Source organism: Scytonema sp. PRP1 (genome assembly GCF_036697665.2).
Taxonomy (GTDB): domain Bacteria; phylum Cyanobacteriota; class Cyanobacteriia; order Cyanobacteriales; family Nostocaceae; genus Kalymmatonema; species Kalymmatonema gypsitolerans.
Map to the genome: position 1 here is coordinate 57672 of NZ_JBAHYJ020000068.1, position 115343 is coordinate 173014.

Consider the following 115343-nt stretch of genomic DNA (forward strand, 5'->3'; position numbering starts at 1 on the left):
CCCGATAAACAGGTTCTATGCTATCTCGAAAGGAAAACTGTAAGTCAGGATTATTAAAACTTGTCAAATCGCCACGCACAGATTCCAGTATGTTTACTGCTATCTCGTAAGCTGGTATAGCTTGCTGTAATTTTTTTGGGTCTTTGTCAGCCTGCTTTGTCAGCACCCGCCCAAGTTGCCACTGCCATTGATAAGCAATATCTTTTGCTTCTTTACCTTTCTTAGTAGGATCTTGACTTTCTTCCGCCAGTTCCTCAGATAGCAGAAGTGCTTCCTTAGTCCACTTGTAAGCATCTTGCAGAAGTGTTTTCTTGGTTAACTCATCAGTATCTTCCAAGTTCATTTCATAAAAATAGCGACCTAGGTATCCCCAAGCATAGCTTTCTGCCCGTTTGTCTTTCAACTTTTGAGCTTGTTCAGCAGCTTTTTGCAACAACTCTTCAATTTCTTGTGATCTGGTATTTTTACTTTCTTTCACTGCCATTGTTTTTTGCAATGATGGTGAAGATTGATCGCTCATCGCCAAAAGCTTCATCAAGCTTTTTGCTAAATTAATTCGGGCATATATAGCTGTGCGACTGAGAGGTAAGCTATCGATTTGGGAAGAAATTTTTTCTGGTGGCAAGGGTTTTTCCCATTCTTTTGGTATAGCTTTTACACTTGAGGGGTCATCCGAAAGATATGCTTCTTTACTTCTTTGCACCCATTCCTCATAATCTATTAATAAACTGAGTTTATTCAATTGTGCTTGAATTTTTTGGATAAGTGGCACAGAATCTACTTTCTCTACCACCTCTACTTTCTCTACCACCTGTTGATAGTAGTTCGCAGCCCATTGACTTTGACATTCGGCTGCTGTTTTGTCATTAGGAATCTGAGCGCGTTCATAAGCATCTTGAGCGCGTTTGTAGGCAGATCGTGCTGTATTGCCTAAACTTAAAAGAGCTTCAGCTTTATCTTGGGGTGATTCAGATATCTGAAAACTTTTCCATAACAACAGATGAGATTGATCTAAGTAGTTAAGTTTTATTTTCCCATCTTCACTTGGCTGGAAGCATTTCAGTTCTTTTACGCTATTTACATCTAGCTGCAAAAAATCCAAAGTTTTTTCTAATTCTGATAATTCCTCAGTGTCACCTACTATACGAAGAATGTTGCCAAGTGAGCGAAAGGCAATAGCCTGAACCATAGGAGGTTGAGTTTTTATCAATTGAACAGGTTTGATTAGGGTTTTAAAAGCTTGTCGGTAAAACCCTAGTTCCTGTAACGCCAAAGTCTGGTGAATCTTAGTTCTATTTTCTCCAGTTTTATCGCCTGCTTCGTAAAATTTTGTAGAAGCTTTCTGCCACAGGCTTAAAGCTTCTTCTGTTTCTCCAATACTTAATTTCAGCTTACCTTCAACCTCTAGAGCATGAGCTAAAAGCTTTCTTTTCTCTAGAGTGTTACTGCTAATTGATTCCAATACTGTCTGACTTTTTCTAATTGCTTCACCTGCCTTTGTCCATTCTCCTTTCTGCTGGTAAGCCAAAGAAAGATTACTTAATGTCATAGACAGTTTAAGTTTATCATCAGAGACTCTCAAGACATTTACTGCTTGCTCTAAGTTCGGAATAGAAAACTGTCCCGTCTCATCCTTCTCTTTACCATCTTGCACCGTTTCACTAGGTTTTTGTAAACTCTGTACAACTAAGTCAGCAGCATTAACTCGTGTAATAACAGGTAAAAATCCTATTATTAAAAATACAGAAAGAAATAGTAACAGATAATATTTAATATTCTTTCTTTTATTTTTAATGAAGAAAGGGAATTTATACCTACTTTCTTCCTGCTTTAAAAAGGATTTAGTTCTAAAGAAAAATAAATGCCGTTTTCTTGCCATGTTCTTTTTTCTGAGTCGAGGTTTACTAGAGGAATGCCCCAGTCTAGACGGGCACGAAAGTAACGCGATTGAACTACCTGCAATCCCAAGCCAACTGATGCTATGGTGTTTGGACCAGGCAGTTGTAAATCGCCACGATCCCAACCGTATCCCACCTCAGCAAATGGAATGAGTTGCACAACTGTTTGCCATTCTCGAATCCTTGCAACTGGCAAACGGAACTCGATAGAAGCCAGGACTCCGTTATCAGTCAACAAGGCATCTTGGCGATACCCCCGGATGCTATCAATACCGCCCAAGCCGAACTGCTCTACAAGAGCGAGGGGTCTGTCTGCTAGCTGCACATCGGTACGAAATAGCAATGTTGGGGCAGTAGGTAGATTGTCAAGATATAAACCAAATAGGCGTACCCATTGGAATTGTCCGCGCCATACGAAAAACCGACTGTCAGGTGGGTTGCGGTTGATAGTCGCATTGAAAGCATCAATTCCGAAACTGAACTGCGATCGCGCTGCCAATACCTGGCTACGACTCTGCTTTACCCATTCTTGATAAAAGCGAATAGCCGAAATCCGAGTGCGTCCCTCACTGTCCGCTCCTGGCGATATAGCAAATCCTTCTGGTAAGGGACCGAATACCTTAGCACTCGTCTCACTTTCTGTTCTAGAAGCGATTAAACCAAGGGCAAATTCTTGGCTAGGGGTTTGAATAATCGGTTGGCGTAGGTTTAATTGATAGTAGCGAGAATCAGAATTGATATCTAATTCATTGAAAGGGCGTTCAATAACAGCGCTAGATGAAGTTCCATAACTAAAGCTGAGAGTTCCATTCCGCGCATTGAGGGGCAAGGTATAACTGAGGTTGACATTATTGCTACCCTGTGTATTGTTATAACTGACGCTTAACCCATCTCCCAGTCCTAGTAAGTTAGCTTGTGTTAACCCAATACCACGATTAAAGCTGCCAACACTGGGAGAACGCCCATTATTCAGGTTTATCTGACTGCTGAATGAGTCTGCTTCTGTGACTTGTACTTCTAGTACATTAGTACCTGGCTTGACTCCTGCTCTGAGTTCGGCAGATATGCTCTCAATTAAGGGGTCGATTTGTAGCAGTCTAATGGCATTAAGCAACTTATTTTGATTCAGGGGAGTTGAAGTTCCCAAACGCAAGCGCGATCGCACGTACCCTGAGTTCAATCGCCTAGTACCGTTAACCCGGATTTCTTCAACACTTCCTTCAACAATCTTGATGGTGACTGTGCTACCCACTGTTTGATCGCGGGGAATAGGAATATAAGCTCCAGTAGTAATGTAACCCTTGCAAACGTAGTAGTCAGTAATTACAGTACGAGTGCGGAGCAGTTCTGGAAAGGAGAGGGGTACCTTAATGAAATCTTGGAGTAAGCTTTCTAACTTCTCATCGCTAAAAGCAGTATTCCCCTCAAAGTTAAATTTTGTAACCGTAATGCTGTCAGGGTCTGTCCCTTGCCGTGGTGCAGGCTTGTATCGGGAAGTATCATCACAAGATGGTTTTTTGTCTTCATTTTGAGGAGTTTGTGATGGCTCAGGCTGTGAAGGCGTCTGTAAAGGGTTTTCTGAAGGTAGCTGTTGAGGTGTTTCAGGAGGTGATTGTTGTGGAGTTGGCGATCGCGGGATAGATTGCGATGGTGGCGGCTGATTAGTTGGGGGAGTTTGGGCAATGAGTTGCTTTTCTTTTGACAGTTCCATCTCTGGAAATGTTTCAGGAGTTGCAACCGTTGAAGAAAACTGTAATGGTTCGATTGTGGCAGTTTGGGAGGGAGGTTGAGCAGATGGAAAATTTGATATCTCTACTGCTTGGTCAACAGTCTGCGCCCATGTAGGTAATGGTGCTATACTCTGCCCTACAGCACTCAGGCTACTAAATAACACCAGTCCACCCCAGTGTAATTTGTACTCTTTGCTGGGCAAGCGTGGTAACGGTTTAAGATTCATTGTTGGCTGCTTTGAAAGACACAAGTTACTGAGGATGAAGTGGGTGTTTGTTTTGTCAGGAGAAACTTGCCATTAGGAAGCTTCACCCATCCTTGAGCTTCTTCAATAGTTTCTGGTGATGAGATGTTTGCAGTAGTGGAATTCGCAGCACTAGTGGGGTTCTGGTTGTCAGAATCAAGCGTCACCCAAGGAACCTGAGGAATGTTACTGTCCAATGCTTCGCCCGGATTTGGAGGTAAGCCACCACGTCCGGAGTTGAAATATTTACTTGTCCCGGCTTCACGAGTCGTTGCTCCTGGGCTAGTGGGACAGACCTGAACAATTTCCCGTACAACTGGTGCGTTTGGAACCGGAACGGGTTGCGGCGAAGATGGATCGACATTAATTGTGCCTTCTAGTCCCTGCAATGAACTCGCTATGAATTCGCTTTCAGGAAGCCGACGACCTCGTATATGTTGGATAAATTCAATAGCTTTTACATCTTTGGCATCGATTCGTCCACCGCTTCCCTGGTCAGCTTCAGCAACAATATCACTATTTTCATAAAGGTCGGCAAGTACAAACTTACCAACTCTCAGCCTGATGTTGCCACCATTAGCTGTGCCAAAAGCTCGGGCAGTAATTTCAGTAGCATTGTTTGGATCGCTATTGTTTCTCATAATGATTGAATCTGCTACCGTGAGATTAATGTTGCCGCCGCTAGAATTAGTTGTGGCTCTAATCCCTGCTTGCTGAGTCATAAAGATATTACCAGCAGTCACATTCAAGGTACCGGAAGCGCCTGTTTCGCTGCCACTAACTGAGACTTCTCCACGATTTAGGACATTTAATTTGTCTGTGTAAATTTCTATATCCCCAGCCGTACCAGACGCTCTAGATTCAGTGAAGATACCACTGCGTCCTTGAGTCTCATCTGGCAGTTGACCATTAGATAAGGTGCCATCGATATTAATTAATTGAGCCTTTTTTTCACCACTGTTTATTCTTACAGTTCCTCCCTGACCGTTACCAAATGTTGAAGCTCCAACTCTTGAGCCACTACTGATGTTTAGCTCGTTTGTGTTAATATTTAAATCTCCGCCGTTTGCCGCTCCGAAAGTATCTGCTGATAGTAAGGCTCCATCCAGAAGAGTCACTTTACCAGCATCAATATTTAAATTACCTACATCTACATTTCCAGTGCTTTCACTGCGGCTTGCTGTTGCTAAAGCAGCTTTGCCTTGCAATTCTAATGAGGTAGCTTTTACTGTTATATTATTTCCCCTTCCTCTACCATTGTCGGTAACTCCAGATGTAATCGCAGCAGTATTTCTAACCTCAAATTGACCAGTATTGATTTTTATCTCACCAGCATTACCTTTACCTGTAATCGCTGATGTTATTCCTGTACGAATATTTTGAATATCTCCTGCTTTTTTATTAGCAACATCTGTAGCATTACTATCATCAGGTAATGCTGTATTATATGGTGTAGAATCATTACCAGTAATTCTCACAAAATCAGAAGCTTCAACTGTTATATTTCCTGCATTACCATCGCCAAGTGGTAACGTACCTATACCAGTCAAACTATTTCTTGATGTTGAATTTTGCTGATTTTGGATGCTTAAGCCTTTAGTCGTGATTTCTATATTTCCAGAATTTGCATTTCCAAAGGTCGTGTTAATCAAGCCACTGCCTTGAAAATTACTTTTGACAAATTCAAATAAATTACTACCTATATCAGACCGATTAGAATTACCTGTATTCTGAATATTTAAAAAATCGGAGGTATTAACAGATATATTTCCACCTTGTCCTTCACCAGATTTAATATTTCCAATTCTTGCGTCAATTAGTTCAACTTGTTTAGCAGTAAAGGAGATATTACTTCCAGTATTTGAGCCTGTGGTGATACTGGCTATATCGGCTTTATTAAGAAAAATGTTGCCACCGCTATTGAGGTTGATACGACCTCCTACTTGACCAACGGACTCTATAGAGCCAGAAAATATGTCTCGATTAGCGCTGAGGTTAACATTTCCGCCATTGCCTCTAGCCAAGATAGAGGAAGCGTTAATTAAGACATTGTTTGTAGTAATGTTGTCACCGGCATTAAAGTTGATTGCACCTGCGTTACCACTGACTGAGGAAGAGTCTACAGTTCCTGCTTTGATAGTGATAGCGCCATTTTTGGCAGTAAGGGTGATATCTCCACCATTACCTGAGACACGACTGTTACTGACAATTCCTGCAGCAGTATCAATGCCGCCATCGGCAGTAATGTTAATCGTTCCTCCGTTGCCTAAAGCTTCACTACCGATGCTAAAACCATCATTAATTGGATTAGGAGGTTTAATAGAAGAACCAGGATCTCTGTTGAGGGCACTAGTTGTAGTGAGTGAGCCAGTGGTTGTGATGTTGATATTACCAGCCTGACTACCCCTTAGATTTCTTGTCGTTACAACGCCAACAGTTATAGAACTTGGCTTTGATATATTACCAATAGCGATGTTGCCCGCACTTCCTGAAACATCGCTACGTGCATTTAAGGTTCCAGCAACATCTAGAGTACTTGGAGTGTTAATGGTTATTGACCGACCTATAACACTATTGTTAGCTGGGTCAACAAGACCATTGAGGCGGATAGGTCCATTGAGAGACCTAATGCTCACATCAGCACCGTTTAAACCACCACCACCGCTTAGAAGATTTGTAACACCAACAGTATCGATTAAATCTGTGGTAATGCTACCCGCAGCTTCGAGAGTAATTTTTCCACCACTTCTAGTATTAGAAAAAGCACTAGAGTTTAAATTACTGGTGCTGATGCTGCCATTATTGGTAGTTAAGGCGATATCTCCACCTTTCCCGTTACTGCCTGAATATGACAGGATGTTACCTGTAGTAATGTTTCTGTCAGCATTTAGGGTAACTGTACCTCCATCACCCCCACCAGAATAAGATTGTAAAACACCTGCTGTTGTGTTGATTTCTCCCGCAGTACTCGTAAGCGTAATGTTCCGCCCATTGAAAACAGCAGTTCCCTCTACATTAGACCATAGACCAGTGGTCGTAATGTTACCATTAGCAGATAAAGTAATTTCTCCAGCTTCACCAAAAGTTGAGCGAGTATCTAAAGCGCCAGCTGTTGTGTTGATTGCTCCGGCAGGACTGTTGAAGATAATACTACCTGCACTGCCATTAACGGAAGTAGCATTTATGTAGCCACCAGTGGTGATATTACCATTAGTAGCAGTGACGTTAATAGAGCCACTATTGGTCGGGGCACTAGAAGTTCTTAGTCTGCCAATTGTTACGCTTGCGCCTGAAATGATGAGATTCCTGGATTGAGCAAAGATTTCATCTTGTGAGTCCATCACAAAAGCCCCAGCACCATTATTGTCAGCATCAGCCCTGAAATTAACTGACCCACCACTGCCAGGAGGAAGTAAGTAAGCGGAAGCCAAAAATAACTCATTGTCAGCTAAGTCATTGATTGTGATATCATTAGTAGCTTCCAAGATAATGTTTGCTGTTGCTGACAGGCTTTCAAGTGTAGCCTCAGAAATCGTGAAAGTGTCAGGAGGATTCTCTCCTGCAAAAATCTGAGCGTCTCCAGCTACTTGAGCATTATCTGTTCCACCAACACCATTCACAATCGTGATATTAGTTGGATCGAGCAGCAAAGTGCCAAAATTACCATTGATTGCACTGGTGTCCACATTGCCACGAAAAATCAGGTTTTGCTTACCTGAAACCTCCACAAAACCGCCATTACCTGAATTCCTTCCTCCACGAGCGCTGATGTTGCCATAAAACCCAGTCGCCTCATCAGCCCAGACAATGACACGACCCCCATCGCCACTGGTTAAAGCATCAGCATTAATAGTCACACCAGGACCAACAAAAGTTCGAGCAGCATTGGGAACTTCACCTTTCCCTTGAAAGTCCCCACCAATCAACACCGTACCGCCACCCGTTTCACCTGATACATCAATCCGGGCGTTATCCAGTAAACCAACGCGATCGCCTAAAACCTGAACTGTGCCTCCTGGTGCTGTCAGTTGACCACTGCTAGTAACAGTACCACCAACTAAAGCTAACTTTTGTCCCTGTCCTACTGCTAAATTTCCAGCATTGCTAATCGCCCCCGCCTGCTGCGTTCCATACTGCAAACCAACGGGAACAGCAACCGTCAGTAGAGGTTTGGTTTGAGTATCGGTAGCACGAAAAAGAGTGCGATCGCCAAACACTATACTATCTGCCGTACTTCCTACAAATGAGCCTCTGATATCCAGTCTGGCATTTGGTCCAAAAATAATACCGTTAGGATTCAGCAGATACAAATTCGCATTGCCTAAAACGCCCAATGTTCCGAAAATCTTGGAAGCATTGCCACCCGTCACTCGACTCAAAATATTCTCAATTCCAGTAGGATTAGCGAAATAAGCACCTCGTCCTTCACCAATATTGAAGTCCTCAAAACTGTGGAAGAGATTAGAACCTCGGATTGCACCTCCATCAATGCGGTCAACATTCGGACTCAGTGGCGTGATTACAGAACCTTCTGTTCCCAAAGTGCGATCAGGTGTAATTTGAGCTAGAGCGCTATTTCCGAAATACGTGAAAACCCCACCAGTAAATAGGGAAATCATCATTCCCAGCTTCCAAGTCAAATCTTGCCAGTTTCTAGCCATTGTTAATTCGCTCCAGCATTATTCAATGGTGGGTGTGTAGCCGATGAAACTTATCGAATTGCCGATTAGAATAGCGTATAATATTTGACTACATTGCTATATAGTCATTTTTTTATACTAACTTTACGGTAAATTTACAAATGCAGAGGATGATGTAGGTGAGGATACCGAGAAACATTTGTTTTAGATAGAACTCAAAACACATGAATAAAGCGATCGCTGTCACTGCACTATCTAGCTTGAAACACTCATCAATGAACATTTGCCTAAAAACCAACCAATTACATTCCGCTCAAAGCTTTGATGATTAAATCAGCGATCGCAGCTAATCCTGCATTAAAGTCAGGAATCAGCAGGAGAATCATTAAGCCAAATAGTCCACATCGACCGTCATCCAGTGGTTTCAGAAAGGGAAAAAGTTCACTGAAGACATGAAAACCATCGAGGGGTGGAATAGGTAGGAGATTGAACAAGAACAACATCAGATTTATTTGGGCTGCCAAATGAAGAAAATTGATGCTAAAAATCTCAGTTGCATCAGAAACAACAAGCAACTTCATCAGTGCAATACATAAAATACCTAACGCCAGGTTGACCATCGGTCCCGCTGCGGATACCAAAATGTTACTGAACTTTGCCGAGCGAAATTTAGATGGGTTGACGGGCATTTGCCCCCAGGCTATTCCAGCGACACAAAGGAAAACAATCGATTCCCAGCCCATATGAACTAAGGGATTGAGAGTTAGATGACCAGTTTTTCGTGGAGTGTTATCTCCTTGACTCAAAGCAGCCAAGCCATGACCAAGTTCATGCAAAGTAATTGAGATGATTACAATCGCAACAATCCGGAAGAACTGAATTGGCTCTTCAGCCAACATATGAAAAAGCATAGATTTTAGCTCCCTGCAAAATTACACGTAATTCAACCCTATTGCTGACTTCAAGTTATTCAGAACACGCTTGTTGGACGGATATAGTTTACTTACCCTGGTCATCAGATAAATGAGAGGTAGAAGTATTGTGAGAAGGTGGTTGTTGATGGGCTAACCGACTATGCCAAAAGTAAATCTGAAATCCAGCAACCGCCAGTGCTGCGATCGTTGCTAGTATTTGTGATTTCCGATTAAGCGGTTGCCAAATGTTGCGAGAATGCTTAGATTGAATCTTAGACATAAAAAAACTCCTATTACAATTACTGGTGAAATTGTTGTAGTAGGCTACTGAAAGTAAGTTTAAGAAAAGCAAATTAAACTCAATACAATTGAGTTAGGGGCGCAATGCCTTGCACCCCTACAGGACTGTTGAAAATTTATTTAGACAAATGAGAAATCTCGTGAGATATTTACATCAGAGGTATCTTGAACTACAGCAATTAAATCTCTGTTGAAATAGATTCCAGTATCCAAAGCAGGGCTACCACTCCAGTTACCTTGTCCTAACGAGTAGTTACTAGCAGACCCATAAACTTCAATCCAGTCATATTGTCCATTAAAATCTCCAATCATAGCATAACCATCACCGAGATAACGAGAACCATCGGCTTTACCAAGGACGAAAGTATCGCGACCTTTACCACCCCAAAGGATATCAAACTCACCAGAATTAAAAGCTAAACCTCCACCAATCAATGTGTCATTACCATTGTCACCATAGAGTTCATCACTACCACCTTCACCAAATAGAATGTCATCTCCACTGCCACCTTCAAGAATGTCATTTCCTCCACCACCACCAAGATTATCATCTCCTGCTTCTCCATATAAGAAGTCCCTTCCTGCTTCTCCATTGATAAAGTCATTGCCATTACCACCATAAAGCCAATCGTTTCCCACACCACCATAGATGGTGTCATTGCCATCTTCTCCATAGAGCTTGTCATTACCTTTATGACCATAAATGGCGTCGTTACCTGCTTTACCGTAGATAGTGTCATTTGGAAACATACCCAAGAAGCCATTATTTCCGTTGAGGACATTATTAGCTGAAGTACCGTGAATTGCCATGTCGAACTCCTTTAAAGATGAATTAATTAGCACTGAATAAGGTGAAGAGAACCCGCTTCTCTTTCACTTCAACTAGGATTAGCACCACTGCATAAAACCTGCTATTTACTTATTGATTTGCTTTTACTGGTTTATTCACAAGAGTTACGTATCGTGAATAAATTTTTTGTAATCAGGTTCAGCAAGAGTGCATTACCCTTCTATTTACTTATTGATTTGCTTTTCCTGGTTTATTCACAACAGTTAAAGCATTAAAGATTTCTGTATTCTCAAAAAAATCTAAAACCCTAGATAGGTGGACATAATTAAACGTAAAATGTCCGTCGCGAGGAGGAACGACGTTCCTCGCGACGGACAAATCGTATTATATTTATTTACTCCTATCTATTAAATTTTGAAGCTGTTGAAAGCGATCGCCCACTCATGGCAAAAAGTCCAACTTTTATGCCAACATATTGATAACGTCACAATATACTTGCAAAACATTGTGGAGTAACAATATCACTGTCCAGTACCAGGGTTGAAAGGCGTTACTTCTCCTGCATCATTAATCAACGTGACAGAACCTGGAGTCAAAGATTTCAACAAACCGCTAATTCGAGTGATTAACGGAAGCAGATAATCTGGGCGCGTACTACGAGCATCTAACACCACAATCTGTAACGTAAGACCACGAAAATTCTGTTGATATGGCAAGTTCTTATCCGCTGTAATAAAGACATCAAAGGGATAAGCCTCTGCCAAGGCTAAAAGTTCTCGGTCTTTTACACCGCGCCAGCCCATTTCCTCCACATTTTGAACCAAATACCCTGCATCCACAAATGGTTTCTTTAGTTTCTTACTCAACAGATTTTCATCAAGTAGAATGAGCACGGGCAGTTGGTTCCTGAGCCAACATTGCTTTTGCAATCACTTCCAAAACTATCAATACCTGAGCCTGCAAGTGTGGAAAATCTTCTAAAAATTCGGCTAAGCCTGCTTCACCTTCGAGGTAGTCAAAAAAGGTTTGCAATGGAACTCGCGTTCCAACAAAGACTGGAGTTCCACTCATAATCTCAGGATCGGAGTGAATAATTTGTCGGTCACGTAAACATGATTGAATATCCATCATGCAGCTATTCACACTCTTCGTGCCAGTTCAGAGTCTCGTCTTATTTTAGCTTAACGTTGAAGCCGTCTGAGGTTTTCCATAACTTGCTGGTATTGAGCCGTTTTTCCCCGATCCATTAACAGTTGTGCAGCTTTTTGCAAGTCCTCAATCGCTCCAGTTCTATCTCCTTGAGCAGCGCGAAGAATAGCTCTGTTATTGTAAGCATCGGCAAAGCCAGGATTGACTTCAATAGCTTGCTTGTAATCCTCAAGAGCTTTGAGCTTATCTCCTAAATCGGCAAGAACATTACCTCTAGAGTTGTAGGCAGGCGCATATTTACGGTCAATCTGCAATGCCTTAGTGTAATCTGCGATCGCTGCCTGTTGGTTGCCAAGTCTGGAGTAAGCAACACCCCGATTGTAGTATGTACTGGCATCTTTAGCACCGCGCTGCGACGCTTGAGTCCAATCCTCCACTGCTCCTTGGTAGTCTGCTAGCCGAATGCGAGCAACAGCTCGGTTGTTATAGGCGATCGCCGCATCAGGATTTTTCTGAATCGCTGCGGTGTAATCTTCAAGCGCTCCCTGATAGTCTCCCTGCTGAAAGCGGATATTGCCTTGGTTAAAGTAAGCGAAAAAAGCTTCGCTCTTGTCAGGATTGCGCTGTAGTACTTGGGTGTAAGCTTCTATTGCTCCTCTGGAATCTCCCTGTTCATAACGAACAGACCCCAGTGCATAATAGTCTCTGGCATTGCTGGGATTGTTGATTTGTGCTTGCTTCTCATCAGTAGGACGATTATTTACCGTCAAACTCAAGCTACTGAGTCCCGCTTGAGATTTCTGTGCCATAAAAGTATTAATCGGGATAGCTGCGTTCCATCCTGATTTAATCGCTACCGTAGTTCCATTGCGACTTTCAAGCTCACCATCCTTACCGCCCTGACCATGAATGCCAACAACTCTCCCCTCACTATCAAATACAGGACCACCACTCATGCCCCTTTGCGTCACAGCATTATAGCGCAAAGTATAGCCTTGGGGACGACTATCAGGGCGACTTGTCACAAAACCCGGTGAAAACTCCGATTCTCGTTGAGCACCGGAACGTCCATCGGAAGTGGGATAGCCAAAAACGTAAATTTGTGAACCCGTCACTGCTTGCTTGGAATCACCAATGGTGGCAATAGGGTAGTCGCGATCGCTCTCAAAAGTAACGACCGCTAAATCTGGGTCATTGTTATTTTTCTGTAAACGTTGCGCCCGCTTCAAGGGATATTCTTTTCCCGTATTAGTGCGAATGGTGTAAGTAACATCGTCTCGGCAAATAATAGGGTTCCGGTCTGGAATTGCATCGCAGACTACATGATTAGCAGTCAGAACAGTGTAAGTATTGCCCTGTTTAGCAATAATGACTCCTGTTCCACCCGTAGAACCTTGATTGTTGTTAATCTGCACTGTTGTCTGTTCAGCAATTTGGTTAATTTCTGGGGCGCTTTTGGCAAAGACAACAACAGGCTGGCTAATCACAATTGCTGTAACGACTGCTGTACCTCCCAAAAATTTAGGAAGGTAATTAAATCTATAAGAATTTACACTCATAACACACTCCTTTCAAATCTTGCATTCACCCAATCGTCACTCCATACATGAAGTCATTTTTGCTACAAAATAGAGTGATTTCCGCTTACTTGCCTATCTGTCCAAATCTTGGCTGAAAATTGGTAATGGGGATTGCCCAACTCAGGGCTTCCATTTGCAGGAATTGCTTCTCAGATGGCATCATGCCATTAGCAAAGATGAACGCCTCAATGCCACCCAGAGGATATTTCGATTTGCCATTAATGCCAATCAGTTCGCCATTTTGATTCAAAACTGGACCACCGCTCATGCCTTGTACAACATCATTGGTGTAGCCGAGTTGATATCCTCCTTGTAGCGATCGCTCTGCAAACATCCCTACTGTGCCTGTTGTCAAACGAAACGCTCTGACTCCCCAATTACGAGTATCCTCTAAAGCTGTTATGGTATTTCCCTCTTTGATAAAATGCCAACTTGGGAATCCAGCAGCATATACGGAATCGCCAACAGACAGGGTATTCGGGTTCCCAAACGCGACAACTTTGTAATCTTGATCACTAGTAAATTGCACTAGTGCTAAATCTAGAGTGCCAAACTGAACTGAACGTAGCCACCGAGCCGAGTGCATCTGCCCATCGGCACTTAAAACAGTGTAATAATTGTCCGAACCGTCCTCCACTACATGATGATTCGTCAGCACGGTATAAGTTTCTCCGCGACGCTCAATGATGACTCCTGAGCCTGAGCCTGAATTTGTCAAAATCCGTACACTGACCTGCCGAGCAATCTCTGGAACTGATATGCCAACACTAGGATGGTTGAAAACTGGCTCTGCTGAGGGTTTAGCTGCGTAATATAAGATACTTTTCTGTGTATATGGTAGTTGGGTAGCTCTGTGGGATGACAGTCCAGTGGGAAAAGTGGCGAACATCAAGAGTGACCAAGAACTTGTAGGTATAAATAAGAACATTGCACTTATCTTGCTCGTTGGTAGCGAGAGCCTAAGAAGTTTTCTAACTTCTTAGGGTTTTTACAGGAAATTAGCACCCAACTTGCATGACTCTAAAGACTCGTGTCTGTTGTAGTTCCAGAGCTAGCCGGAGTACTAGTTTTTGCTCCTAAAGCTTGCTCTTCCCAAGCTCCTAAATCGACGTAGACTTGACCATCAGTTTCACGAATGACACCAGCACTACTGTTTCCCTGACTCATTTGTATCAACTGATTGAGAATTGCACCAGCTTTGGTAGCATTCTCTGGCTTGAGAGTGAACAAGACATTAGATCCATCTTGTTTACAACCGCTTTCCGATGCATTGAGCGCACAAATCACGGTTTGGCTGTTCACTGTTCCGTTGGTAAGCTTCACATTCTTGAGGCGACCACCGTTCGCACTAACCACAGTGTTAATTTTCTGCGTAACGATGTTGCAGCGGTTTTGAGTAGTATATTTTTCGCCAAAGTAGCTTGAACCTTCTGCAGTCCAAGTGATTAGGGGAACTGGCTGTCCTCCTGGTCTTTGACCGACGGTAGCTACACTCCCCCCGGACTGTGGAATGCAGCTAAAAGAAGTGTTTCCTGGTGCAGATGTTGCAGGTGCAGGTGCTGGCGTTGTTGGTGCAACTGTAGGAGTTGAACTACTGCCACCTCCTTGTATAACCTTAGGAGTTAGGTTGGTTCCACTTCCCGAACCGACTCTAGGAAGGGTTTGCGCTTCTGTTTTCAGAACAAACGAGTTTGATAGAACAAAAGACATCAGCAAAAATTGAGTGAAAAACTTAAGTTTCATTGCGAACTCCTTGATTAAAATTGAATCAGTTGCTCATATTTCAGAGCGATCTATAAACCCGTCTCAGGGGTGGGCTGTGGATTTGAGTTTGTATTTGTGTTGACCAAATTCGGCGATTGAGATATTGGTTCTGGGGTAGGTTGTGGATTTGAATTGGTAGCATTAAGAGAATTTGACGACTGGGATATTGGCTCAAGTCTGCCTTCAGCACGAATGTATGTGTAGCTTCCTACACTCAGCCCCTTGACAGGCTTAGTACAATATTCTTTGCCGTCAATTAGGATAGATACCACTGAACTACCACAGGAAGCAGTTGTTAATCCCCAATTTTGAATCAGTGCTAGGTTGGGATCAGCGGCAAGTGCTGCTAATCTTTCCTGAGTAGCAAGTTCTCTATTTCTCTTCTTATAATCCCACATATTACCGAAGAAGTTGCCAACTTCTCTTATGACACCAGTCCAGAGTCCGGTTTTATTGGTATCTTGTTCAATTCCACGTTGTATCTGAGCAAGTTTTTCCTTTGTCTTAGCATCAATCTCTGCAATTATGCGTCTTGTGTCTGCACTATATTTTTCTTTGTCCCTTTCTATTTCAGCAATTGCTACCGAGGCATTAGCATTAATCTTTGCAATTGTAACTTGCCCAGCTTGTCTCAGTAATTCATCACAGTTTTTCGACTGATACTCGCTCATCACCTCATGACTAGAGGCAGTTGAACGGTTATATTTATGATTAAATTTCGCTCCAATCGGAATCTTAACTATTAAATTGACGTTCCCTCCGGAATTACTAGTCACCGAACTTTGAGAAATAACTTCTTCCATTCTATAATCACGGACATCTGAGCAAAAAGCAGTGTCTTCTGGTAGTAATTCCATGTTATTGGCATAAACTGGGATAGCAGAAAGCACAATAGATACGGTAAGCAAAAGTGAAGTTTTTGTGAAAGTCATATTTTTCTCCTAAAACCTTCATTTCAATTAATTAGAACTTACACATTTACATAAGAACCACAAGTCTTGTTTGGTAAAAATTACCTAAACATTTACACTTTTCCAAAAGTCTTATTGATTTGCATTTGTCTCTTTATTCACCAAAAAGCTGGTAGAAGTTGTGTAACTAGGTCGCTACAAGGGTAATGAACCCTTCTGTTTACTTATTGATTTGCTTTTATCGGTTTATTCACAAAGAGTGGGAGTATCGTGAGTAAGAGTGGTCTAAGCAAGTTCAGCACTAGCGTATGAACCCTTCTGTCTACTTATTGATTTGCATTTGTCTGTTTATTCACTAGTGGGGCTTTGTAAAAAACTAGGCTCAAAATCGTCTCAATTGTACAACTGGTAAGGGTTTTACATTGATTAAGCACCCTTCCAGGTTGTAACTGGGTTTGAGGTACTTTTATCAGAGTTGACGTATTTTCCTTGTCCATAAAGGCTTTCATGCACTTTTTACCATAAAAAGTTTCAAAGTCCCACTAGGGCGCAGTACTCTGAGTGGCTACATTCTCAAAACAAAGCTGGAATCATTAATTTTGAAGTTTTTGAAAGCAAAGGTTTTCAACCGTTACATGGCGGCTGGTAACAGCTTCAAAAGTGAAGCTGTTATCTGAAATGCCATTGAAAACGAAAGCTCCTACTTCTCATTGGTTGGAATTTTCAGGTCGTTGTCAAGTGGTATCTCCTCAAGAAGTAAAGCGAGCTTATAAAACCTGTACGTAGTATTAATTGTTGCTACGATCTGCCCTTTGCCAATATATAGAAAGTATTAGCCTGACGTAAGTCAAAGCCAACGAGCGTACAAGACTGGTAATTCGATAAGTAGAGTTGTTGAGCCTAACGGCTGTAAGGAATCGAAATATTAACCAAGATTCCCTATGGCAGAAGTTCTTACTCAACCTCAATTCCAAGTTCTAACACACCAACATACAGGTACTAGAACCGGACGCATTTACTTCCCAGCGGTGTTCCTGGCAGAATACCATGCGATTGTGAAAGAATGGCTGGATCTACAAGAAATTCAGTTTGAAGAACGGGATGTCAAGCTTTACGGAGATGGTTCCTTCCGTATTTACTTCCGGTCAAATTCTCCAAAGAAACAGTACTTAAATTTGATAAAATCACTGCCAAAAAATGCTTTTATATAGCCCGTATTGATAGTTCAAATACTCTCTCCTGACTGTTTTTGGGGAGATTATTTTTTTATTTACATATCTAAACTCAAGTCTGCTTACGCAGACATAGAAGATGAAAACTCATCTTCTATGCTTGTCAAAAAAACTGTCAAATCACTAAGCTAATTGAAACCCTAGAGATACTGCCCGGACACTGGCTCATAGTGCCAACGCAAGGAAAAAGACCGTTGGGATACCGATGGGAAAAATATCCATTTACTCCCCAATCCTTACAAGAACAACTTGCCCGCAGAGGAAAAGTTAAGGTACACAATCGCGCCTGTTCTCTATACGAGGCACAACCTACAGGTATTGGTCTACTATGCGGTCAAAATTCCAAAGAATTTCTGATATCTGTAGATTGTGATGGTCCAAGTGCCTATGACCAAATTAGAGCGATCGCCGACAGGCAGGTGCGTAGCACCATCGCGCACAGCACCCATCCCTTTGAGGCGATCGCCGCAAAGAGCGCTGGGCTTTGCCCAATTGCCCAAGAGACACTGGCGGAGCCAATCGCTCTTGAACCTCTGCCCCCCACAGTAGCATTCACTTCTGGGCGACCGGGCAGAGCGCAATACCTATTCAAAATCCTGGAGCCGCCCCAACACCAATGGCTCAAATCCAGGAAAATCGCCACTGCTCTTGGTGAAGCACTAGAGCTTAGAGGTTCCAACCTACAATCAGTGCTACCACCATCAGTCCATCCGCTCACCGGATACTACCGCTGGTTGCCTGGATGCCGCCCCGACGAAATCCAGGTAGCAGCAGCACCTCTATGGGTAGTGCAAAAGATGGCGACTCTACCAAAACATCAAACAATCTCCACTGCTTCAGAATACCTAAGAAAAGATAAGCCACAAGAAGATACTCCCACTAATGCAGATATCCAAAAAGCATTGCTGCTATTAGAGGTAATTCATCCCAAATTTGCGGATGACTACGATAGTTGGATAAAAGTAGGAATGGCACTTCATACCGTTAGTCCGAGCTTACTCCCTGCTTGGGATAGATGGAGTCAATTGTCTCCCAAATACAAAAGAGGGGAATGTCAATACAAATGGGATTCTTTTAAGAAATGGGGCATAACAGTGCGAACTCTCTATCGATTAGCAAATCTTTCTTAAGCTGTAATGACTCATGACTGATACCGCTCACTATAAACCTGTAGAGAATCTCTCCAAAGCTTTGAAATTGATGAAGATATTTCACGACTTAACGCAAAAAGAATTAGCGGAAAAACTAGGAATATCCAAATCGTATCTTTCAGAAATTGAATCCGGAAAGAAAACACCAACCATTAACTTACTAAAACGATATTCAGAGGTTTTTGATGTACCAATATCCTCAATCATCTTCTTCGCAGAACACCTTGATAGTGATGTTGACCTTGAAGAGACAATAGAATTTGTGGATGTTAAAATTATATATCTCCTCAAGTTCATAAAGAGCAAAAATTGGTCTGACAACAATATTGCCTGAAAATCGTAATTTATAACCCTTGATATCGCTGACGCGCTTCTCCTTTGAAATGCTCCAAGGGAGAAACAGATGAATCGACTGAACTACGAACTGCTGGAACTATTGGAGAAAGATACTCACAAGTTTCAGCAGTATTTTGTTGAGCTAAAATTGCCACTACACTATTGTGGGAGTACTGCTCAACAAAATATTGGAGAACAATTCCATCTTCTCATGCAACAGTTAATGATGGGATTGCCCATAGAACCATTTCTTGCAGCTTATCCTGAAATGGCTGATTGGGTATCTAAACTTCAGCTAATAATCAACATTCCTTCTGACAGCAAAAAGTGTAATATTACTCTCCATAAGCTCATCAATGAACACTTACTTATTGCTAAGTACGACCTAGTTATCGTTAATGTAGAGAAGATTGTAATTGTGGATTGGACAACTGAAAGACACATTCTACAACCAGAAATCTTAGAAAACTCCTGGAAAACTCAACTGCGACTATTTCTCCTTACAGAAACACAAGAAATTACTCCTGACAACATCTCCATAATTTACTACTTTGTTAATGGAGATGACTATCCCACTATCTACCAATTCAACTACAGCCAAGAGAAACATGATGCTTTCATAGAGCGATTGGCAATGACGTTATCCAAATTGCCAACCACTCACAACGCCACTGATTCAAAGCCATCAGCAGCAAACAGTATGAAGAAACATGAATTAAATCTACAAAAGTTTCTTAAAGGTGAAATGAGCGCTGCTGAATATCTCGACACTGTTCCAGAGGTTGAAATTTAATGCCTCACAACCATCTCCCTTCCCCTCCCTCCAACACTCCTATCACCAATCCAGATTCTCAATCTATTGAAAGGGCAATTCAAATACTACGAAATGCTCATACTGCTATTCACCAAGCAATCGAACATTTGGATAGAGGCTCTCCCATTCACGCTAAACAATTGATTGCCCAAATTATCAGTTGGTTAGCCAATTCACTGATGATTCTTTAACGTCTTACCAATGTCAATATCTAAACAATATCTCGAACAGCTCCGCCAAACTGCATTTCAGTTAAGTGAAATTGCCAATAATATGCAGCAAGCTGCTATACGTCTCATCCAACAAAATCCACAAATAAACGGCAGGTTTCAAGACCAGGATATTGCTAACGATATCTCATTTACTATTTTGTGTTCCGTCAACCTGCAAAAAATTGCAGAAAACATAATGACTTATTGCGAAGAAAGGTTATCAAATATGCAGTAAATGCTGTTTTGGCTAATGGGTGTGTTGTTACATTCACACCCTATAAATCACCCAGAGAAATCCAATGCTTAATATCACCAGAGTAGAACTGAGTGTTGATGGATGGACTCTTAACATTCTATCAAAAAGAGTCGCCACTATCACTGACCCTTTAGGAAATCGTAAAGTCTCCTATTTTGGATTTGATACTCAAGAAAAAGCGCTTCAATTTCAACAATGGCTCATTGAAAATAAACAATGTTCTGCTGCCATTGTAAGAAAGGCAGAACGATTATCGATGAATTTTGAGTGCAAGGCGTGGCGGGTACCGACAGAACTGATTTTGGAATTAGCACAGCGCTCTATTACCTCCACAAAGACCAACAATAATTACCACACATTTTTGACATAACAGTAATATAAATATGCATCAGTTGTCCATATTTGACCTACCAAACACAGGACAAACTTCTCTATGCATCCGTATTCCCAATCCCCATCAAGCAGCAAAACTCAGACAGTTAGCTGCTGCACTGCAAGAAACCATTGATGCAAAGAAAAACCCAGCTATCGCCCAACAACGTCCCACTCGCCGTAGGTTAGAAATTGCTGAGGGAATGTATGAAGAAGCAAGACTTTTGCAACAGATTCAATCTTGGCTTTATGCGATAGCTGATGCTGCTCTTGTTGGAGAACTACCAGACATACTCAAAGGCATTTCTACCAAAACTCAGTTGGAAATTCTCAGAAAAATGTCATCCAAAACTTGGAATGAAGAGGATATCAAGAAAGTCTTTAAGAGCGACGAGGGAGAGTACGCTTGCTGGAAATCTGCGTTGAAAAGAGCCAACATTCATAATTGGCAGCAAGCTTCTGAAGCGATCGCAGCACTGAAGCAACTGCACTCTCCTCCCAAAGAAGACCCAATTGAAGTGCAAATCCGTCGTTTGGAAACTGAGTTAGTAGGGATGAAACTTAACGAGTTCTTTCCTACTCCTCATCATGTATGCGATCGCTTAGTGGAACTGGCGCAGTTGCAACCAGGGATGCGGGTACTTGAACCCAGCGCTGGCAAAGGGGATATCGCCCAGGCTATCTTCCACCATTGCCCTAATGTTCAATTGGATGTTGTCGAAATTCAATCCAATCTGCGAAGAATCTTAGAATTGAAAGGATTCAACATTCTTGGTTGCGACTTTCTGACTGAGCTGAATGGGGAGCAGTGGCAAGCAGTAATAGCCAACCCGCCATTCTCAAAATTTATTGAGCATACCCACCATGCCTACAACTGCTTGGTTAGTGGTGGTTCTCTTGTGACGATTGCTCCAGAATCGGTGTTCTTTCGCAGTGACTGCAAGTTCAAAGAATTTCGTAAATGGTTAAAAGCTCATAATGCTTGGGATGAAAAGTTGCCTGATGGTTCATTCCTAAATTCCACTCACTCCACAGGTGTTGCTACCAGAATCTTAATTATCAACAAATAAATCACAGACATCGTGCTAATAATACGCAAATGTGAATACCAAGACCAAATTGAATGCAGAAATCTACTGCTTACATTCCGCCCAATTCGATATTGGAAATACATATATTGGGCTTACTTGGGAGAGAATACAAATAGAAAATTTGCTCTCCAAACACCCTATATTACCATCACTCTTAAAAAGAAAGTGTAATTACGAAGCAAAACATCTTCAAGTTCTGCATTCAGATTTTGACAGAAGAGTAAACGGAAGGAATGTTAGTTTACAAACGCATCAGTTACGTCCAAATTGAAAATTGCTATCAAACATATCTCCACCCTTTTTCTGGAGAATTCATTCGCTACAAACTTCTTAAAAATCAAGATGAATTAGAAGATGCACTTAATAAATGTAGAGAAGCTGGGTGGTTGGTAGTGAATGTTACTAATATCAATTTACATTGAAGCTGCATAGAAAAGAGCTTCAAGAATATAGTCATAAGAAGTCAAACAAATAACACGCTCTGAGGTTAGATTACTGAGAACCTCATGGAGGCGATTGCCCAAGGGGCAGTGCCAGAGGCAATCGCGAAGTTCCAGAACGTGTGTTGAATACCTGACCCTTAATGTAAGATTTAACAAACAGCCAAAATCTTTCAATGGGGTTGAGTTGTGGACAATAGGCAGGTTGGCAGATGGGAATAATATTTTCAGGCCATTTCAAGTTATAAGACAAATGCGCTGCGGCTTGGTCAATTTGAAGGAGTGCAATATCATCTCCCAATTGTGATGAAACCGTATCCAAAAACTCTTGAAAATGTTGGGCAGAAAGCTTTGGATACTCCAAACAAAAATGCCATCCAGTCATTGGTTCAACAACACCATACAGCCAAAAACTTTGCCGCTTCCATGCGACACGAACCATTGGTTGGACACCACGAGTTGTTACAATGCGTCTTGGTTCAGTTTTAAGTCCCATCCGGCTCTCATCTTGAAATAGATAACGCAACCGTTTGCCTTGACCAAGTAATTCTTGTAACGCTAACAATGCTCGTGGAATGTTTTTTTAAATGTTGCGATCGCCGTGACTAGTCCTGATTTGTACTGTATGGTCGCGGCACTTTCAGTTTCGCTTGGAGTTTGTACCGAACTAAGTAATGAACCATTCGGTAGCTGACGTTTAATCCATAATTCTCAAAAAGCCAGTTGACTATTTCCCCGTAACTGCCAAAACCTTGCGGTGAGTCTAATCTTGCTTTGAGCGACTCAAGTACAACTCCATTAATTGTCGGCGGTTGTCCGGGCGGTTGTTTCATTTCTAGCAAACCGCTCAGTCCTTGTTTGCGATATTTCTGCAACCAACGGGTGATCGTTGAGGGGTCCCGTGCCAATCTTTGCGCTAGATTTTGATGCGATCGCACTTGCCCTGTTTTTAGCCACCAAAGCATTTGCAGTCGTTCTTTTTGGCTAGCACTCAAGAGTGTGTTTTAGTGTTTTTTCTAAATAGTCTGAGCTTTCTGTGATTTCCAGTTCTAGCTTACGTGCCATTTTTGTGCTATCTAATTTCCCCTTGCCCTCTATTATATGCAAGCTCAATGTAAATTGATATAACCTAGTTAACAAAATGAATTCAGTAACACCAAAACGTCCACGACGATAGGCGCTACGCGCTGCGCTTCTGAGTAATCGGAAGCGCAACGTATGTCTACATCTACCCTTTCTCACTCAACAGAAGTATGCGTAACTCAAATGCTCGCTCACCTCAAACGTCGCAATACTCCCAAAACTAACAACTCTCTCTCTATCAAAATTGTGTCTTTTACTGACAAACCATGAAACTATCTCACTCATTCACTGCAAAAATTTCACAAGAAACATTTGTTACTTCCTATAGCAATGGGGATAAACAATGTTGTTCATTTATTGAGGGTGGAGAGACTGTGACTATCAGTTTTGGTACTGATTGTCTACAAAAGCTAACAGAAACTATCCACATCCTCCAACAAATCTACCAATCTCTCTCCAACCAACGACAAAAAGAAATCATCCAAGAACTTGAACTATTGAATCCCCATCCTTCAATCCACTCAACCCACAACAGTAACGGCAAACATCACGCCGAAGAAATGGCTTTCTAACCAACCATTGCCAACCATTTCTCACAAACCATTAACCAGTAATTAAAAACAAAAAATGGCTAAGAATCAACAAGTTAAAACCACTGTTGAAACCACTGTTGAACCCCAAAACTCTGCGGCAATCCCTCCTGTGCAAGAAAGGGATGAATTTTGCTCAAGCGAATTTCTAGACCCTGATGCCAAACTGCCTCGCATCCAAGCACTCCGAGGCACTACTCCACAAAGCTGTGGCTATTTTGTAGCTGTCAACCAAATGGCTGTAGCTGGGTGGAGGGAGTTTGATGAGAAACAACTCATTACCTATACGTTTGAGTCTAGTGGTGCCCAAGAACAGGGTATTCTCATCCAAAACCCCAGAATGCTAGTCTGTCCCAAAACACCAGTGTTGGGATATGACAGAAAGCAATCTCAGGAAAGCAACTCCACAGTTATTTTGGGGCGGTACACTACCCAAATGAGGGAAGATGAGAACATTGGTAACGTCCAGTACTTTCAAGTCTTCCTGTTGGATCAGGAGAACCAACCACTGCACCAAATTCCCCTCATCTACAAAGCAGCAGGCGCTAACCAAGCTACCTTCGCTGGACATTGGCAAGAATTCTGCAATGAACTCAATATCTGTCACTCCATTGTCAATGGCATTCCAGCCAAACAAAAGAATGCAATGTTCTATAGCCTTGGCGTGTTCTGCTTCAAAACAGCTAGGGAGCAAGTCGGTACCAAACAAAAAAGCTTTGCCTGTCGAGTGGTAGATCACGAACGACCAACAGTAGAAAACTGGCGTAACTACTTTATGGGATTCAAGACCAACATCAAAGATTATGTCTGGGAATCACTTGAACCTGCCAAACCTCTCATGATTCCTGGCTCTCCTGAAACACCAGCACTTCCTGCTGCCTCCGAGTAAGCGTGCAATTGTTCCCGCAGAGCAATTACTGAAACTGTGGGTGCTTGGAGTAACACCAAGCACTCAACTGATTCAACCCACAACCCATAATTAGCATGAAAATCAAAATCCCTCAAAAAGACCTCGCCGACACACTCTCCCTCGTTAGCTATGCAGTACCCTCCAAACCACACCACCCCATTCTCAACAATGTATTGTTTATTGCTGATAAACGCAAACAACAAATTGTGCTAACTACTTTCGATATGAGTATAGGCATTCGCGCAGAATGTAAATGCTTTGTGGAAAATAGCGGCACCATTGCTCTAAGAGCCAAACTCCTCTCTCAACTCGTCTCCTCTCTCCCCAAAAACGACATCACTGTGGAAATTGCAGACAATAACGCTGTCCTCTCTCACTCCTCTGGCTTTTGTCGCATCCAAACTTTCAATCCCCAAGAATTCCCAGCACTCCCTGAAGCTAATGACACTATCATTACATTACCAGCATCCAAATTGCTGCAAGCGTTAGAGGCGACACTATTTGCTGCAAGTCTAGATGAAACCAAGTTAGTTCTAGCAGGGGTACATTTTAAGTTTGCTGTAACTAATTGGCAAGCTGCGGCGACAGACGGTCATCGTCTGGCAGTTGCCTCCGGCACTATAGAATCAAGTGGGGATGCGGAGAATGCATCTGACCTCATAGAAATCACAATTCCCTATCAAACACTAACAGAATTGCAGAAGATATTGGGGAGTGTGGGAGAGAACAACGAATGCACCATTAGCGTTGGTGGTGGGACTGTTGTATTTAATTTGCCAAGCATTAGAGTAACTTCCCGAATTCTTGAAGGAGAATATCCCAAATACCCATCGCTCATTCCCCAACAATTTGAACATCAATTCATTGTCGATAGAAAGGTATTAGATAATGTTTTAAAGCGAGTAGGAATTGTTGCTGAGCAGAAAGAGAAAGTGGTTGCCATTACCTTTGACTACAGCAGTCAGCAAGCAACATTATCCACAGAATCTCAAGATGTAGGTGGTGCTGTCGAATCAATTGTCATCAACTCAACGGGCGATTCTCAGCAAAAGTTACATATCGGTTTCAACATCAAATACCTCAGCGATGCTTTGAGATTTCTTCCTACTGATGAAGTGTTGATTCACGCAAATCGACCTACAACTCCTGTCATCATCACTCCTGTTGGCGGCATTTTAAATCAATTAGTTTTGGTGATGCCAGTGCAGCTGACTGCTGCTGAAGAAGCTGTTATCACAGTAGATTCTTCATCATCCACAGAACCTATGACAACTGAGGATATCTCCATAGCCAATCAGCAAACACCGATCGCTTCCAAGGAAACATCACTAACATCACCAACTGATGAAGAGACAACAATCACAGATGAGGAAGCACTATCAACAACTGAAGTAGCTGCTGAAGTTGCTCTTGTGATGGCAGGAAGTGGTCTAGAAGCGCCGCCACAACCAACAGAGGTTAACACAGATGCTGAGGCGACAGAAGACACCACCACAGTAACCCATTCTCCTACTACTTCCACTACTCTCACCATTAAAACCAAAGGCAGAAAGAAGAAAACCGAAGCTGCTGCGTAAGTTAACTCCATAAATCACTACTGTTCCACCCCAAACTCTACTCCATTGCTTGAGTTTGGGGCAATTTCATCATGTTTATATTCCCACTATTTCTATCATGTACCAACCACTACATTTAAAATATCGTCCCCAATCCTTTGCTCAACTTGTCGGTCAACAAGCGATCGCCACCACGCTTACCAACGCCATCACTTCAGCAAGGATTGCCCCAGCGTACCTGTTCACTGGTCCACGAGGAACAGGTAAAACCTCCAGCGCTCGCATCCTCGCAAAATCTCTGGACTGTTGAACATGGTAATTCTCCAACTCCTTCTCCTTGTTGCAAATGCGATTCATGTACTGCAATTGCTGGAGGATTATCGCTAGATGTAGTCGAGATAGATGCTGCAAGTAACTCTGGGGTCGAGAATATCAGGCAGATTATTGAACGCTCCCATGTCGCACCTGTCAACAGCCGCTACAAGGTTTATTGTATCGATGAGTGCCACTCCCTCTCCAATCAAGCATTCCAAGCTTTACTGAAGACTTTGGAAGAACCACCTGCCAATGTGGTGTTTGTCCTCTGCACCACAGAAGTTCACAAAGTGCCTACCACCATCGCCTCTCGATGCCAAAGGTTCGATTTTAAGAGAATTGGTGTAGAGGATATGGTGAAACAGCTGAACCACATCACCTCTGAGGAATTAATCGATATTACTCCAGAAGCGCTGCGGCTGGTGGCACAACTATCTTCTGGCTGCTTGAGGGATGCCCAATGTCTGCTGGATCAGCTGAGTCTGCTAGATACTACCATTGACCAGAATTGGGTCTGGGAGATAGCGGGAATGGTGCCAGAGTACGAATTACTCACACTCGTAGAGAAGATTGCTGATAGTGATAGTAATGCAGTTATTGCCATCATTCGCAATTTGTTGGAGTGGGGTAAAGAGCCATTGGTGATACTGCAAAATCTCACCAGCTTCTTCAGAGATATATTGATTGCCAAAACATCTACCAGCAATGAGATGGTGACGATGACTGCGGACAGTCGGAGGGAGTTGTGTGAAATTGTGAAAAGTTGGGATATCAAAGACATTCTCCAAGCTCAGCAGCATCTTCAACAACGTGAAGCACAGGTAAAATTTTCCAGCCAGCCCCAGCTATGGTTAGAGGTGACAGTATTGGGACTGTTACCAGATGCTAAACTAGCACTGCCAACCACTTTTCCCACTCCAACCGCAGAAACACCACCTTGGGTAAATTGGAAGACTCCATCTGATGCGATCGCCTGGGCGCAACAACACCTACCAGATATGAGCATGGAATCTCTGCAACAAAAATGGGATTCTCTTATACCAGTTAATGGGAAGAAGGCTCCAGCTTGGGTAGAGATAGTACAACAGTTGATGGCTACTAGGTAAACATCTCACAAATTCTTATTGCCAGCCCCTCAAATGAGGGGCTTGTTGTTGTGAGTCATTAATGGCTGACGCCTTTGTTTGCTGAAAAATTGATACAGCATTAACCATGATAACTGAAGCTGATTTATCTCAGTTTACTGGCTCAGAAACAGTATTCAAACATTGGCTTGGAACATTTTTATATACACAAGGAATTAAGTATTTAGTAGATACCGCCGCATCTGGCTGGCTTATTGATGCAATTGCTTCTTACCAAACCCGCACACTGCTCCTACAACATCCAGAACTCAAAGAATTTCAACTTTGGCAATTGGAAGTTAACGAAGATAAAACAGCAACCCTCTCTTGCCGTGCTGATTCAGATTGCAACCCTGTTGTAGTGCAAAACATAGAGTTTACTGATTTCCCACTGCAACACATCAAACTTTATCTGTGCCAAAAAGTTTTAATGCTACCTTCGGAGTATTAATAATGGAAATATCTTACCAAACAGAAGATGGAATTGTTCACCATCAAATAATCAACACAGTAGAGCAGATGTCAGAGTTTATCAACCTCTATTCCTGCTCAGATTATTACTTGCAAATTCAATCGCTTACCTATCATTTGCTTAAAACCGCCAGGTGTGCATTACGAGATTATCCCAAAATTATCCTCCATATTCAAGGACGAATACTACCTCAAGAATTGCTCATTACTTATCTTGATGATTTCCATTATTTCCTATCTCAACATCCCTCTCAACAGTACTTATTGGAAATCAATTCGATTGTTTTCAAAATGCAAAAGTTAGGAATTATCAACAATGCGAATGAATAAACAATGGACGCTGCTTACAATTCTTTTAACTTTGTCACCAAAAGTGGCAACAGAATTTTAGTGTCAAAAGACAAATAGGACGTACTCGTTACGGTGGAACAATGTGCGATGAAAGGGACTGCGTAAGTCCTATCAGCTAGAAAAGTTTTTCCACCGTCCTCTCCCATAATCGCTGCGCTATATCAGCAGTAAAAGCGGAGAATCTCAAAGCAATAGATGGAACAAGATGAGTAAAAAGAATAATGCTTCCTTTCATCAATATTCGTTAATGCTTGAGCCAGATGAAACGAAGAAGCAAAGCGTGGTTCTACTCAATGACAGCAGATTCAACCAATGCTTTGAGGTGTGGAAAAATTGTAAGAGATTCGGGTTTGACTTGGAGACTTATTCAACAGTACGAGACCCAGATGGGGGCTTATCTCCAGAGACTGGGGAAATCAGGCTCATACAAATAGCAGTAGAAGACTCCCCTAGTTGCTGCCTAGTTATAGTGATTGACCTAGGGTGGAAATCCCAGGAGCGATCGCGTACTCATCAACACCTGGAAAGACTTGGGTTTTGGGAGACTTTGAGAGAAAGACTGACGAACCCCAAGGTGGAAGTAGTCGGTCATGCAATGGGATTTGAACAAGCCTTCATGCTAGCCAAATACGGTTTTACCATCAGAAACGTTATTGACACCCAGCTACTATCACAGGTGTACTGGGCAGGACTAACGCAATGGTTAGACCAATTACACAATCGTCCTCACTCCTTAGAATCTCTATGTCTGCGGTTGGCAATTACTATTGACAAGTCGGCACAAACCTCAGATTGGGGTTGGGGGGAACTGGGAGCAGGAAAGCTCTCCAATCGGCAGATCAATTATGCTGCCACGGATGCCGCTGTGGTGTTAGAAATTTACGACAAACTCAAACCCCTGATGGAAGCCGTGGGTGCTTGGGAACATGGGTTGATTGAGTGTGCGGCAACGCCTGCATTTGCCCAAATGGAACACTACGGAATGCCTGTAGACTTTGAGGTTTTGCAACAGGTGACTGCCGAATATGAGTTGGTATTGGAAAAATTGCTCTCCCAACTCCAAGAAACTTTCCCAGGAGCTGTCAAGGCTATTAATAGTCCGAAGGCGCTGCTGCCACTCATCAACGCCAAATTCCAACTCAATCTTAGAAACACATCAGCAGAAACCCTCAGTGCCCATTGGCGCATCCCGTCCCTCAAACTGCTATCGCTCATCCGCACCCAGCAAAATTACATCAACTACCTTAAAGGAATTGCCAAAAACCTAAAAGATGGTCGAGTTCGAGGAAGCTATACCCAAATTGGACCAATGGGGCTAGGACGCTCAAATTGTCACGAACCAAATTTGCAAAACCCGCCTCACCCAGACAAAATGCCTTACGAGCTAAGACAGTTAAACCGCAAGAGCGTGCGAAGCGTGTTTGTAGCGCCACCAGGCTACAAATACATTATTAATGACCTCATGGGCGCTCACACTGCGATCGCAGCCCAAGCATCGGGTGACAACTTACTCATCCAAAAACTAAATTCTCCCACTGGTGATGCCTTCTGCATTATCGCCGCCAAAATTGCCTCTTCTCAAGGATTGGATGAACAATGGACCGAAGAAAATCTCAAACATTGGAAAAATGACAAAACACACCCAAACAACTCCCAAGCCTCATTATTAAGGCTAGTGAGTAAAAATGCTCATTATGGATGCCAGAACGGGTCGGGACCCAAACGGCATCAAGAAACAGTGAGAGTAGGTTCTGGTATCGAACTAAGTTTGTCAGAAGCCAAACTGCACATTAGCAGTTGGAAGAACACCTATTCCACTTTGGCACAATTCCAGTGGCAGCTAGTACAAGATGCCAACAAGTTCAAACCTCCCGTTTTGGGGTTGGCTAAAATAGAGTCCCGTACCAAGTTTGGTGTTGGTTGTGTCAAATCACTTTCGGGACGCTACGTATTTCTGCCCAAATATCCACAAGATTTTGGGGAGAGAAAGCAGTGTTCAGTGCGCTTGCCAGATGCCTGTGCTGCATACTGGACACTAACAGAAGCTACCATTATCAAACTTGCCAAAGCCAAGTTCTTAGAAATTTACGACCAACACCCAGAATGGCTGGGAGAAGTTTGGATAGGAAATTCTTGCCACGATGAGCTAGATGTCATATCTGCTACCAAATATGCCCAAGATGTTGCCAACACTATCCAACAAGCGATGCGTTGGAGCATGAGCCAATTCATCTCCCTTGTTCCCATACACAGAAACGAACCACCAGAGTCGATTATCTGCAACTCCTGGGCAGAAAAAGCATAGAACTACCCAGTTCGCTCCAAGAATAACCAATCTGCACAAAGACTCTGAAAGCTTTGTGCAGAAGTATTTTTAGCTCTTCAAACTACTTATGGCAAAGAAAAAACAAACCAGAAAACCCCGACTTAACAAAAAGCAACGTGCCTGGGTAGAAAAGTTTAAAGCACAACACCCAGGTGCCAAACTGAGGGAAATACACGAGGGCTTGTCGGGCGATCGCATCGTAACGCTGGAGTGGGCTGAAAGCTTACCACAAATTGTGCTACCAGATTGTGCAGACAGAGGTAGTGGTTGGATTTTCCACACCATCACAGTGAAGTTGCGTGTGTTCGGTGACCCCAGGCACTCCGCTCATCACCAATACCGTATTATCTATCACCATTGCAGCATTAATAGTGATCTAAAACTTTTACCACGAGGGCAACTATCTCTTACACTACCTCAACTTCTCAACATCAAATCTCCCCAGAACCCAATTAAGGTAAAACCCAAAATACATAAATCTACTTCTTCTACCAAAAAAAGAAAAAGAGTACAGTTCAAACTGCCCTTATTTGGAGTAGCTGCTCAACTCCATCACATCAATTTATCCAAAAAGGGAACTGTACAAAGTGAGCAAGAATTATTGCTAGCTACAGTATCTCATCGAGACTTAGAGACTGGGAAGGAAGTCAGATTGCCAGCAGCGATTGTAGAAATACTCAAGGAAAAGAAAGCTAGTCTTAAGGAATGGGAAGATGCCATCTCACTGTATCAAGTAGGAGGTCCTTCTTGTGTTATGCAATTCCTAGAAGGACTGGATAATATACGCCAATGCTTTGACAGCAACCAACCTCTTCAATTCCAAGACTACATACAACAACCTATAAGCAAAGAAGTGAAAGACGAAGTAAAATTTGTTGAATCAGAACAATAGCGAAATACTCAAAAAATGGGATGTATTTCCCTCTCCTTCTTGGGTGGTGAAATTGTTGATAGAAGCATCCAATATTGAGTCAGGCAGTTTGTGTTTAGAACCATCTGCAGGGTTTGGTAATTTAGCCATTGCTATGCGGGAGTGTGGGACGATTGTAGAAGTCATCGAACCAATTGTAGAACTTCAGGCAATCCTTACCCTTCAAGGATTCACTGTTATAGGCTCAGATTTGCTTAGCATACCTAATCTTCATAATCGCTACCACACCATAATTCAAAATCCTCCCTTCTCTCAACAATTTTCCCATATAAAAAAGGCTTACCATTGTCTCTCTTCAGGTGGCAGACTTGTGTCATTAGCCAGCAATACTCCCTGGCAATATAACAGCAGCTTCTACAAACAATTTCGTCATTGGCTTACCACAGTTAATGCTGAAGTAGAGAAATTGCCTTGGGGATTATTTGTAAATAGTGAGAGATATACCACTGTGGAGTGCTACCTCATCACCATTAATAAATCATAGGTGCATAAGCACATTTTAGGTAATACCAAAATATCAAAAACTTTATGACATCTAGAACAAAATCATCAGTGATCGCAGAAGCTTCAAAAATTATCGCCAGCTATCATCCAAAGCAAAAAGATTATCTGAGAAGATGGGAAACATGGAGAACAACATTGGATTGGCTATGCAGAGATATTCCTGAATTTCAAGGGGATCTAGCAGCAAAAAGAATTGTTGGGTATGTCAAAGACATTCTGGCGCAAAAGCGCCGACTGCAGCGAAAAAATAGACGGACTGCTCATATAGCTATCCGTCATCTACCAATCAATTAATATTATGTCAGAAATTCAACAACTCAACAAACTTGAGAAACTCCTTAATAGCTTTGGTGTAAAATGCAATCCTCGACAAACAGCTAAAGGTGAAATCTGCATTCCAATTCTTTATAAAGGGGAGGAATTCAGTGCAGTTATCTCCTGTGTAGGAGGCACCCCTGTAGAACAATGGTGGGGGGAATACAGTGCCACAGTGCAGAGAAGAATTCGAGAGCATTTTCGAGCATTTCTAGCTGTTGATTCATTATAGAAATATGCGGCACCCCTTCATGGGATGCTGCATATTTTTTTATACTTACAAATCCCTACCTCTACTAATCTCTCTCCCTAAATAACTTTGTCTTAAAGAATTACGGTCATTAACAAAAGGGTTAGTACCATCTAGTAACTCTCGCCACAATGGCACACCATCCCCGTCTATATCACTCTCCAATATTGCTTCCTTCGCTGCTGGGGAAATGCTTTGACGAAGCAGCCAATACACTAAAGATTCTACAAATTCTTCTGAACATTCTTCAGATGCTAAATTCCCTAATAATTTCTCAGCATCTACCTCTGTCATCTTTGAAGGTTGAGTAACTCCCAAACCCTTCAAAAATCCTCCGAAAAATTCATCCTCTCTCTCGCTACCACCTTCAACAAAAGCTACTTTCTCCAAGTGTTTTAAAGCAATTTCTTTAGATAGCTGGTTATCCATATTTTTGAAGGAATTGTAAATTGTATGGTTTAGATCTGACGCTAACTGCAACGACAAAACACCATCATAACCAAATCACTACTATAGGAATCCTATTTGATTTTTGAAAAAGGTTAAGGGAGAATACAGAGAGGTACATCTGTCTAACAGCGAACAATGATAAACCAGCATCTAGAAGCGGCGAGAAGCGAAGCGGAACGCGAGTGTGCGATCGCAAAACTACATTAAGCTATTTATCTTATCGCTATTTACCTTACTTGTTACTTTTATCATCACCTCTACTATTCCTCCGACAACTGTCTCAACTCTTCTGGTGTAAAAGGATTTTTCCCGGCACGTAGAGTATTAATCCATCGCTGACGTTGTAATTTCTTCTCCGAGTCATCTGTAGAGTTAACAAATAGCTGAAAGTCTTCTATTGCTCCTTTAGTATCACCAATTAGCGCCCTAGCAAGCCCACGGCTATCTCTACTATCTTTAATACTTGTATCTTCAGGTGCTTTAGCTACTGCTTTTTCGCAAGCAAACATCACATCTTTAGCGTAGCCCCGCAGGCTACCTTGCCAACAGAGTTCACTCAAAGAATCTGCCGAAATTTTTAGGGTGGAATCGAGTTTTTGGGCTTCAATGTAAGCAGCTATTGCTTTATTTATCTCACCCTTTGCTACAAGCGTTTCTCCTTGGTGAATCAACACTAGAGGCTTTGCTTTTGTTTCTGGATTAATTTGTAATTTCGGGTTCCATACCTTGGCTTTTTTGAACTTAGCAACTGCGCCGTCAAAATCGCCTGTTTGTGCCAGTTTTTCTCCTTGGCTAACCAAAGCGGGAGCAGTTTCTACTAGCATTGATTGGGTTTGACATACTTCGAGTTGCTCCAATTTTTCAGGACGCTGGGCAAGATAAGATTTTAGCCACTGACAACCCCGCGTTAATAGTTCATCTAATCCACCAATACGCCACACTTTAACTGTGCCATCATTAGATTCGATAGCAATTTGCCGTCCATCAGGGCTAAAACTGCTAGTTTTAATTACAATTTCTTGTTGTCCATCAGGTCTAGAACTAGCAGTCTTACCACTAAATTCAGCTAACTGCCTGCCCGACAAATCCCACAATCGAGTAGTGTTGTTTGATTCGCTCACAATACGTTGACCATCTGGGCTGAAAGTGGCATAATTGCCTGAAACTTCAGCTAACTGATTACCTGATAAATCCCACACACGAGTAGAACCGTCATCAGATGCGGTGACTACTTGCTGTCCATTTGGGCTAAAGCTGGCGTTTGCAACTCTATCCTGATGTCCTTTAAGTTCTACTAATTGCTTACCCGATAAATCCCACACACGGGTAGAGCCATCATCAGATGCTGTTACTATCAGCCGTCCATCAGGGCTAAAATTCATACTAGTTATATAACTTTGGTATCCTTCCAGTTCGGCTATTTGCTGACCGGACAAGTTCCAGAGGTTGGTAATACCGCTAGGCGATTCTATAATAATTAGCTTTCCATTTGGATTGAAATAGATTTTAGAAAATTGATCGCTTTTAATTTTAAGTTCAGCCAGTTGCTTACCTGACAAATCCCACACTTGAATAATATTGTCTTTTGACACAGTAAAAATCTGTTGTGCATCTGGGTTGAAGCCAACCACTTCTCCACTAAATTTGCTTAATTGCTTACCTGATAAATCCCATACTCGAACAATGCTTGGAATTGAACGAATCGCAATTTCCTCCCCATCTGAGTTAAGCGTAGTTTCTTTATATCCTGAAAATACAGCAACAATTTTCTGTGCATCGTAGCTAAATATAGGACTAGAAACATTATGATCGTAACCCAGTTTTATTTCTCCTAGCTGCCTGCCAGAGATATCCACACTTTTAACTTACCCTGATTTGTCATAGTCAACAAACGTTTTCCATCGGGACTAAAAACGGGTTTATAAAAATTGGCTCCAAATTTTTTAATTTCTGTTAAGGGTTTATTTGAAAAATCCCATACTTGAAGGTGCTGAGAATTACCTAAAGTTAAAATTTGTTTTCCATTAGAGCTAAAAGCAAAGTTTTCTACTATGTTATCTTTATATCCTCTAAGTTCAGCTATTTGCTGCCCTGATAAGTTCCAAATCTGAACTAAGCTATTATCTGATAACCTAATAATTTGTTTTCCATCAGGGCTAAAACCAACTTTTGTAGTTACGCCTTTGAGTCCTTGTATTTCAGTTAGCTGCTTACCTGATAAGTCCGACACGCGAACTGTGTGAGAGCCAGATTCGCGAACTGTGTGATAGCCAGATTCAGTGATAATGTGCTGTCCATCAGGACTAAAGTCAGCAGTTTCGGCATCTTTGTGCCCTTTAAATTCTGCCAACAATTTACCTGATAAGTCCCACATGCGGACATCATTACCATAGGTAAGGATGCGCTGTCCATCAGGACTGAAACTAGTTCCAATCAACCGCTCATCCCCTTCAAGGACTGCTAACTGCTTGCCTGACAAATTCCAGACATGGATGCTAGGAGGAAAATGTGATAAGGTGACAATGTGTTGTCCATCCGGGCTAACACTAGTACTCTCGATTTTACGTTCATGCGAAATTTCAGCTAATTGCTTACCTGACAAATTCCATACTTGAACCTTTTTGTCACGAGATGTGGTAACAATGTACTTTCCATTCCTGCTAAATTTCGGGCTAATATCAAAATCGACCTTTATTTTAAGTTCTGCTAGTTTCTTGCTTGACAAGTCTCGTATTTGGACAGTACCGTTAACTGCTGATACAGTAAGAATCCTCAGCCCATCAGGGCTATAACTAATATCTTTAATATATTGCAACTGCAATTCTTCTATGTACGTTCTTTGACTCTCTCGAATATTGTCCAAAATTGTTTGCAAAGCCAAAATTGGACTGGTGGCTGGATATTTTTCTAATGGTCTTCCGTCTCTTACCATTTGTTTCAACCTTTGTCCAGCTTTCATAGCCGATAGCAGCGCATCTATTTCTTGAAACTTAAACTGCTGCAAAGCCATAAAACCACTTTGTTCTAACTTTGTAACTTCTTTTGCCTCCTGTAGTTGTTTGTTAGCCAAACCTGCTATTATCCCTGCCACAATCAGAGATAATGCTAGTATTGCCCCACCAATGCGAATCTGTCGCTTTGCTTTACGTTGCGCTTGGCTTAATGTCTTATTCGCCTCGCTTAAAATCCGTCCCTCTTCTTCCTTAACCGCCAAAGTATTTTCTACTTCGCGCTTATCAAACTCTTGCGAAGCATCCAAAAACTGATAATCTTCATCCTTAAGACTTTTTCCTTTCGCCCAAGCCCTTGCTTCCTCTAAAGCCTTCCCTCGCAATAGCCAAGACTCTTCTTGACGATTTGATGCTAACCACGCGGTTAATGCCTCGGAATAAAACGCGGGACGTAAATTGACTAATTCGTTTTCAACCCAATTAATATTAAAAACTGACTCATAAATGCGGTTGTAAACCCTTAACTTGCCTTGTTGCTTAACCACAACACCGGATAGGCGCAATTGCATTTGTTCGGGAGAATCATCTGCAATTACTTCCCTTTGTTGTAAAATTTGCTGATACAAACCTAGCAACCGACAAGCCCGTGATTCATCATTCAAAATGCGGTTACATATATTTTGGAAATGCTGCTGACTATCATGGGTGTGCCAATTATTTATTATCCCGATACGTACAATTTCCGCTACCCACTCCACTTCACTATTAGTATTAACAGGCACGAAGTCCACAGTAGCAACAAGCTGACATAGCCATTGTGTCAAAAAAGGTTGTCCACATGTCCAATTTAAAATTTCTTTTAAAACTGCTTTGGGATGATTAACTTTACTTATTAAACCTTGCTCTAAAGGTGCAGCTTCCTCTAATTTAAATCCTGTAAGTTCAATAGCTTTACTATCAATATTAAAAAGCGTGTAATTAGTATCAGCAATTAAATCGGCAGGTGTTGCTACCCCCAATAACACAAAAGTTAGGCGATGATATTTAAGATTTATAGCCCGCTTATTACAGCAGCTACGAACGAAGGCAAAAAAATCATCCTTAAATTCTAAACTATTAATCCTATCAATTTCATCAACAAAGATAATAATATTTTCAGTAACTTGTTCTAAAAGTTCATCTTCAAGAACCATGCAACCGTGCCGCAGGTGGGATGTATTGATACTTGTACCACCACTCGCCAACATCAACTTCTAAATTGAATTGGCGTGGGAGATTGTCAAGGAATGCACCGAAAAACTCATCAGGTGTTACTCCGTAACTACAAATATCACGCATTTCTATCGCACAACAAGCAAACCCTTCACCTTGCAGGCTTTTCATTGTCCGTACCCGTAAACTCGATTTACCCATTTGTCGGGAGTTGAGTACGTAACAGAAATAACCTATTTTTAAAGCTGCGTAAAGTTCATCATCTGCCCGTCGCTTAACGTAGGTAGGTGATGATTCAGGGAGGCTTCCACCAACTTGATAGGTGTGACTGAAATTAGACATTGGATTCATCAATCTTCATTCCCCTAATTATATATAAATGTAGCCTAGCAGTTAAATACAGGAATATCATTATTATTTTTTATGATCTTTTATGACTTTCAAGTAAATGTTGATTGATTCACATAATTTTTAATGATTTATAATGCTGTAATTTTTGAATTGACTATTTATGAATTGCTGATATTATCTGATATTTTTGGTATTTTGATATCTCAAATAAATAACTAATATGAGTGCATACAGTAAGAACAAAAGCAATAAACACTCATTCTCAATCCTGGAAATTTAAATTATGTCAAAACGTTTGATAGGTGTTAGCACGATGCTAACAGTTTCTGCTTTAAATTTGGCTGCTACATTACCTGTTGTGGCTGAAACTGATTTGCAACCAAGTCAAGCAGTAGATTCAAGCAACTTTCAGCGTCCCAACAATGCCAAAGTTGATAATTCTCCGTTGAAGGTAACTCCTGCGCCAGAGGTGAATGTGAATGCCAGTCAAGTGAGAGTTATCAAGCAGGCTCCTGTCAAATTTCAGGCTTTCGAGTTGAAAGATCCAGAAACGGGTAAGCAGATTTCAGCAGATACAATACTCACGCTACCCGATGGCAAAAAAGTAAAAGCAGGAGAATACTACGCTGAACTTAACCGACTGGAGCAGCAGTTTAACCAACTGGGGTATTCACTTCGTTCTCCTGAAGAAAAAGTGACGTTGCAAGAATCTGTAGTAGATAGTTCTTCTTTGCAAAAGCAGGTAGAAGCAATTAAGAAACAACAGCAGCCAGTTGATAGTGTTCAACCAAAAATACGGGAGTTCCTTGAACCAAATAAGGTACTCAACTTCATTAAACAGCAACCAGATTTTCAGACCGAGTTAACTCCAGATAAAACTAATCCCAGCGAGTTGCAAAATAGTCCATCAAAGCAAATCAAAACCGATCCTGTCATCAAACTCAAGGTTCCTTCTAATACCAAAACCGTTGTTAAAACCTGGAACTTGGATGTAGGTAAGCCAAGTACCTTCTCAGCTTACTTGAACGGCAAGCTAGAGTTGAAAGGCTCAACTAGTTCTTCGAGCGCTTATGCAGAAGGTAATGCAGGGGGCTATATATTCAACCAGCGAGCTAATTTGTTGCGGGCAACAGCAAACTTGAATGCACCCGCATCTGGTAAACTCACTACCGACGTAAACCTACTCGTATTGGGACAAAACTTTTACAACTTTCAAGATGCGCGGCAAGGCTCTTTGCGACTTGGTGACACCTACTCCCGTACTATCGACGCACCAATCGCAGATGCTCGCTTTTTCGTCGGTCCCATTCCCATGAGAGCCAAATTTGGAGTTCAGGGTAGTGCTGGATTCACATACAATTTGATTGCGTCCCCTAAGTTAGCATATGCAAGAGTTAATCCCTTCCTAGATTCCAAAGCTTATGGTCAGGGAGGAGCAGACATTGTGGTTGGTGGAGCTGGAGTTAGTGCTAACCTCACTTTACTGAAAGACAATCTAGACATTTACTCCTTAGCATATTTAGGGATTGAATCTGGCAAGCCATACTTATATGCGTACTATTCTGGTTACAACCAGATAGAAGCCCTCAATGGTAACGCTTACGCCTTTGCCTATATCTATGTCCCGAAATTGCGCATTCCACCTTGGAAGAAGAAACAGTGGAATTGGAATATTTTTAGCTGGGATGGCTTAAAGTACAGTGGCTACCTATTTAACGGCTCTGAAAAAATCTACTTCTAGTCGCCAACAAAACCCTTTTATCAGCTAAAAACCATCTCTGATTAGTTATATCAAGTTGCATTTGGATAGTCATGTATTTGAGAGCAACTTGGCATTATAAAGTGCTTCTACCAAAAATTTCACCCCTTCTCAAAGCTAACATTCGGAAGGGGTTATCCCCTGTAAACTTGAGCGCTAACTGATACAGGCTATTAGATTTTGTCCCAAGAGACTTAAAATATGTCATCCATTAGAAAACCCCATCCAACCTTAAACCGAAGATTTTTACGACCCAAACCCATAATAGCTCTTTCCGGTCTGCTGCTTACACTTGCGGTGCCGACAACGGTTGTATATGGAAAGCAACTAAGTCAGTTGGGTAGGGATTTGACTTCTACCATCTTAGCCAACAATACTACCTTACCTGTTTACCAATTTGTCCCCGGTCAAGGCTTCACCTACAAACTGGATTATACAAATTCTTCTAATTCAGACCTGCGGGCTTTGTTTGGAGATTTAAAGGCTTCTAATAGTTCTGAGGCAGTTGGAACGAACAGTTTTCTGAATGCGTTTGAAACCAGTGTTCAGGGAGAACTGACTGTTACTATCTTAGAGCAAAAAGGCTCGCGCTTCCTCATTTCTTACACCATAAATAATCCCGCAGTTACTTTAAAAGCCAACGGACAAGAAGTAAAAGCTCAAGCTCAACTTATCCAACAAGACTTAAAACGGCAAATTTTCGCAACCATCAATTCCCAAGGCAAAATTCTGGAGGTGCGATTCGACCCTATAATGAGTGAGATTGCTCAAAACTTTGCCCGTACACTGCTAGCTACAACACAGTTTGTCACTCCCAATAGCAAAACTTCTTCGGGTGAATGGACAACCCAGGAAGACGACCTCAACGGTCAGTATATCGCTCGTTATCAAGCTGAAGAAGGAAAATTCCAGAAAACCAAACTGCGCTATCTGCAACCATCCTCTAGCAAAAAACCAAATGACTCCAAAGTGCCTACCACCATCAATTCTCTTGGCAAACTTACTGCCAATTTTAGCATCAACCAGGGGTATCTAATTTCTCTGCAAGGAACAGAGACGCAAAACTTTGTCATTGCTGACAAAAACGTTGGTCAAGCAAAGACGACGCTGAACATGGCTTATACAAAACAAGCTACCTTAAATCCAAAAGAGCTAACAAAAGAGCGTGATGCCAATACTGAGCGAGAGAAAGTAGCACCTGCCATTGTACTGTCAGCAACCCCAACAGAAGCAGAAGTTGAAGCTAAGATTCAGCGTCAAGAGTTGGGCAATGCTACCGTAGAAAGTTTATTAGCTGACCTAGAAAAAGCCCAAGCATCCCCCGATCAAAACCAAAATAATACTCCGCTTTATCTCAAATTTAAGGCACTGGTCTATCTCCATCCAGAGTCTACTGCTAATCTAGGTAAACGATTAGCTAGTGCAGATCCTAAGAGTCTGACAATGCAGTTGTTATCAGGAGCATTGAGTGCTGTGGGTAATGAGTCGGCTCAGTCTGCTTTGATTAATGCGATCGCGGCTCGTTCTCAAGACTGGAATGCTTTAGCAGTCTTAATACCCAGTTTAGCGACAGTTAGCGAACCTTCTTCCTCTTCAGAAGAGACGCTGTGGAATTTAGCCTTGAATAGCACTGACGATCGCATTAGTTCCACTGTTCAACTAGCTTTAGGTGCAATGGCACGCAACCTCAGCCAAACTTCCCCCGAACGTACCAATAAGATTGTCGATCGGTTTGTGAAACAGTTAAAAACTGCTAATTCGGTAGAACAAAAGCGGCAGTTTCTCTTAGTTTTGGGAAACTCTGGTTCAAAACAGGCCTTAGGAGCGATCGCACCTTTAATCAAAGCTTCTGCGCCTGAAGTCCGTGCTGCTGCTGCATCAGCTTTGCGCTGGATTGAAGATGACCAAGTTGATTCTTTACTCACCAATGCTTTAAGTAAAGATGCTGATGATCGAGTCAGATTAGAGGCAGCTGTGGCACTGAGTTACAGAAAGATTGATCCTACTATTTTTCAAGCACAAAAGCAAGCATTTTTATCAGATAAAGCCGTAAAAGTTCGCCTAGCGCTTTTAACTAACCTTTGGAAAGTCCATGAGCAGTTTCCCGAAGTCCGCCAACTTGTTAAACAAGCTGCCGAAAAAGATGTTTCTCCAGATGTGCAAAAAGAAGCAGCAAACATTATAGCAACCTATCCTCAAGGTTATTTTGAGAAAAATTAATTCGTAGTTCAACAAAACTTGCTTCTTCCTAGGATACCATTGTTGCTGTCTCAACCGATTGGCTATAGGGGTACTTCCTACTCCTCGTCACCTATGCATCTACTCCAAAGCGCTCGCTGAAATATAGTCGATACAATTCGTAACTTGGCATCACTCTACGGTTATCTATCTTTACCAATCCCAAATCACTTAGCTTTTTTCCTACATCCTGATTCAATTCGCCGTCAAATCCGATTGGCACCGAGGCGAAAACAACTTTTTTAAAAGCGATCGCTAGTTCCTTATTTTCTCGTAAATTCTTCCAGTGCCTTTCCAAGTGGCGGTGATAAATTCCACTACCTGTTGGCGCTGTTTGCAATAGTTCTTCTAAATTTATATCCTTTCGCGCCAATACTAAGAGTGCTTGGGAAACTAGGTATGGATGTCCTCCCACCATTTCCATCAATTCGGTAACTTGTGTTTCAGCCAACTTCAGCCCATGTCTTTGTGCTAAAGCAAGTACCTGCTTTTGATTAAAATCCGTCAATACCAACTCGTACCCAGCATTAAAAGGCGACTGATTAATGTCAACCTCCTTGTAAATTTCTGAATGCAACACCACTAGCCGCATTTGTCGCCATAAGGGACGAACTTTAGCATCTTCATGCCATGTTCGCAAAATTCCTAAAAATTCGCTAGCTATTTCCCGATATGGAAAAATTCGGTCAACTTCATCTAAAGCCAAGACTAAAGGATTATCCCCTAGTAAGACATATTTCTCAAAATAGCTACGACATTTGGTTTTATTATTACCAATACTTTTAAGCCAATGTTCGTCAACTGGCTGCTCTAATTCCAACATCACAGCAGTCGCTGTACAGAACCACTGTAAAAAATTATCCAAGTTTATAAAATCTGTTGGTTCTGCATCCCGCACATTTAACGCCACTGTGCGGTAATTGTGTTGGGTTACATAATGTAAAATTTTTGACATTAGTAGCGTTTTACCCGTTTGCCAAGGTGCTTTGATTCGTAGAAGACATCCTGGCTTTAAAACCTCACCATAACAGCGTTCTTCTTCTTGAGGACGTTCGACATAAAAGTCGGAATCTTGCCAACCTGTTTGCTGTGAGTCGTTGTCAATTTCCGACTCTTCTGATGGCAAGGTGCGGGTTAGCACTGCTTCAAGTGACAAAAAACGCTTTTCCCACTCCCGTTGCAGTGGTAATCGAAAACTTCTTTTAGTAACCGTTTCACCCAACCCCTTAGAAAGCTTTTGCCATAGCCCATACCCTACGTTGTTATTTATATGCTCAGTAGTTACATGGAGTTGTTGGGCAATTTCTTCGTATCTCTTACCCTCCCAAGAACCTTTAAATACCTCTACCTCAATATCACTTATATGTTTAGCAGTAACTTTTAATACTATATCATCTGCTAATTTGAGAGCTTGCTCGTAAGTAAGCTCTGATTCTATATTCATAGTCCAAAAGTATATAAGCCTGATTAATTATGATCTTAGTAAACCAATTTGACAATCAGAAGGCTTTTCTTGCCTCAGGGGCAAGAAAAGCTGCAATAAAGTTTTGTAACTCTGCGATGCCAAGGGCAACCATCTTCGATGGGATCGCGGCAGATACTCCCTCCGGGAGTATTGCTTGTTGGGCAAATCCTGAAATCCCCATTACGTCTTGTAGATGCTGGTTGATCATTGTTTTCTTCTAGACTTGTACACCCCTGTGTATTCTCCCTTAACCTTTTTTAAAAATCAAATAGGATGGCTATAGTATTTGATTTTTGAAAAAGCACCGTACATCTGGAGAGACATAAAATCAAAGGCAGTGTTTCGGATAAACCACTCAAACATCCACTTTAAATGAGAAAACGAAGGAACCAAAGCACAAAAACGTCGAACCCATGTTTTAGCTTGCAACCAGATATCTTCAATGGGGTTTTGTTCTGGGCAATTAAGAGCAAAGCGGACGCAATGAATTTTCCATTGCTCTTGTGGTAAATCTTGGTTAACAAGAGCTAAAAAGCTCTGCACTTCTTTAGAGCGATGGTAACTTGCGCCATCCCAAAAAATAAGTAACCGTTGGTTGGGAGACTGAGTTAATAAGTAACGTAGGTAATCAATGGTATTTTCTGAGTTACCAGCATCGTAAGCTTTAAGTAGTAACTCTCGTTCTAGATAGTCAACTGCCCCATAGTATGTCTGTTTGTTTCGTTCATTGACGACTGGAACCGCTATTTCTTGGTCGGTTTTCCCCCAAACATATCCACTTAAATCTCCCCATAGCAAATGGCATTCATCCAGCAATAATACTCTCAATACTCCTGTTTCGATTTCTTCTCGATGCCTTGCCAACAGTGTTTCAATCTCTTTTTTTTGCAGCAACAGCATCTGGGTCGGTTTTTGGATTCAACTTTGTAGTTTTCTTCCAACTGATTCCGGCGGCATCAAACAAGTTGTAATAGCTCCGTTTTGACTCGTAAGTTACATCATATTCAAATGCGCTCTTTGTACTCTAGTTCGCTAAGCTCCCAGCTATCTTTGGTTTGCAGCCAACTTAATACTTCTTCTCGCTGTTCAACATTCAAGTAGCTCTTCCTTCCTTTGTGGTTCAAACGTAGCCCATCTATTCCATGTTCCTCGTAGGCTTGTTTCCAACCTGTTATTGAACCTAGTGACACATCTAAAATTGTTTGAATTTCCTCATACAAATAGCCTTGATAAACCAGCTTGACTGCCAATGCTTTTCTCACCTCACGTGCATCTGGGCGAAGAGCAATAAATTCTTGTATCTGCGATTGCCTCCGCCAGTGCCCCGAATCGCAATCGCCGGTGTCACGCCCCAGACGGCTGTCTTCCAAGCAGGCCTCTGTTTGAATCGAAAATTCGCCCAATCCGGCTCGCCGGATTGGGGTGTAAGCAGCGCGCTTTGCGATCGCCTGTTGGGTGATTTTCTCTCGAAGCGTCGCGGCTTTTAAATGCTGATTTATCATTGTTTGCTATGAGACAGATGTATCCTTGCGTATTCTCTCGTAATCTTTTTCAAAAATCAAATACTAGTCCTATATGTCAATACATTTGTACTGAGGAGAAGACAGTTCTTTATGAGTCGTGCCACCCAACAATTACGGATAAGGCTTGACTTAAGGTGTGGTAAAAAGTAGTTGGTCAAACACTCACGCAACCCCATAGCACTTGCTGATTGTTAAAATACTGTTAAACGCTGGCTCATCGACTGGTTTTGGCCACACCTCAATAGATCCACTCATGTGAGTAGCAAATTTAGCGAATGCTCAACTCCCAATTGATTTGAGATTTGGCTAGATTCGTCCGCTGATTGACCGTCATAGCCCTAGAGAAAAAGAGTTGAGTGGTTTAGCATGATGGCATGAACGAGTTGGGGCAAAAGCCGTGACCTCTCAGCATCTCATTGCCGACACTGTTAAAGTGCGTGTCATCTTCCTAGTATTGAATGGTGTCGAACTGTTGGATCTGGCTGGACCGGCACAGGTATTTAGTATGGCTGCCTCATTGGGTGCACCCTACTCCCTGCACTTCTGTGCTAACAATCTTGGAGTGCGATCAGCACAGGGGCTGTTTTTAGGGCAGCTTGAGCCACTGCCATCTGTTTGTGCCAATGATGTGGTGATGGTAGCTGGAGTTGCGTTGGACCAACTCAACCAACCCCTGCTGGATTCTGATACTCGTCGCTGGCTGATCAATGCTTATACGAATGGCACACGAATTGCCTCCATCTGCACAGGAGCCATTGTCTTAGGCGAGGCAGGTCTGCTTGACGGTCGGCGCTGCACCACTCACTGGTTTATAGTTGAGGATCTCCAGCAGCGTTATCCAATGGCTCGTATTGTGGATAGCGTTTTGTATGTCAGCGATCGCGGTATTGTCACCAGTGCGGGCGTTGCTTCTGGAATTGACATGGCGCTGTCGCTGGTAGAGCAACAACATGGACCCCGCCTTGCTGCTGAGGTGGCTCGCTGTCTGGTGATTTATTTACGCCGCAATGGCTCTGTGCCTCAACAGAGTGTTTATTTGGAATACCGTAACCATCTGCATCCAGGTGTACATCAGGTTCAGAATTGGTTGGCAGAACATGCGATGGAATCGGTTTCCCTAGCCGAGCTTGCCCATATTGCCAACATGAGCGTGCGGAGCTTCAGCCGTGCCTTTAAGAATGTGACTGGATTAACGCCCGTGCAATACCAGCAACGCTTACGTTTGGAAGTCGCTGCCACGCTGTTGCAGAACTCAGACTTGTCGATCGAGGCGATTGCTGCCCGCTGTGGCTTCGACGATGCCCGTCATTTTCGACGGCTATGGCAACGGCAGTTTGGGGTTTCTCCTGCGGCCACGCGCAAAAAGCAGACGAAGACTTCTGTCGCTTAAGTGCATTACTACCATCAACCTTTCGGTGAACTTTCAACTCACAAGATTGGAGAAATGTATGATTCCAGCCAACGAGACGTTCGAGGACACATGGACGTTCAGACCTCACTTTTCAACTGCAGCAGGCTTTCGGATGCACTATGTTGACGAAGGCGAGGGAGACCCGATCATTTGTCTACATGCTGAACCAACCTGGGGCTACCTGTATCGGCACTTCATTCCTCCTCTCTCAAAACGCTATCGCGTTATCGTTCCCGACCACATGGGTTTTGGCAAGAGCGAGACACCTGTGGATAAAGAGTATACCCTGGCAACTCATGTAGAAAATCTAGAAGCATTGCTATTGGAGCTTGACCTACAGGACATTACCCTGGTCTTGCATGACTGGGGTGAACCGATCGGCGGTGGCTTTGCTTTGCGTCATCCTGATTGAGTCAAGCGTTTGTTTTTGATGAACACAGTGGTTCCCCTTGGACTTGCCATCGAAGCAGAACTTCTATCAAAAACAACCGTACAGAGCAAGTGGTTTCAGTGGGCAACGAAAGCTTACAGCGATGGAACCTTGGAAGAAGTGCTTGGCAATGCAGGAGTTACCATCCTTCACCTAATGAAACAATTGCAGGGATTTGAGAATATGACGGTTGTCGATCAGACCTGGATTCGTGCTTACTCATCTCATTTCCAAACGAAAGAAGATTGTCGAGGAATTATCAACTTTCCACTTGATGTAATTACGGGTCGAGAGGCGCAGTTTCAACTACAGGGAGCAGACGCGGTCGCAGCGCTTCGGCAGAAACCAGGGATGATGGTTGAAGGCATGAAGGACTTTGCCCTTCCCCCTCATTATTTCATCAGTCTCTTTCGTGCTGCCTTTCCCTATGGTTTAGTCGTTGAGCTAGAAAAAGCAGGACATTTCTGTCAAGAAGATCAGCCCGATACTTTGGTTGCGCTAATTGACCAATTTATTCAACTCACGTAGTAATGTGAACATCCTTTGTCAAACTATTCATTGTGATAAACCTATGTTCTCAATCAATCACGCAATTCCAGACAGCGAAATTTGTAAGAAAGCAACTCAACTGGTTGCTGAAGTGTCTCCAACTTTTTTGTGCAATCACTGCATTCGCACATTTCTGTTTGGTGATTTGTTGGGAAAACGTGACGGACTCAGGTGCGATCGCGAATTACTGTATCTGGGTGCCGTGATGCACGATTTGGGGTTGACGGAGCGATTTGATAACCAACAACGGTTTGAAGTCGATGGTGCAGATGCCGCACGAACATTCGTTTTAGAGCACGGATTGTCAGACGAAAAGGCAGAAATCGTTTGGGATGCGATCGCCCTCCACACCTCCTTGGGCATTGCCTCACGCAAACAACCAGAGATTGCGCTAGTGCATTTAGGGGCTAGTGCAGATGTATTAGGACTGCGGATTTCTGACATTAGTTCAGAAACAGTAGAGCAGGTGATTGAAGCTTATCCTCGCCTCGGCTTCAAGATTGCAATGACAGAATTATTGGTTTCACAAATCAAACGAAAGCCTCAAACAGCAGCATTCACTTGGTTAGCAGAAGTAGGTCGGTGCTGCATTCATGGATTTGCCTCTCCTAACTGGAATGATATGCTAAACAGCAGTTCGTTTGCTGAGTGACTGTAAAGCCTTTTGAGCCGTCTTCTCTACTTCTCGGCACACGGGTCGCTCTATCAATTGCCCAACCATAGTGTTCCTCGAATCGCTTAGCTGCTCGCCCAGCCGTTGACTTGTCTCTATTTCTGTGGCGTGTCGTTTATCAAGTACTGTGTCATCAAACACGACATATGAGTTCTCATTTATTTCGATCACATCTTTGACATTATCCCAAAGTAGACGTGGTGGAGCGCTTTTCATTTTTGAGATAGCGGTTGATTAAATCAATTGCTAATCTGCTCGCTTATGATCTGCCTTTCTTTGTGAGAGTATAATTAATTTGACTACTTAACAAATACTGACAATCAGTAGACCGAAAAGTTTTCCAAAAACCTTATCAGCCTTTGATTTGAACTGGGCAATACAATCCGCCGAAATCAGTGTATGAACTGCCCTTCAAATACCTCTGTTCTGGGTGGACGCCCATAGCGATCACGACTACTTGCGATCGCCTGCCCCAAAAACCTCGGCTGAAACCCTTATTCTTCCGTCAATTTTCAAAAGTTTTCGGTCTACTGACAATAGTTAAGTTTAGTAAATCTCATAAATGACAGCATTTATTTGAGCTACATTGTCTAAATTTTCTCATGAAAATTTGAACAGTGCTTCACTACTATCAATCACTGTTACACCGAGAAGCAAAAGCCTCTTGGTGCATTCCACTTATTAATACTTATGTACTAAAGATGGCGATTGCCCAAGGGGCACTGGCGGAGCCAATCGCGTTGTGCCAGTTGCGTAAGTCCTGCCTAATTCTTAACTCCAAGAGCTAACGCTCAGGCGCTTAGAAGGCGAATTCAACGACAAGCTTAATGCCAATACAAATATACTGGGGCGAAGACGAATTCTTAATACATCGCGCTACTCAGGAACTGCGAGCACATATCCTCGATAAGGATTGGAACTGCGTCAACTATTCTGAATACCCACCAGATTCCAAAGAGACGATCCCTCAAGCATTTGCAGATATAATGACTCCTCCACTTCCCACTGGAGGACGGTTAGTTCATTTACCCAACAGCAGTTTACTGGGGGTTTGTTCAAAAAAAGCCCTAGTAAAACTGGAACATCTTCTGCCTGCGATCCCAGAAACAAACGTCTTACTAATTACAAGCTTTAACAAACCTGATGGCAGAAACAAATCAGTCCAACTGCTGCTGGAGTATGCACTCTTAAAAGAGTTTCCTTTAATTCCCCAGTGGCAGACGGACGCACTCATACAACAGGTACGAACGTTCGCTCTTGAGATTGACGTCAATCTCACATTTGATGGTTGCAGACAATTAGTGGAGTCTGTGGGCAACAACACACGTCTGGCGTTCACTGAGTTAGAAAAGCTCAAAACCTATGCCCAGGGTGGGATTGTGAATACAAGTGTGGTAAGGGATTTAGTATCAGCCAGCGCTGCCAATAGTCTGCAACTTGCTAGAGCTATCCGATTAGGCAATGTATCTCAAGCGCTGGAATTGGTAGAAAACCTCATTAGCTGCAATGAACCTGCATTGAGGATTGTCGCTACTCTCACAACTGCCTTCCGCACTTGGCTAATAGTCAAACTGATGGTTGCTGCTGGGTGCAAAGACGATAGTGCGATTGCAAAAGTTGCTGAACTGAAAAATCCAAAGCGGCTCTACTTCCTACGTCAAGAGGTAGCTACTGTTTCTGTAGCTAAGTTACAAAATGCCCTGAAAGTGCTGTTGGAACTTGAGTTAGCGCTAAAAAATGGTGGCGATGACAAACTGACACTGCAAACCCAAATCATCAAACTCTGCTGCTAAAGGCTGATTGAATCAAGCATCTCAAACAAAATCAATATCTCTAACAAAACTCATACAATTTAAACAAATGAACCAACTCAGTCCACTTCCAGTCTCAGAAGAACCCAGTACTGAAGATACCCAACATCAACAGAGTGTTGAGGAGGCTGTGGTTCATCAACAGATAATCCTAGAATTTTCTAGCATCGTAGGGCAAAACCTGGCTGTATCACTGCTTAAAGGAGCGATCGCCAAACAGCACATAGCTCCTGCTTATTTGTTTGCTGGACCAAAGGGGGTTGGCAAATCCCTGACTGCCAAATGCTTCCTCGCCGAAGCTCTCAGCATCCATAACCTTGCCAATCATCCTGATTTACTGTGGGTAGAACCAACATACCTACACCAGGGGCAGTTGTTAGGTGAGAGTGAATTGGCTGGTGCTGGAGTACAGCCCAAATCTGCTCCACAAATTAGAATTGAACAGATTCGAGAAATCACCCAATTCCTCTCCTGCTCTCCCCTAGCTGCACCTTGCAAGGCGGTCGTTATCGAAGATGCAGAGAAAATCGGAGCCAATGCTGCCAATGCATTACTCAAAACTTTGGAAGAACCTACATCTGGAACCATTATCCTGCTCTGTGACCTACCCCAACGCTTACTACCCACAATTACCAGCCGCTGTCAACCGATTCCTTTCTATAGATTGAGTTGTGCCCAGATGACGACAACTTTGAAAAAATTGGGGCAAAAGGGCATTCTGAGCAATCCCACAGTGATGATGATGGCTGCTGGCAGTCCAGGGCAAGCGATCGCTCACCACAACTACCTCAAATGTATCCCCCAATCACTGTTAGAACAGCTAACAACACCTTTTAGCAGTCCTCTGGATGCATTAAATATTGCCAAGGAAATCGAAGCAATGTTGGAGTTCCACCAGCAGTTGTGGTTACTTGATTACCTCCAGCAATGTTGGAGGTATCTAGGCAGTGGTGATTGGTTATCGAAATTAGAGGAAGCAAAAGCTGCTTTACTCAATGCTTCTCCTAGGCTAGTATGGGAAGTACTTCTTTTACAGAATTCTTAACAGCTATTCTCAAATTTACAAAAAAACCATCAATTCTTCAGGAGTTTTAGTTAAAAGAATTGATGGTTTTTTATTATCTCTAATTTGGAAAATAACACTATTATGCACACTATTCCTGATTTGAAGTGGAAAGCTCACGTTTATAAGAAATAAAAACTTTCAAATTCTGTGTTAAATATGCCTCAAGCAAACATTATCTACTTCAAAACCAGTGGGAAATTTTATACTGATGCAACGGTTGAATTCCTGTTAGAAGAACTCACAGAAGATGGCAAATACGCTCTCATGTTCATGATTGTAGACCGCATTAAAAGTCTCAGTCAAAACAAACAACTACCAAGTATTAACAGCGACTGGCTTAAAGAAGATGGGTTCATATTCGTCACTGTCCCAGATTTTGGTTATCCATGTTTGATTAAACCAAATACAGAAACAGAAGAAAGATAATCGAAGAAATCTTAATTATGTGGCTGATTGCTACATAATTATCATCGTCTCACTCCGATTGGCTCAGAGTTTGTATTCCTTACAGAGAGAGTAGACCGAGAAAATTTACCTATCAACCAAAGTAATTAATACAAACAAAAATTCGCGCCATGCGCTCTTGAGGTGATGTAAATCTATCAAAAACAAAACGCCATGAGCGCAGCAACAATCAACCCTAATTATATAGATGTAGAATTCTCTGTACTTAATGATTTAGCATCCAGACTGAGAACAGCGGGAGCCAAAATCAGAGTGCGAAAAATAGGACATACTTTCCGAATTACTCTGCTACAACAACCAACATTAACAACTGTAGAGCAAATTTTGAGTTACGCCAATCAGGCAGAACACATCGAAAATGCCTCTACTATTAGTGAGGTTACTGAAAAAACTAAAGAAGTGAGCGCTTCCAAAAATTCCCCTTCACCTTTCTCCTCTCCATCAGAAACAGCGGATACGCCAAATCCTCCAGAGTTAGCAACTTTGGAGAATTTGCAAACTCTGCCACTAGAGAAACTGAGGGGATTTGCCAAATTACACAAAGTGTCTGGATTCTCCAAAATGAAGCCAGAGAAATTAGTAGCCAAACTGCATGGGTTGGTTACTAAACAACAACTCGTGTAATGGTTCTAGCAGCCAATAAAGATAACCCCAAATCTTTGTGGAGATTTGGGGTTATGTTCTTGCGATTGCGCTCTTGCACACTACCCTTCCTTCGGGCGATCGCTTTCCCCAGTAATAACTAGTCGCACATCACATCAAGAGCGTTGTGTAGCACAGATACAGGAATGCGCTATCGCGCCATCATTTTTGAGAAAAACACAATATTCAAGGACAATCTTATGACTCAGCAATATATCAATAAAGTCGATTTGGTTGGTCGCGTTGGTCAAGAACCAGAAGTGCGCCATTTCGAGTCAGGTGCGATGAAAACATCTCTGACTCTAGCTGTCAAACCACCTTACAAAAGCGAATCTCCCTTATGGTTTGATTTAGAACTGTGGGGAAATGTTGCTCAAGTAGCAGCAGACTGGGTAAAAAAAGGTTCTACCATCTGCATCACTGGCGAATTGGTCTTTGATAGGTGGACGGACAAGAATACCAACGAACTCAGAGACAAACCAGTGATTCGTGTCAATAATCTGGAACTCGTTAGTTCCTCTCAACGCAAAGAATCTACTGAACCTAGTGACGACCAAAAGCCGATAGTCAACGCTAACTTCTAGTGAAACCAACGCACTCCACAGAATACTCGCCAGTTGCCTGTGGAGTGCGTTGGTTTTGGAGCGCTAAGCGCAATTGCAATGAAAAATCAACAATTGCAATCAAAAGGATATCTCATGATTAGCTCAACTCAAACTATCCGCATCATCTCCATCAACGAAACCTTTGACCCTCAAGGAGTAAAAATTGTCTACGGACAAGGCACATTCTCCCACTACTCCAAAGATGGGCTAGTGGAAGACTCCATTGCCTACAGAGCTAAGGGTGCAGCAGCAGTAAGTGTTGCGGAAGCTGGTGTTAACGCCAGTGGTGTAGCCATTGGCTATCTGGATATTGAGGTAAAAGACAGTGACAAAGGATATAAAAATAAAATATGTACCTTAGTCATCCGTTCCTTCATACCTACTACCACTGCCAACACTACTTTTGTTCCCACTACCAGTGCTCCTATTTCACCACCAGCATCGGAAGAAAACAGCAAACAGCTAGTTAATCCGGTTCCAACAGTAGCAGCTAGCAACGGCTATGTGAACACTACAGATAGTTCTAATATTCCGTTCTAATTCCTGAATGCTTCCAGCTATGCAGCTGGGAGCATTCTTTTTTATTATGATGAAACAGTTGTGGCATATTTTCATGCACTTACTGTACACCAACAATCAGTTGTTTACTCACTGCACCTGAAACCCTAACTCTCAAATTGATGTACAGTCAAAAATAACAAAGAAAAATAACAAATAAAGTTGTAAACTGGATTGCAAACCATCATTACAGTATCCAGAGCGATTATACTATTTACTAAAAAACTTTATTGTCTACTTCAAGTCAAAATTGTTCAGTTAAAAACTAAAACTTTATTGTTGGGAGTACATAGTAGTGAACCGCATCATTGCTCTTTTCAACCAGTCTGGCGGTGTGGGAAAGACAACTTTAACTATGAACTTGGGATACCATTTAGCGCAGCATCATCCTAACCGAGTGCTGCTGATTGATATGGACCCACAAGCTAGTTTGACTACCTTTATGGGACTTGAACCAGAAAATTTAACAAAAACGGTGTATGAAGCTGTTGTTGGTGAAGAACCTTTGCCCATTCATCCAGAATCAATTCATGGGCTGTCGCTTGTTCCGTCTAACATTAACTTAAGTGCCGCTGAGCTAGAATTGGTAGCCGCCTTAATGCGAGAAATGCGACTCAAAGATGCGCTCTCACCCATGTTGGATAAGTATGATTTTATTTTGATAGATTGCCCTCCAAGCTTAGGCATTTTGAGTGTCCTTAGCTTAGTTGCTGCCACTCACGTTTTAGTTCCGATTCAGTGTCAATTCAAATCGTTTCAAGGAACAGATTTACTATTAAATACAGTGGCGACACTTCGTAAAGCAGCAAATCGTACTCTTGGGATTGCGGGTTTCGTTCCCACCTTGTACGATGGTCGCACTGCTCAAGAAAGCAGGACTCTCAAAGCAATCTCCGAACAACTATCACCACTTGCTACTGTTTACGAACCAATTCCTAGAACTATTGCTTTTCCCGATGCTAGCGAAGCCAGACTGCCTTTAGCGCTATCTAACCGCAAACATCCAGCTGTTGCTGTCTTAGAAAAAATTTCTTTAAGTTTAGAAAACCTGAAGTAAGTGAATACTACCAAAAAAGACCAACCCTATACCAGTAAGTTGAAAGGCGTAGCCGCTTTACTTGGAGAAAATGCCTACCCAATAGAAAACGCTGTACTTTCGCCACAGACGGTTGCCATTACCTCCATAAAACTGCCTAGTTCTCAACCCCGGCGTTACTTCGATCCCGAAAAACTAGAACAACTGGTACACTCTGTTAAAGAACACGGCATTCTAGAGCCTCTTTTAGTCCGACCTTTGGATATAGGAGAATATGAACTGGTTGCAGGGGAGAGACGCTACCGAGCAGCCATGAAGGCTGAACTTACCGAAGTGCCTGTTGTTGTTAGGAAGCTGAGCGACAATGAAGCCTTGCAGCTATCACTTGTTGAAAACTTGGTTCGAGAAGACCTGAATCCCGTTGAGGAAACTGAAGGTATACTCCTGCTTTTAAGTTTGAAATTAAACCAGAATGTTGGTGACGTGGTTTCACTTCTTTACAGAATGCAAAATGAAGCTAAAGGCAAAGTTACCCAAAACGTTTTGGGTAGTGAAGATTCAACGAAAGTAATAGCTATGTTTGATGCCTTGGGCATGATATCGTGGGAATCTTTCGTCAGCAGTCGTCTACCGTTACTAAAACTGCCAGAAGATATACTAGATGCCTTACGTCGTGGTGAAATTGAATACACGAAAGCAACCGCGATCGCTCGCGTTAAGGACTCAGAGGAGCGAATTGCACTGCTTAAAACTGCCCTAACAGAGAATTTGTCGCTAACTCAGATTAATGAACGCATAAAAGCATCTCGTCAGGTTACGGGGGAGCAAAATTCACTCTTGACTCGTTATAAAGAAGCATCGAGCCGATTACAAAAAGCGAAAATATGGGATGAGCCTAAGAAACAAAAAGCTTTGGAAAAACTACTCGCTCAGATAGAAGCACTTTTAGGAGAAGAATAAACAAGAGAGCGATTGCCCGTAAGCGCAAAGTGTGCCGCAGGCATACAAAGCAGCGTACCCGTTCGCCCTCACCGTGGGCACGTTAAGGGCGAACGGACACTGCATCCGCGCAATCACTTCCTCCTAAGGTCAATACAAATTCCAGGGATATCTTTTCATCTTGCTTGTGCATTTATTACTTTTCGTGCTGCCAAGGTTTTCGGATAGGCTCTTAAGGCTTGATTTTTCGTTGCCTATAACGCTGTTAAGTACAAACAAGTAGCAAATTACCAAACCTAAGTAGAATAATAGTTTTCAGCCTTAATTTCCGAATATGCAGCTATCTCGGATCAATGCCCATACCACGCTCTAGTTATTATCTAGGAGGACGTATAACTACTGAAAAGAATAACTCAAAGTTTCCGCCTGGTTGACTGTTAAAATCTCCATCGAGCAATGCATCATCGTCTTGTGCTTTGACAGCAGGACCATTTTCAGTGTCATTGCCGAACACAGTCAGGCGGTAAGTACCAGTAAACTGAAGCCTGCCGCGCTCTCTAGCAAAGAATCGCACAACTTCGCTGTCCACCATAATGATATCGCCGTCTATCTTACTTAGTTGATTGTCTGCATTAATAAAATCTAAATGTACGCTCTGAGGTGTGCCATTCTTACCGAGTCCGTCGGGACGAACAGTTCGGTTGAAGGTGATTTCAACCACGTTCACTTCTTCTTCCTGATAGAATTGAACATTGGCTGGGGAAGTGAGTGGGAAGTTGATTACTCCAGCACTGCTGACTTGCTCAGGTCTTTCAGGTAAGGCAGAAATAAAGCTGACACTCTTAATTTGTAATAGTTGTGAACCGATATAGAACCAGCTTTCAAAGTCGCTTGCCCGTACACCAGCCCCTGATGGAAAAATCAGCGCCGTGCGTTGTTGGTTTGTACCCGTTCGCGTTCCGCCAGGTTTTCCAAATGCCTGCCCGTCTACATAGATGAGGCGATCGCTTTGCTGAGTCCAGATAGTGTGTCCTTTTAAAGTCACGCGCATACGCGCCAAACTATTGTTTTGCAGTACTTGAGATAGCAGTTCTAACAATTGCCCTCCAACCTGCCATCGAATGACGTTATATGTAGTTGTAATTGAGGCATTCTCAAGGATATAACTCAGTGAGATATTATTATTAAAAGGCACTTCGAGCGTGACAATCATCGTTGCCGCACTCACAGACTCAGTTACGGGTGCAGCATCCAGGGTAACTTGTAATCCTTCCTCTCTCAATTGCACTAGCGAAAATAAATCATCATTCGACCAGTTAGTATCAGTGACGTGAATAGCAGTTTGCACTTCAGGCAAAGGAGAAAAGATTTTGCGGCAATCCTCCTGGACACTCAATATTCCGTCATCATACTTAACTATTGCCAAGCGGCAGTAATGGTGTTTCATGCCCAAGGGCAGTTGTGGGATAGGATTGGTGTTAGGAAATTCATAGGGAGGCCATTCAATTTCACCTGTTGCTGTTCGTGCGGGAATTAGCCAGTAGTCGCCGATTTTGTAGCTACCCCAAGAAAATTGCACTTCAATACCACCTTCAAGAGGCATCCAGGTATTAGTCAGAGTTATTGCCCCTGAACTATCCCAACGTCGCAGCTTGGGATGCAACTTTTTATCCACACCGTCAGAGTTGCTTGCCAAGGGCGTTGGTGCAGTTTGGAGGACAATTTCACGGGTTTCTGGCTTAACTTGTTGAATTTGCAGTAACTGCCCCGGTTGCCCATATAATTCTAGGCGATCGTCAATAACTTCCACCCACTGCTCATTAGCAAACCCCAACACATCATCAGGGCCAACATCGTGTACGGTGACTGTTTGACCGCTGATTTTTTCAATTGTAGTGACAACCGAGCCGTTGTCTCGCGACCACTTAAAGGTTACAGTGCTGGCAGAACCACTTGTAAAGGTTCCTCCTTGGTGAATCTCCACGCGGTAGAGTTGATTTTCCAATCTTTGATAACCAGCACTGGCAGGAAGCAAACAAGGATTTTTTTCGTCTTTTGGGGTTTGGGTACGGGCATTGAGAGTGCCTGTAGTGGGGGCAGTCAACTCTTCCCACTCAGGAAGTTTACTATTGCAACTGATTGAACCAGAAGCTTTGGCTAGTTCCTGTTCAATTTGATTTATCTTTGCTTGAATACTTTTGATAAGTTCTGAGTCTTCAGTGAATTGTTCAACTTGCTTGAGCAACTTTTGTAGTTTTTGTAGTAAATTTTTGAGATTTTCTGGGTCACTACTAGCTGCATTAATATCTTTTTGAATCTGTTGTAATGATGCTCGAAGTTGGCTACTCTCAACTGATGATAATAATTTTCGCAAATCGCCTTGTAGTTCTTTGAGGAGTTTTTGAACCAGTTCGTAATCCCAATCTTGCTGCTTAATCGGCAAGAATTTAACTTGCCAAATAGTTTTCAAGCGCGTTGTCGTATCAGGTCCGCCCAATGCTACTTCCCGAATCAGTGAATCGTCAAGGTGAGTGATGTGACGATGCCAAACATCAAGGTATACAAGGTAGGTGTTAGAGTTGTGGGGAAAAGTTGCTCCAGGAAAGTCTGGTTGCTGTGTAAACAGCGTTCCCTCATTTTCACAGAGTATGCCATCCACATAAATACGACCTCCAGAGATACTGAAGTTGTTAGGTTGTGACTGCGGTATCCAAGTTTGTCCGCCATCACTAGTAACCAAAATGCTTCCTCTGTCGCCGATAACCCATCCCCTTTGATTGCTAGCAAAGGAAATTCCTCGCAGATTTTCTGTGACACCCGATGTCTGCGGTGTCCAATTTTGTCCACCATCGCTAGTAACCAAGATCGTGCCGCTGTCGCCTACCACCCATCCCTTCTGGTCATTTACAAAAAAGACTTTATTTAGTCCTGCTGTCACCCTAGATGTTTGCGGCGTCCAGGTTTGCCCTCCATTAGTCGTAACTAATATAGTGCCGTTGTTGCCTATCACCCAACCCTTTTGGTCGTTAATAAAGAAGACTCCATTCGCACCTCCTTGTACCTCAGATGCTTGTAGCCTCCATGTTTGTCCTCCATCGGAAGTAGTCGCGATCGCACTACCTACTGCCCAGCCTTTCTGGTTGTTGACAAAGAAAACTCCTCCATAAAAATTCTCTGTCTCTCTCGGTCTTCGAGTTATCCAAGACTGACCACCATCAGAAGTCACAAAAATATCATTGCTATAGCCTGTTGTCCACCCTTGCTGTTCGTTAGCAAAGTACACTGAGTATAAATCATTGTTGTCAGCCAATTGTAGCGGTGTCCAAGTCTGACCACCATTTGCAGTAGTGAGGATGGTGCCTAAGTCACCAACTGCCCACCCCCTATTTTCAGTTAGGAAGTAGACTCCCCACAAATCTTGTGTTACTCCAGATGTTTGGGGTGTCCAAGTTTGTCCGCCATTAGCAGTAGCTAGAATATCGCCCTTTTGGCCAACCACCCAACCCTTCTGGCTGTTAACGAAGAAAATCCTTAATAAACCTTTGATTGGCTTAATTGCAAATCCGCCACCTGTTGCTGGTACGCCGCACAGCCCAATGATATCCTTGGTTTCCGTCTCAATACGGTACTGATTAATTGCTTGTTGCTCGTTCCAGTCAGCATCAAGTTGTACTCGCCCTTGTTGCATCAGCACGGCGCTGTACTGCTTTTTCGGATTAAAAGTATAACGGCTAAAATCCCCTTTCATTTAAAAATCCTCCTAAAATTTTTATTACCAGTTCATGTAACGTAAATAATTCCTGCTTCTAAACCGAAACGCAGGTACTCATCTAAACGCACTCTCAGATTAGTTTCTCGCTGCGGTTGGTATAAATCGTGAAATGCTCCCATTTCTGCTTCGTCGTCTGCACCTTGGCGAATTTCTACGCGAGTGCGCTGACTTAGCTGGCAATAACCTGGATGACTATAGCGCCGTGAGGTAAATAAAGGCGTCATCTGCGCCTGAATGCGCATATTTTCTAGTACAGACAAGTCGCTAATTGATTCTAAGTTCAACTCTTTGGCTCGTTGTTCCAAAGCTAAATTGGGCTGACAGTAATAGCGACGCGGTACGTGAGATTCTAGAGGCAAATAACAAAAGCGGACGCAACCTTGTTGTTTGCGATCGCTTGTCACATAACCTGTGAAGATACTGTTTTCTGCTAATTCAATTTCTTGCACAGATATTAGACCAAGTATGGTTGTGCGAACAATCTTGGCAATACCAGCAGTAGTTTTGCCATCACTACTTGCTGCCAAAGCCACCTTATCATCGCCCAAAGCATCGATAATGCTGTCATTTACCTCTATCCGCACGCCAGGGCTAACAATTAGTCTGCCACTGATAGAATGGTCGAGGACAAGTTTACCAATGCTTGTCGGCGCTACCCAACTCATTGAAGGTGTATCTGGAAGCTTGGGCACACCCTTATCATCTAGTTGCAGCCAAGGGGCAAGGGTGCAATGTTGCACTGTCAGCGTTATATTGGCAGTGCCGTTGACTTGAATTCCTTTGGCAATCAGCAAACCATCCAAGTTAACCGCAGCATCGGTAGCTGAGTTGATAGTTATCCCACCATAGATGACAGGACGAGTACCATTTTTTGCTTGGATAGTCACCCTTTGTCTGGATGCTAAGGTGATTGTGAAATTTTCTTCAATTGTGGTGCTATCAGCAATTTCAATCACCCCATTATTAGTGCCCAGGCTAGACAGAGCCGTTGCTAAACTCATTCCTCCTTGGGACACTGTATAATTTGCATTTTGTCGTTGCCTTTCGTAAGGGCCACCGCCCATATTAGTGCTGAAACCGTAAACATAGCTCACCTCTACCTTTTCTGGTGTTACGCCATTGGCAAAGGCTAGCCTTCCCAACACTGGATCTACTGCAACCTGAATCGAGAAAGTTTGCTCCGGTGGGTTGGGAACAGTTGGTGTAGGCTTGGGTTTGTAGGACTTGGTAGCAGATGGGCGTCGCCAAGTACTCAGATTGCATACGAGAATTTGCTGTGAAGGTATTGGTGTTTGACTGCCATTTTGAAACACCTGTAGAACTGGTTGCGTCCCAAAATAAACACTTTGTCTGTTGACTTCATTTTCTGCCTTGCCATCTGCCAAAGCTTGGCGTAGGGCTTCCAAGTCCTCATAGACAGGACGGCGGCCTAGAGGCTGCGGCACATTGATTGGTTCTGCTAAATGGGTAATTTCATCCTCGGTTTGCGGCTGGTTAAATAAGATTGCGTCCATGCCAAGGGGGTGAAATGTGTAGCAACCATCACTAACTTTACGAGCAGTACCTTTAGTGATGGGGTAGGCTTGCAACCGCCAGAGAAAAATTCCGATGTTGGGAATGTTGTAGCGTCCTCTACCACTAGCAATGCGACGCACATCTACTGTATGAGCCAAACTGTCAAAGGCTGTGTTCAAATTTTCTAAGGGTTGCCAACGCCGCAGATCAACCCAAGAACGATTCTCAGGTCGCAGGTGATTCATGTACTGCGTCGTCGCTAGCAGTTGGAAGAATTCCACCACCCGCGCATTCCAACCAGTGACATCCCGCGCCAATTGTTCCAGCATCGTAGCAGTACCTTTGCGGCGGCGATAGCGGATAGTATTGGCAACAACAGCACGGGTACTGTAAGTTTTAGCACTAACATTATGGAGAGTGCGATCGCCCACTAAATCCCCAATATAGGGAATCACCCACTCCGCACAAGTTTCGATAAATTGGTCATCATAAAGTTGCTCTAAATCTTCTTCTAAGACAGCAATTTGTTCGGCAATTACCGACAATAACGCTTTTAGCGGCTTACCCTGTTCATCATCGCGGATGCGGTGAATAGCTGGCAATAAACTATAAAGCTTATCAATGTCATATGTCATAGGATTTGGTTAGTGGTTAGTAGTTGGTGGTTGGTGGTTGGTGGTTAGTAGTTATTCTCCGCGTCTCCTACAGTCCCCACTCTCTTGATCGCCTCATTGTCCTGATATCCGCTGAATCAGAAGCCAGCGTTAACAATTCCGCAGCAAATACGGTATCTGTACCGGCTTGGGGCGCAGCAGCAGGAAGGCGGGGAAGTAAGTCGGGTGTAGGAAATGTACCATCCTCACGACTGCGGTAGAGATAATCCACATCTACTGCCAACACCCCCGGTACAGGTTGAATAATTGCCATTATTTCACTTAAAGCCACAGGCTGACCGAAGGCACGGGTATCAAATGAAAAACGAGAGTAAAGCACTTGTTTCACCTCTGCTACTACCCGTTCTTCCTGATAGTCGGGATCGACTTTGACTTTGGCAGTAATTCGGAAAAAAGCTGGTCGATAAGACTGTACCTGTAGGGGTACGTAGGGATCGCCGTAGGAGTGCATTGCAGCTACGAGATTTTTGTAAACTTGGCTGTCAGGCTTAACTTGTGCGCCATTAGCACCAGCAATGGTGACAAATACACCCCGCACTTGACCGTTCCAAGTCCAGGTAGCAAGTGCTTTAGCTATACCAGCAAAAGCACGGGCAAAATCTTCGTAATCCTGTAATGACACAAGGCGATCCAGAGTCAAAACGGTAAGCGGTGCATTGCGGCGTACTTGCGATAAAGATTCGGGATTTTCTGCACCTGTGGCAGCTAGGGGGTTGACAACACTTTTCACCCCAAGGGGACGTGTCATTAACAAATTTAACTGTCCTGCTTTTACCAGTCCTTCTGTCCCGATACCTTGGCGATAGGTAGCTTTGATGTTTTCCTGTCCCGTTGGCAGACGTGCGCCAGTTTTGCCATCGCCAAATTCAATCGTGGTTTTGCCATCATCGTCAGTACGGGTGACAAAAACTCTGTCTTTCAGATCGTGCCCGTACAAAGTTGGTACTTCATGCCATAGCAAATCGTTTACCCGTACTTTTAAAGTAGATTCTGCACCGGTGGGCGAAGTGGGCGAACTAACGTATGTTAGGGGCAAGAAACGCAGCGCAAAGCGTTGATATGGCTGAGTGGCATCACCGCTACCTAGAACTTCTTCTTTAGTTTCACCATGAGTTGCTAGAGTCACGTTAGCATTAATTGTTACCGTATTTCGTTTGAGAGGATATGTCAGGCTCTTTGTTAGGATAATAATTGTGCGTTGTTCTGCTGAGTTGAATTGAAAATTTGAAACAATAGCAATTTCGCTATATTGTTCTTGGGAAAAGTCAGCACGGATACCAGAGATAGCGATCGCCTGTCCGCTTCTCAAGCCGTCGTACCGTTTATCAAGTTTAATAACGTTATTTTCGACTGGCTCAGTGACGGGTTCTAAAGCCAGCGCTAGCTTTTGACTTTGGGTAAAAACAGTAGTCCCTCTTAAGGTGAACTGATTGAAGTTTTTAGCACTATCTAAAGTCAGCCGCGTAACTTTAGCAGTGATCGCAAAGTCACTGCGGGAAAGTTCAGTGCTGTCATTCACCTGATAAATTTCCTGGGTTGATGGACTTTGCAGTACCAACCAGCTGCCCTTAATGATACTGGAATAGGTATTGTCGAGATAAACTTGTTTTGTGTTGCCAGTATCTTGTGCGAGAGTTCGTCCTTCCCAACTGTTAGGATAAGCTGGATCGACCCGCTCAAACTTGACAAAGTTACCGTCATTGTCCCGCTGAATAATCCACTCAGGTTTGCGTTGGTTAGTTGGTAATGAATCCCACTTAGGTGCGTTGTGACCAAAAAGGGAAGCGCGGGTACGAAAGGCAAACACACCAGTATCAGTGGCTTCGACTTTGATATACGCTGAAGCTATGGTAGCGGCTACTTCTGAGATGCTGTAACCCTGAACAAAGGCAAAAGATTCTAGTTCCCATTGGCTCAATACTTGCTTGCTGGCGATACTAACAAACGCAGCAGGCAACACAGCCTGATTGAAAATGCTAACTTGTGCGGCAATAACATCTGTTTGAGTTGGCAAGGGTTCCAGGTAAACTCGCGTCACCCCAGCCGCGTTATTTACCTCCACACTCAAAATGCGCCGCACCTTTTTGTCGGAGGCGGTGACGATTAAGAGGTAATCGCCTGCTTTAAGATTAGTGCCAGTACCTTGAAGTAGCACCGATGACATTATGGTAGAGATAGTTTGCGTTTTCGTCAGCTGGGGTTTGATTGCATTCCACTCAGCATTCGCCTCAATCTTCTCAACAGTTTCAAAAGTTTGCGGTTTCTCTCCAGGTTCAGGTAGACTTTGAACTTTAGTACCGACATCAATAGGTACTTTACGAGGCGAACCCGGCGCGTCTTCTAGAGTAAAAGCCAAGTAAGTACTGGCGGCTACTCCCGGACGTGCTTTATAACCAATTAACCGTGCTAAGTATAATAGAGACTGCCTTTCAGTTGCAGTACGCAGATAGGATTCGTTAGCGATACGCTCTTGATAGAACGTTAGTACATCAGCAACAGTTGCCCAAGCATCCAAAAAGGCAATAGAGAAGTCATCATTCTCTCTTGAGTGTAACTCCAAGAGTTTTGATAGTTCTGCTTCTGATGTAGTAAGGCTTGCTAGTAGAGAGTGTTTAAACTGTACTTGCGTACCTACACGATAGGCAATAGCATCCAAACCCGGACGATTAAAAATTTCAACTGGCGTTTGAGGTGTTAGCCCTTCACAACAGCCACAATCATTTAAATTAGTCATTTGTTAGTAGTTAGTAGTTAGTAGTTAAAAATTCTTCTCCTCTCCCTTACACCCCCGCACCCACTCTTCCTTCACTTTCCTCCCTCCATCGTCAAACGCAAAACGCCGTTTTCTGGGAAATTTGGATCGTTATCGAGACGGGCAATTTCCAGGCGTCCCAGTTCCAAGTAGCCTTTTTCCAATGCTGCTTTGCTATTGACTCCTTGGCGTTGAAATTTGGTGACTTCCACAGATGCCACTCCAGGAACTGCTTGGGCAGCTGCATAAAGGGTACTCAGATAAACTGGTTGGTTAAAGGTAAAGTTGTCTGGGTGAAACACACCTCGTCTGCCATCAGGTAACACTTGATTGCTAAATACTTGCAATAAAGTTGCTTTGACATCACTGCGGAAATAGTCGCGCTGTACGCAAACAGTCATGTCAATTTCTAATGACACAAAGCAAGGCGCGTCTACTTCCAAGTCGTAGCCTGCCATGCGGAACTTTTCCAGAAATCTGCGTATTTCTGCTTTGAAAGGTGTATCGACTGGCAAACCACCTAAACGATCCACCGTGACAAACACGGTTCGCCAGCTACCTGTCCAGCGGAAGGTGGCTGCTGCCCGTTGTACTTCGGGATGGCGTTGGGCTACTGCTGCATAATCTTCGGGAGTAACTGCCCGTTGTTGGGTGCGAAAAGCACTAGGAGCATTTTGACGCACTTCCTCAATAGTTTCTGGATTGACGCCGCCTTTTGCTGGGAGGGGATTCTTACATTCTTTGATGCTTGTTGGATCGATAATAAGTGGATTGACGACAATATGAGCTATAGCTTCAGCAGCCACGTTTCCTATAGATCCATTCCCCACTCGGTAGGTGGCAGAAAAAGACGTGCCAGCGTTAGGGCGTAAACCGTTTTTATCATCGCCAAAACGTAATTTTGTCAAGCCATTTTCATCTATCTCAACCACAAAATTCCGTGCTAGTTGGTCACTGGCAAGCAAGTCACGTCGGGAAAACCAGGGGTTGTTGTAGTTATCTTTGAGAGCGATCGCAGGCAAAACCTCTGACATCGACCATTGAAAAGCAGCAGCAGCGGGTGCTTGCAGGTTAACCCTAGCGGCTTGAGTTAGCGATCGCTGTTGCAGATGGGGAGAAAAACGCGGTGGTATAGGTTTGGGTGGTTGAGGTTGGCAGCGATCGCCACTAGAGGATGGTACTGAAAACAGCTTTGGCGATGGGACAGCGTCGTTTTGCCCATCCTTAATTTTGTCTTCATAAACAGTTAGACCACAATCTGCTAGAACAATATTGCCAAGGGCGACAGAGACATTTTCCTTATACTCCTTTTTATCTGTCTTGGCGGAAAGACACAGCGCAAAAGGTAGCGCATCTGCTGCTGCCCATTCAATTTTGGTGATATCTAGAGGTTTGGTGATATCTACAGGATTCTTATTAGGAGGCTTGGCAAACAATTCACCTAGAGGATCTGTATCTGGCGTGACCTTTGTCAGTCTAACTGGATGGCGGTGGGCGGGGTTGGCATCATCTGGATTTCCCGTTTTCGGGTCTAGCACTTCTTGAAAAATCAGCACAAACCCTGGTTTTAAATTGGGGAATTTTCCGAGGAGAGTTGCAGATGTCGCGCCTTTAGGTAAGCAACATTCTTCATCTCCCCAAGTGTAAAAGTGTAGTTTGCTATGTGCCTTATACAGAGTAAGGTCGTGCATTGTCTCAAACACCTGTGCCTCAGCTTTCACTGCTGCATTCAGGCCATCTGCAAGCAGTACAGCTTTCAATCCTTCTGTTTTGGTAAGTAGTCTGGTTCCAGGACTAGCAAGCGAAGGACCAGAAAGCACTTTACCGTCATCTGTTGGCTGCTGTGGTGCAAACTTAATATGTACCCAGACTCGCGCATTACAGCCGTCGTGCATGAGGTAATCTACTAACCGGGCATGGCGACGTACAGAAATGCGATGGCGGGCAGTGTCTAAGTAGGCTTCGGTGGCGATCGCATCTTGTTGATAGCTAAGATGGTCCCCGACATAAGCCAGCAATTCTACCAACGTGACGCCGATATCGGCTAAATTCCGTTCTTGCCATTCGGGCATCAACAGCGCCATGCGATCAAGCATCAATTGCCTAAAACTAGCAAAATCCTTAGCTAAATAGTCAATTTCTGGTTGCTGTTGAACTCCCGGAGGACAGATGCGTTCATCTCGACAGTCAAAATCACTGGGACATTCGACTTTGAAAGAGAAATCAATTGCTGATAACTGGGGGTCAAAGTTCGTCGGCGGTTCGGAATTAGTTGCAGATTGCCTCAGAATCAAACGGTAGGTAGAAAAATCGCCTGGTGAGTCAGTTCGCACCACCAGTACATGATCAGCAGCAGAGAGAGATGAGAAATAAGCTTGTTCTTGAGAAGTCGCAGGTGGTGAAGGAACAGCATTAGCGGCAGCTGCCCACAACACCTTTACAGGTGTAATTCGCGTCCCTCCCTCAATTTGCACATTATCAATAGTAAGTCCAGACACAGGTTTGAAGCACCGTACCAGCAAAGTTTGTTGACGAGGACTGCCAATAGTGTTTTGGTCCAGTACTTCCAGATAATCAATGCCGTTATAACTGGATACAGCAACAATCTCTCGACGTCGCTGATTGCAACAAAAGTAAATCATAGTCATTAGTCATTGGTCATTAGTCATTGGTCATTAGTCATTGGTCATTGGTCATTAGTCATTGGTCATTGGTCATTAGTTATTAGTTATTAGTTATTAGTCATGAATGAGGAGTCAGGAGTCAGGAAGAAGATTCTAAATTCTCCGCGTCCCCGCATCCCCTCCTCATCCCACTGCTTGTCGTGTGAACTGAGCAACTTGCCGTTGTTGTGTGCGTCGCACAATGTACTGTACTACTACTCGCAATGTTGAGTCTTCGCTTTGAACATTCACTGCCTCAACTTGAATTAAATCGCCCAACCATTGTTGCAATGCACCTTGCACAGTTGCTTGGGTAGCTGCTGCTAAAGCATCGTTGTTAGGTGCAAACAACAGCTGTAAGATACCACTGCCAAAAGTTGGGCGATTGACTCTTTCTCCGGGAGAAGTAAACAAAACTTGCTCGATTAAATCGGGGATGTGGTCATTCTGCGTAGTGCTGGCTGTGTGTCCGCGACCATCAAAATGGAATGGATAATCTAGTTGTATCATATTGCTTATTTTGTAAACTTTACATCCCCTTCACTCGTACTTGCGTAACTACTATGTTTAAAGGAGTACCAGTGGGAGCGCAGATAGCTTGGCTATCTTGCAGCAAAACAGGCAATCCTCCTGCACGAACTCGCGTTGCAGCAGTAATCCATTGGGCGGTTACGCAAGGTCCGCCTGCTGGTGGTGGCAAGGAACAACCTGCGACTACATAAGGATTTGGCTGGGTAACAATTGGCTGCCCGCTAACCCTGACACGCGGATTTGGTACAACTGGTTGTGCTTGACCTCCATGAGTACACAGCACTGTTGCCCCTTGATGCAATAAATGTCCCGGCATTAAATCACCTCCAATGCTCCGTTATTAATTGATACTTGTGGTCCTGTAAGTTTGATAGTGGCACCTTGTCCGTTATCAATCTCAATTCCAGTAGCACTGAGGACGATTTTTTGCCCGCTAGAGGTTTCTAGCGTAATGCCGCCGATGCCGGGGGTATCGTCAAGTAAGATACTTTGACCGCCCTCAGTTTTGATCATCAGCTTTTTGTAAGGGGGTGCTAGGAGTACAGGTGGCATTTCTGCTGCTGAACCCCACCAACAACCAGACCAAATAGGATAGTCTGGATTGCCATGCTCAAATTCAATCCACACGCCTGCACCTACAGATGGCAGCGCAAAGAAGCCTAAGCCACTACCACCAAAGGGGGCGCAAGGCATTGCCCAACCACTTTCTAGATCGCCCATAACGTCAGGCACTTTCGCTTTGATTCTGCCCGTCATTAAGGGGTCTTGAATATCGGTGACAATGCCGCGATACTTGCCGTAAAAGGTAGAGTTGTTCGTAGAGTTGTTCATGGTCTTACCACTGGCAACAATGCGCCAGTGCCTTCTCTACTAAGTGTGAATCTCTGCTTGTACTCGCCCCGCATGATATTATGAGTGACTCGGCGCACATAGTAATTGCCGTCATAAGACAAGCCAACACCGCGCACACCTACTAATCTGCGCGATCGCAATACATTTCCGTAGCGAACTGTATCTAATTCGCCCTCTGCCCTTACTGGTTCAGGGGCATTACTGACAGTTGACACCGCAGATTGAGCAGCTTGGGCAGGGTTTTGATTTGCTGACTGTCGTAATAAGACTTTGCGCCTAGCCTGAGTTGAACTACCAGCCAACGGTGGAATCCGTAAGGAAGGTAGAGGGGGAATCGGGATACTCAACTTAGTAATAGGTTCGACAAAAGAGCCTTGAGTACCGACAGGCGCAAGAGAATTATTGGAAAAGTTTAATGATGTGACATTGGTATAAGCCCCCATATTCATTGTCAAAGCAGGTTGAGGAACTCCTACACGAGTTTCTGGTCCCCAATAGGCTGTATTTACACCAAACGTCAGCGGTTCGATGTAAAAAACAAAACCATTGCGCCGCGCCAAACGCTGAATGAATTGCAAATCTGTTTCAAATTGACGCGGTACTCGTTGCACCTCAATAGGCACATCGGTCGTAGGCGTAACCTGGAAAGGAGGAATTAAACCAAACTGAGCATAATTAGCAAGAATACGGTTGACAATTAAAAAATCTGGTTGATTTTTGAATCCTTCATTTCTCTCTTCCAGATCAAGCATAATGCTGATGTCCTTGCCCGTAACAGTAAGAGTAGACATTCCCGGTTCATCGCTGGGTGTAATCTGGTGATGGGTAATTACACCGTCAATTAGTACTTCGGGGGACACGCCTAACAGTACTCCAATTATTACTCGGGAGAAGGGGTTAAGAAAACTACTTTGCAACAAGCTGTAATCTCTTGTCTTGTCCTTACCCAAAGTAAAAGTAATTTGAAAGCCGTCCCCGTTCTCTGAATCATTGGTTACTTCCACACTAGTAAGGGCAGTAGTAACTTCATAAGGTGCAGGACGAGGGACAATTTCACCCATCCATAAAATGAGACGGACACCGAGTAGGCTGGTTAACATTATTTGTTAATGGTTGGTCGTTATTATTTACTCACTGTTGCTTACGCAAAGGGCAAAGCAATTTTGATAATACGTCCGATTTCCTCTAATTCATCAGGACGGTAGACATTGTTAGCATCGCAAACCTGCCAAAATTGGGTGGGATTGCCAAGGTATCTAGCGGTGATATTGTCCAAGCGATCGCCCTGGATTACGGTATGTTCTACGACTGTTGCCATACCTTCAGTTGTAGGTAAAAACCGTCGTTGCACGTAACGAATTTCACGAGGCATACCGTTACTATCGGTAACAGTAATTGTTGATGTTTTGAGTTTGTAATAACGACTAGTTTGGTCAAACATAATTAATTAGTTGTAAGTAGTACCGCAAGGCGGAAGTCAAAAGTCAAAAGTCAAAAGTCAAAAGTATTATGGAATGGGCTTTTTAGGGATTTTAAATGGTTGCCCTATTTACGCCGCTCTGTAGTAGTGAGTTGTGAGCCATTAACAATTAGCCATTTCTTTAACCTCCAATACTAAGATTGGCATCAAAAGAAAAGGAAGCTGATACTGATGGTAGATTGCCTACACCGTTAATTGTTGCCATCACTTCTTTAGTAATTTGATGCACCATAAATAATGCACCTCCGAAACTTAGTAGTCCCAAATCGTGATAACTGAGTACTTGCAAATCAAGACTAACTTTCGCACGAATAGGATTTAAGTCAGGGTCAAAAGCTTCTTCAGTGATAGTAAATTGAGTTAAGCGCACTGGTAAAATCCGCTTTGCACCCCAGATAAATAGCGTGAGTGGTGCTTCTGGCGGGATAACTTCGATAACGCCCAAATTTAGCAACACTTCATCAGCAATTACCTTTGCCGACTTAGGATATAGCAGCATTTCTAAAGCCGCTAATGTGGGATAAACCCCCATAGAAGAAGCGGGAAATTTTGCTTGTTCTAACTGGTCTGCGGCATCAATTTCCACATCCACCTGAATTGATTCTTGGGGTGGTCCTTTTAAACGCAACGCCTCACCTCTATCGGCATTTTCACCCCCCATTGTGCGGGCGGTAATTGTGCGCGTCATCATGTCGGGATTGTATTGAAAAATAATGGTACTGGCGACGGGGTTGAAAACATCAACTCCGATGATTGCGCCTTTAAGCAGACGGGGAGAACCGGGGAAGGAGGTCATAATAATTGCTATATTATACTGTGTAAGTCAATTTCCTAACTAAAAACTTTTATGAATTGATTTTGATATTTTATTCTCATAAACATACTTATTATTTAATAACGTCTTCTTTTACCACTTCTTTGAAGCTCGAAACTACAATCTCTACAACTTGGACTACCTAGGAAAACGCATATTCATTTAGTTACTCCGATCAAATTTGTGGAATATTTTGCTCTCGCTCGGTTTTCTAACCAGCCGTGTGATCTACGCAAGATGCAAATGCTTCTCTACCTGCTACACGTAAGGCAAAAGATTCAAAACATGATGCATCAGCACGCCTGAGGGCATTTGTTTCATGACTAGCCATATCGAACCAAATATGAAATGGTTCATGGAGGATTGTTGCTGAGCGCTCGTCTGGGTTATCCCAAAATGGTTGACATAGGACAACCAGTCTGTTGCCTGGACAGGAAAAAGCAAAATTTTCTCCACAGCTACCCTCTGCACATCCAACAAGTGTCACCTTGTCGCCACGACAGATATAGCGTAGATAACCACTTTCCAAAGTTTCGCGCACTCGCCGGAAGCGATTTCTTTGCTGCTCAATCAGTCTAAAATGTGCTGGGTTTGTGAGTGTCAGACCAAGTTCTTCTTGTAAGATGGTGTCAAATTCAGGATCTATAGGTTGACCTCCTTGTGTTAGTAGCAAATGAAAATCGAGCAAGAGTTCGGCTCGCAAAGCTAACTCAACTGCGTCTGCATCAGCAGCTGTGATAGCCGCTACTGCTTGATCTCCTGTTAAGTTGGGATTAGTTAGTCCTGTTTGATGACAACTGACATTTTCAGGGCGCACTCGACGCTGGATTACATTTGATGAAGCTTGGGGAACGGAGGCGTTTAATTCAATTTTGTTGCCAGAATTATCAATTGTTCGCTCTGCCCGTTCTGCCTCTAACTCTAAGGAGTCAGTTTCCGTTTTGTTCAGATAGAGTTTGCCTTGCAAAGTACCCGCTTTTTGCTGCACTACATGTGTTAGCTCATGCGCCAAAAGTTTTTGTCCTGTTTTGGTTGAGGGTGCATACTGCCCAGCTCCAAACACTACATCCCGTCCGACTGTATAAGCCAACGCATTCACCGCCTGTGCTGACTCCGCCGCTTTCGCATCTGTATGCACTCGCACGTTACTAAAATCATGCCCAAACCGCGACTCCATAAAAGTACGAGTATCTCTGTCTAAAGATTGACCGGACGTGTTTAATACTTCATGTACGATCGGCGGTACTTCAGAACCGTCTTGTTGATTGGCTGCCCGTCGCTGAACCGTAAGGTTCTTTCGCTGACACTCACTGCATTGCTTTGTCAAGCCTGCCACATTGCCGCAGGCACACTTTTGTTGGAGCAGGGATGATCGAATCAAAGTAAAAGATGGTTTCCATTCGGTTTTAGTAGAAACAGGTGATCGCTGATTCATGCTTTATTTTCTCCAATACTTTAGGGATACAGACGGCTCGGATCGACCTCTACTTGCTCAATGACGGTTTCTGGAATCCCCTCATAAGCAAACGCTTCAATCACAGCCGAGCGATTTGGTTCAGGTAGCGAAAAGAGAATAAATTCATTCATCTCGTTTCCTCGCAAAACAATCTGCTCGGCTTCGTCTAAAAGAGTAATACTCTCAATGTAGTTAAGTGGCAAATCTTCCCACACTTCTGGCTCAAATGATAAGAGAACTTGCAAACGCTCTATATTTTCAGAGTTTAGTGTTTCCTGGTAAATATCTAACGTATTTCTAGTAGGCTCAGTTTGTGCTGTTCGCTCTGTTAGTCCTGGCATTATTTTCATCATTTCTTCTATCCCAATCACTCGTTGCAAACGATCGCGATCAAACTGAATCCGAAAAGCGTTACTGCACTGTAGCGCAACCTCCAGTAGGGTCTGTACGGCGAAGATGCGCTTATCAGAGGATGCTTTGAATATTGGATGCTCTTGGTTTAGATAATCCATCATGCTAAAGCCAACACAGCAAGTGCTGCTAAGATTGCTTGTACAATTAAATACGCCAACACGACGATCGCAACCACCACAACCGCGATCATCAGTGTCTTAAGGACTTTCTCAACTAAATCCCTCAACCATTCTTTAATCTCTTCCCAAGCTTCCTCTAACTCTTCCTTACTAGCAAAACATTTCATCTCACAAAGACCGGAAACGCTTTCATAGAAGAAGATACAAGACTCTCCTCTGGCATTGTTCAAGTACCCAATATGAATATTGAAAATCTGATTACGCGCACCTTTAGGAACACCTTTCTTAATCAACTTCACACCCACATGAGGCACGATCGCTTTCACACAGCCTCCTACAAAGTCGCCATCATCCACATCCACAACGAGCAGTAGGTTTCCTGGTAAATCCTGAGTGTGTCGCCAAATCACCCGCCTAGCAAGACCAACAGGGGTAGAACCCAGCGATGGTAAAAGGGTTTGATGACCAGGTGCTAGCACGCGATCAGCAAACTGGTCGGCTTCTGATTCAGCGTGCTGAGTAGTAGGCTTGTGGTTTTGTGGGTGCTGTTGAATGGTATGGGCAACCTCATGAGCTAACAGCCAATCGCCGGATGCAGTAGAATTTGCAGGATCGCCCATGACAATATGGTTCCCAACTGTAAAGGCTTCACTGTTGAACGCATTGGCAGTAATGTAACTTTCCTGATTTTCGTGAACCTTTACTTCGTCCAGAGAAATCTCGGATTGTGGTTGAAGGGAACTTTTTACAGAAGGAGAGAGAGGTTGTCCTTCCCCTAGACTATAAACAATGTGTTGTAACTCTGGCGTGAGTCGCCCCTCTAAAGCGTTGATCGGAATTGATAAAGGAATTTCTTGTCGAGCAAAGCGGGAGGAGACTGGAGATGGATCGGGCGATTGCAACACCTCATGTACAATCGGCGGCACTTCAGAAGCTTCTGCCTGATCGCTAGAACGACGTTGTAAAGTCAGCCGTTTGTTTTCACACTCGGTACACTTTCCCGTCAAACCAGCCGAATTTCCACAAGCACATTTGCGCTGTAAAAGTCCTGTTTTCACAGGTGTAAAAGACGGTTTGGGTGTGGTTTGTGTTTGAGTTGGCGCTCTTGTACTCATTGCCCCAATCCTCCATAAATTGCCTGCGCTACCTGAACTCCTATTGCTTCTGGTTTAGCACCAGCTTTCACCTCAAATGTCCCTGCATCCAACCTGGCAATTTCACCACTTCCAGCAACAGATGGTGGTACACCCTGCTCGTTCAACAACCGCGTTAATTCCTGCTGTATTGCGTCGCCAATACGGTAACGGTCTTGTCGTGCAAACCCGTGTAACACCAATTCTTCAATATGTAATTCAATGTTTCTTGATATCATTCCGAACTCCTAAACTTTTCTTAATTTTTCATTTTTAATTGTTTACGCCCATCCTCGAACTTCCGCTTCTGTTGGTTGTTTATCTAACTTGGCGTATTCACTTTGGGCAGCACGCAGTAAATGTTTCATCTGCACAGATTCCCCAGTATCTGCGGCTAAAAATGCAGCATTCAACGCTATATTGCGAATATTGCCACCCGCGATATTCAACTTTGCTAATTTAGCCAAGTCTATTTTCTCTGTTGGCATTTTTGGTGGAAAAATGCGTCGCCAAATTTCTATTCGCTGGGCAAAATCTGGAAAGGGAAACTGAACTATAAACCGAATCCGGCGCAGAAAAGCTGTATCTATGGCATTTTTCATATTAGTTGTTAAAATTGCCAGCCCTCGGTATGCTTCCATCCGCTGTAGCAAATAGCTTACCTCTATATTCGCGTAGCGATCATGACTATCCTTGACTTCACTGCGTTTGCCAAACAAAGCATCCGCTTCGTCAAACAACAAAATCGCTCCCCCTGCCTCAGCTGCATCAAATACCCGCCGCAAGTTTTTCTCGGTTTCCCCAATATATTTACTCACTACCTGGCTCAAATCAATTCTGTATAAATCCAAACGCAACTCGTGGGCAAGTACTTCTGCTGCCATCGTTTTACCAGTACCGCTTGCTCCAACAAACAAGGCGCTGATACCCAACCCATTCGACCCCCTAATGGCAAACTCCCAAGTTTCGTAAACTTTGGCGCGTTGTCTCACTTGCGCTGCCATTTCATGAAGAATCTGACGCTGAGGTTCTGGCAATACTAAGTCATCCCAGGTCGCTTTTGGTACTATTCTTTGTGCTAATGTTTCCAAGCGGGGACGAGCTATGGTGCGGCAAGTGTCCCAGAGTTGGGAGAGGGGGGACGCGGGGAGGGAATAACTCCTGTCTTCTGTCTCCTGACTCTTGTCTCCTGTCCGCAATTCCTTAACTTGATTGCAAACCGTATAAATCGTTGATGCACTGAGGCTGAATTGAGAGACTAATGTATCCAATTGTCCGTTTAGTTCCAAAGCAGAATTTCCCAAAGCATTCTGCCATAAGCTTCGTTGTTCAGCCATACTGACTTTACTTATATCTAAACGTATAATTTTACGCCTGCAACTTTGTAGAGGTTCGCGCCCACTGATGAGCAATAAACTTTGGACGTTTTCGATAAAAGGCAGAAGCGATCGCATCTTTTCCACCTCTGTTAAATCCTCCCATTCTAGGAGCAAAGCACTACGGCTGAGAATGGCTTCCCTCTCCCACAGGCGCGTCAAGGCTTCTCGTTCCGCTACAGCTTGGGGAATATCCGCAGCCCGCAAAAAATATAGTTGAATGCCCATTGTCGCAGATACGGCAGATGCGATCGCCCACTTACTATCCGATTCATCCCCGCATAACTGGATCGCTGGTGGAATTTGCTGTCCTCTTATCTGTGACCAAATGTCTGCAATTTGTTGAGCTAGCAAATTATGGGATGCCGGAAGTTCAGTTTCTATGGGTAGCGGTTCTATGAGTCCTTGCAAGCGATCGTCTAAGTACGGTACTCCCGCCAGATAATGCAATACCCGCTCATCAATCCGCAGCCGACTTTGTGTTAAACTCTCACCTCCGGCTACCTCAATCAACCGCCAACGACGTAAAGGTGCAACAGGCACTAAAGCACTCCAATCTGCTTCTGGAAAAGCTGCCAGCGCTAAGCTAAAGGTAGGGTAAGAAAATTGGAGATTACCTTGACATTGACCACATAATTGTGCTAATAAAGCACTCAATTCTACGCCTGCACATAATAAAAGGATATGGCGTTCAAAAGAAGTCAGCCCAAAAGCAGCACACAGGAATTCTAAAGAAGACGCAGAGAATGTCCCTATGTCCTGTTGTATCCCCACGTCTCCGTGTTTCCGCGTCCCCGCATCCTCCTCAGCATTACCCTGCAAACGGGCAAGGTACTGTTGCAATAATGTACGCACCTCAGCTAAGGCTTGTGCAAGGTATTGCTGGTTAGCTTGTTGCCAGTTGCGGGTGACTGTAGCGTTCATCATGGAATCACGATTTGGGGTGTACCTGTATAACGATTGAAGTTAGGGCTATTTTGGTTTGTCTCTACATCTGGTAGGCTTTCCGCCCCATCTACCTGCACTCGCACTAGATAATTTCCAGGAGTAACACCCCTAATTTCAAATTCGATAGATTTAGTATCACTGGTTCTGGGTTTGGCACTAAAGCTGTAACCTTTGGCAGGAGGGGGATTGGGCGCTGAACTCCACTGGTTTAGCAGTAAGGTGACACGCTGCGACTGTCCTACGATAGGGGTAAGCTCTAGAGTTATGGTTCTAAATGATGCACCGTTGGTATCGATTTGCACGTCTGAGACTGTGATTTTGTAAGTTCCATCCGGGTTTTTATCAATTGTGGGACGCAAGATAAAAGCTGCGATATTCGACTCAAAACCGTGATGGGGATCTGCGGGGGTGTCGAAGTACAGGGGATGGACAACCTGTACTGTATTTACACCAGCTACTAAGCTAGTAGGAACTGGTACTTCCAGAAGGCGATCGCTTACACTTCTTGCCGGATTCACCTCTGTAGTTCCAAATTTCACAACTACACTGTCCGCTTTCAAATTTTGTCCCTGAATTGTTAGGGTGCTACCTGGAGTTACCACGTTTGGTAAAACATTTGCAATCTGTAGTTGACTGAAGGGTAAAACCTTTAAGTTACGCTGGCGTACGGGCAGTGCAGATTTAGTTGAACCTTGTCTTTCTATCAACACTACCGACACTTGATAAGCTGCTGTCGGTCGATAATTGCTTTGATGAAAAGTTGACCACAGCTTTGACATTTCGTCGATGCTGAGATACTGCGGAGTAATTTTGATTTGCTCTATCTGTTCGTCCAATCCCGCAGTAGTCAGTGTTTGCATAATTGGGAGATTGCCAACACCGGATATTGGCACAGATGGGTTTAAGGCTACACGAATTGCCTCTTTTGTCAAGATTGGCGTTTCATGCAGCAGTTGCATCCCGTAGCCCAGTAAAATCTCACAATGAAAGTCTTCCTTGCCGTAAGCTGTTAGTAGATAATGGAGATCAAGGGCGAGTGGAGGATTGCTGATGCGATCGCCATTGCTATCTCGTGAAGGTAAACCCACATTCCGCCAGCCAGAATTAGGTGTTACCTGGTATAAAAATAAATTTAATTGACTTGGTTCTGTGGGACCTGTGGCAATCCTGTCTGGGGGTAGGGCAGTTACCGCTACATCCCCGACGCTGGTTAAATCGTGGTTAATTAGACCATTGTTGAGCAAATCTTTGAGAACAGCAGTGACAGCTGCAATGGCAAGGGCATTACTCATATGTTGCCTCCGTTGCAGGATTTTAAGTAGTCATTCAGTGATAATTTGGGTGCTGGCGGTGTTCGAGTATCTTAGCTGGTGCTGGTGGTGTAATAGCTCGCACATCAATGCGACCAATAGTCACTTGGATAAGGGGAGTAGGGGAGATGGGGGGAGAAGAGGTAGGGACAGGTTGATGGGGGAATACGGGGACAGGTCGATGGGGGGATACGGGGACATTACTCACGTCCTGACTACCTTCGTTAATTTCCATGACTCTACGGAAAATCGGGCTATGCCCGTCTGTGTGAGAACCTGGAGTTATCCGTATTCTCGCTTCTTGTCCTTGCTCAGTACTCATTAACCAGTCTGTATTTGGAGGCGGTGAGAATTGGGACGACAAAATGGTTGGTTGGTTTGCAACTCTCTGGATGACAGGTGGGAATGGGGTTGAGGTTTGTTGAACACCTGTATTTTCAGGTGAGGTAACACTGGTGCCTTCTGTTGTAACAGCTGATGTTGGTATTGATTGATTTACCTCTGGTATGAATTGGTTGCGAGACTGTTCGGGACTATTTTGTGCTGGAGGAGATATCAATTGGCTATTGGGTACTGTGGACTGGGGAGTGGGGAAAGAGGACGCTCTGACGCGGAGGCGGTCTAACGCTGAGACATTTTCTATGTCTTCTTGCCACTCTTGTACGGGCAAATCACCGTTTGCTTCTACTTTATTAGGTTCAAATAGCGATGCTAGCCGAGGTTGAATCACCTGTGCTAGGTTCAGGCTCCTAGCTGCTAGATTGCTAAGATAATCGCTCATACACCCACCATCTCCAGATAAAACTGTCGCCGTTGGGGACTCATTGCTAAGATGTCTGCTTCGCGCCAACCGTAAGCTAAGGCTAGGGTATGCACTTCTCGCAGAATGCGATATGCCCAGGCGTTAATCTCACTCCAGACAAACGACACAATGTCGAAAATTGCCTGCCACTTATGCTTGCAAGCCGGACAGCAAAGGGCAAGTTGCACGTCTGCTTGGGGGTCAGCTTCAGCCATTTGTGCCACCACTGCTTCCATCACCTCTGCTGGCAATTCGCTGACTGGTTGTTCAGAACTATTACTTTCAACTTTGAGCAGACACCGTTCCAGTAAAAATCGTCGCACTGCAAGGATATTTTGGTTATGTGTGTAGCGAGTTGGTATTGCCATCAAGTCTAAACTGTTGGGTAAGCGAAACTGCACCTGATAATCAGCAACATCCAGTGATAGTACTTGCAGTATTATATCCTGCGGTACACGAATATCTTCCACAGAAAATGTCAACTCCAAGCGATCGCCACAGTTGGAACAAGTCACCAAACTGGCTATCTGAGAACCAAATAGCCACTCGCGTAAGGTGAGTAGGTAAGCATCACGCTGACCAATACTGAGTTCCGCTAGCAACTGGGGTGATGTTTCGGGACAAGCAGCAGCAAGCAATAGTAATGCCCGCTGAACGGATGGCTGGTTTAGTCCCTGCTCCCAGACTTGTAATAGTTCTTGTGCTGACAGGCTACGCATAAGGTGGGGTATCGGGGATAAGGCAGGAATTGTTCTTTGCGTCACCGTGTCACCGTGTTCCCGTATCTCCCTATCAATCATCTTGCTTGATAGAAGAATTAAATAGGTGGTTCGGTGAAACTTGGTTCAGTTGGTTCGGTGACTTCGTAATCTCGTTCCCAGCCTTCGTTTTCAAATTTGATGTGTTGAATGGCAACAGCATTGGCATTAGCATCGAGGTCAGGTAGAGCTTGGTATTCGGATACCCAGCAACGGTAAATTTTGTAGGCGATCGCTAATTGACCGGCTTCGTTATAAACTTCCAAAATAATGTCTTTGCGAAAGTCTTTGAGCGAGACTTCTGCACCTAACCCAGAACCATAATTCCAAACTTTGTTTGCCCACTTCTCGAACTCGGTATCGTGGGTGACACCGCGTTCCAGCGTGATTGCATCATACTCGGTACGACCGGGAGACTTGCGCGAAGTACTGGGATCGCCTCCTTCACGGTGCTTGACTACTTCGGTGGTCTTCTTCAACGCCCCGACTTTACTAATACCTGCAACATAGCGACCATCCCACTTCACACGAAATTTGAAGTTTTTATACGGGTCGAATCTTTGGGCATTAACGCTAAATTGAGCCATATGTTCTCCTTGATTTCGATGGAACTGGTTATGTCGTTGTTTGTTGTTTGTTATTTGGAACAACCAACTATCAACTAACAACCACCAACCAACAACTCAGAATTAAGTAGTTATTTGACCAGCCAATTGCTGAATCTTGATAATCACAAACTCCGCTGGTTTGAGTGGAGCAAAACCAACCAGGATATTGACAATGCCCAAATTAATGTCGTTTTGAGTAGTTGTTTCCCTGTCGCACTTGACTAAGTAAGCCTCTCGTGGTGTCTTACCCTGAAAAGCACCTTGGCGAAACAGATTGTTCATAAAAGCCCCGACATTGAGACGAATTTGCGCCCAAAGTGGCTCATCGTTAGGTTCAAAAACTACCCACTTCAGTCCCCGATAAAGGCTTTCTTCGATATAAAGGGCAGTCCGACGAACGGGGATGTACTTGTATTCATCTGCCTGTACATCAGCACCTCTTAGGGTACGAGAACCCCAAACTACGTTGCCATAAATTGGAAAGCTTCGCAGGCTATTAATTCCCAACGGATTCAGTGTGCCATTTTCTGGGTCAGTTAAGTTGTAAGACAGCCCTTGAATACCGTTGAGAACAGCCTCTGTACCAGCTGGTGCTTTCCACACTCCACGTTGACTATCCGTGCGGGCAAAAACACCAGCGATCGCTCCCGATGCGGGCATACTACGCAGACGGAAACCATCTAATGGATCGGCTGCTAAAATTTGTGGGAAAAAGATAGCTGCATAACTGCTGTTCAAACCAAGGTTACTCACCCAGTCTTTGATGCTTGCGTAGGATTTTTGAGGATTGGGGTCAACTATATAAAAAGCTCGGCGCTCTTCACATAAAGCCACAGCTGCCGCCATCACACTTTTAGCTTCAGTATCACTCAATTGAACCGTACGCGGAATCACCAACAGGTTGAATAAGTCAACATCCCGCAGCGCGTAAATTCCAGTTTTCTCGTCATATGAACCAATCAGGGTTGCAGCGTTACTGGGTGGTGTACCATCTACTCCTGGAGATGCACCCGTTTGTGCGCCGGTTGAGCCGCTACCTAGACTGTATTGCTGCACGTTAGTAAATGCACCTGTGGCGCTTGTCAAATGGATTGCTGTAGCACCTGCGTCACTGAATGTAATTTCAGCATTCGGTGTGGTGGCACTTGGTACAATCCGCAGGGAAGTACCAACGATTTGTACAGTTGCATTCTTAGTTGCAGGGTTGTCAATTGCCCGAATCAATTTTTGAAGAGTATCGCGCACTTCTTGTAGGGCGGTGGGTAATTGTAGGGTGGTGGGTAAGTTTGTAGGAACGGTAATCGCAAGAGAACCGATAGAAGTTGTTGCCAAGATGGGCGTACTTGTCAACGTATCTGTGATGGTAATCTGTACTTGTCCGCTAATTGTTCCAGAAAGGTCAGCCAAATCGCGACTGACTGTACCAGTTTGGGCTGGACGATAAAAACTCGCGCCCTCCTTTTCGCGCCCACCGTTACTCAAACCGAGCTTGAGCTTGGCAGCAACGTCATTGCTCGGTGCGTTAATTACCTCTACAGACGAAAACTCACCTGCTGTGAGCGATGTTAATTTCAGGAAATTACCCGTAGCACTAGCTGTAGTACCCAGAGCGTCAAATCTTCCTACTGCCAAACGAGATGATAACCCAGCCGCAGTAATGGCTGCACCAATTTGGTTTACCAGTTCTTGCAATTTATCCGTTGCTGCATTCACTCCTACTGGGTTTGCCAAAATCAGTGTAAATGGTCTATTTCCATCCACAATGCCAGTAATCGTGGTGTTATTGGCGGTTAAGGGAGGTACAGTGTCTAGTTTTCCACTCAGGCTGTAGCCATCCTCGGCAAATCCTGAGAAGCTTGTACTAAGCTTGATCAAATTCGAGGCACTGTTGACAACACTCAACGCATATGTTGAGGAATGGCTACTCATGCTGAGATTGCGGTGCTGTTCTCTGTCTATAAGAACTAGCGCTCCGTTCTGCGTCTCGTATCGACTCACATACAGGTTAAAAGTACTATCAGGATTACTTGTGGCGTAATCTACATCCACACGCAGATAGTTTCCCCAAACACCAGGATTGATGGCAGAGACAGTCAGAACAGCATGACCTAAGACATCTTTGAGTGTTACTGCTGCTGGGGTTGCTCCTTGAGCAATGCGTACTACATAGGCATCAGTTCCACCGTTCAAAAAAAACTGCTGTACTGCATAACCAATCTCGCTATCGCGGTCTAACCCACCGAATGTACGTTCATAATCACCAAAATTTAATATACGTACCGCTTGATTCACCGGCCCGCGTGCTGTGTAACCGATAAAAGTAGTGATAGATGTTGCCACTCCAGTAATTGTACGTACACTACTGACAATTTCTTCTATGTAAACACCTGGGTAGGTGGGAGTGATGGGCATGATAAATTCCTCTTTTCTAGAATTTAATGTTATTTTATAGCATCAGTTTATACCTAAAAGTCTGCCTTCTTTAGTTAGGCAAGGCGAGGATTTTGCAAATTCAATATTTTAGGTTCGCTGACTAAGGCTTATACGTTTGCTGCTGCAAAAATATGCAGTTGCCAAACAAGCGAGCATCGCAAATTTATTCTGTTTATTTTGGAAGCTTAGCTTCAAAATACTAAGATTATGCCACTCTTAAGAAAACACAATGATTTCTTTCATTCATCACAGGTGATCGTCTGTAAACAGATTTTGTTACTTTCACCATAGTAGTAACAAAAGCGTCTGAGGAAAGCGATCGCATTTCCAATGGATGTAAAGAAACATTTCTGTTTCTTAGAAGAGGGTTAATTACAGAGCAATGTTAGATAAGCTACCCAAAAAGATTTCTTCTTTTATTTATTAGCTAATAAGACCATTTTTAGATAGAATCTACATAATTCTTAAGAAAAGAATCTTTTTTTGGCTTCAGCAACGCCAAAATCTTGATTAAAAATTAGTCAAAGGGAAATTAGGAAATAAACATCATTTCATACAACAAGAAGAACATTGATTGGTTATGAAACGATGCATATGATTTGCAAAGGTCAAATTCAAGGAAAAGGTGATCTTCTCAGTCAAATAGAATTTATTGCCCAAATGTTGGAAATTATTGTATAAAATTTAACTCATTAAGGCATTGAGCCGAGATAAGAACGAAAACGGAAATAGTGGCTCTTAAGGCTTGATTTTTCGTTGCCTATAACGGTGTTAAGTACAAACAAGTAGCAAATTACCAAACCTAAGTAGGATAATAGTTTTCAGCCTTAATATCCGAATATGCAGCTATCTCGGCTCAATGCCATAAAGCTTACAACTTTTCTGGCATTTCCAAAAATCCCTTAGGCTTCAGTGCTGTAGAGCGCACAACCTTACCCTCTGATGCAGGAAACACCGTAGCAGATGTGGCATTTGAGGAAACGTTACCAGTAGCAGTCGAACTACTATCTTTTTTTATTAAATTGCCCACTCCAAAAAATACCTGATACAGCGCCCACACATCGGCAATCCGCGCTCCCATTCCCACTGTATCCAATCCTGGGAGAATCTCTACACCACCATTCCAAATCGCCTTAACATTGCTGTAATGCACTTCAAGCTCAGGCTTGAGGTACTCCGCAGTGCCACCGCATAAAATAATCTCGTCCATGTCACGTGGTAGCTCCTGCGACAACCACCGCACCAATGCTCGGAAATACTCATCCCGACTGAGCTTAAGGGCTTCTGACATCTCCTGCGCTTCCTTTTCCTGGTCGGCTGAGCTATTGCGCCGCGACAACTTGGCTAAAGCTTCTGGGTTGCACTCTGTTCCTGCTGCCACTATTGCTGCCATAAGACGCGGATCTTCTTTCACTAGACCACTGCACCGTCTCACAAAATCATCCAACATCCACGACATCCCAAAGGTACTTGACACCCCAGGAGCAACTGAACCACTAGTCGATACCAGCACAGAAGCATTGCGATGTCCCAACATCACTACCGCCACATTGCGATTCTTAATGTCAGCACCCAAGATGCTACGTCGGTATAGATAAATACCTCCCCCTTCTGGCTTGGCGTTAAAATCTACTAACTTGACTCGCATTTCACCAGTAGGTGTGTTAAACCGCCTCAGGGAGCGTCTCAATTTCACCTCCAGACGCTCCCTGTCCTGATACTCTGAGGGTGGTAGCAACACACTAAGCGCTACAGTTAATTTATCCGTAAGCTTCAGTCTCTGACGCAATACCCACAAAGCTCCACAAATCTTTGGGACTGCGCTTTCCTCTTTTAATTGCTTTAGTAGCGAGTTACCACCATATTTGTGCCTTGCCAGAAACCCAACAGCGTAGCAGTCCTCATCAATACCTACCCAGCAGGTGTTCTCTGGGTCTACTTCACCAGATTTGGTTTTCTCGTAGTTCCGCACAGATGCAGCTGACACATCCGCTATCTCCGGCTCCATACACAACAACATAGGAAAGCCATTCGACGTAGGCACGCTAGCGATCGCTTTGGTCTGAGAACCACCCAAATCTATAGCCAACACCAAATCTGGCACTGCAACTGTTGCAGGCTTACTCATCTCATCACTCCTTGTTAAAAAATTTTGTATTAACTCAAGCCCAGTTCAATCAATAGGCATCCCATCAATGGAGTTTGGTAATAAGGATGGAACTATCAGCAATCCAAGCGGCATTTCCAAACTGCTCATTGAATGCAGACTATCAACGACACCAATAGCAATCGCCCCAATGCAAACGACAATTAATAAGACCAAAAATAAGACTATACGCAATCCGCAACCTAAATAAGTCGTTATGGTTCTTTATCCAAACAAAGCATCCATCTCAACTCTTGCAGCCTTTTGTTCATCAGATAATTCCAGCTGTAAATCTTGGTTGCCATCCCAAAAATCATCATCTTGGTCAGATTCCTCAATTACAGCAACTTGATTGTCAGCACCAGCTTTTTTTGCGTTTGCTCTCTCCACGACTTCCTGCTGCGCCACAGTCGCCGATGCACTCTTGTGTGCACCCACACGCTCTACACTCTCTATCGACATCAGCGATATCGGCAATGCCAACTCAAGATTTAACTCCAGCTGGATACAATCCCACTGCCGCACAAAATCGGAAAACGATGACAGTGCCACCTTCCTCAACACCTTCTCATCAGTCACCCCCGCATTAACATATGCCATCGGCATAAAACACATCCGCGCTGCTTCCCATAGCAACTCCTCTATTTTCTTGGTGGGATGATTTGATAAATATTTCAATAACATTCCATCTGGTGTCTGTTCCCGATATCGAAACCTTACCCTCTTCTGCACTAGCTTTTGTTCTACCATAAATTTTCACGCATCCAAATGGTGACAAATGTCTTTCTAGGTAACACTGCCAGAATATTTTGTTCCACAACACTCTAACTACTCAAAACTAGATAACAACCATATTGAAGCATTCACCAACAGGTTGGAAACCAACAAAAAGTATAAGCACGATATAATTTTTGATAGATTTTTTGCCTCGACACCCAAACCAGAAGCGAATTTTCAAACGCTGATTCATCAGCCGCATACTACGCCAAAATTCAAAAGCAATACAATTAAACAGTAATTAAACTTATTTTTTATGCCAGTGCCAATCCAGTTCATTCCTGTCCAATTCGGTTTATCATGTGTACAATCCTGTCCAAATTAAATAGTTTTTTAAAAAAGAAAAAGTTTTTGGAGAATTTCTCCCAAAAAGAATTTTGAGATTTTGGACAGGATTGGGCAGCATTGGTCAAAAAAAGGTGTCTTTCCCCATCCTCCATTATTCCTCACCCCCACTTCCGTACAACGCACACTACACAAGGGTTTGCGTTCCCTGTTAGCATAGAGCCAATACTATTTGCCACAGCACAGTGGTGGTGAAGCGCTAGCCATGTCGCCTGTATGCGCTGTACGCGCATACCGTCTCGTGATACGGGACGACGGCGACGGCTGGAGAGCCGGAGCCTTGTACACAGAGATTGTCGTGATGCCAAGCAAGACTAGAGGTCTGACTGGGGTTGCAAGAATTATTACGCATCCAGTTCGCTTTGCTGCTGATGAGTATGAGCAACTGAAGAAAAAGGCTTATGAAGCGAGGGTGAGCATCACAGAATTCATCCGTCGTGCTGCACTACGGCGGCGTGTTGTAGAACCTCCACCACCCCCACAGTTGAATTGGAAATTGTATGAAGAACTAAATGCAATTGGGGTAAATCTCAACCAGATAGCTAAAGCAGCAAACAAAGCAGTAAAGTCTGGGCAAGACGTAAATATTGATGTTGACCACCTGCAAAACTTAGTGAACTCTCTGCGTGCATCGATTAGAGAAACCCAGATGCAGCTGCTGGAGTGTGGAGTACCAGATGATGATCAAGAAGAGTTCCCTTAGTAGGCGATGGCGCAGAGCGCCCGCTTCGCGATCGCCCTTCTTTGCCCAGAAAGTAACTTCGGCGAAACCTTCTCCCCGAAGCGGAGCCTGGTTGGGGCATAGGGCGCTCCGGGTGCGGAGCAGCCGCATAAAGGCGATGGCGCAGAGCGCCCGCTGAGTGCTTCGCACACGCACTCGCGTTCGCGATCGCCTTTTGGTGTAGCCCAGACGCTGCGGGTTGGCGCAGCCTGTCCGTAGGACTTACGGCAGTGGGCACATGGACAACCGCACTACACAGCAATCAATGACGTATTACTGGTGGGTATCGAAATTAGCCCTAGTAAAGATAAGGGACGGTGAATTACTTACTAGCAAAAATAGCCCTAGTACCAATGAAAATTCGTGATTAGTAACCACCAGTAATAATAGCCCTAGTAATACCAGACGAGACAAGAGGCTGGATATCCATTGAATACAATGGAAAACTATAATTTTTAACGGCAAAGGTCATCCCCACGCTTGGTGTCACTACAAGTTTTGGCAAGATGACATAGATTTCCACACAATTATGTAAATTGGAAAAAATGAGTTGGAGAAAACCGCGATGCAGAGTATCAAGTTAAGTTCTCGTGTGGGGTCTGATAGCATTTTGCATCTCGACGTTCCGGTAGGAACGACGGACAAAGAATTAGAGCAGAACAGTTCGCTTGTGACACCCAACCAGAACCATAATACTATCAGTAATTAGTTAGAGTAATTCACTTGATTGGCAAGCAGTTTAAAAACCAAAGCTTTCGTTCCACTCTGGAATATGTACTGGGGAAAGAAAAAGCCACCATTATCGATAGTAATATGGGTGGTACTACACCCAGACAGTTGGCTAAAGAATTTGGGGCAGCAAGAAGAATGCGACCCAATCTGCAACGCGCCTGCGCTCACGTTATTCTCTCCATCCCCCACCGCGATGCAACTCATCCAAATGGCGAGTACCATGAGCATTTGGAGGATGAGCGATACGCAGAGATTGCCCAGCGCTGGCTCAAGGAAATGAAGTTCTTGAGGGAGGAATTGCACAAGAGCCAGTATGTGATTGCCCGTCACCATGATACCGACCACGAACACATCCATATAATTGCCTCTCGCATTCGTATGGATGGGTCAGTTGTGTCCGACTCCTGGGACTACCGCCGCAGTGAGGTGGTGGTACGCCAGTTGGAACAAGAATTTGGATTGGAGGCAGCACCTTGTAGCAGTGAAAGGGTTGCTACTAGAGTTAAAGAGCAATATGGGATTGAGACAACGGTCAGCGACCGCCGCGCTCAAACCCAGAAGCAGAAACATCATTCGAGTGGCAAACCACCTGTTACCCAACTGCTGGCTGATATTATCGATGAAGCAACTCAAGACAAACCCACTGTCACGGAGTTGATAAAGAGACTTCAGCAGCAGGGTGTTGTGGTTCATCCGCAGTTCAGCACTAAGGGGGTGTTCAAGGAAGCGATGGGCGAAGCCCGCCCTTCGGGCATCGCTTTTGAAATGAACGGGGTAAAAGTGGCAGGCAACAAATTGGGATCAGCATACAGTTTTCCTGGTCTTCAAAAGAAACGGGGTGTCTCTTATGACCCAGAACGGGATTTGCCCGCCATACAAAAGGCTGCTGCTGGAGAACTAGTTGAATTGCCACCACCAGCTACCAAGCAATTAGTGGAAGTACCGCTTTCTAGTGATAAGCAATTAGTAAAAGCAACACCAGCAGGTAGTGAGCCATTGGAAATGACGCTACCAGTGAAAGTACCACAATCAACTACCGAACAGTTAGTGAAAGTGAAAGTACCGCCCTCCAGTGATAAACAGTTGGTGGAAGTGTCACTAGCAGTTGATGAGGAGGGGACAGAAGACGAAGTAGCAGTGGCGAACACCCCTTCGGGGCGCGTCCGAAGGACGAACGCAAAACCGGATTTGGATAAAGGTAATGCTGCACCAGTTCCTAACGCTGCATTTCAGGCAACAGCACTCACTTTAAGAGGCGACATTACCTCATCTGTACCTGTTGGTGATGCTATCTCAGGTGTTGGCGACACTACCCCAGCTGTTGGTAATGGTGGTACTAGCGATAATGACACATCTTCCTCTGTTGCATCTACTCTTAATTCAGGCAACCAAAGTGTTGGTGGTAATAATAATGGAGACACAGATACCAACAATGAGGTCGTACTCCAAGAGACGACTCGGCAACAAAACTACGCCAACAGCATCAGTCCCGCTATCCGGCTGTTTTGGATCAAAGTGGGACGACCTGAAAAATATTTCGGAAATTACTATGACCTTAAGCTAGACGGAGATATTCTCAAGCTAAAACGCAAGAGTGGAGAGGAAATTGCAAAAATTCCCCTTAATGCTAGCGCTGATGCAGAGGACAAAGGGTTGACAAAAGAGGATTTGGTGAGACTGGAAAGACTGAAGGCGTTGCTGTTGACCCAAAACCGACAGCAAGAACACCAAAACCAAGTGGATATGGAGTAGACAAGCTAATGGCTAATTGAAGCTCTGAAGTTTGGCTTCATCAAATGCAATACCCCGACGCGCAAAATATGTATGAAGGTTTATTTCAACAAATAAATCTTTGAGTTCGTCAGCAATTTCTTGGGGTGGGTTTCCTGATAAAGCGATTGCAATCAAACGTTCTGCGGTACGCATTTCACCACAGTCAATTGCGAGAGTTGGGGCACTTCGATACAAGACTGAACGGGTTGGCTCTGCCTCAAGATTACTGGCTATTAAGGAAGCTGCTAGCAGTTCTTTTTCAAACGCTTGCTTGAATAATTGCTCAGCTAAAGCGAGGTTACTTCTGAGTTTAGCAACCTGTACCATCTGAACCAAATCCATTGCCTGTTGATGTAACTCTTGAATCTGACTCATTTTTTCATTATAAACGCTAGCATGAAATACTAGGTAATTTAAAAGACTTCTATTTATACCTTTTGATATAAGGGTAGGCAGAGGTATAAAGCGAAAATACGATTTTTATTGGTAGCAGTTTCAAAGAAATAATTCATAAAATCTGGCAGGGGAATGAAGTAGACATTACCCTGCACAGTTTTTGTTTTACTTAGAGGTCATGATGCATTGGATTGTACCCTTGCTGCCGATAATAATCATCTGGTTCGATATCAAATGGAAGGGAACCGACATCTTCGCCATTGCGGATGTCTTGACGCATCTGCTTGAGGTTCTGTCTACGATTTTGAGCAGCACTAAGACGAGAATTCATCAGATACTCACCAAAGTTTTGACCCCTAGATTTCCACTCCTCAGACATTCTATTAAAGGCAGCAACTTCTTTCTTTTTATTAAATTCAATTTCCATCAGATATTCTTCATTAAGCCCAAGCCGTTGAAGCGTGTACTCCACATACTCTGGCTTTAGCGACCCATCAGGATTAAACTGCTTCTTCTCCTCCTCGCTGAAAAAATCATAGGCAGTATACCCTACCCACGGCTCAGGTTCGGTTTCGTCTAATAATTTCAATCGCTCACATTCTGCCTTGAGTGTCGCTGCGTAATCATCAATTGTTGCCTGGTTGATACCTTTAGCTAATCGCTCCTTTATGTAATCTTCTCTTAAAGTTCCGTCCGCATTAACTTTTTTTCTATTCATACACAGCCAACGCTTTAATCTTGACATATTAAAATCCTCACTAACTTAAATATTTATTATCCAAAAATATCAATAATTAGAAGATGACACTCATATTCAAGTACTTTGATACCAGATTAAACCAATGGTTACACACAGATGCAGACACCAGCAATCCCGACTCAATTCTAACTGAGGAATTGGATAACACGTTGCTGGAGTTCTTCTTCCCTGACAAACAGTTCTCCTTTGGACAAATGGACGAACACACAAAGGCAGAAGACCTGAAGAACCATCCAGACGGTCAAATTTTGCTATTGTCGTCCAAAACACGACTACTTTATGGACCACAAGAATGTTTGGAAGTAATTGAAAGACTATGTCCAGACCGCAAGGACAGAGGTGCTTACGGTTCCATATTCTTGGGAGAGTGCAAAAACGTAATTAATGAGCGATTGAATATTCTGGTAGTAGATGACGCTACTGGGGAAAACGGGGGAATATTAGATAACGAAGATGCTTGGAAATTAGTTGGAGATTGCTATGGACAAATTGCGACTGACTTATACGACCGACTAACAAAAAGGCAAGAACAACAAGACAAAAGTTATCGTGTTATCCAGCATCGTTTTGGGTGGAGAGAGGGAGACGGAGATGACACCAAATTTCGCTTTGGTAAAGGAACACTACGACCACACAATTTAAACCAGTTACAATACGCAAACCTTAATAAACCCAAAATCGACCTTGTTATTCCCCTATCCAGCTTCAAAGGAACCGACAAGGACAACCCAGCAGGACCAGCGAAACCTCAAATCAAGCCTGGATTCTACAACCAAACAATTTGGCTGGGTGAAAAGTCACAGTCCCAAAAGGGGAAAACCGCTATTTCTCAACTGCTAGCATCTTTCCCCCAAGGCATCAAAGACTTCGCTGAAAAACTCGAAGCACAGGCAAAGGAGTTTGCTGAAATTCAAGACGACCCCAGGAAAGTCGCGCAACTCTATTGCGAGAAGTATGAAAAGCGCAAGGCATTGACTACCGAACAAAAGACAGAGTTAGAACAAGAAATAGCCAACCAATTAGCAGATGGTACTCTAAAAAAACAATTGGAATCGACTACATCAACTGTTGAGGTGGATGATGACTCAATTTTGGATGCGGAAGATTTGAACGAGGATAATGCCAAATCTGAAAAAAATGATTTGTTAATGTACAAAATTATCAAGGCAGACCTGCTCGGTCATTCACAACTTTTGGAAACTGAGAAGGTCAGACAAGAACTCAGTCGATTTGTGCAAAATGAATGGCGGGATATTGCCATCGGTCGAACTCTCACTTTCGATAGAGGCATGATTATTCCCTCTAAGGAACTGAAAAACGGTGAAATCTGTGTTCCTTGGATGAATGAAGGAGAAAAAGTCCTTAACTTCCGCTCTCCCTTCCTCAATTCCAATGGTTTGTGTGTCTCCATCAACAAACACGTTGAAGATTACTTGGGATCAGATGGAAAACCCTTAGAAGGTATCATTGTAGTTAATGATGAAGATCATAAGCGCATCCAAGCTAGAATTGACGCACTAAAATCTCAAGGAATTGAAACCGACGAAATAGACCCAGCAGAAACAGAATCAGAACGCCAAGGGCGTGATTTTGATGGTGACTGTATTGGTGTAGAACTGGCTAGCAAATATCCCAATTTCACAGCAGAAGCAGAATACAGAAACCAACCAGAAAATGCTTATACTCCTACAGTTAAGCTGAAGAAGCAATCATTTTACACAGAAGATGGTACACAACCAGAGTTTGAAGAAATCGCCATCCACATGAGTGATGGCATTAGTGTTGGCATCATTAATAACCACGTTACAGCACTAGAAGCTTTAGAATCAGAAATCGAAATCTTAAAAAGTTACGGCACTTTCCAACAGCAATCAAAGTATTTAGACCAAGTATATAATCACTATAAAAAATTATTCGTTCTGGAAGATAATCAAAAAAACCCTCAACCTATTAGGGAAGAATACAGAGAACAGATGCAGAAAATTGTCGAACTAGCATCAGTTCAAGACAGAACTCCTGAAGTTATAGAGCAAGCAATGGAAATCAACCGCTCCATGTGTCGTCAAATGATTGAGTCAGCTTGTTTCCAGAACCAAATTGCGGTTGACTTATTCAAAAGTGCTAAAAAACCTGAACTGGACATAATAGCTGAAAATAAGCGCTATCTATATCGGGATGTCAATTATATTAAAGACAAGAAATCATCTTCCGCTTACCTAAATGAAGGTATCACCACCACTGGCTACTCTCCAGTAGAACTGCTCATCAACCAAACCAACAAATACTTCCAAGAATCCCAACTTGAATCACGCCCAATTGTCCAATTCCAAGACTTATTCAAAGGCGTAGAATTCACTCCACAACAAAAATATCAAGCCATACTAGCAAAACAAAAGTTTGATGATAAATTCAATGAAGCCACAAGACTGAATAAGCGCCGAGAGACAGAGCAAGGTCCTTATGGCATTGTACAGACCAGTAGTGGCGCACAAATCGAAATCACTAACCTCACTCGCTACGGACATCCTGGAATTTGGAGAGCTACAACACTCAACATTCGCCTAGAAGAAATACCAGAAAAATACCGCTCCCCAGAACGTCCCCATACACTGCTAGCAGTAGCACAGATTGATGGGGAGATAGAGAATGGAGAACCCAAATATCGCAAACTAGGGACAGTCAGTCAACAATCTGTCATTGACTACAAACTGAAGGCAGGAATGACGACTGAGGGAGCAACATTAGCCGAACTCAAGCCAGAACTCAAGGAAAGCCAAACCAAACTGCTGTTTCAAGAGGCTTATGAAGAAGCTGAAAATTTCTACAGATCCATCCCAGAAGACCAAAAACTATCAGCAGCAGCTGCTACCTGGAGCATATCTGCCTCTCGCCAAGATGAATTAGAACAAGGGGATAATTCACATTTAAGTACTCGAAAAAAGGTATCGAACTTCGTTTTTGCTGCCTTTGGAGATGAAATAGTTTCTCGACTAAATGAACTGCAATTTGCAGAAATCAAGGTATTAGGGATTAATAAAGAAGGAGACAATTTTGCTGGTAGAGAATGGAATCCCCAACAGAAGTACGAGATAGAGATTAGAGCAAGCGTTCATCCCCCTGGTCATGAGAGGCATGGTTCTAGACTGGTATTTGTCAAAGACAATGATGGGGAGTATAAAGAATTTGCTGTTTTAGAGCAGAGAACAGGACAATTACCGATTGGGACTAAGGCAGAAGCATCAATTGTGCCAGGGGAGGCTTATACAGCAACAGCAACTATTGCTTTACCTCTTAAAGCACCTGTTGACATTACCATTAGGGAGATTAGCAAATTCTCCCAGGCAGGAAAGACTTTCAATGGGGAACAAGTAACGCTAACAATTGGTAATGTTCCAGTTCCTACTGACACAGCAAAAATTAAGTTAGATGGCAAAATATTAGGTGAATTAGATGCTGATTCGATTAAAGAACTGAGAAAAATCAATTACTTAAAAAATGGCAATCCCCTAAATATCAAGTTAAAATCAATTGGAAGTAGCAAAGATGAGGGCGCATTCATTATTGCTGAATCACCAAATAGCAATTTTTTAAGAATCAATAAGATTAATAGCTATGACTTTAAGGAGCAGAGATTTGATGAGAAGGAATATAGAAATGTCAGTTTAGAAATACCTGCTACCAAAAATAGAGATGCAGTATTGTTAAATGGGGAATTATTAGGAGTATTGCACTACAAAAAAGATAAAGAAGCCCTACAACAATTGGGAATTCTTAAGCTAGGTCAGATGGGTTCTGTACACTGTACACTCCAAAGCAACTTCTCCCACACCTTTGTGAAGGTAGATTCCTCCACAGTACAGTATCCCAAAATATGGACAAAGGAATCTCAAACCTTCAAAAATACCACACAAAAAACTGTGGTGACTGAACAAGAGGTGATGGTTGAAAAAAGTGCGCCATTCCTTCAGAAGATAAAAGAACGTCCTACCATACTTTTTACCAGCCAGCAAGACAAAGTTCTGGGACTGATGGGGATGGCGGTTGATAATCACAAAATCGAAGTTGTTCAACACTGGTTGCACTCAAAAGGCATTGAGTTCAACCCAGTAGCTAAAGAAGAAGTACCCTTAGAAACAAAAAAAGGTCTTGAGATACTCTACCTTGCGACCAGCACAATTCAACCAGATGATTTAGAAGCGCTAAAGGCAAAATTTGGAGAACCTTTAGATGCTAACGGAGAAAACAGTGTTTACAGCGAACGTCTCAATTCCTTGCCCAATCGACCGCACGCCATCATCGTATCCAAATCCCAAGAGAAGGAAGTTGTCATATCGGGCACACATGTGCAGATGGTATTTCCCCTCAAAATGCACGGAGAATCCAATCCTTTGCCAGTAAGTACCACCATCGATGCCATGCGGGGGTATGGAAGATGCCACACAACAAGGACATACGAACCGTATAAAGCTTATGGATTCAAAGAAGGTGACATAGCGATCGCTGTTGCGGGTTCTAAGCAAGTCGCCTTCCGGGTGGGCAAGCAGTACCGCATTACCCAGGAAATGATTACCGACCTCGCTTACCAACAGCAGTGGGCAGCGATGGAAAAGCACAGCGCCCAGGAGCTTGCTACCTTCAAAAACAAACCCGAAGTTTGGGGACTACACATGGAACCGCTGGGGGATTACACCAACGGCAAAATCGTACCATTCCCCACCCCAACTCTTGAGCAATATAGGGCTGCACCTACTGTATCCCCATTTCTGCCAACATCTACACCCCCCACAATCACCACAACTACCATTAGCTCTCCAATTAATATCGGCTCCAGAAGTCCCGACCCCCTAGGAGCTGCCCTCACCAATCCCACTGTCAAAGCAAAGGAATTGGGAAACATCAAAGGAGATTACCCAGTATCTTTCCGTGACAATGCAGCAGCGCCAGCGGGAAAATACGGTCCGGAGGCTTATACCCAAGACAAAGCTGCTGGAGTTCCCTTCCTTTCCGCAGAACAAGTCTACCAACACTACAAACAGACTGTTCCCTTGGGGGAGCAACGAGTACAGTTGATGGCAGAAATCATCCAAGCCAAGTTAGAGCAGCACCCCAAGTTGTTTGAAGCCATCACACAAAGAGGAGGGGTGGCATGGTTGGAAAACTGCACTCACTACGTCACTTCTAGCAGAGACAACTACTGGGAAGGCAAGGGCAAGGACTCCCCCTTCATCCGCGCTCTCATCGAGGGATACTCTAGGGTACTGGAAAGTTCCAAGACCGCAACCCTCACCGATAGCTTTGAATCACAACCAACAGACCTTGGGCAGAAAATTGCCACCTCCCCTAACACTTCTAACCCACTTTCCAACCTCAAACCCCTTAACGATGCCGTAGCGCATCACATGAAGAAAGATGTGGCGATGGCAGAAGTTGCCACCCAATTCATTGGCTTCTCAGCTGCACCACCCGATACACCCTCCAGTACTCGTAATTACGAGCAAGCCTGGGGAGAACGGGCAAATACTGGAGTATATTCTATTAATGACACAATTATGGTGTCAGGCTCTGGTCCTTGGCGCGGTGTTACCCAGCAACAAATTCTCGAAACCTTCAAAAACCATTATGTGCCCTTGCTAGATAAAGCGATCGCAGCTGGCAGTTCTTTTGTAGTAGGCAATGCTGCTGGTACTGACCAGTTAGTACAGCAATACCTGCAAGAGCATGGATATAAGCTGGAAGCTCAGGGTGACGGATACATACGCGCTTCATCGCTGGAACTAGTTACTTCTGTTGATAGCAGTAAACTTCAAGACGTTGCACCATCCCCAAGATTTCCAGCACACCCGACTGCTGTACCTCTAACCGCAGTACCCGCAGTCCTCACAACAACTCAAAATTCTTTTGTCGCATCTTCCCAAAATATTCCCCAAACAGGAGTGATGGCTGACACTGTGGGGAGTTATGAGCAAGCCACTATTGATAGTTTGAGAAATTGGTACAGCGCTGTAGACAAACTGGGCAAGTCAGAAGAGTATAAAAACCGGATTGCAGAAGTTGCCACTCAGTTTAAGTCTGGTCAGGGATTGTCAGAGAAAGCGTTGATTGCGATGAACAAAGATATGGAGGAATTACGCTCTATAAATCGGCTGACTCAAATTGCTCAAAGAATTAGTGATGTTCTGGGACAACCTGGGGAAAGTGGTTCCATCCAAGTCAAGGGCAAAACCTACGACATCTCTGTCAATCCCTCCCAAAAAGACTTAACAATTTCCTCTAAAAATGGAGATGTACTTCTTGATATTAAATCAGGTAAAGTACAGACTTACCAAGTCTCTTCTGAGATCATCAAAACTTTTGAAGACATTAATGCCAAAATCGATACAGCTTTATCTCAAGTCAAATTTGAATGCATAGAAATGTAATTATATCAATATTATCTCCAATATATAAATCAGAAATTATGGCTACAAATCCTTTAGTGACACTTACAGAAACTACCTCAAAAATCTCAGAAGATATATCTCCTGCCAAAGCTGCTTATATCCTCAGCCAAATTTTAGACAAAGTTGGGTATGATGAGCAATCTTTTGAGAAGATTGCAGAGGAAGTTAGTCCTTCTGAACAAGAGGATGCTATCAGAACTTTATCAGAGATAATTGGTGGAGTGAATTCAGGAAAGTCTTATGAAGAGTCTATAGTAACAGCATTGTCTTTGGCAGAGGAGCGTGCAGAAGAAATTGATGATAAGGCTGCACCCTTACCATTGGTGGAGGATAGGAAAACATCGCCTTCAACGCAGTCCTCTTCTATGGATGAAGTAGATAGTAATTCAGCATTTGCACGAGATGTGGTTGAGGAAGTATCAACTCTTACTGAACAAGAAGAAACTTTAGTAAGCCTTCATCAGCAAAATACAGAGGATATACACCGATATGTAATTCCGCTAGTCTTAACTAGACTGATGAAAGAGGGGTCAGCATTAGAGAGTGGGGATAATGAAGATTTAAGGACTAGAGTATATGAGTCAGAAAAGTTTACTGCCACACTAAAAGTTACTCCTGGGGACGAGCAGTTATTAACGTTGGATAGAAATGCTCCCTTAGATAATGAGGAAGCCAGAGCTTTGGAGGCAACGAGAGAATCTTCTCAGCTAAAGTTTGAGATTATTATCAACAATATCACCCAGCAAGAGCTAGAGAAAATCAAAATGATAGCTCTACAAGAGGCTCAGAAAGCGTCACAAAGGGATTCTCAACAGGGAGAATTGGGGGATTAAATCAATCCTAACCGTATCCCCATGAGAAAGGCTAGAAAAACGATTATGAGCTTTTGATGACGGAGTATAAGGTTGTAGGGGTAAACAATCCAGGCAACTGCGAAATAGAAGCAGCTAAAAATCGGTTAGGTGAAGATATTACCTAAACCAATACCAGATAAGGTAGCTATTAATGCCTAAGCTGCAAGATACTCAATTTTTACCAAAATTCTGTCTAAGTTAGTACTACTCATTCACAATTACTTAGTTAAATAATATTACTTGGATTAACGATTAGTACAATTTAGAGGGGAATAGTTGGTTGGGAGAGTGGGAGTTTGATCGTGAATGTGGAGCCGAGACCGGGAGAGGAGGAAACAGCAATATTCCCTTTATGGGCTTCAACAATTTGCTTTGCCAAGTACAGTCCTAACCCAGACCCCACATTGCCTCTCCTACCTCTCCCACCGCAGTAGAATCGGCTAAAAATATTAGGCAAATCCTCATCAAGGATTCCCATCCCTGAATCAATTACCTCAATTACCACTGTTGAATCATTCTTCTGTTGCAGGATTTTCACCCAACCAAAATCGGTGAATTTAATTGCATTGCTGACTAAATTAAGGAAAAGACGTCGTAATTCAATAGAGTCGCCTTCTACTATAAGTGGTAAAGATGTATTTAAGTTGATTTGCACATTTAATTTTTTTGCAGTAGCTAAAGGTAGCAATTGCTCTGCTACTGAGATAATAATTTGTCGCAGGTCTACTTTTTCAAGATTCAACTTTTTTACGCCAGCATCATAGAGAGAAGCGTCTAAAAGAGTGTTGACCAAATCCAGCAAGCTCTGGGTGCTAGAGTAAAGACGACGTAGCACTGGCGAAATCTCTTCAAGATCATCTCCATAAACTCCGTCCACAAGAGAATCCAAAAGATGAATTGCAGCCGCAAGTGGAACTCGCAAATCGTGGACTAAGAGTCGTACAAAATTCTCCTGAGCTTTAAGGCGAGCATCTCGTTCAGCAATCCTACGATTCACTCTTAGCAATGCCCGAATCCTCGCTCCTAATTCGTTTGCTACAAGAGGCTTTGTCACCAAATCGTCCGCACCAGCTTCCAATCCCAACTCCAAGTTGGGGTGGTCGCTATTGGCAACTAGCAAAATCGGAAAGTAAGGCGTCACAGTTGAACGGATGATACTAATCAAATCATGCCACTTTAACAGTGAATTGCTCACATCCAAAACCATTAAATCTGGGGGTGACTCCCTTACTATTTCCAACGCCTCTCGAACCGAAGCACTTTTAATCCAATATGATGCCTCCTTTTGAATGCAGTTAAGCAACTGAGATTCATCATCCCTGTCACTATCACTCACTAATAAAATTCTGTATTTATAATCTGTTTCACCTAAAATTCCGTTGGATGCCTCCGCTATATAGGGGTTAGCGGTGGAAGGAAAATGACTAATATACATTAACTGTATCCATCACTTAATAGTAAAGGAAATCCTCAGTATACAGATGCACATTCTTTTTGTTACAAGGCTTGAAGCTAGTAGCACACCCCAAGGTACAAATTTAAACTCTTCTAATAACGGCACTAGAAAATTTGTTTATAGCAATCTGCTCAAATAAGGCTATCTTTAAAGCCCTCAGTATAATGCTGAAAGCATTCGCTTATGGGTGTTGAATCACTCCACTCTATTTCCCTGATTAATCAAAATTTATGATAAGTATCACTTATAATACATCGGTAATAATGCTGAATATAAATAAATTTAATAACTTTTATTTCCTTAGAATTGCTATGTCACAGATCAAAATGCAAATACTAAAATATCCATAAATAAAGCACTTATTGTCTCAGTATATTTACTTACAAAAAGAGAAAAAGGAGCAAAGATGAGTAGAATTAGGGTAGTAATTATTGAGGACCATGAGCTAATGAGGTTTGGGGTAGTTACAGCGCTTTCTGCAAACGAACACATTGAGGTGTGCGGGGAAGCAGACAATGGCTCTTTAGGTCTAAGTCTGATAAAAAAGCATAATCCTGATATAGCCTTAGTAGATATTAATCTTCCAGATATAGATGGTGCAGAACTTTGCAAAAGAATTAAGGACAATTTTCATACAAAAGTCATAATATTAACTGCTGATAACACACAGGATACAGTCACAAAAGCGTTTAGGTATGGAGCGGATTCATACTGCGTCAAAAATTTACCAAGAAAAAAGTTAACAGAAGCAGTATATGTCACTTATAGAGGGGAATCTTGGATTGACTCAACAATTGGCAAAATCGTGATTGAGAACATGAAAGATTCAACAAAATCTATTCGGAAAATCCAAAAAATTCATAATAAAAGAGAGTCCGCTTATGGAGCAAGTATACTCAGTCAGAGAGAGATAGATGTTTTGCGATTAATAGCTCAAGGAATGAGCAATGAAAAAATTTCTGGAAACCTATATATATCTATTGGAACAGTAAGAAGTCATGTGCATCGAATACTACAAAAACTCAACTGTGAAAGTCGTTCCCAAGCAGCAATCAAAGCAATCTCTGAAGGGCTAGTCGAAACACCTGTGTGGCAAGAAAATGATTACAACAACTACCAAATTCAAAACTTATCTATCGCTTAACTGCTGCTGATATACAGAACGCTGGTTGTAAGGCACAACCCAAAGAACGCATCTACCCTTAAGGTGTTTTGTTTCCTTACGACATACATTTAATTCAAAATCATTCCACTTCACAAGCTGACGGGCAAACTGTCCGTCTTTTGATTTTGCCCAAGTCAAAGCTTCTTTCTCTTCAAAGGTCAGGCGAACTGGCTCAGCCAAACCACCTCCTTTCCAAGCTGGAATCATATTACCAACTAGGATACCCACACCAAAAACACCAGATAGAACTAAGGCAGCAGCTAGCATGGAACTAAGGACTGTCTTTGATTTTTGTTGTTCCACCTTCTTCAACAAAGCTGAAGCAGCTTTAGCAATAGCACTCTTCTGTTGAACAATAGCTACACTCGATGCCTTATCGAGCTTCTCATCTATTTCAGTTGTCCATCCCTCCACTACAGTATCAAGTTTCCCTGGAATATCCTCCATTAATACCTCGAACTTACCAAGGGAACTTAAAACCAAAAACAACGGGTCTTTGGGATTGATGCCAGAACGCCGAACTACATCAAGAACTTTCTGTTTAAAATGGTCAGAACGTCCTTCTAAAGCTGCATCTAAAGAACCTTCTATAGAAGTATTCCCACTCATAAAAACCTTTAACTAACCAAAAACTAAAAATCAAAATCTAACTTTTGTTGAAGATTAACTGATGATACTGGTTGTGAAAAAGCTAATAATTCAGAAAGAATTTTATTATTCTTGATTTGCTGGCTAAACTCTTCCATCCAGTTAAAAATACGAGAGCGGTTCATTAAATCTATCTCTGGGTTCTGTAAGGCTTGACTATAGGGCAAATTTATAGATTCTACCAATTCATAAGCACCTCTCCATAACGCTCCTAAATACAATTCATCACCACCTCTATCTTGAATATACTTTTGGATATCAGAGCCATCATAGTAGGGGTACTCATCACCAAAGTGCAGGTTTTTGATTACTACATAATCTGCCCTATTGCCACAGTAGTTAAGAAGCTCTTGCAAGTATTCAACACAATCACGTCGATAAGAAACTGGATGCACAAAGGTGATGCGATAACCCAAACTAGCAATTGCATCCCACAGCAGCACTTCTTCTGCAAATTGTTTGAACTGCTTAAAATTCTGCCCTGGCAAGTCACTAAGAGCTACTATCACATCAGAAAAGTACTCTAGGTCGATAAGCAATTGGTCAGCACCACCCCGCGTTAATGGCAATTCCCCAACAGGTAACAGTACCTCATAGGCATACAACTTATTGCGGTTACCAGTGTAGTAAGCTCGTAACTTTAGTCTGGACTCTAGGTAAAGCTCTAGTAACAACCGTGCTGTTGTGGACTTGCCTACCCTAGCATCGCCAGTTGTCATCACTAGTCTCTTAGGAATGGGGAGAATCGCAGGAGCATTTTGGTTAAGCGGCTTGACTTGCTGCTGCATGATTTTCTAACCCTAGCAACTGACTAGCAACCAACACATTTTGCTCAAATTCCTTAAGCCAAGCTGCAACACGAGATTTGATGACAATGTTGGCTTCTTTGCTCTCTAAAACTGCGCTAAAAGGCAAGTTCTTCTCATCAATATAGTCATAGGGTTTGAAAAACAAGTCGGGCATCAAAATTTCTATAGCCCCAGCTTCTAAAAGTTTAGTTCGAGTTTCAGAGTCTTGATAACGCTCAAACTTATCGGCATCTCCATGAAACAGATTCTTCACCACCACATAATCCACGCGCTCGCCACAGTACTCATAGAGGACACGCAAAATATTCACTGAGTCCTTCACCCTGGACAGCACACTCACCATAGTGACTCTGTAGCCCAACTCTTTAACTGCATCAAAAACGCCTAAGTCCTTCTCGAACTCCTCAAAAAACGCACCAGACTGAGCTGGCAAGTCAACCAATGCAAGTGGGGGACGTTCACTATCCAGGTCTATTAGCAGGTCATCGGCACCGCCCCTCGTAAAAATATCAAGCAGCTTCACTCCAGGTTCTACTGAGTTGTAATGTCTGTACAATTGAGCATTGCGATGGTCCGAGTCGTAAGCCAAATACTTAAGCTTTTTGTTGATATACAGATGAAGCAATCCCCTAGCCAATGTAGATTTGCCCACACCTCCCTTGTCTCCAGTGACAATCACTACCCGTCCTGTCTCCTGATTCGGATTCTCTACCATTTGTTTGTTATTCCTTTTTTTAGTCATAAATAATGAAATCAGTTAATAAAAAGGCGGAGGTACAGAGCTAATTTGGATAACCTACGTTTATCCAAGTTGGGTATACATCAACTCCATACTTTTTGCAAGAATATCTACTGCTTATTTCCCAGTTTCACAGTTCGTAGTTTTATGGATAAATATCCTCAAGCACATTCCGCCCGGTGTGAACCGGAATGAGATAATAGCTCTTTAACTTCATCAAAATCTATATCTCTGATTTAAGTTTGATTTGACCAGAGCCGGAGCCGATAAATTTACATATATGGTGGTATTCGGTATACATTCTTTGAATATTTATAACACCTCATCCACCAACCAAAAAATTACCATTTGATGTAAAATAATACGCATTTTGATATAATTCAACCCCTTCACCAAGTCGGGTCTTTCCGGTATCAAGACCTCTACATTACGTTTTTTCTCAATCTCACCTTACACACATAAGTGTTTTTTATAATATATACGCTCAACTCAGTAGAAGTACAACACACCACCATCGCAAAACCATAAAAAATTAGCCAAATAAATCTACCAATATTAAGAAAGCTGTTGATGTCAGCAATATAAGTATTCAATAGTCACAACAAAGAGGATTTTAGGGTAAAAAGGGCAATCGCGTAGGTTACAGCACCCCCACCCAGCTATAGCTAAGTATTTTTACAATTTAGTATATAGAATTTTTACAATTATAACAGTAAAAACCCAGAGGATTGCTCTTTGTGGAGTGGGGTAAATTTAGGATATAGGAGGCTCGCCTGAAGCTAGGCATTACTCAAACTGTACTTTCAACTAGGCACCTCTGAAATTTTTCCAAAGTTATCAGGGATACAACAGTTACCAAGCTCGCTCAAGTCATTAGTGTTGATTATTCGATAATGAATTTCTACCTTGAAGGACTTAACCATTGCCGCACAAAATCCCTACAATGCAAGTATTTTAGGTTCACGAACACGGAAATTATCCGACCGTGTCACTTAAGGGTGGATCTGGGCTACAGCTTTGACTCCTCCCAGCCGTGGATGTGGGCAGGTAACACGTCCACATCCACCAACATCCCTTATGTTCACTCATAAAGTGGGATTGCTCACTATCATACTGCTTGTGACATCAATTCACTTGACTCAGTAGTTGTACGGTCTTCAAGGAAAGAATGGCCAATTAAGTTAAGGATTTCCACTCTTTCTACAGGAGAAGCAGCAGATACAAGCACTCGTAGGCTCACCCCAGGCTTCGCCCCTAGCAACTGAGACAAATACCACTCCCGCGCTTCCATAGGAACAGCCCCTAGCAATGCTAGAAACTTTCCAGTTCCCAAATCAGCCTTTCCCTTACGAGAATCTGGAAATTAGCACCTCTGAAACTCCAGCTTGCTTGGCTACAACTTTTGCCGAAAGGTTAAACCTGTCGAACATTTCGTCAAATAGTTGCTGGTAAAGAGGAGTTTCCTCTGTTACAAAATTTTGCATTGCCAAGCCAATTATAGGATTAGTTAGTTGTTATAGTATGCGATATTTAAAGAGAACTGTATTAGGATTTTTAAAGACATGGATAACTCAATGGTAGCAAAGGATTTCCTCTCGCTAAACTGAGCCAACGACTTACTCTTACTGAAAGATATAACATCATCTTGAAGGAAGTAGGGCAGAACTTCAGCTACTACTAGCTTACATGGCGATACCTTTGAGGCGCAAGTTAAGCAATTTTCGGCAGCCATCAAGGAATAGCTTCAAGCCAATAGGCTTGAAAACTAGCCCCAGTCTGGCAGGACAGGGGCTGGAAATTGTCATTACTAAGGAAATTATGACGCAGAACAATTCCAGAATTCAAGGGAAGTTTTACCCACTTCAGCATGAGGAATGGTTAAGAGCCAACCGGGAACTAAAACCAGCAGAAGTAGATGTTCTTTACTATCTCAAAACAGTCAACCCTACCTGTGAAAGGATAAGTATCCCATGTAGCGTCATTGCATCTGATTTGAAGAGGGATAAAAGCACTGTCAGTCGAGCAATACTGGTTTTAAAAGAGAAAAATTGGCTACCTGAATGGTTTGAGGTTCAATTTAGGGAGCAAGATAATGCTGAAGCCAAAATACGCCAGCGACTAAGAGCAGAACTTGGTGGTGAGATGGAGGTAGTCACAGCTGTAGGTCGCATTGACCTGCTTACCGAATCTGAGGTTATTGAAATCAAAAACATCAATGACTGGAAGGAAGCTCTAGGAAAGATACTGGCTTACTCAGCATTTTTTCCTGAGCATAGCAAACGCATTCACCTATTTGGAAAACAGGACTTAGCAAAGCTGGCACTTGCAACCCAAACCTGCTGGGAGTTCGCAGTTATCGTGACTTTCGAGGAGGTACAGCCTTGACAACTACAAAGCGTAACATTCGCCGTCCCCAGCAATTTGAGGAGTCAAAAGTGGAAGGATATTTCATGATTTCTAAGCGAGATGCTTTAATAGCGGTTTCTAACAAGTTAACTGGCAGTCAATCCCGCCTTTGGATTTACCTCATGGCTATTGATTCATTCGCAGATTATACCCAAGGCGGTGAGATTAAATATCATGATTTACCTCCAATAGCAGATATAGCGGTAGCCATAGGAAGTTCACTAGACACAGTGGACAAAGATTTGAGGAAACTTCGCAAGCTAGGACTTTATGACTACCGAACTGTAACAGTGCAGGGTCATAACCTGACAGCCGCTAAAGCCAAGGCTGAGGCAGAGCGTTTATCTAAAACCAGGTCAGAATCCAGCCCGAAATCTAGTCAGGGCAAAGATTCCGCTTATTTAAGCGGAGGTAGCGCTTATTTAAGCGGAGATTCCGCTTATTTAAGCGGAGGTAGCGCTTATTTAAGCGGAGATTCCGCTTATTTAAGCCCTCCGAAAACCTCGGAGCCTTTACAGAACAAGGATTTCAGCGAGCCTTCAAACTATACAAACTATTCAGAATTTATTCAGACTCTCTCAGAAAGCCAGCGAGCGAATTTTTTGAATTTCTGTGAGGAACTTACAAAAAATCTCAGCCAACCCGTCAACGACATAGAGGCTTGGTTAGCTCACAGCAACAAAGCCGGAAAAAACCGTTGGGAGGTTTATTACCAAAAATTCTTGGCGAAGCAAAAAACACAAATCAACAAATCTAAAAACAACCAACGCAGCCGACATATTGCCAAAAAGTTTCAACAAGAAATTGAGGAACAGCGTCAGCAAGCTATGCTTGCCTTGCAGGGTGAAGTATGACTGATCGATTGCCACCCCAAAACATTGAGGCGGAAGAGGCGATTTTGGGCGGGATAATGCTTGATCCAGAAGCGGTTAGCAGGGTGAGCGATCATCTGGTTCCAGAAGCTTTTTACATTACTGCTCACAAAGATATCTATCAAGCAGCACTGCGCCTTCACCAACTCGGCAAACCTACGGACTTGCTGTCGGTCACAAATTGGCTAATTGACCACGACTTACTCGCTCGCATTGGCGGTAGAAATAAACTAGTCTCCCTCGTAGACCGTACAGTCAGTGCTGTCAACATCGACGCCCTAGCCGCATTGGTAATGGAGAAATATCTACGGCGGCAGTTAATTAAAGCCGGTAATGAAATTGTCCATCTGGGTTACGAGACAGAAACTGAGTTACCAATTGTCCTCGACCAATCAGAGCAGAAAGTTTTCCAAGTTTCTCACCAAAAATTTTGTTCAAACACCGAACATAACAGCACGATTAATATTGCTGCTTACGAGCAATTAGAGTCATCTAGCCCCATTTACCCTACAGGGCTTTATGAACTCGATAACTTGATGGTGGGATTTGAAACCGGCATACTGACTATAGTTGCAGGCAGACCATCAATGGGAAAGAGCCAGATTGCACTTTTTTTGGCTCTTCAGATGATACTGCTCCACAAGCTACCTGTCATTATCTTTTCCCTAGAGATGACTAAGAAGCAGCTGGAGTACAGACTGTGGAGTTTAATTAGTGTTCTAGCTGCCTACAGGCATTTGGGCTTGATACCCTTAAGAAGCGATCGCATCCGCAGACACCGGGCAGGATTTGAACCTTTAGAGGAATGGGAATTTAGCAGCATTGCCAAAATCGTTGGTATTGCAAGAGAACTACCGCTGTACATTAATGACTCAAGAGGCATTACCGTTTCTGGAATTGCTTCCGAATGCCGTCAGGTAAAGGCAAAAGAAGGCAAGCTGGGGTTGGTTGTAGTTGATTACCTGCAAATGATGGCAGAGGACTCTGGAGGCAACCGGAGCTACGAACTAGGAGATGTGGCGAGGGGACTTTACAAAATGGCAGGTGATTTGGATGTTCCTGTGTTGGCGCTGTCTCAAATCTCTAGAGCAGTTGAGGGAAGGCAAAACAAGCGCCCAATGATGAGTGATCTCAGCCAGTCGGGAATCTTAGAGATGGTAGCAGACAATATAATACTCGCTTACCGGGACGAGTACTACAACCCGGACACTCTAGACCAAGGAATCCTAGAACTAATCATGGCTAAGGCACGGCATGGCGACACTGGCACGGCAATGGTGTTCTTCGACAAATCCTATGGAATTATCAGGAATTTGGAATGATGAAAGAGCCGATTCCTCAAACTACCGTCGAAACCTTCCGCCCTAATGGCTGGATACTGGGTTTTGACGCCCAGAGCAGCAACCTACAGTTCGGACTGCCGCTCTTGTGCAGTCCGGTGCTTGCGACTCAGCCCGTCTACTTGTGTTCGGGCAGAATCAAGTTTTTGGATACCAACTACAAGCCAAAGTTACCAGCACGACAATCTCACTGCTTAATTTACTGGGGTGATAATGTCCAGCTCTTTAGGGAAGTCTTTGAGCCGTATGGTGTCATTCACCTACCAGCTCAACCTCTATATAAAGAAGAAGCCCAACAAAGAACAGATGATGAGTGGAGAGTCTCTGAATTTTTACTGGGGGATATCGAAAATAGGCCTAGTAAAGACTCCGAACAGATAGAGATACCCCCCAGTAAAGACAGCCCTAGTACAAACTCCTCTAAGTCCCATATATCCCCCAGTAATAGCAGCCCTAGTAAAAAGCACAGAAATTGGGGTGAGGGTAACGGCACTATTTATTGGCGCACCATTACCAAGAATGGAAAGGAATACCCCCAGGCTTATTATCACTGGAAGGAAAACGGTCTCAAGAGAACCAAGTACATTCCTAAGCAATTACTAGGGGTTATTCAAGAAGCAGAGGAACAGAAACGACCAGTGATAGAAATTTTGGGATTACTGGGTGTTGTGCAAAGCCCTAGTAAAAACATATTACTGGGGGATATTATAAACAGCCCTAGTAACAATGAAATAACCACCAGTAAAAAAAGCCCTAGTACTCAGGAAGAGCCTTCATGTGTGTCCCTTAAAGATAGCCCTAGTAACGATGGGGGACAGGTGGAAGCAACCACCAGTAAAGACAGCCCTAGTAAAACAAGACGAGACAAGGGGTTAGGCAGTGGCTCAATTCAGTGGAAAACCATTACCCTTCACGGCAAAGATTATCCTCAAGCTTGGTATCACTACGAGTTTTGGAAAGATGGCGATCGCCTGGTCAAAAAGAGCAGGTACATTCCAAAACGGTTATTGAAGAGGGTTCAGGAGCTAGAAATCCAGAAAGCGCCAGTTAAAGAGGTTTTGGTTATATTAGGCGTAAAATTGTAAAAACCCCAGGCGTGGGGCTATTGGCGTAACTCTTTTGCCTCATGGGTCTTATTGCGGAAAATAACTTATTTGAAACTTGAAACCAGTTGGAACTGGTACCATTTGAGCTACAGTGGACGCTTTGCCAGAGATGTAGGCTGTAATTTTATTAGCACTCTGAATAAAATAGACATCAGAATGGCTTTGTACCAGCTACAGCAGGGGCATGATCATGGATCAGGTCATTAACGGATAGCACTGACTAAAATGTCTTTAAAGAAACAATGAAAATATGATGCTGCCTTCTGTATTTAAAACCTGCATCCCTAGAGAAGAAATATTAGCTGGAGACATTTCCCCCGACTTATTCGCCGCCAAGCTGCGACTGGTTGTGGCTGGGTTAGCGCCTCAAGTTTACCAAGACCCCACGACCTTCTTTACCAATACTTTCGCTACTGACGGTTTGAAAACCTTAATTTTAGAAGTGTTTGGGCGTTTGGTAGGTGCAGCTGTTGGTTCTCCTATCATCCGCTTGGAAACCAGCTTTGGTGGCGGTAAAACCCACGATGAAATTGCTTTATGGCATATTGCTAAAAATGGACGGGATATTCCCGGATTAGACCGTTTTGCTGACCTTAATTTAATTCCAGACCGCCCGATCCAAGCTGCGGCGATCGCTTGTCAAGACCTTGACCCAGTTAATGGTGTTTACCATGAAGACACTGGTATTACTACTTACACTCTTTGGGGAGAAATTGCCTACCAAATTGGCAGCATGGAAGCTTACAGCTTGCTCAAAGGTTCTGATGAAAAGCGAGTTAGTCCTGGAACCGTCGTTTTGGAACGGATAATACGAGGGCAACCCACTGTTATTATCCTCGATGAAATTGCCCGCTACCTGCGAGCGGCAAAAGCGACGTTAGTAGGAAATAGCAACTTAGCGGAACAAGTGGTTGCCTTTTTGTTTTCCTTAATGGATTTGGCGGCGGCTTGCAATAACCTAGTATTTGTTTATACCCTAGCTTCTTCTAGCGACAGTTTTGGCGAAGAAACTACTGAAATTCGTGAGGCAATTTCCGCTTCAGCCCGTCAGGAACGTATCCTAAAACCCAGTACTGATATTGAAATTTATAATATTGTTAAGCAGCGATTGTTCAGCAGTATCGATGCTAGTGCTGCCAAAAACGCTGCTAGAGAATATTTGCAAACTTACAAAGCCAGCCGCATCAATTTACCTGACGGTTGTAAAGATGCACGCTACGCCCAAAGCATTGAAGCCAGTTACCCTTTCCATCCCGAACTATTTAACCTGCTAACTAAAAAAATCGCCTCAATACCAAATTTCCAACGCACTAGAGGTGCTTTGCGGCTGTTTGCTAGGGTAATACGTTATTTGTGGAATAGTTCACACTTGACTGCTGACAGTTCACCGTCAACCACCAACAGTCAACAGTCAACAGTCAACAGTCAACTAATTGGATACCCCTCATTCATTCCCATCACATTCCTATAGGTATTGAGGAAGAAATTACCAGCGATTTAACTTCGCGCTTGGAGCGTCCGTTGATGCGTATACCTCTTCAGGCAGACATTTATAATTTAGATGGGAGAGAAGCACACGCTCAATTACAAGACGCAGCATGGACAGCCGCAAGTAAACCTCCCTTTTCTACCTGGGTAGCGCGTACAATTTTCTTACATTCCATCAACCAAGGAATAGCAACAGGTATTCGTCGCGCTGAATTAAATTTGTCACTGCTGACACCTGGGTTAGAAATTGGCTTTGTTGATACAGCCTTGGAAAGGTTGAGTGAAGTTGCTTGGTACTTGGAAAACGATGCGATAACTTCTATCGCTCGTTTTAAAGAAGAACCATCAATTAATAAAATTATTGCGGAAGAAAAGGCACAAATCGGAATCACTGAGGCGAAGGACGACTTACGAAGCCGTCGCAATACAATTTTTGCTGAAAAATTTTTTAAGCTAGTTTCTGCACCGGAGTCACCAGCAGATGTAGATGATGCACCGGATAGCATTGCCCTCTGTTTAATTGATTTCAATGAAGCGACGATTTCCGCCACTACCGAAGGTCCTCCGCCAATTGTGGAGAAAATTTTTAATGAAACAGGCGAGTCAGGAAAGTTTCGCACTTTTATAAATCGCTTATTATTCTTAGTAGCAAACAAGCAAGAATTAGAACGAGCGATTGACAATGCTAGGGAGCATCGGGCAGTTCAAAATATTCTCAATTCTCCCAACCGCTTGCAAGATTTATCAGAAAGTCAGCAACGGCAAATAAAAGATAAAAAAGGTACCCTTGATTTAGCAGTACGAGTATCTTTAACGAATGCCTACCGCCACTTATTTTATCCATGGTTCCCATAGACAACAATAACTTTGCCTTGGAGTTGTATCAGTGTGCTTATAAAAAAGCTGGAGAAAAAAGCGTCCCTCTGCCAAGCGTATTGGGCGCTTGAAGGGTAGTGCATTGGTACAAGCAAAACAAGCAATTTATGATTGTTTAAAGGCGAATAATTACGACCCTAAAACCTTAACTCATAATCGTCAAACGCCCTATGTTTTGAATGAGGAATCAGGAACAAATTTGGCGTTGTTATTTCAGACTTTGCAACCGCTTTCTAAACCAGAACGCATTGCTAATATTACCAAAGGGATTACTGCAATGAGTAATGAAGAGTCACACTACTGGTTTGCCAAGATAAGTAATGGTAAAAGGAGTGTAGCATTGAAGGCGATGCGGATACTTTTAGGAGATAGTTAACTCTGAAAAATCATTTCTACTGCTGTTAACTTAGTGTGTACTCCTTCCAAGACACGCATTGAATTGGAACACTTGCCATAAATTGGGAGATATCCCTACGACCGTAATAAGTAGGGACTCCTCTGAAGTCTTGAGCCATCAACACAATAGGTATTCCTGGGAATATAGGTTGAAACATCCGTATAGTTTTGTCAGCTTCAGTTTTGTTATCTAGAATATGCTTCTTGACGACAACCACAGCAAAAGTCACTCCCTGTTCCTTGATGACTGCTCCTTGAAATTTCATGTTTAACTTCTGGAAAATGGAATTCGACAAGGCAGACGATGGCGATCGCCCTTAGCGCGACGACTGCGAGAATTATTGCTACAGTCTAAGCAATCATCATTTGCACGCGGCTCAATATTGATGATGCTGCGTTCTCGCGCAAACCTTAACTGATGGCACAACTTGACTTCTGGTTTATACAGCCCTGTGAACATCATCATAAAATCGTTCACGGCTTGTTCGGCAGACTTAACGTTAAGGGCAATGACGCTGGGTTCAGCGATATCTTCATCCTCAACATACCGCTGATTTCGGCGCTCCTCTTCGCTCAATGCTTCCTGTTGCAACCGCCCTGCTGGAATCAACTCATGACAGTGCAGACAACCACCATAAGGAAAAGGAAGTACGGGTCGGGTAGCAGTGAAAATATCGCCAACTTGCTTTGTCTGTTTATCCACAGGAACCTTGGCACCAATCTGAATCCCTGGAATTAGGTACTGATGCACCAGCGCGTTAAAGACTAGACGGCTTTGCATGGAGTCCGCTGCCAAGAACAAGAAATCGATGTCTACCAGTAATTTTGTGGTTGACTCATCGACGATGTTCCCCACAATTGCGTCGTAGCGGATAGAGGGATTTGCTTGCTTGGCAACTCGACGGGCGACGTGGACTTTATAAGGAGACAACCGCTTGCCAAGTTTTTTTAACCAGGGAACAGGTGACTTGGTTAACCAAGTCATTGCATCCCAAGGCGTTGTACCGACAATGCGGGGGCGGTTGGTTAATTCAACTCGGTCAAAGTCGATGGCGACGATATGTCCGACCCCCAAGCGGGATAACCATTCATTGATCAGCGAGCCTCCCCCACCAAGTCCGATGATTCCTACCTTCAAGTTGGAGAAAATTTCTTGCCCCACATCCCCGAACATCCGAACATGGCGGTCGTACATGGGGTCAGCAGCTCGCGGTCGGGGTTGGGGAGAGGGATAAAGTCGGCGGATATGCGAACCAACGATAGTCATGTGGTCGAGTTGAAAGCGACCAGAGGCAGTCCAGATATCCCCTGCTACGGCGTTTTTGGCAAACACCAGCGCCCCCACTGGACCGCCACGAGTAATATCGAGCAGCGCCGGATAACCACGTTCGTGGGATGCCATGTCATCGGCGGAGAAACAAACTTCGTCCCTACCACCATGACAATGTACAGCCAGGTAACAGAGATTTTGTTCCGCACAGTAGCCTGATTTTTCAGCCACAAATTTTGCAGTTAAAGCACGGTAGCCGCGTGTACCGGGTACATAATCAATCCCGTCGCGTGCCAAGAAAACTTCCCGTGCCAGGAGGCGGATGCCGCGAGGTGTTTCTACAATACCTGCTGCAATCACTGCTCCATGTTCATCCCCATCACCGGGGAAAAGATGCTGATGAAGCTTTTGAAAAAGTGGCTCATCTATTCTCAGCGAGATTAGTTTGTTCATTGGCTCCTCAACCACGAAAGAACCTTATTTAACTTGGTTGCGGCTGTGTCAATGGCAGGATTCCATCGGTTTGAGCGCCGCGACACCTGAATGACCTGTCGGTCACGCCAATTGACAGGATATTGAAATCCAGCGCCTTGTACTGAACCATCAATCCGGCGTAACCCCGCGTCAAGATAGTGCGGATAGACATCTGTATAAGGATACTGAAAAGAAATTACAAATCCTACCCAACTGGTAGAGGGAACATACTGTTCGCCAATCTGCAAATCATTGACGATGACGTATGCTCCCCCTTGCGCCTCAGCTTCTATATCAAGAGGATGCTCGGGAAAGGCTTGCTTAATTTCTGCGATCGCCTGTTGAACTTCTGGTGTCATTGGCATCTCCTACGAGTTGTCATCTGGTGCGGTGGCGCGGAATTGTTGCCCCTCATGCAGGGTAACGGTTTCGCAGTCCCCAATTTGTTTGAGGGAAGAATTGCCTTTGACCTCAAACAGCACGAAATCTTCCTGGATTGCTACGCTCTGCTTAATGGCAGTCTGCTTAATTTCCAAGCCTGTAGCTTTGTGCTCTGAGAAAGTTACAGGGCGTTCGTTGACGGTAACAGTAATCATTTTTGGCTTTTTGGACAGGGATTCGGTATTTTTTGAGACTTCAATTTGCATGGCGAAATTCTTTGTGTATTGAATTGAGCTTTTGAGTACTAATTGTCCGAGGGTGATAGTTTGCCGTAGAAATACCTCAGCTGCTTTTTTATCCTGTTGGCGTTGAATTGTCTTCCTATGCCAGGATGATAACTTTTGCTACAAGAAAACGTCAACATCAACAGGAAGTAATATCCTTTTAAAGGAAAACGATATCGATGAGGGAAGTTGGTAATACTACAAACCAAATGGAATTAATGGATTACATCGGAGAACGCATCCGATATTTACGGACGAGTTACGGAGGTAAGGGGCTATCCCAAGAAGCGCTTGCGAAAAAGGTGGGAATTACAGCGAACACCATTTCGCGTTGGGAAACTGCAACTTATCGCCCAACAATTGAAGACCTCGAACGCCTTGCCCGGTTCTTTGAAGTGTCGATTTTAAATTTTTTTCCTTCAGAAGAAATCACGCAGAACGAAGAACTCACTGCATTGTTACGTGTAGCTAAACAGTTACCTCCTGAAGACTTAGCGGAATTGCGTACCTATGCTGAATTTCGTAAAGCGCGAAGTCTCTATCAACAGGGAGATAAACCGAAATCAGGGCGTAAGAGGAAAAAACAGAATGACACTGAATGAATATTATGAGGAGATGAAGGAACTTGCACGCCGCATTCGAGGCGAATATGGTTTGACTACGCCGCAAGTACGCAAGTCCGATATACGACGTATTTATAAGGCGTACAACATCAAGTGTGATTTGTGGCCCCCAAAAGATGCACCCCCTACAGCAAAATTCAAAAAGTTGCGGGGGGCTTTCTTTTATGATGAGTGCGGCGCGACCATTATGGTCAATCGTTCGCTTCCCGAAGCACCTGCACTTTTTACGATGTGCCATGAATTTAAGCATTATCTCGTTGACCGCAACCTGAAATCTCTTTTATGTGGTGAATACAATCAAAATGAGGAAATCGAAGTTGGTGCGGAGATTTTTGCCGCAGAAATGTTGTTTCCAGACGAGAATTTCATCGATGGCTTGGTTCAGATGGGCGTAAAAAAAGGCGAATGCACCCCTGAAGATTTGGTGCGGTTGAAGCGAGTAACGCAAGCTACAATTTCTTATGCTGGAATGGTGAAGAAAGCCGAGTTTCTGGATTTTGCCCCTTATGGCTCGTTGAACAACGTCAAATGGACGAAACTCGAAGAGCAAATGTACGGCGTTCCAGTTCACAAGCAGTTCCAACGCCAGCGCAAGCAGGCAAAGGAGCTAAGCTGGTAATTTGGTAGAGGATTTGCTAAACAATGGTTAGTGTTTTATCTAGCACCATTAATCTATGCCCAAACCCACCCCCAAACGCCCCGCCCTCTTCATCGAAAGAATGATGCCCGTGCAACTGCTGAACGAGCAGGTATACTACGAACACGTTGGTGAAAAAACACAAATTACTCGACTCAGCAAGCGGTTTTTGCAAACTACTCACCCCGCAACAACGCCTGAAAAAACGCGCCTTCTCCGTTATCGACACTGAATTTTCGGCACGATATTTAGTAGATGGACTCCATGCGATTATCGCCCTTTATGAGGAAGAAGGCAATATAGAACCCGTCCGCAGATTTCTGAAAAATACTGGCTTAGTCAGCAACGATTTATTTATGCGGACATTTGAAGTGGCGTTAAAAGTTATTCCTAGAATTGGCGATGAAAAGAAACGCATCCCGGAAGAAAAAGCGTTGTTAGATTTGTGGTTAGCAATGGATGAAATTAAAGCCAAGGTTTCTTACCAGCAGACTGAGTTACCGTTAAGTTATGGACAGATGAGTTTAGATTTGGGAATTGTTGACTGATGATTAAGTTATGTTAGCGGTTAACCGTCAACTGTCAACCGTCAATAAATGAGGAAACATAAAATGAAGATTAAAGGAATCAAACGCGGTAAAACTATCGAATTATTAGAACAGATTAATAATATTCCTGATGGTACAGAAATCATAGTTGAGTTAGAAATTGCTCCAACTCAAATTAATGAAACAAAACAGCCTTTAACGGATGAAGAAAGACTAGCAAGACTTAATAAGTTATTTGGTACTTGGAAAAACCAACCTGATTTGATGGAAATCTTTACTGAAATTGACGAACAGCGCCACGTTTATCGAGGTAGAGTGATAGACTCAATTGATAATCAAGATAACAGCTAATGTACCTGTTAGATACTAACATTTGCATTGCACTGCTAAACGAAAATCCCAAAGCAGTTGCTAAATTTAATCGCTTTTTTAGCCAATGCTACCTTTCTACAATTGTAGTTTCGGAACTGTATAAAGGAATTTACTGTTCTAAAGAGGTTGAAAAAAATTTAGAAACATTGGCACAGTTTACCGAACTTTTAGCAGTTGAACCCTTTGACTTAGATGCTGCTATCGAATTTGGCAAGATTCAAAGTGAACTTAGACAGATTGGTAAACCAACTGGAGAAATTGATGCACTAATTGCTGCGGTTGCTCGTTCTCGCGATGATATCCTCGTCACTAATAATATCAAAGATTTTGAAAATATTACCAATTTACGATTAGATAACTGGTTATAATTTTGAAAAAACTACGTGACTATCCCTGGAAAATTAGCTACTCTAGCAATACTCATAATACCATTACAGATTTCTATATCCCCGCATTAGAATGTACTGTCCAATATGACCGTAAATCCGGCTTTTTTAACAGTGCTATTCTCAGTAAGGTTGCCTGTGGTTTGGGTGCAATGCTGCACAATGAAGGGCGGATGCGGTTAATTATGGGTTGTCAGTTTAGCCCAGAAGATTTAAACGCAATTCAACAGGGATATGCACTCCGAGATGCATTGTTAACCCGCCTTGATGCTGACTTAAAACCACCAGAAAACCTTGTCCAACTCAAACACTTTGAAATTCTTAGCTGGTTAATTCAAAATCAATATCTTGATATTACCCAAAGGGCGATCGCATCAACGCCTTTGCCACAGTTATTGGCAATCTCCAGCCAATTTTAGCGCAAGTCCCCACCTTTATTGAACAGGCGGCGATGAGTGCTGACCCAGAAGAAGAGGACGTTTTAATGTCTGAGTTCGACTCAGTATTAGACACGCCGCCGCTGCGTCCAGCAATTGAAGAAATGGTAGCAATGGATTTGGACGCTGACCTCGTAGAAATTCAAAAACCAATGGCTCTTGCTCCCCTCACTCCAAAAGCTATTGAGGAGTTATTCACGACTTCAGTTATTTTAAGAGCTTGCAGAGCGACTTTTGAGAACAAAGGTGAACATATTTGGCAGCTTGCTTACAAAGGACAAAACTACACAGTTACTTTTTCGCCTGATGTATTTGATAAAATGCCTTCACTGCGGTTAATGACTTTTGGCGACCCCTTGTTCGAGGCATTACTGCAAGCGGTTGGCTGTTAAAGCTAATTGCTAATTGCACTGCAACACTTGTCTATCCCACATTCCGCAGGTTAGTTAAGAAAGAAGATATTTGACTATTCTCAATTTGGTAATATTTAAATTGTTTTGACAGTTTTGTTAATGCCTTAATTGCATCCGCTTCGCACGCAAACTTTTCTTGGGACAACTTTTTCAATTCGCTCTTTGATTTCTCTTCTGA

At 43.2% G+C, this 115343-nt stretch carries 108 protein-coding genes and 3 pseudogenes (2 of these 111 cut by a window edge); 54 read left to right on the forward strand and 57 right to left on the reverse strand.

The features are described 5' to 3' along the window. From V5G28_RS14255 to V5G28_RS14310, 12 genes are all read right to left on the reverse strand, one after another. A protein-coding gene (locus V5G28_RS14255; protein WP_336230646.1) for a CHAT domain-containing protein crosses the window boundary here: on the reverse strand, positions 1 to 1654 show its 5' portion. Its footprint begins 1238 nt before the window's first position; the window shows 1654 of its 2892 coding nt (coding positions 1-1654); its start codon is at positions 1652 to 1654; the stop codon falls past the left edge of the window. Positions 1655 to 1830: 176 nt separating this feature from the next. Continuing rightward, the gene (locus tag V5G28_RS14260; protein ID WP_336230648.1) at positions 1831 to 3855 is read right to left on the reverse strand and encodes a ShlB/FhaC/HecB family hemolysin secretion/activation protein; all 2025 of its coding nucleotides are present in this window, start codon (positions 3853 to 3855) and stop codon (positions 1831 to 1833) included. Continuing rightward, entirely contained in the window at positions 3852 to 8534 is a 4683-nt protein-coding gene (locus V5G28_RS14265) for a beta strand repeat-containing protein (RefSeq protein ID WP_336230650.1), read from the reverse strand. The genes V5G28_RS14260 and V5G28_RS14265 overlap by 4 nt, the downstream gene beginning before the upstream one ends. Positions 8535 to 8815: 281 nt before the next feature. Beyond that, positions 8816 to 9424, reverse strand: coding sequence for a site-2 protease family protein (locus tag V5G28_RS14270; protein ID WP_336230651.1), 609 nt, complete (start codon positions 9422 to 9424; stop codon positions 8816 to 8818). 88 nt (positions 9425 to 9512) lie between these two features. Further along, on the reverse strand, positions 9513 to 9707 hold the full coding sequence (locus V5G28_RS14275; protein ID WP_336230653.1) for a hypothetical protein: 195 nt from the start codon (positions 9705 to 9707) through the stop codon (positions 9513 to 9515). 140 nt (positions 9708 to 9847) lie between these two features. Then, positions 9848 to 10537: a calcium-binding protein gene (locus V5G28_RS14280; protein WP_336230654.1), complete on the reverse strand. Its 690-nt coding sequence runs from the start codon at positions 10535 to 10537 to the stop codon at positions 9848 to 9850. A gap of 501 nt (positions 10538 to 11038) precedes the next feature. Next, positions 11039 to 11383, reverse strand: coding sequence for a hypothetical protein (locus V5G28_RS14285; protein ID WP_336230655.1), 345 nt, complete (start codon positions 11381 to 11383; stop codon positions 11039 to 11041). A 10-nt stretch (positions 11384 to 11393) separates the two neighbouring features. Beyond that, a complete protein-coding gene (locus V5G28_RS14290; RefSeq protein WP_336230657.1) occupies positions 11394 to 11648 on the reverse strand; it encodes a DUF433 domain-containing protein in 255 nt (84 codons plus the stop codon). Positions 11649 to 11698: 50 nt separating this feature from the next. Beyond that, a complete protein-coding gene (locus V5G28_RS14295; RefSeq protein WP_336230659.1) occupies positions 11699 to 13225 on the reverse strand; it encodes a tetratricopeptide repeat-containing serine protease family protein in 1527 nt (508 codons plus the stop codon). An 85-nt stretch (positions 13226 to 13310) separates the two neighbouring features. Continuing rightward, a complete protein-coding gene (locus V5G28_RS14300; RefSeq protein ID WP_336230660.1) occupies positions 13311 to 14174 on the reverse strand; it encodes a S1 family peptidase in 864 nt (287 codons plus the stop codon). A 92-nt stretch (positions 14175 to 14266) separates the two neighbouring features. After that, positions 14267 to 14989 (reverse strand): COP23 domain-containing protein, encoded by a 723-nt coding sequence (locus V5G28_RS14305; protein WP_336230661.1) that lies wholly within the window; start codon positions 14987 to 14989, stop codon positions 14267 to 14269. A gap of 50 nt (positions 14990 to 15039) precedes the next feature. Beyond that, entirely contained in the window at positions 15040 to 15942 is a 903-nt protein-coding gene (locus V5G28_RS14310) for a hypothetical protein (protein ID WP_336230663.1), read from the reverse strand. Positions 15943 to 16862: 920 nt separating this feature from the next. On the opposite strand from V5G28_RS14310, the gene V5G28_RS14315 reads away from it, so the two are divergent. The 8 genes from V5G28_RS14315 (at position 16863) to V5G28_RS14350 (ending at position 21364) form a co-directional block, all read left to right on the forward strand. After that, a complete protein-coding gene (locus V5G28_RS14315) occupies positions 16863 to 17132 on the forward strand; it encodes a hypothetical protein (RefSeq protein ID WP_336230664.1) in 270 nt (89 codons plus the stop codon). Between the two features lie 215 nt (positions 17133 to 17347). Then, positions 17348 to 18283 (forward strand): PriCT-2 domain-containing protein, encoded by a 936-nt coding sequence (locus V5G28_RS14320; protein WP_442994265.1) that lies wholly within the window; start codon positions 17348 to 17350, stop codon positions 18281 to 18283. A 13-nt stretch (positions 18284 to 18296) separates the two neighbouring features. After that, complete coding sequence (locus tag V5G28_RS14325) at positions 18297 to 18638, forward strand: helix-turn-helix domain-containing protein (RefSeq protein WP_336230666.1); 342 nt, start codon at positions 18297 to 18299, stop codon at positions 18636 to 18638. 69 nt (positions 18639 to 18707) lie between these two features. Continuing rightward, entirely contained in the window at positions 18708 to 19433 is a 726-nt protein-coding gene (locus V5G28_RS14330) for a hypothetical protein (protein WP_336230668.1), read from the forward strand. Then, positions 19433 to 19645, forward strand: a complete 213-nt coding sequence (locus tag V5G28_RS14335; RefSeq protein WP_336230669.1) for a hypothetical protein — start codon at positions 19433 to 19435, stop codon at positions 19643 to 19645. The genes V5G28_RS14330 and V5G28_RS14335 overlap by 1 nt, the downstream gene beginning before the upstream one ends. A 10-nt stretch (positions 19646 to 19655) precedes the next feature. Further along, entirely contained in the window at positions 19656 to 19901 is a 246-nt protein-coding gene (locus tag V5G28_RS14340) for a hypothetical protein (RefSeq protein WP_336230671.1), read from the forward strand. Positions 19902 to 19965: 64 nt separating this feature from the next. Beyond that, entirely contained in the window at positions 19966 to 20292 is a 327-nt protein-coding gene (locus tag V5G28_RS14345; RefSeq protein ID WP_336230672.1) for a hypothetical protein, read from the forward strand. A 13-nt stretch (positions 20293 to 20305) separates the two neighbouring features. Continuing rightward, positions 20306 to 21364: an SAM-dependent DNA methyltransferase gene (locus V5G28_RS14350; RefSeq protein WP_336230673.1), complete on the forward strand. Its 1059-nt coding sequence runs from the start codon at positions 20306 to 20308 to the stop codon at positions 21362 to 21364. A gap of 525 nt (positions 21365 to 21889) precedes the next feature. Here V5G28_RS14350 and V5G28_RS14355 read toward each other — a convergent pair. Then, positions 21890 to 22390: an IS630 family transposase gene (locus tag V5G28_RS14355; protein WP_336230675.1), complete on the reverse strand. Its 501-nt coding sequence runs from the start codon at positions 22388 to 22390 to the stop codon at positions 21890 to 21892. 40 nt (positions 22391 to 22430) lie between these two features. Further along, positions 22431 to 22820, reverse strand: coding sequence for a helix-turn-helix domain-containing protein (locus V5G28_RS14360; RefSeq protein WP_336230677.1), 390 nt, complete (start codon positions 22818 to 22820; stop codon positions 22431 to 22433). Positions 22821 to 23282: 462 nt separating this feature from the next. Between V5G28_RS14360 and V5G28_RS14365 the strand changes: the two genes are divergently transcribed. The 12 genes from V5G28_RS14365 to V5G28_RS14420 all read left to right on the forward strand — a co-directional run bounded on the left by V5G28_RS14365 (position 23283) and on the right by V5G28_RS14420 (position 32533). After that, positions 23283 to 23480, forward strand: coding sequence for a hypothetical protein (locus V5G28_RS14365; protein WP_336230678.1), 198 nt, complete (start codon positions 23283 to 23285; stop codon positions 23478 to 23480). A gap of 55 nt (positions 23481 to 23535) precedes the next feature. Further along, complete coding sequence (locus tag V5G28_RS14370) at positions 23536 to 24387, forward strand: DUF5895 domain-containing protein (RefSeq protein ID WP_336230679.1); 852 nt, start codon at positions 23536 to 23538, stop codon at positions 24385 to 24387. Positions 24388 to 24482: 95 nt separating this feature from the next. Next, positions 24483 to 25985: a DNA polymerase III subunit beta gene (gene dnaN, locus V5G28_RS14375; RefSeq protein ID WP_336230680.1), complete on the forward strand. Its 1503-nt coding sequence runs from the start codon at positions 24483 to 24485 to the stop codon at positions 25983 to 25985. Between the two features lie 97 nt (positions 25986 to 26082). After that, positions 26083 to 26274 (forward strand): AAA family ATPase, encoded by a 192-nt coding sequence (locus V5G28_RS14380; RefSeq protein ID WP_336230681.1) that lies wholly within the window; start codon positions 26083 to 26085, stop codon positions 26272 to 26274. Beyond that, positions 26189 to 27385, forward strand: a complete 1197-nt coding sequence (gene dnaX, locus V5G28_RS14385; RefSeq protein WP_336230683.1) for a DNA polymerase III subunit gamma/tau — start codon at positions 26189 to 26191, stop codon at positions 27383 to 27385. The genes V5G28_RS14380 and dnaX overlap by 86 nt, the downstream gene beginning before the upstream one ends. Positions 27386 to 27491: 106 nt before the next feature. Next, complete coding sequence (locus tag V5G28_RS14390; RefSeq protein WP_336230684.1) at positions 27492 to 27854, forward strand: DUF6876 family protein; 363 nt, start codon at positions 27492 to 27494, stop codon at positions 27852 to 27854. A gap of 2 nt (positions 27855 to 27856) precedes the next feature. Next, positions 27857 to 28204: a hypothetical protein gene (locus tag V5G28_RS14395; protein ID WP_336230686.1), complete on the forward strand. Its 348-nt coding sequence runs from the start codon at positions 27857 to 27859 to the stop codon at positions 28202 to 28204. Between the two features lie 226 nt (positions 28205 to 28430). Further along, entirely contained in the window at positions 28431 to 30530 is a 2100-nt protein-coding gene (locus tag V5G28_RS14400) for a DNA polymerase (RefSeq protein WP_336230687.1), read from the forward strand. Between the two features lie 88 nt (positions 30531 to 30618). Beyond that, positions 30619 to 31443 carry a hypothetical protein gene (locus tag V5G28_RS14405; RefSeq protein ID WP_336230689.1) on the forward strand — a complete coding sequence of 275 codons (825 nt, stop codon included), beginning with the start codon at positions 30619 to 30621 and terminating at the stop codon, positions 31441 to 31443. Next, positions 31427 to 31966, forward strand: a complete 540-nt coding sequence (locus V5G28_RS14410) for a hypothetical protein (protein WP_336230691.1) — start codon at positions 31427 to 31429, stop codon at positions 31964 to 31966. The genes V5G28_RS14405 and V5G28_RS14410 overlap by 17 nt, the downstream gene beginning before the upstream one ends. 44 nt (positions 31967 to 32010) lie before the next feature. Then, on the forward strand, positions 32011 to 32280 hold the full coding sequence (locus V5G28_RS14415; protein ID WP_336230692.1) for a hypothetical protein: 270 nt from the start codon (positions 32011 to 32013) through the stop codon (positions 32278 to 32280). Between the two features lie 4 nt (positions 32281 to 32284). Next, the gene (locus V5G28_RS14420) at positions 32285 to 32533 is read left to right on the forward strand and encodes a hypothetical protein (protein ID WP_336230693.1); all 249 of its coding nucleotides are present in this window, start codon (positions 32285 to 32287) and stop codon (positions 32531 to 32533) included. A gap of 45 nt (positions 32534 to 32578) precedes the next feature. Here V5G28_RS14420 and V5G28_RS14425 read toward each other — a convergent pair whose 3' ends face one another. From V5G28_RS14425 to V5G28_RS14440, 4 genes are all read right to left on the reverse strand, one after another. Continuing rightward, positions 32579 to 32980, reverse strand: coding sequence for a hypothetical protein (locus V5G28_RS14425; protein WP_336230694.1), 402 nt, complete (start codon positions 32978 to 32980; stop codon positions 32579 to 32581). 281 nt (positions 32981 to 33261) lie between these two features. Then, positions 33262 to 34857: a WD40 repeat domain-containing protein gene (locus V5G28_RS14430; RefSeq protein WP_336230695.1), complete on the reverse strand. Its 1596-nt coding sequence runs from the start codon at positions 34855 to 34857 to the stop codon at positions 33262 to 33264. Continuing rightward, positions 34833 to 37145 carry an AAA-like domain-containing protein gene (locus tag V5G28_RS14435; protein WP_336230696.1) on the reverse strand — a complete coding sequence of 771 codons (2313 nt, stop codon included), beginning with the start codon at positions 37143 to 37145 and terminating at the stop codon, positions 34833 to 34835. The genes V5G28_RS14430 and V5G28_RS14435 overlap by 25 nt, the downstream gene beginning before the upstream one ends. Next, positions 37135 to 37506, reverse strand: a complete 372-nt coding sequence (locus V5G28_RS14440) for an AAA-like domain-containing protein (RefSeq protein WP_336230697.1) — start codon at positions 37504 to 37506, stop codon at positions 37135 to 37137. The genes V5G28_RS14435 and V5G28_RS14440 overlap by 11 nt, the downstream gene beginning before the upstream one ends. 292 nt (positions 37507 to 37798) lie before the next feature. On the opposite strand from V5G28_RS14440, the gene V5G28_RS14445 reads away from it, so the two are divergent. After that, positions 37799 to 39256 (forward strand): hypothetical protein, encoded by a 1458-nt coding sequence (locus V5G28_RS14445; RefSeq protein WP_336230698.1) that lies wholly within the window; start codon positions 37799 to 37801, stop codon positions 39254 to 39256. Between the two features lie 219 nt (positions 39257 to 39475). Further along, positions 39476 to 41494, forward strand: a complete 2019-nt coding sequence (locus tag V5G28_RS14450; protein WP_336230699.1) for a HEAT repeat domain-containing protein — start codon at positions 39476 to 39478, stop codon at positions 41492 to 41494. Between the two features lie 91 nt (positions 41495 to 41585). Here the strand turns inward: V5G28_RS14450 and V5G28_RS14455 are convergent, their stop codons facing one another. The 3 genes and pseudogenes from V5G28_RS14455 to V5G28_RS14465 all read right to left on the reverse strand — a co-directional run bounded on the left by V5G28_RS14455 (position 41586) and on the right by V5G28_RS14465 (position 44332). Further along, positions 41586 to 42956 carry an AAA-like domain-containing protein gene (locus V5G28_RS14455; RefSeq protein WP_336230701.1) on the reverse strand — a complete coding sequence of 457 codons (1371 nt, stop codon included), beginning with the start codon at positions 42954 to 42956 and terminating at the stop codon, positions 41586 to 41588. Between the two features lie 55 nt (positions 42957 to 43011). Then, a complete protein-coding gene (locus tag V5G28_RS14460; RefSeq protein ID WP_336230702.1) occupies positions 43012 to 43185 on the reverse strand; it encodes a hypothetical protein in 174 nt (57 codons plus the stop codon). 56 nt (positions 43186 to 43241) lie between these two features. Then, a pseudogene (locus V5G28_RS14465) lies at positions 43242 to 44332 on the reverse strand (IS630 family transposase). Positions 44333 to 44897: 565 nt separating this feature from the next. On the opposite strand from V5G28_RS14465, the gene V5G28_RS14470 reads away from it, so the two are divergent. The 4 genes from V5G28_RS14470 (at position 44898) to V5G28_RS14485 (ending at position 47542) form a co-directional block, all read left to right on the forward strand. Further along, on the forward strand, positions 44898 to 45890 hold the full coding sequence (locus V5G28_RS14470; protein ID WP_336230703.1) for a GlxA family transcriptional regulator: 993 nt from the start codon (positions 44898 to 44900) through the stop codon (positions 45888 to 45890). A 133-nt stretch (positions 45891 to 46023) separates the two neighbouring features. Next, positions 46024 to 46323 (forward strand): alpha/beta fold hydrolase, encoded by a 300-nt coding sequence (locus tag V5G28_RS14475; RefSeq protein ID WP_336230705.1) that lies wholly within the window; start codon positions 46024 to 46026, stop codon positions 46321 to 46323. Between the two features lie 18 nt (positions 46324 to 46341). After that, positions 46342 to 46869, forward strand: coding sequence for a hypothetical protein (locus V5G28_RS14480; RefSeq protein ID WP_336230707.1), 528 nt, complete (start codon positions 46342 to 46344; stop codon positions 46867 to 46869). Positions 46870 to 46912: 43 nt separating this feature from the next. Then, entirely contained in the window at positions 46913 to 47542 is a 630-nt protein-coding gene (locus V5G28_RS14485) for an HD domain-containing protein (RefSeq protein WP_336230708.1), read from the forward strand. A 102-nt stretch (positions 47543 to 47644) separates the two neighbouring features. Here the strand turns inward: V5G28_RS14485 and V5G28_RS36730 are convergent. Further along, positions 47645 to 47873 (reverse strand): annotated as a pseudogene (locus V5G28_RS36730) (IS701 family transposase); the annotation flags it as partial. 517 nt (positions 47874 to 48390) lie between these two features. Here V5G28_RS36730 and holA point away from each other — a divergent pair. The 8 genes from holA to V5G28_RS14530 all read left to right on the forward strand — a co-directional run bounded on the left by holA (position 48391) and on the right by V5G28_RS14530 (position 54706). Then, the gene (gene holA / locus V5G28_RS14495; RefSeq protein WP_336230712.1) at positions 48391 to 49356 is read left to right on the forward strand and encodes a DNA polymerase III subunit delta; all 966 of its coding nucleotides are present in this window, start codon (positions 48391 to 48393) and stop codon (positions 49354 to 49356) included. 67 nt (positions 49357 to 49423) lie between these two features. Continuing rightward, positions 49424 to 50419: an AAA family ATPase gene (locus V5G28_RS14500; protein WP_336230714.1), complete on the forward strand. Its 996-nt coding sequence runs from the start codon at positions 49424 to 49426 to the stop codon at positions 50417 to 50419. A 177-nt stretch (positions 50420 to 50596) separates the two neighbouring features. Further along, entirely contained in the window at positions 50597 to 50866 is a 270-nt protein-coding gene (locus V5G28_RS14505) for a hypothetical protein (RefSeq protein ID WP_336230715.1), read from the forward strand. A 192-nt stretch (positions 50867 to 51058) separates the two neighbouring features. Then, positions 51059 to 51529 (forward strand): hypothetical protein, encoded by a 471-nt coding sequence (locus tag V5G28_RS14510; RefSeq protein WP_069349098.1) that lies wholly within the window; start codon positions 51059 to 51061, stop codon positions 51527 to 51529. Positions 51530 to 51747: 218 nt separating this feature from the next. Then, positions 51748 to 52131: a single-stranded DNA-binding protein gene (gene ssb, locus V5G28_RS14515; RefSeq protein WP_069349100.1), complete on the forward strand. Its 384-nt coding sequence runs from the start codon at positions 51748 to 51750 to the stop codon at positions 52129 to 52131. A gap of 78 nt (positions 52132 to 52209) precedes the next feature. Continuing rightward, positions 52210 to 52692, forward strand: coding sequence for a hypothetical protein (locus V5G28_RS14520; RefSeq protein WP_336230716.1), 483 nt, complete (start codon positions 52210 to 52212; stop codon positions 52690 to 52692). A gap of 307 nt (positions 52693 to 52999) precedes the next feature. Beyond that, complete coding sequence (locus V5G28_RS14525) at positions 53000 to 53767, forward strand: ParA family protein (RefSeq protein WP_336230814.1); 768 nt, start codon at positions 53000 to 53002, stop codon at positions 53765 to 53767. Beyond that, entirely contained in the window at positions 53768 to 54706 is a 939-nt protein-coding gene (locus tag V5G28_RS14530; RefSeq protein WP_336230717.1) for a ParB/RepB/Spo0J family partition protein, read from the forward strand. It abuts the gene before it with no gap. 355 nt (positions 54707 to 55061) lie between these two features. Here V5G28_RS14530 and V5G28_RS14535 read toward each other — a convergent pair whose 3' ends face one another. From V5G28_RS14535 to V5G28_RS14640, 22 genes are all read right to left on the reverse strand, one after another. Further along, the gene (locus tag V5G28_RS14535; RefSeq protein ID WP_336230718.1) at positions 55062 to 58433 is read right to left on the reverse strand and encodes a DUF6519 domain-containing protein; all 3372 of its coding nucleotides are present in this window, start codon (positions 58431 to 58433) and stop codon (positions 55062 to 55064) included. 32 nt (positions 58434 to 58465) lie between these two features. Next, a complete protein-coding gene (locus V5G28_RS14540; protein WP_336230719.1) occupies positions 58466 to 60607 on the reverse strand; it encodes a hypothetical protein in 2142 nt (713 codons plus the stop codon). A 67-nt stretch (positions 60608 to 60674) separates the two neighbouring features. Further along, positions 60675 to 63380 carry a putative baseplate assembly protein gene (locus tag V5G28_RS14545; RefSeq protein ID WP_336230720.1) on the reverse strand — a complete coding sequence of 902 codons (2706 nt, stop codon included), beginning with the start codon at positions 63378 to 63380 and terminating at the stop codon, positions 60675 to 60677. A gap of 71 nt (positions 63381 to 63451) precedes the next feature. Next, positions 63452 to 66046, reverse strand: a complete 2595-nt coding sequence (locus V5G28_RS14550; protein ID WP_336230722.1) for a putative baseplate assembly protein — start codon at positions 66044 to 66046, stop codon at positions 63452 to 63454. Between the two features lie 159 nt (positions 66047 to 66205). Next, positions 66206 to 66571 carry a GPW/gp25 family protein gene (locus V5G28_RS14555; RefSeq protein ID WP_336230724.1) on the reverse strand — a complete coding sequence of 122 codons (366 nt, stop codon included), beginning with the start codon at positions 66569 to 66571 and terminating at the stop codon, positions 66206 to 66208. Between the two features lie 19 nt (positions 66572 to 66590). Beyond that, on the reverse strand, positions 66591 to 66908 hold the full coding sequence (locus tag V5G28_RS14560) for a PAAR-like protein (protein ID WP_336230726.1): 318 nt from the start codon (positions 66906 to 66908) through the stop codon (positions 66591 to 66593). Then, positions 66908 to 67423 carry a phage baseplate assembly protein V gene (locus tag V5G28_RS14565; protein ID WP_336230727.1) on the reverse strand — a complete coding sequence of 172 codons (516 nt, stop codon included), beginning with the start codon at positions 67421 to 67423 and terminating at the stop codon, positions 66908 to 66910. The genes V5G28_RS14560 and V5G28_RS14565 overlap by 1 nt, the downstream gene beginning before the upstream one ends. Beyond that, complete coding sequence (locus tag V5G28_RS14570; protein WP_336230730.1) at positions 67420 to 68544, reverse strand: phage late control D family protein; 1125 nt, start codon at positions 68542 to 68544, stop codon at positions 67420 to 67422. Before V5G28_RS14570 ends, V5G28_RS14565 begins: the two co-directional genes overlap by 4 nt. A gap of 41 nt (positions 68545 to 68585) precedes the next feature. After that, on the reverse strand, positions 68586 to 68885 hold the full coding sequence (locus V5G28_RS14575; RefSeq protein WP_336230732.1) for a LysM domain-containing protein: 300 nt from the start codon (positions 68883 to 68885) through the stop codon (positions 68586 to 68588). Between the two features lie 160 nt (positions 68886 to 69045). Beyond that, complete coding sequence (locus V5G28_RS14580) at positions 69046 to 69720, reverse strand: hypothetical protein (protein ID WP_336230733.1); 675 nt, start codon at positions 69718 to 69720, stop codon at positions 69046 to 69048. A 229-nt stretch (positions 69721 to 69949) separates the two neighbouring features. Next, complete coding sequence (locus V5G28_RS14585; protein ID WP_336230734.1) at positions 69950 to 71173, reverse strand: eCIS core domain-containing protein; 1224 nt, start codon at positions 71171 to 71173, stop codon at positions 69950 to 69952. Between the two features lie 20 nt (positions 71174 to 71193). Beyond that, positions 71194 to 71709 (reverse strand): hypothetical protein, encoded by a 516-nt coding sequence (locus V5G28_RS14590; protein ID WP_336230735.1) that lies wholly within the window; start codon positions 71707 to 71709, stop codon positions 71194 to 71196. After that, positions 71706 to 72842, reverse strand: coding sequence for an eCIS core domain-containing protein (locus tag V5G28_RS14595; protein ID WP_336230737.1), 1137 nt, complete (start codon positions 72840 to 72842; stop codon positions 71706 to 71708). Before V5G28_RS14595 ends, V5G28_RS14590 begins: the two co-directional genes overlap by 4 nt. Next, a complete protein-coding gene (locus tag V5G28_RS14600; RefSeq protein ID WP_336230739.1) occupies positions 72839 to 73099 on the reverse strand; it encodes a hypothetical protein in 261 nt (86 codons plus the stop codon). Before V5G28_RS14600 ends, V5G28_RS14595 begins: the two co-directional genes overlap by 4 nt. Before the next feature lie 42 nt (positions 73100 to 73141). After that, the gene (locus V5G28_RS14605; RefSeq protein ID WP_336230741.1) at positions 73142 to 75163 is read right to left on the reverse strand and encodes an ATP-binding protein; all 2022 of its coding nucleotides are present in this window, start codon (positions 75161 to 75163) and stop codon (positions 73142 to 73144) included. Continuing rightward, on the reverse strand, positions 75160 to 76476 hold the full coding sequence (locus V5G28_RS14610; protein ID WP_336230742.1) for a Pvc16 family protein: 1317 nt from the start codon (positions 76474 to 76476) through the stop codon (positions 75160 to 75162). The genes V5G28_RS14605 and V5G28_RS14610 overlap by 4 nt, the downstream gene beginning before the upstream one ends. 34 nt (positions 76477 to 76510) lie before the next feature. Then, complete coding sequence (locus tag V5G28_RS14615; protein WP_336230743.1) at positions 76511 to 77275, reverse strand: hypothetical protein; 765 nt, start codon at positions 77273 to 77275, stop codon at positions 76511 to 76513. Next, on the reverse strand, positions 77272 to 78096 hold the full coding sequence (locus V5G28_RS14620) for a T4 family baseplate hub assembly chaperone (RefSeq protein WP_336230745.1): 825 nt from the start codon (positions 78094 to 78096) through the stop codon (positions 77272 to 77274). Before V5G28_RS14620 ends, V5G28_RS14615 begins: the two co-directional genes overlap by 4 nt. A gap of 17 nt (positions 78097 to 78113) precedes the next feature. Continuing rightward, positions 78114 to 78641, reverse strand: coding sequence for a phage tail protein (locus tag V5G28_RS14625; RefSeq protein WP_336230747.1), 528 nt, complete (start codon positions 78639 to 78641; stop codon positions 78114 to 78116). A 102-nt stretch (positions 78642 to 78743) separates the two neighbouring features. After that, a complete protein-coding gene (locus V5G28_RS14630; protein WP_336230749.1) occupies positions 78744 to 81074 on the reverse strand; it encodes a phage tail sheath family protein in 2331 nt (776 codons plus the stop codon). Between the two features lie 892 nt (positions 81075 to 81966). Beyond that, a complete protein-coding gene (locus tag V5G28_RS14635; protein WP_336230750.1) occupies positions 81967 to 83223 on the reverse strand; it encodes a ParM/StbA family protein in 1257 nt (418 codons plus the stop codon). Between the two features lie 243 nt (positions 83224 to 83466). Further along, positions 83467 to 83991 (reverse strand): hypothetical protein, encoded by a 525-nt coding sequence (locus V5G28_RS14640; RefSeq protein ID WP_336230752.1) that lies wholly within the window; start codon positions 83989 to 83991, stop codon positions 83467 to 83469. Positions 83992 to 84535: 544 nt separating this feature from the next. Between V5G28_RS14640 and V5G28_RS14645 the strand changes: the two genes are divergently transcribed. The 3 genes from V5G28_RS14645 to V5G28_RS14655 all read left to right on the forward strand — a co-directional run bounded on the left by V5G28_RS14645 (position 84536) and on the right by V5G28_RS14655 (position 87568). Next, positions 84536 to 85066 carry a plasmid mobilization protein gene (locus tag V5G28_RS14645; RefSeq protein ID WP_336230753.1) on the forward strand — a complete coding sequence of 177 codons (531 nt, stop codon included), beginning with the start codon at positions 84536 to 84538 and terminating at the stop codon, positions 85064 to 85066. A gap of 583 nt (positions 85067 to 85649) precedes the next feature. Further along, positions 85650 to 85793 (forward strand): hypothetical protein, encoded by a 144-nt coding sequence (locus tag V5G28_RS14650; protein WP_336230754.1) that lies wholly within the window; start codon positions 85650 to 85652, stop codon positions 85791 to 85793. Positions 85794 to 85807: 14 nt separating this feature from the next. After that, complete coding sequence (locus V5G28_RS14655) at positions 85808 to 87568, forward strand: relaxase/mobilization nuclease domain-containing protein (RefSeq protein ID WP_336230756.1); 1761 nt, start codon at positions 85808 to 85810, stop codon at positions 87566 to 87568. Positions 87569 to 87580: 12 nt separating this feature from the next. Here V5G28_RS14655 and V5G28_RS14660 read toward each other — a convergent pair whose 3' ends face one another. Then, positions 87581 to 87964, reverse strand: a complete 384-nt coding sequence (locus tag V5G28_RS14660) for a hypothetical protein (RefSeq protein ID WP_336230758.1) — start codon at positions 87962 to 87964, stop codon at positions 87581 to 87583. A gap of 190 nt (positions 87965 to 88154) precedes the next feature. Further along, complete coding sequence (locus V5G28_RS14665) at positions 88155 to 88730, reverse strand: hypothetical protein (RefSeq protein ID WP_336230759.1); 576 nt, start codon at positions 88728 to 88730, stop codon at positions 88155 to 88157. 56 nt (positions 88731 to 88786) lie between these two features. Between V5G28_RS14665 and V5G28_RS14670 the strand changes: the two genes are divergently transcribed. Further along, positions 88787 to 95164: a hypothetical protein gene (locus V5G28_RS14670; RefSeq protein WP_336230760.1), complete on the forward strand. Its 6378-nt coding sequence runs from the start codon at positions 88787 to 88789 to the stop codon at positions 95162 to 95164. 38 nt (positions 95165 to 95202) lie between these two features. Then, positions 95203 to 96018 carry a hypothetical protein gene (locus tag V5G28_RS14675; protein WP_336230761.1) on the forward strand — a complete coding sequence of 272 codons (816 nt, stop codon included), beginning with the start codon at positions 95203 to 95205 and terminating at the stop codon, positions 96016 to 96018. A 283-nt stretch (positions 96019 to 96301) separates the two neighbouring features. Here V5G28_RS14675 and V5G28_RS14680 read toward each other — a convergent pair whose 3' ends face one another. After that, positions 96302 to 97474: a hybrid sensor histidine kinase/response regulator gene (locus V5G28_RS14680; RefSeq protein WP_336230763.1), complete on the reverse strand. Its 1173-nt coding sequence runs from the start codon at positions 97472 to 97474 to the stop codon at positions 96302 to 96304. Positions 97475 to 97901: 427 nt separating this feature from the next. Here V5G28_RS14680 and V5G28_RS14685 point away from each other — a divergent pair, with 427 nt between their 5' ends. After that, complete coding sequence (locus V5G28_RS14685; protein ID WP_336230764.1) at positions 97902 to 98639, forward strand: response regulator transcription factor; 738 nt, start codon at positions 97902 to 97904, stop codon at positions 98637 to 98639. On the opposite strand, the gene V5G28_RS14690 is transcribed toward V5G28_RS14685, so the two are convergent. From V5G28_RS14690 to V5G28_RS14710, 5 genes are all read right to left on the reverse strand, one after another. Next, a complete protein-coding gene (locus tag V5G28_RS14690; RefSeq protein WP_336230765.1) occupies positions 98625 to 99269 on the reverse strand; it encodes a DUF6753 family protein in 645 nt (214 codons plus the stop codon). The two genes, V5G28_RS14685 and V5G28_RS14690, sit on opposite strands and share 15 nt — an antisense overlap. Positions 99270 to 99292: 23 nt before the next feature. After that, a complete protein-coding gene (locus V5G28_RS14695; RefSeq protein ID WP_336230766.1) occupies positions 99293 to 100096 on the reverse strand; it encodes a hypothetical protein in 804 nt (267 codons plus the stop codon). Beyond that, positions 100071 to 100832, reverse strand: a complete 762-nt coding sequence (locus V5G28_RS14700) for a nucleotide-binding protein (RefSeq protein WP_336230767.1) — start codon at positions 100830 to 100832, stop codon at positions 100071 to 100073. The genes V5G28_RS14695 and V5G28_RS14700 overlap by 26 nt, the downstream gene beginning before the upstream one ends. Positions 100833 to 101964: 1132 nt before the next feature. After that, the gene (locus tag V5G28_RS14705; RefSeq protein ID WP_336230768.1) at positions 101965 to 102189 is read right to left on the reverse strand and encodes a hypothetical protein; all 225 of its coding nucleotides are present in this window, start codon (positions 102187 to 102189) and stop codon (positions 101965 to 101967) included. A 13-nt stretch (positions 102190 to 102202) separates the two neighbouring features. Beyond that, entirely contained in the window at positions 102203 to 102340 is a 138-nt protein-coding gene (locus tag V5G28_RS14710) for a hypothetical protein (RefSeq protein ID WP_336230769.1), read from the reverse strand. A 202-nt stretch (positions 102341 to 102542) separates the two neighbouring features. Between V5G28_RS14710 and V5G28_RS14715 the strand changes: the two genes are divergently transcribed. The 7 genes from V5G28_RS14715 (at position 102543) to V5G28_RS14745 (ending at position 109320) form a co-directional block, all read left to right on the forward strand. Then, entirely contained in the window at positions 102543 to 103241 is a 699-nt protein-coding gene (locus V5G28_RS14715; protein WP_336230770.1) for a hypothetical protein, read from the forward strand. Continuing rightward, positions 103238 to 104116, forward strand: a complete 879-nt coding sequence (locus V5G28_RS14720) for a MarR family transcriptional regulator (RefSeq protein WP_336230772.1) — start codon at positions 103238 to 103240, stop codon at positions 104114 to 104116. Before V5G28_RS14715 ends, V5G28_RS14720 begins: the two co-directional genes overlap by 4 nt. Continuing rightward, positions 104113 to 105456, forward strand: a complete 1344-nt coding sequence (gene dnaB / locus V5G28_RS14725; protein ID WP_336230773.1) for a replicative DNA helicase — start codon at positions 104113 to 104115, stop codon at positions 105454 to 105456. Before V5G28_RS14720 ends, dnaB begins: the two co-directional genes overlap by 4 nt. Then, the gene (locus tag V5G28_RS14730; protein ID WP_336230774.1) at positions 105453 to 106559 is read left to right on the forward strand and encodes a hypothetical protein; all 1107 of its coding nucleotides are present in this window, start codon (positions 105453 to 105455) and stop codon (positions 106557 to 106559) included. The genes dnaB and V5G28_RS14730 overlap by 4 nt, the downstream gene beginning before the upstream one ends. A gap of 271 nt (positions 106560 to 106830) precedes the next feature. Continuing rightward, entirely contained in the window at positions 106831 to 108051 is a 1221-nt protein-coding gene (locus V5G28_RS14735) for a DUF499 domain-containing protein (protein ID WP_336230775.1), read from the forward strand. A 53-nt stretch (positions 108052 to 108104) separates the two neighbouring features. Further along, positions 108105 to 108923, forward strand: coding sequence for a hypothetical protein (locus V5G28_RS14740; protein WP_336230776.1), 819 nt, complete (start codon positions 108105 to 108107; stop codon positions 108921 to 108923). 103 nt (positions 108924 to 109026) lie between these two features. Further along, entirely contained in the window at positions 109027 to 109320 is a 294-nt protein-coding gene (locus V5G28_RS14745; protein WP_442994266.1) for a DUF7680 family protein, read from the forward strand. Positions 109321 to 109345: 25 nt separating this feature from the next. Here the strand turns inward: V5G28_RS14745 and V5G28_RS14750 are convergent, their stop codons facing one another. The 4 genes from V5G28_RS14750 to V5G28_RS14765 are packed head-to-tail and all read right to left on the reverse strand — an operon-like array spanning position 109346 to position 111731. Continuing rightward, the gene (locus V5G28_RS14750; RefSeq protein ID WP_336230777.1) at positions 109346 to 109606 is read right to left on the reverse strand and encodes a hypothetical protein; all 261 of its coding nucleotides are present in this window, start codon (positions 109604 to 109606) and stop codon (positions 109346 to 109348) included. 2 nt (positions 109607 to 109608) lie between these two features. After that, entirely contained in the window at positions 109609 to 111063 is a 1455-nt protein-coding gene (locus V5G28_RS14755) for a ThiF family adenylyltransferase (RefSeq protein ID WP_336230779.1), read from the reverse strand. Beyond that, positions 111060 to 111443, reverse strand: coding sequence for an E2/UBC family protein (locus V5G28_RS14760; protein ID WP_336230781.1), 384 nt, complete (start codon positions 111441 to 111443; stop codon positions 111060 to 111062). Before V5G28_RS14760 ends, V5G28_RS14755 begins: the two co-directional genes overlap by 4 nt. 9 nt (positions 111444 to 111452) lie before the next feature. Continuing rightward, on the reverse strand, positions 111453 to 111731 hold the full coding sequence (locus V5G28_RS14765) for a multiubiquitin domain-containing protein (protein ID WP_336230782.1): 279 nt from the start codon (positions 111729 to 111731) through the stop codon (positions 111453 to 111455). 197 nt (positions 111732 to 111928) lie between these two features. On the opposite strand from V5G28_RS14765, the gene V5G28_RS14770 reads away from it, so the two are divergent. The 7 genes from V5G28_RS14770 to V5G28_RS14800 all read left to right on the forward strand — a co-directional run bounded on the left by V5G28_RS14770 (position 111929) and on the right by V5G28_RS14800 (position 115144). Then, entirely contained in the window at positions 111929 to 112351 is a 423-nt protein-coding gene (locus tag V5G28_RS14770; RefSeq protein ID WP_336230784.1) for a helix-turn-helix domain-containing protein, read from the forward strand. Further along, positions 112338 to 112991 (forward strand): ImmA/IrrE family metallo-endopeptidase, encoded by a 654-nt coding sequence (locus V5G28_RS14775; protein ID WP_336230785.1) that lies wholly within the window; start codon positions 112338 to 112340, stop codon positions 112989 to 112991. Before V5G28_RS14770 ends, V5G28_RS14775 begins: the two co-directional genes overlap by 14 nt. Positions 112992 to 113140: 149 nt before the next feature. Next, positions 113141 to 113557, forward strand: coding sequence for a hypothetical protein (locus tag V5G28_RS14780; RefSeq protein ID WP_336230787.1), 417 nt, complete (start codon positions 113141 to 113143; stop codon positions 113555 to 113557). A 63-nt stretch (positions 113558 to 113620) separates the two neighbouring features. After that, positions 113621 to 113908: a hypothetical protein gene (locus tag V5G28_RS14785; protein ID WP_336230790.1), complete on the forward strand. Its 288-nt coding sequence runs from the start codon at positions 113621 to 113623 to the stop codon at positions 113906 to 113908. Beyond that, positions 113908 to 114297, forward strand: coding sequence for a type II toxin-antitoxin system VapC family toxin (locus V5G28_RS14790; protein ID WP_336230791.1), 390 nt, complete (start codon positions 113908 to 113910; stop codon positions 114295 to 114297). Before V5G28_RS14785 ends, V5G28_RS14790 begins: the two co-directional genes overlap by 1 nt. 2 nt (positions 114298 to 114299) lie before the next feature. Then, positions 114300 to 114734 carry a hypothetical protein gene (locus V5G28_RS14795; protein ID WP_336230793.1) on the forward strand — a complete coding sequence of 145 codons (435 nt, stop codon included), beginning with the start codon at positions 114300 to 114302 and terminating at the stop codon, positions 114732 to 114734. Between the two features lie 32 nt (positions 114735 to 114766). Then, positions 114767 to 115144, forward strand: a complete 378-nt coding sequence (locus V5G28_RS14800) for a hypothetical protein (protein WP_336230795.1) — start codon at positions 114767 to 114769, stop codon at positions 115142 to 115144. A 64-nt stretch (positions 115145 to 115208) separates the two neighbouring features. Here the strand turns inward: V5G28_RS14800 and V5G28_RS14805 are convergent. Next, positions 115209 to 115343: pseudogene (locus tag V5G28_RS14805) on the reverse strand (IS1634 family transposase); its annotated part runs 95 nt beyond the window's last position; the annotation flags it as partial.

Coding starts and splice junctions, on each gene's coding strand:
- V5G28_RS14260 (WP_336230648.1), bottom strand. CDS start 3,855: ATGAATCTTAAACCGTTACCACGCTTGCCCAGCAAAGAGTACAAATTA.
- V5G28_RS14265 (WP_336230650.1), bottom strand. CDS start 8,534: ATGGCTAGAAACTGGCAAGATTTGACTTGGAAGCTGGGAATGATGATT.
- V5G28_RS14270 (WP_336230651.1), bottom strand. CDS start 9,424: ATGCTTTTTCATATGTTGGCTGAAGAGCCAATTCAGTTCTTCCGGATT.
- V5G28_RS14275 (WP_336230653.1), bottom strand. CDS start 9,707: ATGTCTAAGATTCAATCTAAGCATTCTCGCAACATTTGGCAACCGCTT.
- V5G28_RS14280 (WP_336230654.1), bottom strand. CDS start 10,537: ATGGCAATTCACGGTACTTCAGCTAATAATGTCCTCAACGGAAATAAT.
- V5G28_RS14290 (WP_336230657.1), bottom strand. CDS start 11,648: ATGATGGATATTCAATCATGTTTACGTGACCGACAAATTATTCACTCC.
- V5G28_RS14295 (WP_336230659.1), bottom strand. CDS start 13,225: ATGAGTGTAAATTCTTATAGATTTAATTACCTTCCTAAATTTTTGGGA.
- V5G28_RS14300 (WP_336230660.1), bottom strand. CDS start 14,174: ATGTTCTTATTTATACCTACAAGTTCTTGGTCACTCTTGATGTTCGCC.
- V5G28_RS14305 (WP_336230661.1), bottom strand. CDS start 14,989: ATGAAACTTAAGTTTTTCACTCAATTTTTGCTGATGTCTTTTGTTCTA.
- V5G28_RS14310 (WP_336230663.1), bottom strand. CDS start 15,942: ATGACTTTCACAAAAACTTCACTTTTGCTTACCGTATCTATTGTGCTT.
- V5G28_RS14315 (WP_336230664.1), top strand. CDS start 16,863: ATGGCAGAAGTTCTTACTCAACCTCAATTCCAAGTTCTAACACACCAA.
- V5G28_RS14325 (WP_336230666.1), top strand. CDS start 18,297: ATGACTGATACCGCTCACTATAAACCTGTAGAGAATCTCTCCAAAGCT.
- V5G28_RS14330 (WP_336230668.1), top strand. CDS start 18,708: ATGAATCGACTGAACTACGAACTGCTGGAACTATTGGAGAAAGATACT.
- V5G28_RS14335 (WP_336230669.1), top strand. CDS start 19,433: ATGCCTCACAACCATCTCCCTTCCCCTCCCTCCAACACTCCTATCACC.
- V5G28_RS14340 (WP_336230671.1), top strand. CDS start 19,656: ATGTCAATATCTAAACAATATCTCGAACAGCTCCGCCAAACTGCATTT.
- V5G28_RS14345 (WP_336230672.1), top strand. CDS start 19,966: ATGCTTAATATCACCAGAGTAGAACTGAGTGTTGATGGATGGACTCTT.
- V5G28_RS14350 (WP_336230673.1), top strand. CDS start 20,306: ATGCATCAGTTGTCCATATTTGACCTACCAAACACAGGACAAACTTCT.
- V5G28_RS14370 (WP_336230679.1), top strand. CDS start 23,536: ATGGCTAAGAATCAACAAGTTAAAACCACTGTTGAAACCACTGTTGAA.
- dnaN (WP_336230680.1), top strand. CDS start 24,483: ATGAAAATCAAAATCCCTCAAAAAGACCTCGCCGACACACTCTCCCTC.
- V5G28_RS14380 (WP_336230681.1), top strand. CDS start 26,083: ATGTACCAACCACTACATTTAAAATATCGTCCCCAATCCTTTGCTCAA.
- V5G28_RS14390 (WP_336230684.1), top strand. CDS start 27,492: ATGATAACTGAAGCTGATTTATCTCAGTTTACTGGCTCAGAAACAGTA.
- V5G28_RS14395 (WP_336230686.1), top strand. CDS start 27,857: ATGGAAATATCTTACCAAACAGAAGATGGAATTGTTCACCATCAAATA.
- V5G28_RS14400 (WP_336230687.1), top strand. CDS start 28,431: ATGAGTAAAAAGAATAATGCTTCCTTTCATCAATATTCGTTAATGCTT.
- V5G28_RS14405 (WP_336230689.1), top strand. CDS start 30,619: ATGGCAAAGAAAAAACAAACCAGAAAACCCCGACTTAACAAAAAGCAA.
- V5G28_RS14415 (WP_336230692.1), top strand. CDS start 32,011: ATGACATCTAGAACAAAATCATCAGTGATCGCAGAAGCTTCAAAAATT.
- V5G28_RS14420 (WP_336230693.1), top strand. CDS start 32,285: ATGTCAGAAATTCAACAACTCAACAAACTTGAGAAACTCCTTAATAGC.
- V5G28_RS14425 (WP_336230694.1), bottom strand. CDS start 32,980: ATGGATAACCAGCTATCTAAAGAAATTGCTTTAAAACACTTGGAGAAA.
- V5G28_RS14435 (WP_336230696.1), bottom strand. CDS start 37,145: ATGGTTCTTGAAGATGAACTTTTAGAACAAGTTACTGAAAATATTATT.
- V5G28_RS14440 (WP_336230697.1), bottom strand. CDS start 37,506: ATGTCTAATTTCAGTCACACCTATCAAGTTGGTGGAAGCCTCCCTGAA.
- V5G28_RS14445 (WP_336230698.1), top strand. CDS start 37,799: ATGTCAAAACGTTTGATAGGTGTTAGCACGATGCTAACAGTTTCTGCT.
- V5G28_RS14450 (WP_336230699.1), top strand. CDS start 39,476: ATGTCATCCATTAGAAAACCCCATCCAACCTTAAACCGAAGATTTTTA.
- V5G28_RS14455 (WP_336230701.1), bottom strand. CDS start 42,956: ATGAATATAGAATCAGAGCTTACTTACGAGCAAGCTCTCAAATTAGCA.
- V5G28_RS14460 (WP_336230702.1), bottom strand. CDS start 43,185: ATGATCAACCAGCATCTACAAGACGTAATGGGGATTTCAGGATTTGCC.
- V5G28_RS14475 (WP_336230705.1), top strand. CDS start 46,024: ATGCACTATGTTGACGAAGGCGAGGGAGACCCGATCATTTGTCTACAT.
- V5G28_RS14480 (WP_336230707.1), top strand. CDS start 46,342: ATGAACACAGTGGTTCCCCTTGGACTTGCCATCGAAGCAGAACTTCTA.
- V5G28_RS14485 (WP_336230708.1), top strand. CDS start 46,913: ATGTTCTCAATCAATCACGCAATTCCAGACAGCGAAATTTGTAAGAAA.
- holA (WP_336230712.1), top strand. CDS start 48,391: ATGCCAATACAAATATACTGGGGCGAAGACGAATTCTTAATACATCGC.
- V5G28_RS14500 (WP_336230714.1), top strand. CDS start 49,424: ATGAACCAACTCAGTCCACTTCCAGTCTCAGAAGAACCCAGTACTGAA.
- V5G28_RS14505 (WP_336230715.1), top strand. CDS start 50,597: ATGCCTCAAGCAAACATTATCTACTTCAAAACCAGTGGGAAATTTTAT.
- V5G28_RS14510 (WP_069349098.1), top strand. CDS start 51,059: ATGAGCGCAGCAACAATCAACCCTAATTATATAGATGTAGAATTCTCT.
- ssb (WP_069349100.1), top strand. CDS start 51,748: ATGACTCAGCAATATATCAATAAAGTCGATTTGGTTGGTCGCGTTGGT.
- V5G28_RS14520 (WP_336230716.1), top strand. CDS start 52,210: ATGAAAAATCAACAATTGCAATCAAAAGGATATCTCATGATTAGCTCA.
- V5G28_RS14535 (WP_336230718.1), bottom strand. CDS start 58,433: ATGAAAGGGGATTTTAGCCGTTATACTTTTAATCCGAAAAAGCAGTAC.
- V5G28_RS14540 (WP_336230719.1), bottom strand. CDS start 60,607: ATGACATATGACATTGATAAGCTTTATAGTTTATTGCCAGCTATTCAC.
- V5G28_RS14545 (WP_336230720.1), bottom strand. CDS start 63,380: ATGACTAATTTAAATGATTGTGGCTGTTGTGAAGGGCTAACACCTCAA.
- V5G28_RS14550 (WP_336230722.1), bottom strand. CDS start 66,046: ATGACTATGATTTACTTTTGTTGCAATCAGCGACGTCGAGAGATTGTT.
- V5G28_RS14555 (WP_336230724.1), bottom strand. CDS start 66,571: ATGATACAACTAGATTATCCATTCCATTTTGATGGTCGCGGACACACA.
- V5G28_RS14560 (WP_336230726.1), bottom strand. CDS start 66,908: ATGCCGGGACATTTATTGCATCAAGGGGCAACAGTGCTGTGTACTCAT.
- V5G28_RS14565 (WP_336230727.1), bottom strand. CDS start 67,423: ATGAACAACTCTACGAACAACTCTACCTTTTACGGCAAGTATCGCGGC.
- V5G28_RS14570 (WP_336230730.1), bottom strand. CDS start 68,544: ATGTTAACCAGCCTACTCGGTGTCCGTCTCATTTTATGGATGGGTGAA.
- V5G28_RS14575 (WP_336230732.1), bottom strand. CDS start 68,885: ATGTTTGACCAAACTAGTCGTTATTACAAACTCAAAACATCAACAATT.
- V5G28_RS14580 (WP_336230733.1), bottom strand. CDS start 69,720: ATGACCTCCTTCCCCGGTTCTCCCCGTCTGCTTAAAGGCGCAATCATC.
- V5G28_RS14585 (WP_336230734.1), bottom strand. CDS start 71,173: ATGAATCAGCGATCACCTGTTTCTACTAAAACCGAATGGAAACCATCT.
- V5G28_RS14590 (WP_336230735.1), bottom strand. CDS start 71,709: ATGATGGATTATCTAAACCAAGAGCATCCAATATTCAAAGCATCCTCT.
- V5G28_RS14595 (WP_336230737.1), bottom strand. CDS start 72,842: ATGAGTACAAGAGCGCCAACTCAAACACAAACCACACCCAAACCGTCT.
- V5G28_RS14600 (WP_336230739.1), bottom strand. CDS start 73,099: ATGATATCAAGAAACATTGAATTACATATTGAAGAATTGGTGTTACAC.
- V5G28_RS14605 (WP_336230741.1), bottom strand. CDS start 75,163: ATGATGAACGCTACAGTCACCCGCAACTGGCAACAAGCTAACCAGCAA.
- V5G28_RS14610 (WP_336230742.1), bottom strand. CDS start 76,476: ATGAGTAATGCCCTTGCCATTGCAGCTGTCACTGCTGTTCTCAAAGAT.
- V5G28_RS14615 (WP_336230743.1), bottom strand. CDS start 77,275: ATGAGCGATTATCTTAGCAATCTAGCAGCTAGGAGCCTGAACCTAGCA.
- V5G28_RS14620 (WP_336230745.1), bottom strand. CDS start 78,096: ATGATTGATAGGGAGATACGGGAACACGGTGACACGGTGACGCAAAGA.
- V5G28_RS14625 (WP_336230747.1), bottom strand. CDS start 78,641: ATGGCTCAATTTAGCGTTAATGCCCAAAGATTCGACCCGTATAAAAAC.
- V5G28_RS14630 (WP_336230749.1), bottom strand. CDS start 81,074: ATGCCCATCACTCCCACCTACCCAGGTGTTTACATAGAAGAAATTGTC.
- V5G28_RS14635 (WP_336230750.1), bottom strand. CDS start 83,223: ATGAGTAAGCCTGCAACAGTTGCAGTGCCAGATTTGGTGTTGGCTATA.
- V5G28_RS14640 (WP_336230752.1), bottom strand. CDS start 83,991: ATGGTAGAACAAAAGCTAGTGCAGAAGAGGGTAAGGTTTCGATATCGG.
- V5G28_RS14650 (WP_336230754.1), top strand. CDS start 85,650: ATGCAGAGTATCAAGTTAAGTTCTCGTGTGGGGTCTGATAGCATTTTG.
- V5G28_RS14660 (WP_336230758.1), bottom strand. CDS start 87,964: ATGAGTCAGATTCAAGAGTTACATCAACAGGCAATGGATTTGGTTCAG.
- V5G28_RS14665 (WP_336230759.1), bottom strand. CDS start 88,730: ATGTCAAGATTAAAGCGTTGGCTGTGTATGAATAGAAAAAAAGTTAAT.
- V5G28_RS14670 (WP_336230760.1), top strand. CDS start 88,787: ATGACACTCATATTCAAGTACTTTGATACCAGATTAAACCAATGGTTA.
- V5G28_RS14675 (WP_336230761.1), top strand. CDS start 95,203: ATGGCTACAAATCCTTTAGTGACACTTACAGAAACTACCTCAAAAATC.
- V5G28_RS14680 (WP_336230763.1), bottom strand. CDS start 97,474: ATGTATATTAGTCATTTTCCTTCCACCGCTAACCCCTATATAGCGGAG.
- V5G28_RS14685 (WP_336230764.1), top strand. CDS start 97,902: ATGAGTAGAATTAGGGTAGTAATTATTGAGGACCATGAGCTAATGAGG.
- V5G28_RS14690 (WP_336230765.1), bottom strand. CDS start 99,269: ATGAGTGGGAATACTTCTATAGAAGGTTCTTTAGATGCAGCTTTAGAA.
- V5G28_RS14695 (WP_336230766.1), bottom strand. CDS start 100,096: ATGCAGCAGCAAGTCAAGCCGCTTAACCAAAATGCTCCTGCGATTCTC.
- V5G28_RS14700 (WP_336230767.1), bottom strand. CDS start 100,832: ATGGTAGAGAATCCGAATCAGGAGACAGGACGGGTAGTGATTGTCACT.
- V5G28_RS14710 (WP_336230769.1), bottom strand. CDS start 102,340: ATGCAAAATTTTGTAACAGAGGAAACTCCTCTTTACCAGCAACTATTT.
- V5G28_RS14715 (WP_336230770.1), top strand. CDS start 102,543: ATGGCGATACCTTTGAGGCGCAAGTTAAGCAATTTTCGGCAGCCATCA.
- dnaB (WP_336230773.1), top strand. CDS start 104,113: ATGACTGATCGATTGCCACCCCAAAACATTGAGGCGGAAGAGGCGATT.
- V5G28_RS14730 (WP_336230774.1), top strand. CDS start 105,453: ATGATGAAAGAGCCGATTCCTCAAACTACCGTCGAAACCTTCCGCCCT.
- V5G28_RS14735 (WP_336230775.1), top strand. CDS start 106,831: ATGATGCTGCCTTCTGTATTTAAAACCTGCATCCCTAGAGAAGAAATA.
- V5G28_RS14740 (WP_336230776.1), top strand. CDS start 108,105: ATGCGTATACCTCTTCAGGCAGACATTTATAATTTAGATGGGAGAGAA.
- V5G28_RS14750 (WP_336230777.1), bottom strand. CDS start 109,606: ATGAAATTTCAAGGAGCAGTCATCAAGGAACAGGGAGTGACTTTTGCT.
- V5G28_RS14755 (WP_336230779.1), bottom strand. CDS start 111,063: ATGAACAAACTAATCTCGCTGAGAATAGATGAGCCACTTTTTCAAAAG.
- V5G28_RS14760 (WP_336230781.1), bottom strand. CDS start 111,443: ATGACACCAGAAGTTCAACAGGCGATCGCAGAAATTAAGCAAGCCTTT.
- V5G28_RS14765 (WP_336230782.1), bottom strand. CDS start 111,731: ATGCAAATTGAAGTCTCAAAAAATACCGAATCCCTGTCCAAAAAGCCA.
- V5G28_RS14770 (WP_336230784.1), top strand. CDS start 111,929: ATGAGGGAAGTTGGTAATACTACAAACCAAATGGAATTAATGGATTAC.
- V5G28_RS14775 (WP_336230785.1), top strand. CDS start 112,338: ATGACACTGAATGAATATTATGAGGAGATGAAGGAACTTGCACGCCGC.
- V5G28_RS14785 (WP_336230790.1), top strand. CDS start 113,621: ATGAAGATTAAAGGAATCAAACGCGGTAAAACTATCGAATTATTAGAA.
- V5G28_RS14790 (WP_336230791.1), top strand. CDS start 113,908: ATGTACCTGTTAGATACTAACATTTGCATTGCACTGCTAAACGAAAAT.
- V5G28_RS14800 (WP_336230795.1), top strand. CDS start 114,767: ATGAGTGCTGACCCAGAAGAAGAGGACGTTTTAATGTCTGAGTTCGAC.